Origin of the sequence: Pontixanthobacter luteolus (assembly GCF_009828095.1) — a bacterium.
Taxonomy (GTDB): Bacteria; Pseudomonadota; Alphaproteobacteria; order Sphingomonadales; family Sphingomonadaceae; genus Pontixanthobacter; species Pontixanthobacter luteolus.
This window is the reverse complement of sequence record NZ_WTYP01000001.1, coordinates 1,586,600-1,699,270: the sequence shown is the minus strand read 5'-3', so window position 1 is coordinate 1,699,270 and position 112,671 is coordinate 1,586,600. Positions and strand designations below refer to the sequence as shown.

108 protein-coding genes, 1 tRNA gene and 1 other RNA gene (2 of these 110 only partly in view) are annotated in these 112,671 nt (G+C 60.0%); 58 read left to right on the top strand and 52 right to left on the bottom strand.

Going from position 1 to position 112,671, the window contains the following annotated elements:
• Positions 1 to 131, top strand: partial view of a hypothetical protein gene (locus tag GRI43_RS08225; RefSeq protein WP_160730507.1) — the final stretch only. 193 nt of this gene lie to the left of the window's left edge; the window shows 131 of its 324 coding nt (coding positions 194–324); its start codon lies beyond the left edge, outside the window; it ends in the stop codon at positions 129 to 131.
• Positions 132 to 134: 3 nt separating this feature from the next.
• On the opposite strand, the gene GRI43_RS08220 is transcribed toward GRI43_RS08225, so the two are convergent.
• A complete protein-coding gene (locus tag GRI43_RS08220; RefSeq protein ID WP_160730506.1) occupies positions 135 to 1,010 on the bottom strand; it encodes an HpcH/HpaI aldolase/citrate lyase family protein in 876 nt (291 codons plus the stop codon).
• 98 nt (positions 1,011 to 1,108) lie between these two features.
• Positions 1,109 to 2,203, bottom strand: a complete 1,095-nt coding sequence (locus GRI43_RS08215) for an alkene reductase (RefSeq protein WP_160730505.1) — start codon at positions 2,201 to 2,203, stop codon at positions 1,109 to 1,111.
• 56 nt (positions 2,204 to 2,259) lie between these two features.
• On the opposite strand from GRI43_RS08215, the gene GRI43_RS08210 reads away from it, so the two are divergent.
• Positions 2,260 to 3,201, top strand: a complete 942-nt coding sequence (locus GRI43_RS08210; protein ID WP_338090024.1) for a DMT family transporter — start codon at positions 2,260 to 2,262, stop codon at positions 3,199 to 3,201.
• On the opposite strand, the gene GRI43_RS08205 is transcribed toward GRI43_RS08210, so the two are convergent.
• The 3 genes from GRI43_RS08205 to GRI43_RS08195 all read right to left on the bottom strand — a co-directional run bounded on the left by GRI43_RS08205 (position 3,198) and on the right by GRI43_RS08195 (position 6,584).
• Positions 3,198 to 4,529, bottom strand: a complete 1,332-nt coding sequence (locus tag GRI43_RS08205) for a DUF2254 domain-containing protein (RefSeq protein ID WP_160730504.1) — start codon at positions 4,527 to 4,529, stop codon at positions 3,198 to 3,200. The genes GRI43_RS08210 and GRI43_RS08205 overlap by 4 nt on opposite strands.
• 111 nt (positions 4,530 to 4,640) lie before the next feature.
• Positions 4,641 to 5,627 carry a quinolinate synthase NadA gene (nadA, locus tag GRI43_RS08200; RefSeq protein WP_160730503.1) on the bottom strand — a complete coding sequence of 329 codons (987 nt, stop codon included), beginning with the start codon at positions 5,625 to 5,627 and terminating at the stop codon, positions 4,641 to 4,643.
• Between the two features lie 69 nt (positions 5,628 to 5,696).
• Positions 5,697 to 6,584, bottom strand: coding sequence for an MBL fold metallo-hydrolase (locus GRI43_RS08195; protein WP_160730502.1), 888 nt, complete (start codon positions 6,582 to 6,584; stop codon positions 5,697 to 5,699).
• A 94-nt stretch (positions 6,585 to 6,678) separates the two neighbouring features.
• Between GRI43_RS08195 and GRI43_RS08190 the strand changes: the two genes are divergently transcribed.
• On the top strand, positions 6,679 to 8,148 hold the full coding sequence (locus GRI43_RS08190) for a glycerol kinase (protein ID WP_160730501.1): 1,470 nt from the start codon (positions 6,679 to 6,681) through the stop codon (positions 8,146 to 8,148).
• Positions 8,149 to 8,157: 9 nt separating this feature from the next.
• Here GRI43_RS08190 and GRI43_RS08185 read toward each other — a convergent pair whose 3' ends face one another.
• Complete coding sequence (locus GRI43_RS08185) at positions 8,158 to 8,619, bottom strand: DUF1465 family protein (protein ID WP_160730500.1); 462 nt, start codon at positions 8,617 to 8,619, stop codon at positions 8,158 to 8,160.
• A gap of 196 nt (positions 8,620 to 8,815) precedes the next feature.
• Positions 8,816 to 9,013 carry a YdcH family protein gene (locus tag GRI43_RS08180; RefSeq protein WP_160730499.1) on the bottom strand — a complete coding sequence of 66 codons (198 nt, stop codon included), beginning with the start codon at positions 9,011 to 9,013 and terminating at the stop codon, positions 8,816 to 8,818.
• Between the two features lie 222 nt (positions 9,014 to 9,235).
• On the opposite strand from GRI43_RS08180, the gene GRI43_RS08175 reads away from it, so the two are divergent.
• From GRI43_RS08175 to tilS, 5 genes are all read left to right on the top strand, one after another.
• A complete protein-coding gene (locus tag GRI43_RS08175) occupies positions 9,236 to 9,391 on the top strand; it encodes a YdcH family protein (RefSeq protein ID WP_160730498.1) in 156 nt (51 codons plus the stop codon).
• Positions 9,392 to 9,471: 80 nt separating this feature from the next.
• Complete coding sequence (gene ptsP / locus GRI43_RS08170; RefSeq protein ID WP_160730497.1) at positions 9,472 to 11,742, top strand: phosphoenolpyruvate--protein phosphotransferase; 2,271 nt, start codon at positions 9,472 to 9,474, stop codon at positions 11,740 to 11,742.
• A 125-nt stretch (positions 11,743 to 11,867) separates the two neighbouring features.
• A complete protein-coding gene (locus GRI43_RS08165; protein ID WP_160730496.1) occupies positions 11,868 to 12,701 on the top strand; it encodes a helix-turn-helix domain-containing protein in 834 nt (277 codons plus the stop codon).
• Positions 12,702 to 12,835: 134 nt separating this feature from the next.
• Positions 12,836 to 13,753, top strand: a complete 918-nt coding sequence (locus tag GRI43_RS08160; protein ID WP_160730495.1) for a tetratricopeptide repeat protein — start codon at positions 12,836 to 12,838, stop codon at positions 13,751 to 13,753.
• Positions 13,749 to 14,741 (top strand): tRNA lysidine(34) synthetase TilS, encoded by a 993-nt coding sequence (gene tilS, locus GRI43_RS08155; protein ID WP_420849996.1) that lies wholly within the window; start codon positions 13,749 to 13,751, stop codon positions 14,739 to 14,741. The genes GRI43_RS08160 and tilS overlap by 5 nt, the downstream gene beginning before the upstream one ends.
• On the opposite strand, the gene GRI43_RS08150 is transcribed toward tilS, so the two are convergent.
• The 7 genes from GRI43_RS08150 to GRI43_RS08120 form a co-directional block, all read right to left on the bottom strand.
• Positions 14,742 to 15,434, bottom strand: a complete 693-nt coding sequence (locus GRI43_RS08150; RefSeq protein WP_160730493.1) for a L,D-transpeptidase family protein — start codon at positions 15,432 to 15,434, stop codon at positions 14,742 to 14,744.
• A 99-nt stretch (positions 15,435 to 15,533) separates the two neighbouring features.
• Positions 15,534 to 18,317 (bottom strand): phosphoenolpyruvate carboxylase, encoded by a 2,784-nt coding sequence (locus GRI43_RS08145; RefSeq protein WP_160730492.1) that lies wholly within the window; start codon positions 18,315 to 18,317, stop codon positions 15,534 to 15,536.
• On the bottom strand, positions 18,314 to 18,922 hold the full coding sequence (gene eda, locus GRI43_RS08140) for a bifunctional 4-hydroxy-2-oxoglutarate aldolase/2-dehydro-3-deoxy-phosphogluconate aldolase (RefSeq protein WP_160730491.1): 609 nt from the start codon (positions 18,920 to 18,922) through the stop codon (positions 18,314 to 18,316). Before eda ends, GRI43_RS08145 begins: the two co-directional genes overlap by 4 nt.
• Positions 18,919 to 19,905 (bottom strand): glucokinase, encoded by a 987-nt coding sequence (locus GRI43_RS08135; RefSeq protein ID WP_160730490.1) that lies wholly within the window; start codon positions 19,903 to 19,905, stop codon positions 18,919 to 18,921. The genes eda and GRI43_RS08135 overlap by 4 nt, the downstream gene beginning before the upstream one ends.
• A 6-nt stretch (positions 19,906 to 19,911) precedes the next feature.
• Positions 19,912 to 21,723, bottom strand: coding sequence for a phosphogluconate dehydratase (gene edd, locus GRI43_RS08130; RefSeq protein WP_160730489.1), 1,812 nt, complete (start codon positions 21,721 to 21,723; stop codon positions 19,912 to 19,914).
• Positions 21,716 to 23,155 (bottom strand): glucose-6-phosphate dehydrogenase, encoded by a 1,440-nt coding sequence (gene zwf / locus GRI43_RS08125; RefSeq protein ID WP_160730488.1) that lies wholly within the window; start codon positions 23,153 to 23,155, stop codon positions 21,716 to 21,718. The genes edd and zwf overlap by 8 nt, the downstream gene beginning before the upstream one ends.
• Before the next feature lie 139 nt (positions 23,156 to 23,294).
• Entirely contained in the window at positions 23,295 to 24,092 is a 798-nt protein-coding gene (locus GRI43_RS08120) for a transglutaminase-like domain-containing protein (protein ID WP_160730487.1), read from the bottom strand.
• A gap of 136 nt (positions 24,093 to 24,228) precedes the next feature.
• Here GRI43_RS08120 and GRI43_RS08115 point away from each other — a divergent pair, with 136 nt between their 5' ends.
• The 4 genes from GRI43_RS08115 to GRI43_RS08100 all read left to right on the top strand — a co-directional run bounded on the left by GRI43_RS08115 (position 24,229) and on the right by GRI43_RS08100 (position 28,948).
• Positions 24,229 to 25,713, top strand: coding sequence for a tetratricopeptide repeat protein (locus GRI43_RS08115; protein WP_160730486.1), 1,485 nt, complete (start codon positions 24,229 to 24,231; stop codon positions 25,711 to 25,713).
• Positions 25,714 to 25,867: 154 nt separating this feature from the next.
• On the top strand, positions 25,868 to 26,740 hold the full coding sequence (locus tag GRI43_RS08110; RefSeq protein ID WP_160730485.1) for a hypothetical protein: 873 nt from the start codon (positions 25,868 to 25,870) through the stop codon (positions 26,738 to 26,740).
• Between the two features lie 76 nt (positions 26,741 to 26,816).
• Entirely contained in the window at positions 26,817 to 27,116 is a 300-nt protein-coding gene (locus tag GRI43_RS08105; protein WP_160730484.1) for a hypothetical protein, read from the top strand.
• A gap of 170 nt (positions 27,117 to 27,286) precedes the next feature.
• The gene (locus tag GRI43_RS08100) at positions 27,287 to 28,948 is read left to right on the top strand and encodes a bifunctional helix-turn-helix transcriptional regulator/alpha/beta hydrolase (RefSeq protein WP_160730483.1); all 1,662 of its coding nucleotides are present in this window, start codon (positions 27,287 to 27,289) and stop codon (positions 28,946 to 28,948) included.
• 36 nt (positions 28,949 to 28,984) lie between these two features.
• Here the strand turns inward: GRI43_RS08100 and rimO are convergent, their stop codons facing one another.
• Entirely contained in the window at positions 28,985 to 30,364 is a 1,380-nt protein-coding gene (gene rimO / locus GRI43_RS08095; RefSeq protein WP_160730482.1) for a 30S ribosomal protein S12 methylthiotransferase RimO, read from the bottom strand.
• Positions 30,365 to 30,444: 80 nt separating this feature from the next.
• Between rimO and GRI43_RS08090 the strand changes: the two genes are divergently transcribed.
• Positions 30,445 to 30,843, top strand: coding sequence for a DUF1761 domain-containing protein (locus GRI43_RS08090; RefSeq protein ID WP_160730481.1), 399 nt, complete (start codon positions 30,445 to 30,447; stop codon positions 30,841 to 30,843).
• 28 nt (positions 30,844 to 30,871) lie between these two features.
• Here the strand turns inward: GRI43_RS08090 and GRI43_RS08085 are convergent, their stop codons facing one another.
• The 4 genes from GRI43_RS08085 to serS are packed head-to-tail and all read right to left on the bottom strand — an operon-like array spanning position 30,872 to position 34,781.
• Positions 30,872 to 31,972 (bottom strand): potassium channel family protein, encoded by a 1,101-nt coding sequence (locus GRI43_RS08085; RefSeq protein WP_160730480.1) that lies wholly within the window; start codon positions 31,970 to 31,972, stop codon positions 30,872 to 30,874.
• A gap of 6 nt (positions 31,973 to 31,978) precedes the next feature.
• The gene (locus GRI43_RS08080; protein WP_160730479.1) at positions 31,979 to 32,746 is read right to left on the bottom strand and encodes a M23 family metallopeptidase; all 768 of its coding nucleotides are present in this window, start codon (positions 32,744 to 32,746) and stop codon (positions 31,979 to 31,981) included.
• Entirely contained in the window at positions 32,743 to 33,501 is a 759-nt protein-coding gene (gene surE / locus GRI43_RS08075; protein WP_160730478.1) for a 5'/3'-nucleotidase SurE, read from the bottom strand. The genes GRI43_RS08080 and surE overlap by 4 nt, the downstream gene beginning before the upstream one ends.
• A complete protein-coding gene (serS, locus tag GRI43_RS08070) occupies positions 33,501 to 34,781 on the bottom strand; it encodes a serine--tRNA ligase (RefSeq protein WP_160730477.1) in 1,281 nt (426 codons plus the stop codon). The genes surE and serS overlap by 1 nt, the downstream gene beginning before the upstream one ends.
• Before the next feature lie 62 nt (positions 34,782 to 34,843).
• On the opposite strand from serS, the gene GRI43_RS13870 reads away from it, so the two are divergent.
• On the top strand, positions 34,844 to 35,095 hold the full coding sequence (locus GRI43_RS13870) for a hypothetical protein (protein ID WP_202391616.1): 252 nt from the start codon (positions 34,844 to 34,846) through the stop codon (positions 35,093 to 35,095).
• Here GRI43_RS13870 and GRI43_RS08065 read toward each other — a convergent pair.
• On the bottom strand, positions 35,092 to 37,431 hold the full coding sequence (locus GRI43_RS08065; protein WP_160730476.1) for a TonB-dependent receptor: 2,340 nt from the start codon (positions 37,429 to 37,431) through the stop codon (positions 35,092 to 35,094). The two genes, GRI43_RS13870 and GRI43_RS08065, sit on opposite strands and share 4 nt — an antisense overlap.
• 100 nt (positions 37,432 to 37,531) lie before the next feature.
• Between GRI43_RS08065 and GRI43_RS08060 the strand changes: the two genes are divergently transcribed.
• On the top strand, positions 37,532 to 38,161 hold the full coding sequence (locus tag GRI43_RS08060; protein WP_160730475.1) for a TetR/AcrR family transcriptional regulator: 630 nt from the start codon (positions 37,532 to 37,534) through the stop codon (positions 38,159 to 38,161).
• 81 nt (positions 38,162 to 38,242) lie between these two features.
• Positions 38,243 to 38,509: a hypothetical protein gene (locus tag GRI43_RS08055; protein WP_202391615.1), complete on the top strand. Its 267-nt coding sequence runs from the start codon at positions 38,243 to 38,245 to the stop codon at positions 38,507 to 38,509.
• Between the two features lie 85 nt (positions 38,510 to 38,594).
• Here the strand turns inward: GRI43_RS08055 and sppA are convergent, their stop codons facing one another.
• A complete protein-coding gene (sppA, locus tag GRI43_RS08050) occupies positions 38,595 to 40,478 on the bottom strand; it encodes a signal peptide peptidase SppA (protein ID WP_160730474.1) in 1,884 nt (627 codons plus the stop codon).
• A 114-nt stretch (positions 40,479 to 40,592) separates the two neighbouring features.
• On the opposite strand from sppA, the gene GRI43_RS08045 reads away from it, so the two are divergent.
• A complete protein-coding gene (locus GRI43_RS08045) occupies positions 40,593 to 41,651 on the top strand; it encodes an aspartate carbamoyltransferase catalytic subunit (RefSeq protein ID WP_160730473.1) in 1,059 nt (352 codons plus the stop codon).
• On the top strand, positions 41,648 to 42,877 hold the full coding sequence (locus GRI43_RS08040; protein ID WP_160730472.1) for a dihydroorotase: 1,230 nt from the start codon (positions 41,648 to 41,650) through the stop codon (positions 42,875 to 42,877). The genes GRI43_RS08045 and GRI43_RS08040 overlap by 4 nt, the downstream gene beginning before the upstream one ends.
• 6 nt (positions 42,878 to 42,883) lie before the next feature.
• Here GRI43_RS08040 and GRI43_RS08035 read toward each other — a convergent pair whose 3' ends face one another.
• Positions 42,884 to 44,179, bottom strand: a complete 1,296-nt coding sequence (locus tag GRI43_RS08035; RefSeq protein ID WP_160730471.1) for a DUF418 domain-containing protein — start codon at positions 44,177 to 44,179, stop codon at positions 42,884 to 42,886.
• 65 nt (positions 44,180 to 44,244) lie between these two features.
• The gene (locus GRI43_RS08030; protein ID WP_235903639.1) at positions 44,245 to 45,417 is read right to left on the bottom strand and encodes an SPOR domain-containing protein; all 1,173 of its coding nucleotides are present in this window, start codon (positions 45,415 to 45,417) and stop codon (positions 44,245 to 44,247) included.
• A gap of 225 nt (positions 45,418 to 45,642) precedes the next feature.
• Here GRI43_RS08030 and GRI43_RS08025 point away from each other — a divergent pair, with 225 nt between their 5' ends.
• The 5 genes from GRI43_RS08025 (at position 45,643) to bfr (ending at position 49,356) form a co-directional block, all read left to right on the top strand.
• Positions 45,643 to 46,359: a ParA family protein gene (locus GRI43_RS08025; protein ID WP_160730470.1), complete on the top strand. Its 717-nt coding sequence runs from the start codon at positions 45,643 to 45,645 to the stop codon at positions 46,357 to 46,359.
• Positions 46,360 to 46,380: 21 nt separating this feature from the next.
• Entirely contained in the window at positions 46,381 to 46,992 is a 612-nt protein-coding gene (locus GRI43_RS08020; protein WP_160730469.1) for a hypothetical protein, read from the top strand.
• A gap of 17 nt (positions 46,993 to 47,009) precedes the next feature.
• Positions 47,010 to 48,410, top strand: coding sequence for an SPOR domain-containing protein (locus GRI43_RS08015; RefSeq protein ID WP_160730468.1), 1,401 nt, complete (start codon positions 47,010 to 47,012; stop codon positions 48,408 to 48,410).
• A 148-nt stretch (positions 48,411 to 48,558) separates the two neighbouring features.
• On the top strand, positions 48,559 to 48,750 hold the full coding sequence (locus GRI43_RS08010) for a (2Fe-2S)-binding protein (RefSeq protein ID WP_160730467.1): 192 nt from the start codon (positions 48,559 to 48,561) through the stop codon (positions 48,748 to 48,750).
• 123 nt (positions 48,751 to 48,873) lie between these two features.
• On the top strand, positions 48,874 to 49,356 hold the full coding sequence (gene bfr / locus GRI43_RS08005) for a bacterioferritin (protein WP_160730466.1): 483 nt from the start codon (positions 48,874 to 48,876) through the stop codon (positions 49,354 to 49,356).
• A gap of 6 nt (positions 49,357 to 49,362) precedes the next feature.
• Here the strand turns inward: bfr and GRI43_RS08000 are convergent, their stop codons facing one another.
• Together GRI43_RS08000 and der are read right to left on the bottom strand one after the other, a co-directional pair.
• The gene (locus GRI43_RS08000) at positions 49,363 to 49,884 is read right to left on the bottom strand and encodes a DUF2721 domain-containing protein (RefSeq protein ID WP_160730465.1); all 522 of its coding nucleotides are present in this window, start codon (positions 49,882 to 49,884) and stop codon (positions 49,363 to 49,365) included.
• Positions 49,885 to 50,008: 124 nt separating this feature from the next.
• Entirely contained in the window at positions 50,009 to 51,454 is a 1,446-nt protein-coding gene (der, locus tag GRI43_RS07995; RefSeq protein WP_160730464.1) for a ribosome biogenesis GTPase Der, read from the bottom strand.
• Between the two features lie 128 nt (positions 51,455 to 51,582).
• Here der and GRI43_RS07990 point away from each other — a divergent pair, with 128 nt between their 5' ends.
• Positions 51,583 to 52,242, top strand: coding sequence for a CHAP domain-containing protein (locus GRI43_RS07990; RefSeq protein ID WP_160730463.1), 660 nt, complete (start codon positions 51,583 to 51,585; stop codon positions 52,240 to 52,242).
• Between the two features lie 3 nt (positions 52,243 to 52,245).
• Here the strand turns inward: GRI43_RS07990 and GRI43_RS07985 are convergent, their stop codons facing one another.
• Positions 52,246 to 52,563 carry a DUF3297 family protein gene (locus GRI43_RS07985; protein ID WP_160730462.1) on the bottom strand — a complete coding sequence of 106 codons (318 nt, stop codon included), beginning with the start codon at positions 52,561 to 52,563 and terminating at the stop codon, positions 52,246 to 52,248.
• Positions 52,564 to 52,763: 200 nt separating this feature from the next.
• Here GRI43_RS07985 and GRI43_RS07980 point away from each other — a divergent pair.
• The 5 genes from GRI43_RS07980 to GRI43_RS07960 all read left to right on the top strand — a co-directional run bounded on the left by GRI43_RS07980 (position 52,764) and on the right by GRI43_RS07960 (position 57,371).
• A tRNA-Leu gene (locus GRI43_RS07980) sits at positions 52,764 to 52,848 on the top strand.
• Positions 52,849 to 52,906: 58 nt separating this feature from the next.
• Entirely contained in the window at positions 52,907 to 54,481 is a 1,575-nt protein-coding gene (gene tig / locus GRI43_RS07975; protein WP_160730461.1) for a trigger factor, read from the top strand.
• Between the two features lie 112 nt (positions 54,482 to 54,593).
• Entirely contained in the window at positions 54,594 to 55,751 is a 1,158-nt protein-coding gene (locus GRI43_RS07970; protein WP_160730460.1) for a 3-oxoacyl-[acyl-carrier-protein] synthase III C-terminal domain-containing protein, read from the top strand.
• Positions 55,748 to 56,437, top strand: coding sequence for an iron-containing redox enzyme family protein (locus GRI43_RS07965; protein ID WP_160730459.1), 690 nt, complete (start codon positions 55,748 to 55,750; stop codon positions 56,435 to 56,437). Before GRI43_RS07970 ends, GRI43_RS07965 begins: the two co-directional genes overlap by 4 nt.
• Complete coding sequence (locus GRI43_RS07960; RefSeq protein ID WP_202391614.1) at positions 56,430 to 57,371, top strand: DUF6999 family protein; 942 nt, start codon at positions 56,430 to 56,432, stop codon at positions 57,369 to 57,371. Before GRI43_RS07965 ends, GRI43_RS07960 begins: the two co-directional genes overlap by 8 nt.
• 10 nt (positions 57,372 to 57,381) lie before the next feature.
• Here GRI43_RS07960 and GRI43_RS07955 read toward each other — a convergent pair whose 3' ends face one another.
• Genes GRI43_RS07955 through GRI43_RS07945 form a run of 3 tightly spaced genes read right to left on the bottom strand, consistent with a single transcriptional unit; the run spans position 57,382 to position 62,493 of the window.
• Positions 57,382 to 58,728 carry a cation:proton antiporter gene (locus GRI43_RS07955; protein WP_160730458.1) on the bottom strand — a complete coding sequence of 449 codons (1,347 nt, stop codon included), beginning with the start codon at positions 58,726 to 58,728 and terminating at the stop codon, positions 57,382 to 57,384.
• A gap of 9 nt (positions 58,729 to 58,737) precedes the next feature.
• Entirely contained in the window at positions 58,738 to 60,315 is a 1,578-nt protein-coding gene (locus GRI43_RS07950) for an amidase (RefSeq protein WP_160730457.1), read from the bottom strand.
• A gap of 54 nt (positions 60,316 to 60,369) precedes the next feature.
• Positions 60,370 to 62,493 carry a TonB-dependent receptor plug domain-containing protein gene (locus GRI43_RS07945; RefSeq protein WP_160730456.1) on the bottom strand — a complete coding sequence of 708 codons (2,124 nt, stop codon included), beginning with the start codon at positions 62,491 to 62,493 and terminating at the stop codon, positions 60,370 to 60,372.
• Between the two features lie 201 nt (positions 62,494 to 62,694).
• On the opposite strand from GRI43_RS07945, the gene GRI43_RS07940 reads away from it, so the two are divergent.
• From GRI43_RS07940 to GRI43_RS07930, 3 genes are all read left to right on the top strand, one after another.
• Entirely contained in the window at positions 62,695 to 63,399 is a 705-nt protein-coding gene (locus tag GRI43_RS07940) for an ATP-dependent Clp protease proteolytic subunit (protein ID WP_160730455.1), read from the top strand.
• 243 nt (positions 63,400 to 63,642) lie between these two features.
• Positions 63,643 to 64,911, top strand: coding sequence for an ATP-dependent Clp protease ATP-binding subunit ClpX (gene clpX / locus GRI43_RS07935; protein ID WP_160730454.1), 1,269 nt, complete (start codon positions 63,643 to 63,645; stop codon positions 64,909 to 64,911).
• A 285-nt stretch (positions 64,912 to 65,196) separates the two neighbouring features.
• Entirely contained in the window at positions 65,197 to 68,520 is a 3,324-nt protein-coding gene (locus GRI43_RS07930; protein WP_160730453.1) for a TonB-dependent receptor domain-containing protein, read from the top strand.
• A 197-nt stretch (positions 68,521 to 68,717) separates the two neighbouring features.
• On the opposite strand, the gene GRI43_RS07925 is transcribed toward GRI43_RS07930, so the two are convergent.
• From GRI43_RS07925 to GRI43_RS07890, 8 genes are all read right to left on the bottom strand, one after another.
• Positions 68,718 to 69,284: a fasciclin domain-containing protein gene (locus GRI43_RS07925; RefSeq protein ID WP_160730452.1), complete on the bottom strand. Its 567-nt coding sequence runs from the start codon at positions 69,282 to 69,284 to the stop codon at positions 68,718 to 68,720.
• Between the two features lie 93 nt (positions 69,285 to 69,377).
• Positions 69,378 to 70,088 carry an anti-sigma factor gene (locus GRI43_RS07920; protein WP_160730451.1) on the bottom strand — a complete coding sequence of 237 codons (711 nt, stop codon included), beginning with the start codon at positions 70,086 to 70,088 and terminating at the stop codon, positions 69,378 to 69,380.
• Positions 70,085 to 70,645: a sigma-70 family RNA polymerase sigma factor gene (locus GRI43_RS07915; RefSeq protein ID WP_160730450.1), complete on the bottom strand. Its 561-nt coding sequence runs from the start codon at positions 70,643 to 70,645 to the stop codon at positions 70,085 to 70,087. The genes GRI43_RS07920 and GRI43_RS07915 overlap by 4 nt, the downstream gene beginning before the upstream one ends.
• On the bottom strand, positions 70,642 to 71,610 hold the full coding sequence (locus tag GRI43_RS07910) for a cation diffusion facilitator family transporter (RefSeq protein WP_160730449.1): 969 nt from the start codon (positions 71,608 to 71,610) through the stop codon (positions 70,642 to 70,644). The genes GRI43_RS07915 and GRI43_RS07910 overlap by 4 nt, the downstream gene beginning before the upstream one ends.
• 5 nt (positions 71,611 to 71,615) lie before the next feature.
• On the bottom strand, positions 71,616 to 72,287 hold the full coding sequence (gene mtgA, locus GRI43_RS07905) for a monofunctional biosynthetic peptidoglycan transglycosylase (RefSeq protein ID WP_160730448.1): 672 nt from the start codon (positions 72,285 to 72,287) through the stop codon (positions 71,616 to 71,618).
• A gap of 52 nt (positions 72,288 to 72,339) precedes the next feature.
• Entirely contained in the window at positions 72,340 to 72,939 is a 600-nt protein-coding gene (locus tag GRI43_RS07900; protein WP_160730447.1) for a hypothetical protein, read from the bottom strand.
• Between the two features lie 83 nt (positions 72,940 to 73,022).
• Positions 73,023 to 73,601, bottom strand: coding sequence for a class GN sortase (locus tag GRI43_RS07895; RefSeq protein WP_160730446.1), 579 nt, complete (start codon positions 73,599 to 73,601; stop codon positions 73,023 to 73,025).
• A complete protein-coding gene (locus tag GRI43_RS07890; RefSeq protein ID WP_160730445.1) occupies positions 73,598 to 75,739 on the bottom strand; it encodes a marine proteobacterial sortase target protein in 2,142 nt (713 codons plus the stop codon). The genes GRI43_RS07895 and GRI43_RS07890 overlap by 4 nt, the downstream gene beginning before the upstream one ends.
• 174 nt (positions 75,740 to 75,913) lie before the next feature.
• Between GRI43_RS07890 and GRI43_RS07885 the strand changes: the two genes are divergently transcribed.
• A complete protein-coding gene (locus tag GRI43_RS07885) occupies positions 75,914 to 76,648 on the top strand; it encodes a helix-turn-helix domain-containing protein (protein ID WP_235903638.1) in 735 nt (244 codons plus the stop codon).
• 56 nt (positions 76,649 to 76,704) lie between these two features.
• On the opposite strand, the gene rpoH is transcribed toward GRI43_RS07885, so the two are convergent.
• Positions 76,705 to 77,607, bottom strand: a complete 903-nt coding sequence (gene rpoH / locus GRI43_RS07880) for an RNA polymerase sigma factor RpoH (RefSeq protein WP_160730444.1) — start codon at positions 77,605 to 77,607, stop codon at positions 76,705 to 76,707.
• 135 nt (positions 77,608 to 77,742) lie between these two features.
• The gene (locus GRI43_RS07875) at positions 77,743 to 78,687 is read right to left on the bottom strand and encodes an RluA family pseudouridine synthase (protein WP_160730443.1); all 945 of its coding nucleotides are present in this window, start codon (positions 78,685 to 78,687) and stop codon (positions 77,743 to 77,745) included.
• Between the two features lie 17 nt (positions 78,688 to 78,704).
• Between GRI43_RS07875 and GRI43_RS07870 the strand changes: the two genes are divergently transcribed.
• From GRI43_RS07870 to GRI43_RS07840, 7 genes are all read left to right on the top strand, one after another.
• A complete protein-coding gene (locus GRI43_RS07870) occupies positions 78,705 to 79,100 on the top strand; it encodes a M67 family metallopeptidase (RefSeq protein ID WP_160730442.1) in 396 nt (131 codons plus the stop codon).
• Between the two features lie 128 nt (positions 79,101 to 79,228).
• Complete coding sequence (locus GRI43_RS07865) at positions 79,229 to 79,888, top strand: histidine phosphotransferase family protein (protein WP_160730441.1); 660 nt, start codon at positions 79,229 to 79,231, stop codon at positions 79,886 to 79,888.
• A gap of 65 nt (positions 79,889 to 79,953) precedes the next feature.
• A complete protein-coding gene (locus tag GRI43_RS07860; protein ID WP_160730707.1) occupies positions 79,954 to 80,589 on the top strand; it encodes an N-acetylmuramoyl-L-alanine amidase in 636 nt (211 codons plus the stop codon).
• A gap of 87 nt (positions 80,590 to 80,676) precedes the next feature.
• On the top strand, positions 80,677 to 81,042 hold the full coding sequence (locus tag GRI43_RS07855) for a carboxymuconolactone decarboxylase family protein (RefSeq protein ID WP_160730440.1): 366 nt from the start codon (positions 80,677 to 80,679) through the stop codon (positions 81,040 to 81,042).
• 47 nt (positions 81,043 to 81,089) lie between these two features.
• Positions 81,090 to 81,491: RNase P RNA component class A (rnpB, locus tag GRI43_RS07850), an RNA gene on the top strand.
• A 71-nt stretch (positions 81,492 to 81,562) separates the two neighbouring features.
• A complete protein-coding gene (locus tag GRI43_RS07845) occupies positions 81,563 to 82,216 on the top strand; it encodes an aquaporin (protein WP_202391613.1) in 654 nt (217 codons plus the stop codon).
• Between the two features lie 43 nt (positions 82,217 to 82,259).
• The gene (locus GRI43_RS07840; protein WP_160730439.1) at positions 82,260 to 83,048 is read left to right on the top strand and encodes a hypothetical protein; all 789 of its coding nucleotides are present in this window, start codon (positions 82,260 to 82,262) and stop codon (positions 83,046 to 83,048) included.
• Positions 83,049 to 83,051: 3 nt separating this feature from the next.
• Here GRI43_RS07840 and GRI43_RS07835 read toward each other — a convergent pair whose 3' ends face one another.
• Both GRI43_RS07835 and GRI43_RS07830 read right to left on the bottom strand, forming a co-directional pair.
• Positions 83,052 to 84,362: a UDP-glucose dehydrogenase family protein gene (locus tag GRI43_RS07835; RefSeq protein ID WP_160730438.1), complete on the bottom strand. Its 1,311-nt coding sequence runs from the start codon at positions 84,360 to 84,362 to the stop codon at positions 83,052 to 83,054.
• Positions 84,359 to 85,165, bottom strand: a complete 807-nt coding sequence (locus GRI43_RS07830; RefSeq protein ID WP_160730437.1) for a metallophosphoesterase family protein — start codon at positions 85,163 to 85,165, stop codon at positions 84,359 to 84,361. The genes GRI43_RS07835 and GRI43_RS07830 overlap by 4 nt, the downstream gene beginning before the upstream one ends.
• A 270-nt stretch (positions 85,166 to 85,435) precedes the next feature.
• On the opposite strand from GRI43_RS07830, the gene GRI43_RS07825 reads away from it, so the two are divergent.
• A complete protein-coding gene (locus GRI43_RS07825) occupies positions 85,436 to 86,341 on the top strand; it encodes a TorF family putative porin (RefSeq protein WP_235903637.1) in 906 nt (301 codons plus the stop codon).
• A gap of 66 nt (positions 86,342 to 86,407) precedes the next feature.
• Here the strand turns inward: GRI43_RS07825 and GRI43_RS07820 are convergent, their stop codons facing one another.
• Entirely contained in the window at positions 86,408 to 87,157 is a 750-nt protein-coding gene (locus GRI43_RS07820) for an SIMPL domain-containing protein (protein ID WP_160730436.1), read from the bottom strand.
• Positions 87,158 to 87,251: 94 nt separating this feature from the next.
• Here GRI43_RS07820 and GRI43_RS07815 point away from each other — a divergent pair, with 94 nt between their 5' ends.
• Complete coding sequence (locus GRI43_RS07815; protein ID WP_160730435.1) at positions 87,252 to 87,689, top strand: VOC family protein; 438 nt, start codon at positions 87,252 to 87,254, stop codon at positions 87,687 to 87,689.
• Positions 87,690 to 87,730: 41 nt separating this feature from the next.
• Here GRI43_RS07815 and nhaA read toward each other — a convergent pair whose 3' ends face one another.
• The gene (gene nhaA / locus GRI43_RS07810) at positions 87,731 to 88,957 is read right to left on the bottom strand and encodes a Na+/H+ antiporter NhaA (protein WP_160730434.1); all 1,227 of its coding nucleotides are present in this window, start codon (positions 88,955 to 88,957) and stop codon (positions 87,731 to 87,733) included.
• 105 nt (positions 88,958 to 89,062) lie between these two features.
• On the opposite strand from nhaA, the gene GRI43_RS07805 reads away from it, so the two are divergent.
• The 5 genes from GRI43_RS07805 (at position 89,063) to GRI43_RS07785 (ending at position 95,226) form a co-directional block, all read left to right on the top strand.
• Entirely contained in the window at positions 89,063 to 90,472 is a 1,410-nt protein-coding gene (locus tag GRI43_RS07805) for a glycosyl transferase family protein (protein ID WP_160730433.1), read from the top strand.
• Positions 90,473 to 91,020: 548 nt separating this feature from the next.
• Positions 91,021 to 91,608, top strand: a complete 588-nt coding sequence (locus tag GRI43_RS07800; RefSeq protein ID WP_160730432.1) for a hypothetical protein — start codon at positions 91,021 to 91,023, stop codon at positions 91,606 to 91,608.
• A gap of 45 nt (positions 91,609 to 91,653) precedes the next feature.
• Entirely contained in the window at positions 91,654 to 92,568 is a 915-nt protein-coding gene (locus GRI43_RS07795) for a sulfite exporter TauE/SafE family protein (protein ID WP_160730431.1), read from the top strand.
• On the top strand, positions 92,565 to 93,323 hold the full coding sequence (locus GRI43_RS07790; protein WP_160730430.1) for a TIGR02186 family protein: 759 nt from the start codon (positions 92,565 to 92,567) through the stop codon (positions 93,321 to 93,323). Before GRI43_RS07795 ends, GRI43_RS07790 begins: the two co-directional genes overlap by 4 nt.
• An 85-nt stretch (positions 93,324 to 93,408) precedes the next feature.
• A complete protein-coding gene (locus GRI43_RS07785) occupies positions 93,409 to 95,226 on the top strand; it encodes an ATP-binding protein (protein WP_235903636.1) in 1,818 nt (605 codons plus the stop codon).
• Positions 95,227 to 95,232: 6 nt separating this feature from the next.
• Here GRI43_RS07785 and GRI43_RS07780 read toward each other — a convergent pair whose 3' ends face one another.
• The 3 genes from GRI43_RS07780 to GRI43_RS07770 form a co-directional block, all read right to left on the bottom strand.
• The gene (locus tag GRI43_RS07780; protein ID WP_160730429.1) at positions 95,233 to 96,003 is read right to left on the bottom strand and encodes a hypothetical protein; all 771 of its coding nucleotides are present in this window, start codon (positions 96,001 to 96,003) and stop codon (positions 95,233 to 95,235) included.
• A complete protein-coding gene (locus GRI43_RS07775) occupies positions 96,003 to 96,737 on the bottom strand; it encodes a 7-carboxy-7-deazaguanine synthase QueE (RefSeq protein WP_160730428.1) in 735 nt (244 codons plus the stop codon). Before GRI43_RS07775 ends, GRI43_RS07780 begins: the two co-directional genes overlap by 1 nt.
• A 212-nt stretch (positions 96,738 to 96,949) precedes the next feature.
• A complete protein-coding gene (locus GRI43_RS07770; RefSeq protein WP_160730427.1) occupies positions 96,950 to 99,661 on the bottom strand; it encodes a valine--tRNA ligase in 2,712 nt (903 codons plus the stop codon).
• 79 nt (positions 99,662 to 99,740) lie between these two features.
• Here GRI43_RS07770 and GRI43_RS07765 point away from each other — a divergent pair, with 79 nt between their 5' ends.
• The 4 genes from GRI43_RS07765 to GRI43_RS07750 are packed head-to-tail and all read left to right on the top strand — an operon-like array spanning position 99,741 to position 103,281.
• Positions 99,741 to 100,853: an MlaE family ABC transporter permease gene (locus GRI43_RS07765; RefSeq protein ID WP_160730426.1), complete on the top strand. Its 1,113-nt coding sequence runs from the start codon at positions 99,741 to 99,743 to the stop codon at positions 100,851 to 100,853.
• Positions 100,853 to 101,707 (top strand): ABC transporter ATP-binding protein, encoded by an 855-nt coding sequence (locus GRI43_RS07760; protein ID WP_160730425.1) that lies wholly within the window; start codon positions 100,853 to 100,855, stop codon positions 101,705 to 101,707. The genes GRI43_RS07765 and GRI43_RS07760 overlap by 1 nt, the downstream gene beginning before the upstream one ends.
• A 9-nt stretch (positions 101,708 to 101,716) precedes the next feature.
• A complete protein-coding gene (locus tag GRI43_RS07755) occupies positions 101,717 to 102,667 on the top strand; it encodes an MlaD family protein (protein ID WP_160730424.1) in 951 nt (316 codons plus the stop codon).
• Positions 102,664 to 103,281 carry an ABC-type transport auxiliary lipoprotein family protein gene (locus tag GRI43_RS07750; RefSeq protein ID WP_235903635.1) on the top strand — a complete coding sequence of 206 codons (618 nt, stop codon included), beginning with the start codon at positions 102,664 to 102,666 and terminating at the stop codon, positions 103,279 to 103,281. Before GRI43_RS07755 ends, GRI43_RS07750 begins: the two co-directional genes overlap by 4 nt.
• Positions 103,282 to 103,298: 17 nt before the next feature.
• On the opposite strand, the gene GRI43_RS07745 is transcribed toward GRI43_RS07750, so the two are convergent.
• From GRI43_RS07745 to crcB, 6 genes are read right to left on the bottom strand one after another with little or no spacing between them, the layout of a single operon-like run.
• On the bottom strand, positions 103,299 to 103,994 hold the full coding sequence (locus tag GRI43_RS07745) for an ATP12 family chaperone protein (protein ID WP_160730423.1): 696 nt from the start codon (positions 103,992 to 103,994) through the stop codon (positions 103,299 to 103,301).
• Positions 103,991 to 104,212: a hypothetical protein gene (locus GRI43_RS07740; RefSeq protein ID WP_160730422.1), complete on the bottom strand. Its 222-nt coding sequence runs from the start codon at positions 104,210 to 104,212 to the stop codon at positions 103,991 to 103,993. Before GRI43_RS07740 ends, GRI43_RS07745 begins: the two co-directional genes overlap by 4 nt.
• Positions 104,209 to 104,862, bottom strand: coding sequence for an HAD-IA family hydrolase (locus GRI43_RS07735; RefSeq protein ID WP_160730421.1), 654 nt, complete (start codon positions 104,860 to 104,862; stop codon positions 104,209 to 104,211). The genes GRI43_RS07740 and GRI43_RS07735 overlap by 4 nt, the downstream gene beginning before the upstream one ends.
• Positions 104,859 to 105,467 (bottom strand): FMN-binding negative transcriptional regulator, encoded by a 609-nt coding sequence (locus GRI43_RS07730; RefSeq protein WP_160730420.1) that lies wholly within the window; start codon positions 105,465 to 105,467, stop codon positions 104,859 to 104,861. Before GRI43_RS07730 ends, GRI43_RS07735 begins: the two co-directional genes overlap by 4 nt.
• Positions 105,467 to 106,756: an RluA family pseudouridine synthase gene (locus GRI43_RS07725; RefSeq protein WP_160730419.1), complete on the bottom strand. Its 1,290-nt coding sequence runs from the start codon at positions 106,754 to 106,756 to the stop codon at positions 105,467 to 105,469. Before GRI43_RS07725 ends, GRI43_RS07730 begins: the two co-directional genes overlap by 1 nt.
• Entirely contained in the window at positions 106,753 to 107,163 is a 411-nt protein-coding gene (crcB, locus tag GRI43_RS07720; RefSeq protein ID WP_160730418.1) for a fluoride efflux transporter CrcB, read from the bottom strand. Before crcB ends, GRI43_RS07725 begins: the two co-directional genes overlap by 4 nt.
• A gap of 240 nt (positions 107,164 to 107,403) precedes the next feature.
• Between crcB and rpsU the strand changes: the two genes are divergently transcribed.
• The 7 genes from rpsU to gatB form a co-directional block, all read left to right on the top strand.
• Positions 107,404 to 107,604 carry a 30S ribosomal protein S21 gene (gene rpsU / locus GRI43_RS07715; RefSeq protein WP_067611817.1) on the top strand — a complete coding sequence of 67 codons (201 nt, stop codon included), beginning with the start codon at positions 107,404 to 107,406 and terminating at the stop codon, positions 107,602 to 107,604.
• Between the two features lie 120 nt (positions 107,605 to 107,724).
• Positions 107,725 to 108,306 carry an FKBP-type peptidyl-prolyl cis-trans isomerase gene (locus GRI43_RS07710; protein ID WP_160730417.1) on the top strand — a complete coding sequence of 194 codons (582 nt, stop codon included), beginning with the start codon at positions 107,725 to 107,727 and terminating at the stop codon, positions 108,304 to 108,306.
• Positions 108,307 to 108,362: 56 nt separating this feature from the next.
• On the top strand, positions 108,363 to 110,093 hold the full coding sequence (locus tag GRI43_RS07705; RefSeq protein ID WP_160730416.1) for a DUF4153 domain-containing protein: 1,731 nt from the start codon (positions 108,363 to 108,365) through the stop codon (positions 110,091 to 110,093).
• Positions 110,094 to 110,150: 57 nt separating this feature from the next.
• Positions 110,151 to 110,453 (top strand): Asp-tRNA(Asn)/Glu-tRNA(Gln) amidotransferase subunit GatC, encoded by a 303-nt coding sequence (gatC, locus tag GRI43_RS07700; protein WP_160730415.1) that lies wholly within the window; start codon positions 110,151 to 110,153, stop codon positions 110,451 to 110,453.
• The gene (gene gatA / locus GRI43_RS07695; RefSeq protein WP_160730414.1) at positions 110,453 to 111,940 is read left to right on the top strand and encodes an Asp-tRNA(Asn)/Glu-tRNA(Gln) amidotransferase subunit GatA; all 1,488 of its coding nucleotides are present in this window, start codon (positions 110,453 to 110,455) and stop codon (positions 111,938 to 111,940) included. The genes gatC and gatA overlap by 1 nt, the downstream gene beginning before the upstream one ends.
• Positions 111,931 to 112,233 (top strand): hypothetical protein, encoded by a 303-nt coding sequence (locus GRI43_RS13865; protein WP_202391612.1) that lies wholly within the window; start codon positions 111,931 to 111,933, stop codon positions 112,231 to 112,233. The genes gatA and GRI43_RS13865 overlap by 10 nt, the downstream gene beginning before the upstream one ends.
• On the top strand, positions 112,234 to 112,671 hold the 5' portion of the coding sequence (gatB, locus tag GRI43_RS07690; protein WP_160730413.1) for an Asp-tRNA(Asn)/Glu-tRNA(Gln) amidotransferase subunit GatB. 1,062 nt of this gene lie beyond the right edge of the window; only the first 438 of its 1,500 coding nucleotides appear in the window; its start codon is at positions 112,234 to 112,236; its stop codon lies off the right edge, out of view.

Genomic DNA, 112,671 nt, shown 5'->3' with positions numbered 1-112,671 from the left:
GAAGCACGGAAAGGGCCGCTGGCGCCTCTGACGGTGAAGCTGATGCGGCGGCCTCAAGCAGGGAACCGGCCGAAAGCGAGCAAAGCGAAAGCGCGCCTGCGGATGAAAATTCCGAGGCGGATAGCGAGTAAACGTCAGCCGAGTGCGCGAATGCCCTTCGGCTCGCGATGGGCGGGTTCTTCGGCTGGCTCTTCAGCAGGTTCGACCGGAACAGCGGCTGGCTTGCTTGCAAACAGACCCAGCAGCGCTTCTGCCTCTGCGCGCTCGCGTGCGGAGAGTGAATAGGCCTCGTTGATTGCCGAAACCTGCCGCGGATGAACCGCGAACATTCCGGTGAAACCGTCTTGCCGTGCCTCTCTGGCATCGCTGAGGCCGAGGTCTACGTCGGCGGCATCTGCGGTTGCGGTGTCGATCGCCATGACGCCCATGGCTTTCGCCAGGATAAGCGTCATCGCGCGAACGTGACGCATCGTATCCGTCCAGCCGCCATCTTCGCGGCGGCTGCGTTTGGCACCCAGGCCGCGGGCAACATTTTCGGCATTCCAGGCAAAACCGGTCAGCCGCGGCTGCGGGTCACCGGTGAGCGATGGCAGCGTTAACGCAGCTTCGGCGGTCTCGCCGATTTGCGGAATAATCTTGGTGCTGTTGTGCTTCAGCGCCAGCTTTTGTTCGATCTCGTACAGTTCCGAGGCCAGCATGCGGATCTGTGTAGGGCCGGTCACCTTGGGCAGGATCACGCCGTCGGGCGCGCCTTTCATGGCCGCGACCAGGTCTTCACGCCAATGCGGCGCATCCATCGGCTTTATCCGTACCCAGCGGGCAAAGGCTTTCTTCGCCACCAGCGGGTCGGAAAAATTGGTCAGCCATTCGGCAACCTCTTCACGAACCCGAGGGGCATCGTCATCAACCGGCACACAGGCAAGGTCGATCACAATCGCATCGGCACCAACCATCGGTGCCTTTGCCAGCTTGGCGGGCTTGTTGCCCTCTATGACTAACCACGATCTCATGGGAGAACGCAGTAACAGCGATATCCTAAACTTCGGTTACCCGCCCCCAAGGGGGCACCGCGCGGTCATGCCGGCGGTGCCAGGGGGATTGGCGATCCTTATTTGTCGTCCATTGCGGGGTAATCGATGTAACCGGCGGGGCCGGGCAGATACCAACTTTGCGGGACGTTGACATTTTCAGCCCATTGCGCACCCTTGGCGATCCGTTCGGCCAGGTCGGGGTTGGAGATATAGGGCCGGCCGAAGCTGATGGCATCGCACTTGCCGGTTTCGACCGCTTCTGCCGCTTCTTCTGCGGTGTAATCGCTGTTGAGAACCAGCGGGCCGGTATAGATCGTGCGGATCAGCGGGCTTTGCTTGGGCACATCGGTCGATCCGAACGTGCCATCGGGACCCGGTTCCCGCAGTTCCAGGAAGCCGAGGCCCAGTTCCTGAACAACCCTAGCAGCTGCGCCGAACACGGCCGCCGGATTGCTGTCGTCCGCACCCTGTGTTTCGCCATTGGGCGAAAGCCGCACGCTGACGCGGTCTGCGCCCCATACATCGACCAGCGCTTCCAGTACTTCACGCAGAAAGCGGGTGCGGTTTTCCGGCGATCCGCCATAATCATCGGTGCGCTGGTTGGTCGTTTCGCGCAGAAACTGGTCGACGAGATAGCCATTGGCCCCGTGCAACTGGACCCCGTCGAAACCGGCCTTTTTCGCATTTTCAGCGGCGTGGCGGTAATCGGCAACTACCCGCTTGATTTCGTCTGTCTCCAACGCCCGTGCCTGCTGGTGGTCCTTGCGCCCTTCAAACGTATGGGCATGGCCCGGCGCACAAGTTGCACTGGCCGATACAGGCGGTTCGCCGCCGAGGAAATCGGGGTGCACCAGCCGGCCCATGTGCCACATCTGCAGCACGATCTTGCCGCCTTCTTCGTGCACGGCATCGGTCGTCAGTTTCCATCCTTCGACCTGCTCGTCACTCCAGATGCCCGGCGCAGCTGGCCATCCAAGGCCTTCCACGCTGATCCCCGTCGCCTCGCTGATAATCAGACCGGCACCGGCGCGCTGGCGGTAATAGGTGGCCATCATCTCGTTGGGAACGGAACCGGGCTGGGTCGAACGTCCGCGCGTGAGCGGCGCCATCAGGATGCGGTTCTTCGATTCGATTGCACCGAACTTGATCGGCTGGAAAAGACTGTCGTGCATTAATGCCCCTTTCGAAAACTGGTTCGCTTTGTTGTCATGGCAGCTAAGGAACGCTGGTGACCAATACAAGCGCAACAAAAACGAGCAGGCTGGATAGCGGTTCTTGGCCGCGCTGGGTATTTCTGGCGGCTTTGCTGCTGGGCAATGCCGCGCTTGCAACCGGGCCGTGGCTGGTGCGGCTGGCCGACACCGGCCCGGTTTCAGCGGCGTTTTGGCGGCTGTTTCTGGCGCTGCCATTCCTGGTGCTGTTTGCACGGATAACCGGGCAGAGGTTGCGAGGCATCCCGCGCCGGACGCTTTCACTCGTTGCGCTTGGCGCAGTGGCTTTCGCGCTGGATCTGTCGAGCTGGCATATCGGGATCGAGCAGACCCGGCTGGGCAATGCGACGCTGTTCGGCAACGCGGGCAGCATCGTGCTGCTGTTCTGGACGTTCCTGATCACCCGCACGCTGCCGCGCGGGCTTGAATGGCTGGCGATTGTTTTTGCTCTGGGCGGGGCAGGGATATTGCTGGGGCGCAGCTTGGAAATCAGTACCGCGACATTGATCGGCGATCTCTTTTGTCTTGCTGCGGGGCTGTTCTATGCGGTTTACCTGCTGACGCTGCAGGATGCGCGTAAGGGCATCGGCGCGTGGAGTTTGCTGGTGTGGGTCAGCGTGTTTGCGTCGCCCGTGATACTGGCGCTGGCCATTTTTGCTGGCGAACCCGTATGGCCGACCGACTGGACCCCTGTGATCATCCTGTTCATCACCAGCCAGTTGTTTGGCCAAGGGCTGCTGGTTTTCAGCCTGCGCCATTTCCCGCCGCTAATAATCGGTTTGGCCCTGCTGACACAGCCGGCACTTGCCGCGCTGATCGGCTATAGCGTGTTCGGCGAAATACTCGGCGCTGTCGACATTCTGGGCATGGCGATGCTTGGCGGGGCGCTGCTTCTGGCGCGGGTCAGATTGCCCAAGGCTCCCGGACACGGCACAGCGAAAGATGGGGCGGCGAGTTAACCCGCCGCGTTGTCGGTCCAGAAACTGCGGTCGAACTTGGCTGCATGCTCTTCAAATGTAACCAGATCCGGCCCGATGAGTATCAGCCGGGCCTGTTCGCCCAGCAACCTTCCTTCGTCGCGCAGGACTTGCTGCCGCCGCTCGTCCTTCATCGGCGTGGCGGCGTGCGAGATCACGTCGAGCATGACTTCGGCGGCAATGGCCGATGTGGCAACTGCGCTGCGGATCGAACCGAAGCCGCGCTTCACATAATGGGCGAAGTTGTCGGGCAGCGGGATGATCGGGCAGTCATCCTCATCTTCGCCGCAAATGTCCTTGCGCAGATCGCGGCGTCCGATTTCCGAAGTGGCGGCGCCGAGCCAGTGCAGCGCGGTGATTGCCGTGAACGGATCGTTGATACCGGGTGACAGCGCACGCAGGCCGATTTCGACCAGTTCGTCGATCAGAAATTGCGGGTCCTGTTCGGGAGTGCGCGATGGTCCGAGGGTGAAACATTGCCTGACACGGTCCTCGACATCGTCGGGCTTGCACCCGTCAATTTCCATCAGGGCCAAGTCGCGGTGCACAAAGTCGCCAGTCCTCACCTTGAGAGAGAAAGTGCCGCCGCAATCCCTCGCGACCTGTTTCAGATCATCAAAGTCGATCAACTGCACATAGCCGGTGCCCCAGGCGGTCAGTACCTCTCCGCCTGCCTGTTCGACAGGATCGGAAAATTCGTCCTCGACTGGATAGGTTTCACGGATCGCGCGCAGCAGACGCTCGCCGATACCCTCGATCACTTTATTGATCCGGATGCTGGACGGAATGTGGTTGAGGAAGAACACCAGCACTCCGACGCACACCGCCATCAGGATATAGGCGACCAGCAGGGACAATTGCGGCACGAAACCAGGCAGCGCATCTGCCGCGCCTGAGCCTGCCGCAGGCGTTTCATCCTCTGCCCGCACGCTGCGCAGCACGACGAGTGCATAGACAAAGCTGCCGATGAAAGTGGCCAAGCTGAGCTGGTTGCCGCGATCTTCCAGAAAATTGGTCAGCAGACGCGGGCCGTAGTTCCCGCTGGCATAAGTAACCGCGACCAGCGTGATCGAGAAAACGGTAGAGGCGACCCCGATCATGCTGCCGGCCATCACCGTCAGCATATCCGCCGCGCCCTTGGGCCGGGCGGGAATCAGCCAGTCGGCATCATTCAGCGCCTGCGCCCAGCCTGATCGGTCGAGCCAGACCAGCGAGAATGCAAGCACCGCAGCGATGATCGAAAACAGCGCCGGATAGAACCAATAGTTCGCGTTTAAGCGCGCCCAGAAAAAGCGGATGTCAGCTGTCATGCGGGGGAAACGCGCAGAAGCAGCTTTGGTTGCGTCACGGGCATCGCGCGAGCCGGATCAGGCAAAAACCAAAATCAGCGATTGGCCCGCACCATCCAGCCGTCACCCCGTTCAGACCTTGCCTAAATCGCCCTTGCCGATGGTGCCGCTGGCCATTTCCAGCATCCGGTCGAGGCTTTGCTTCGCTTTCAGGCGCAGGCCTTCCTCGATTTCGATCCGCGGTTCCAGATCGCGCAGTGCGGTGTAGAGTTTTTCGAGCGTGTTGAGCGCCATGTACGGGCAGATGTTGCAGCTGCAATTGCCGTCTGCACCGGGCGCGCCGATGAAATTCTTTTCCGGCAGCGCCTTTTCCATCTGGTGGATGATGTGCGGCTCGGTCGCGACGATCAGCGTGTCGCCGGGGAATGTCTTGGCGAATTGCAGAATGCCGCTGGTCGAACCGACATAGTCGGCGTGATCGACGATGGTCGGCGGGCATTCCGGGTGCGCCGCGATCGGCGCGCCGGGATATTGTTCTTTCAGCTTGAGCAGTTCGGTTTCGCTGAACGCCTCGTGCACGATGCAGACACCGGGCCACAGCAGCATTTCGCGGTTGAACTTTCGGCTCAGATACCCGCCCAGATGCCGGTCGGGCCCGAAAATGATCTTCTGGTCTGCCGGAATTTGCTGAAGGATGGTTTCAGCCGAAGAGCTGGTCACGATCACATCCGACAGCGCTTTCACCTCAGTAGAACAATTGATGTAGGTCAGCGCGATGTGATCGGGATGCGCCTCGCGGAAAGCCTTGAACTTTTCTGGCGGGCAGCTGTCTTCCAGGCTGCAACCGGCATCCATATCGGGCAGCACGACGATTTTTTCCGGGCTGAGAATTTTGGCTGTGTCGGCCATGAACTTGACGCCGCAAAACGCGATTACGTCGGCATCGGTTTCGGCCGCCATCTGGCTAAGCTGCAGGCTGTCCCCGACATAATCGGCCAGGTCCTGGATATCCGGGGTCTGATAGTAGTGCGCCAGGATGACCGCGTTGCGTTCCTTGCGCAGGCGGTCGATTTCCGCGAGCAGATCGTCACCGGTGGGAAGCTTTGTAGGGGCGGTCATTTCTAGTCCTTTTGTCGTACCGGCAAACTGCGGCGTGCCGGCTTTTCCTGTCTGATGATTGCTAGCGGATCAAGCGGCGTGCGTCTGCCATATATCTCCTGAACGCGATACCAGCCCCCGGCGTTCCAGATCGAGCAAATGAGCCTTTACCGACATCCCGGCAGCGCCGGTCAGTTTTGGGTCCAGCCCCTTGTACATGATCGGCACCATTTCATCGATGCTCTTCGCGCTCTCGCCCAAAAGGCGCAGGATCTGGTTTTCGCGCTGGCGGCGGTGCCCCATCATGCCGCGCACAAGCTGGCGCGGCTTTTCGATCGGCGCGCCGTGGGCGGAATAATAGACCCGGTCGCCGCCTTCTTCGGCCCGGGCGTACAGTTTTTCGAGGCTTTTCATGTAATCGCCCATGTCGCCGTCGGGCGGGATCACCACGCTGGTTGACCAGCCCATGACATGGTCGCCGGTGAACAGCGCGCCGCTTTCTTCCAGCGCAAAACACAGATGGTTGGACGTGTGGCCGGGGGTGTGGACCGCGGTCAGCGTCCAGCCGGTGCCGGTCATCTGTTCGCCGTCTTCCAGCACGCGGTCCGGCTCGTAAGTGGTGTCGAATGCTTCGTCGGATCGCGGCCCGTCGACTTTCAGTGCCAGCGGGGCGCAGCCGACAATCGGTGCGCCGGTAAGTTTCGCCAGCGGCGCAGCGGCCGGCGAGTGATCACGGTGCGTATGTGTGCACATGATCGCGATAACCTTGTCATCCCCGATCGCGGTGATCAGCGCCTGCAGATGATCGGGCTCGTCAGGGCCGGGATCGATTACCGCGACCTGCCCCTGATTGCCGACGATATAGGTCTGCGTACCGGTGTAGGTGTAGGGCGAGGGATTGGGGGCGAGCACGCGGCGGACCAGCGACTCGGGCTGCTCGACCTTGCCGGTCGGCCATGGTTTGGGCGGAATAGCCATGTTGCATCTATTGCAGCCCAAGCCCTGCGAAGTCGAGACACGTTTCCTTTCAATCCCTCTCGACTTGTTACGTAGCGGGCGGCATTCAGGCAGGATGACGCAGAAAATTCTCGTACTCGATGAAGGCACAACCTCGACACGCGCGATGTTGTTCGCGCCCGATGGCAAGCTGCTTTCCAGCGCGCAACAGGAATTGACCCAGCATTACCCCGCACCTGGCCGGGTGGAGCATGACGCCACGGAAATCTGGCACCGGACACTGGCCTGCGCGAGGGAGATGGTCGAGAAAGCTGGCGGGGCGGAGCATATCGCCGGGATCGGCATCACCAACCAGCGCGAGACTGTGGTCGCGTGGGACCGGAACAGCGGCGAACCGCTGTCGCGCGCGCTCGTCTGGCAGGATCGCCGCACCGCCGATTTTTGCGACACTTTGCGCAATGCCGGGCACGAGCCAGAGGTGCAGGAACGCACCGGCCTGCTGCTCGACCCATACTTCTCAGGCACGAAAATGCGCTGGTTGATCGACAACGAGCCGGCGGTGAAGGCGGCGGCAGAGGCAGGCACGCTGGCGCTGGGGACAATTGAGAGTTGGCTGGTATTCAAACTTACAGGCGGCAGCTTCATCAGCGATGCCAGCAATGCCAGCCGGACCTTGTTGCTGACGCTTGACGGAGAGGATTTCGACGAGGGGTTGTGCGACCTGTTTGGTGTGCCGAAATCTGCACTGGCGGAAGTGGTCGATAATTCAGGGACATTTGGCAGCACCTTGCGCGAATTGTTCGGCGCGCCGATCCCGATTACCGGAATGGTCGGGGACCAGCAATCCGCAACGATTGGGCAGGGCTGTCTGACGCCGGGCGAAACCAAGGCGACTTACGGCACCGGGGCATTCATCCTTGCCAATAAGGGGCAAAGCATTCCGGCATCGTCCAACCGCCTGCTCGGTACCGTCCTCTATCAGGAAGACGGCGTGCGCACCTATGCGCTGGAAGGGTCCGTTTTCGTGGCTGGTAGTCTGGTCCAGTGGCTGCGGGATTCGCTTGGGCTGCTGGGCACGGCGGCGGAAACCGAAACGCTTGCGCGATCAATCGAGGATAGCGGCGGCGTGGTGATCATACCGGCGATGGCTGGGCTGGGTGCACCGCACTGGCAGCCCGAAGCGCGCGGCGTGATTGCCGGGCTCAGCTTCGCCACGGGGCGGGCGCAGATAGCGCGCGCCGCACTGGAGGCGATGGCGCATCAGACGTTCGATCTGGCAGAAGCATTCGCAGCCGATGGTGCCCGCTGGACCTCGTTGAAAATCGACGGCGGGATGAGCGCGAACGACTGGATGGCGCAGGATATTGCGAATTTGCTGAACCTGCCGGTCGAACGGCCCGATTTTGTCGAGACAACTGCGCTCGGCGCTGCAATGCTGGCCGCCAAGGGGGCGGGGATTGTCGCGGACCTTCAGGAAGCGAGCGATGCGATGCGCGGGACGATCGGCAACTTCGCGCCGTCTATGGACGGTAATGTTCGGGAAAAACGGCTGGTCGCCTGGCGCAAGGCGCTGGCCGCAGCGTAGCCGGCTTGTTCAGCCGCGCTGAACCGCATCGTCAAGGCGTTCGCGCAGGCGAAGGATCGCCGCCGGACGCATTTCGAACCGGTCGCGCCATGCAGTATCGAGCCGAGTGATCCGCGCGTGAAGGTGCTCGCTTTCCCGGATCAGTGAACGGGTCGTTTCTTCCAGCAGTTCGAGATTTCCTGGTTCAGATTGGCGATCAGGCGGTAATCTGCTGTGACGGCGAAGCTGGAACTCGCTTAGCTCACCATTGAAATATGCGCGGTGATTGAGCAGCCATGCGAGGACATGCATGATCCGGGTGGTGGTCCGCAGACCTTCTACCGACAGGGCAAGGCGGACCTTGTCGGCTTCCGCACTTGTGTCGCGAACCGGGGTCAGGTCGAAAACCTGCCGCACTTCGTCAGCAAGGACCAGCGCTTCGCAATATAATGCCTCGACGATTGGCTCGTTTATGTCGGTCGGTTTGGCCATGAATTTACACTCGTACGTGCGCGATTCCTGAGGGGCCAGACCATTGCTAAAACTATCCCGAACCAAATCGGGACTGTGCCGAAATGGGTCGGTTTCGAACGGTGGCTGGGGAAACGATCTGAACATGCAGCATCAATATTTGTGTTGCAGATCAGGCAATTGCACAAAAGCGACTAATTGCAGTCGGCGTTAACCCTTAGGCAATGATGTCTGGTAACAAAGCGTCTTCGAGCAGCGATATCTGGTCCTTCAGGCCCAGTTTCCGTTTCTTTAGCCGGGCAATCTGAAGCTGGTCGGTGGAGCCGGACTGACGCAGCGCTTCGATCGCAGCATCGAGGTCGCGATGTTCGGTTTTCAGCACGGCCAGGCGCTTGCGCATTTCGTCTTCAGTCACGTCGCAGCATCCCCAAGGCCGTATCCTCTCTGTCAGGCTGGTGCGCCTGATTATCCGGCCTCGCTTCTAGCGGGACAATTCACTGCGTCAAAAGGGTTGGTCGCCGAAAAGTGAAAAATCAGCCCTTCGCAAACCCGCGCGGTTGTGGTTCTATGTGCATACGCGGTTCGTCCGCGATGGACGAGTCGCTCACCGGGTCACGCACCTAACAAGGAGAGCCAGATGGAATCGTCCCACGTCAGCGCCCTGCAATCAAAACATGCCGTCATTGAACAAAAGCTTCGCAGCGAAATGAACCGGCCAGCGCCAGACACAGCGACAATCCAGGCCCTCAAGAAAAAGAAATTGCGAATTAAGGAAGAACTGGCTGCAAACTGACCGGATTTTCCTGAACGCCGACACTGTCCGCCGCGCGGAAAGCGATTAACTTGCTGTGTGTTGTGGTATAGGCCTTGCCTATGACCGCAGCCGCAGCAGCCCGCTTGATTCTTACACAACTGCACGAGATCATGGCTTCGCGCATGCACGCGCAGCGCAAGCTCGACCGGGTGGTGGAGATCATCGCGCACAATCTCGATAGCGAGGTGGTGTCGATCTATCTCCTGCGCGAGGGGATGCTGGAACTTTTCGCGACGCGCGGTTTGAACAAGGAAGCCGTGCACGTCACCCGAATGGCGATCGGCGAAGGGCTGACGGGTACGATTGCCGATAATGTCGAGACGCTGAACCTGGCAGAGGCCAAGGCGCATCCCGATTTCCAGTACAGGCCGGAAACCGGTGAAGAGAAGTTCCATTCCTTCGCTGGCGTACCGATCGTGTACCGCGAACGTGCCATCGGTGTGCTGTGCGTGCAGCATGTCGATCCGCGCCGCTACGAAGACATCGAGATCGAGGCGCTGCAAACGACCGCCATGGTCCTGTCCGAACTTATTTCAAACAATGATCTGGTGGACGAGGAAGAGGCGCTGGGCCTTGCCCCCGAACAGACGGGGCCGGCCAATATTGCCGGCCTGTCGCTGGTCAAGGGGCTGGCGAGCGGCAATGCTGTCTATCACCAGCCGCGCGTTACCATTGATCAGGTCATGGCCGACGACATCGAGGTCGAGCGGCAGCGTGTATACCGCGCCTTCGACAAGATGCGCGAACAGATCGACAATATGGCCAGCAATGCCGAGTTTGGCGTGGGCGGAGAGCATGAGGAGGTCCTGAACACCTACAAGATGTTCGCCTATGACGAGGGGTGGGGCCGCCGGATCAACGAAGCAATCGATTCCGGCCTGACTGCAGAGGCGGCAATCGAACGGGTTCAGCAGCGCACGCGGATGCGAATGCGCGAGATTGACGATCCTCTGCTGCAAGACCGGATGCACGATCTGGAAGATTTGGCGAACAGGCTGTTGCGGATTGTTTCCGGCCAGATGGGAACTGCCGCCACGCAGGGCCTTCGCGGCGACACAATCCTGATCGCGAAAAACCTCGGTCCGGCGGAACTGCTGGAATACGACAAGCGCAGGTTGAAAGGCGTGATCCTGGAAGAAGGATCGCTGACGTCACACGTGGTTATCGTGGCGCGTGCGATGGGAGTTCCGGTTCTGGGCCGTGTCCGCGGTCTGCGCGGGATCGTGCGCGAAGGCGACGAAATCCTGCTCGATGCGGAAAATGGAACTGCCACGGTCCGGCCCGCCCAGACGGTTGCAGATGCGTTCGAAACACGTTTCACCAAATCGCGCAAAAGGCAGGCCGATTACGCCAAGCTGCGCGATGTGGAGCCGTTCACCCGCTGCGGCACGCGCATTCAGGTGATGATGAATGCCGGCCTGCGCGAAGATATTTCCAACCTCAATCTGGTTGGCGCGGACGGGATCGGCCTGTTCCGCACGGAATTCCAGTTTCTGGTTTCCGCGACCCTCCCCCAGCGCGAACGCCAGTTTCGCCTGTACCGCGACGTGATCGACGCGGCGGGCGACCGCCCGGTGATTTTCCGGACTGTAGATATCGGCGGCGACAAGGCAGTGCCGTATCTCCGTTCAGGCGAAGCGGAGAATGACGAGAACCCTGCGATGGGATGGCGCGCACTGCGTCTTGCCCTGGAACGCGACGGTCTGCTCAAGGTACAGGCAAGGGCTCTGCTGGAAGCGGCATCGGGCAGATCGCTGTACGTCATGTTCCCGATGGTGTCGGAGCCGTGGGAATTCGATGCCGCCAAGTCCGTTTTCGAAGATCAGCTGGCCTACCTGAAATCGCAGAAGAAAGTCCTGCCGGAGGCGATCCATTACGGTGCCATGCTGGAAGTTCCGGCGCTTGCCGAAGTGCTTGACCAACTGCTCCCGCGGATATCGTTCCTGTCTATCGGCACGAACGACCTGACGCAGTTCCTGTTTGCGGCAGATCGGGCCAATCCTAAGCTCGCTGAACGTTATGACTGGTTGAGCCCCGCTATCCTGCGGTTCCTGCGGCGTGTCTCGCTGGCTGCGGTCGGCCAGCCGGTCGATCTGGGGATTTGCGGCGAAATGGGCGGCAGGCAATTGGAGGCATTGGCGCTGCTCGGCATCGGTTATCGCCGATTATCGATTACGCCGGTATCCATCGGTCCGATCAAGGAACTCGTACGGCAGGTCGATCTGGCCCAGATTACCGAGGCCATGAATGGCTGGCTCGCCCATCCGCCAGAGAACTTGCGCACCACTCTGGCAGAGTGGGCAGCAGAGCGCGGAATCTCCGTCGATTGACTTCGTCCTGCCTCTGGACCGGCTGGGCGAATTCCGAGGGTGGCGTCGCGGCAAGGTGCTTGACTCAGACGCGCCAGACCTATTCTCCTGCGTCAAAATATAAATCGGGTGGCAAGGACAATTAAATGAGTGACGAAGTAACTCTTCGTGATGAACAGCTCCCTTTGGAAGGTGCAGGGCAGAAACTTGCACGTGCACGGGAAGCTGCGGGCATGACAATCGATCAGGTCGCTGCAGAGACGCGCATTCCAGCGCGCCATCTGGAATCGATTGAGCACGGGGAATTTTCCGAACTTCCGTCGCGGGCCTACGCCATCGGATTCTCGCGCAATTACGCTCAGGCTGTCGGCCTCGATACCAATGAGATTGTAGACGAGGTCCGCGCGGAACTGGACAACGGTGTCTACCGTGAAAATGGTGCTACCGCGACCTATGAACCGGGTGATCCGGACCGTGTGCCCGGCAGGGGGCTGGCGTGGTTCAGCGCCTTTGCGGCAATCCTTCTGATTGTGGGCGGATTGGCCTTTTTCCGCGGATATATCTTCCCGGGTTCAGGCCCGGCGCCGCTGGTCGGCGAACAGCAGATTGCAGAAAATCAGGCACCGGCTGCTGCCACCGCCGCACCTGCGATCGCTGTTGCATCGACTGACCGGCGGGTGGTCTTCACGTCGCTGGAAGATGGCGTATGGGTCAAATTCTACGACGATGCGGGCGAACGCCTGATGGAAAAGCAGATGGCCGAAGGCGAACGATACGTCGTTCCAGCAGACGCGCAGGGGCCGCAGGTATGGACCGGACAGCCAGAAGCATTGAGGATTACCATCGGCGATACCGACATCGGTACCTTGTCTGACGAAAGCGAAATCCTCCGCGACATTGACGTTACGGCAGAGGCATTGCTGGCGCGTAACTCTGCTGAACCGGCTCCGGCCGACGATTCAGAGCCGCAGCTTAACTGACAATCTCCACCGATTTGGCCATCAATCGCCTCGACAAAGCGGGGCCGATGTTGCAGATTCTGCAAATATTCAGGCACACTCTGGTGTCATGACGCCAGATGACGATTTTAGACCGTACAGGAGCGTTCCATACCATGATCAGCCGTAGCAGCCGTGCAGTTTTCGCGGGCCTCGCGCTATTCGCAGTCGCTGGCACTTCCATGCCTGCTCTCGCACAGTCGAGCGGCGAAGAGGCGCGCCTGCGCAAGCTGGAATCCGAAGTCCGCGCGTTGCAGCGCAAGGTTTTTCCGGGCGGGGACGGGCGCTATTTCGAACCTGAGATTACCCGCGCGCCAGCGGCTGGCGGCACTGGCAACACGGCATCGACCACTGCCGTGACCGACATCCTCGTGCGCCTCGATGCGCTTGAGGCGCAGATCGCCAGCCTAACTTCGCAGACCGAAGAAAACACCAATGCAATCCTGCAACTGACCAACCGTATCGTCTCGCTCGAAACTACGCCGACGGCGGCGACTGCGGCCGCGAGCGCACCGTCGAGCAATCTGTCCGCCATGACTGGCGGTGCATCGGATGATGGCGATGACGACAAGGCGCAACCGGCTGCTGCGCCCAGCGCCAGCCGCCTTGCCGCTGTTCAGGAAATCGCCAAACCGCAGACAGATGACGCTGCCGACGATGAATATTCTTACGGGTACCGCCTGTGGAATGCGGGTTTCTATCCCGAGGCGCAGCAGCAATTGACCAAGTTCGCGAACGAGTATCCCAACCATTGGCGCAGCACTTATGGCCGCAACCTTCTTGGCCGGGCGTATCTGGACGATGGCAAGCCAAGCGAGGCCGCGCCGTGGTTCCTTCGCAACTACCAGGCTAACAAGCAGGATGCCCGGGCGCCCGACAGCCTGCTGTATCTGGCGGAGAGCATGATTGCGCTGAAAGATACAAACCGCGCCTGCATCGCGCTGGCGGAATTCGGCGATACATATCCGGCACTCGCATCGGGCCGCTTGAGCAATCAGTATCAGGCGAACCGGTCCAAGGTGACTTGCAATTGATAACGGCGCCAGGCCGCCTCAACTTGACCCGAAACTGATCGAACGTTTTCGGGGCGATGCAGATCGCCTCTGGCCTGCCGGGGAAAAGCTCGGTGTAGCTGTTTCTGGCGGGCCCGACAGCATGGCTTTGTTGCTGCTGGCCAACGCGGCAAGGCCAGGCATGGTCGAGGCAGCGACCGTCGATCACCGGCTGCGTGAAGAAAGCGCAGCCGAGGCAGCGATGGTCTCCGAACTTTGCAAGATCCTCGGCGTGCCGCACCGGACGCTGCCTGTCGATGTTGCCGCAGGCAATTTGCAGGCAGAGGCGCGAAATGCCCGCTACGGTGCGCTGGACAGGTGGCTTGCCGAACAGGATCTGCCGACCCTTGCAACCGCGCACCATGCCGATGACCAGGTCGAAACCTTCCTTATGCGGCTTAATCGCGGCAGCGGGGTTGCGGGCCTTTCGGGCATTCGGCCCTCGGGCAATGTGCCCGGGGGATCGCATCGATTGATCCGGCCGCTATTGGCATGGCGCAAGCGAGAACTGATCGAATTGCTAGAAAATGCCGGTGCCGATTTCGCCCGGGACCCGTCCAATCGGGATCAGGCATTCGACAGGGTGAAACTGCGCGAAAACCTGACCGATGCTGGCTGGCTGGACATCGGCGCGATAGCGAGAAGCGTGACCCATCTCGCTGAAGCGGATGCCACGATTGAATGGATGGCCGCGCATGAATGGGCAGGCCGGGTGAAGCGGATCGGGCGCAAATATGTCTATCGGCCGGCTGCGCCGCGCACGGTGCGGTTGCGCGTCGTTTCGCGCATTATCGAGGAATTGGGCGGTGATCTGCCCGGTTCGGGGCCGCGCGGGTCGGGCATTGCGCGTCTGCTGGACCGGCTTGAGGCAGGGGAGCAGGCGAACCTAGCCGGCGTGCTTGCATCAACCGTTGGCGATGCGTGGCGGTTCGAGCCGGAGCCGCCGCGAAACACCGCAAGCCAGCCTTGATCAGATAATCGAATCGCCCATGCCGATGCGTTTGCCGCGGGTGATGATGACCTTGTCGCCCTTCTTGGCGATGGCGAATACCTTGGCCGCGAAATCGTCTGGAGTTCCGATGCAGCCATGGCTGGCATAGCCGTTCTCAACCTGTGACCCATGGATCGCAACGCCGTCTGTCGTCAGGAACATCGAATACGGCATTGGCGCGTTGTTATACTTCTCTGAAACATTGTGGCGCATCTTGTAGCGGATCGGGAACGTGCCGAGCGGCGTTGGATGCTCGTCGGTGCCCAGCAACACAGCTGACGCGCCGATTTCGTAGCCGCCACGAAATACCGAAAGCACTCTGGCATCGAGGTCGACAGTCATGACCAACGGCCCATCAGGCACGCCTTCGTCATCCCAGTGCCATTCGCCATATTTGATCGGGCCGGAAATCGGCAGGATGCGCTTGATTACGAAGGTGTCATCGGTGTCTTGCGCGACTTGTTGGACCGCGGGTTCTGCGGTGGTTGCGATGCCCTGCTTTTGCGCGATCTCATCAGCCTGAACCGTCTCTTCTGCTGGAATGGCTTCTTCCAGCGCCGGAGCATCCTGAGAGTTGTCGCCTGTCACCAGACCGCTGGCAAGCGTCGCCCCGCCGAGTAGCAACACCAGCGCGGCAGTTGCGCCGCCAATCCATTTCACCATTGGTTCCATGACTTCCCAATGCCAGAAAGCGCGAATTTCCGCCAGCGTGCGCTCCGGTCTGTCTCTTTGGGGGACAGGCGGCGCGGCCGAGTTAACGGCAGAGGGGTATCAGCCGTGCGCGCCAAATTCATTGGCGATAGCCGTGCCGATCCGCAAGCTGAGCCCGTATGCCCGTTCCAGCGGGTCAATATAATCGCGCTGGATCACGGTGTATCCTTCGCCGTCACCATCGGGGTAATCGCTTGGTTCATCGACGGTGAAATCCTCCAGCCCCGGAAAGCTCGTTGGATAGGCGCGGCGCAGCTGCGCCAGTGCATCGTCGACGCGCAGAGTGAAAACCATCTCCAGCACATCGTCGCGGCTGATGTCGTTTGCGCGGCTGAACGCCGGAATCGAGACTGCCTTGATAAACATATGCTGGAGCAGGGTGAGCCGCAGGGCCTGCAATGCCCCGATCGAACGGCGGACATTCTCGCGGTTTTCCAGCGGTGCCTCGTCCGGGATCATGTCCAGCAGGCGGTGGAGTTTCAGCGCATCGACCCGCAGGCGGGATGCCAAACGGCGAAAAGTGCCGGTACGGTCATCCTTGGTGAGGTATTCCGCCAATGCCTCGCACGCGTCGGACAGGTGTTTCTCCGTGCCGCGATACGGGCGGCTTGCCCAATAGGCCGAATTGAACAGTTCGCCGAATGCAGCGACAGTCTTGATACTGGCGAGTGCGTTCGATGCACGCACAAGCCGGATCAATTGCCGCCCGCGCTCGCTTTCCTGAAGCAATTGAGCGACGTCTTCGTAATTGCCGTCTGCCGCGCTGCCGACACCGGAAATCACGTTGACCGGATAGCCAAGCTGCTGAAGCACCGCATTATGCGGGATTGCCCTGATCTGGCGCAGGTTCATATCGCGGTCCGCGCTCAGGTCAGACTGGCGGCGCGAGACGCGGCTACCGGTCGAATTGAGCAAGCCAAGGCCGAACGCGGTCAGCGCCCGGCTGTAGGTCTGGCTTTCGAGATGGTCGCGCTGATGCTTGCGGACCGCGCGGTAGAAATCGAGGCTGAGATCGGTACGGCGGTAGAACGGATCGGTTGGTGCATCGGGATCGGTCGCCGATGGATTGAGTGCCGCGATCCGTGTCAGGGTTGCGAGCGCCAATTCGGCGGTGGCGAAATGCAGATAGCCGTCGCCGCCCTGAAAGCTGACCTCCGGCTCCAGCCGGATGCCCGCGCGGACGAACCTGCGCCGTGTCCACGGGCTGAGCGGCCAGGCGAGCCGATCTGCGAAGCCGCCGGGATGCGCGCCGCGGCCCATGCTTTCGCCGTGAGTGTTGAAAATCAGCGCTGCAACATCGGTCAGCCCGTTGTCACGCATAGCCTCAGCCATGCGCCCTTGCAGACGCTCAATGGCGAGGCTTGCCGGGATCTGTCCCACGAAACGGCCAGCATCGGAAAACCCGGTCTGGATCGCAACGCGGCCGCGTTTGCGGGCATATTCCTGATAGGTTTCTTCCGCCAACAGGGCGTCTAGGAAACGGCCTCCATGTTCCAGCGCACTCTCGGTCTCAAACAGCGGAGAGACATCGACCTTGTCCTCGATCCCGAACAAGCGGGAGAAATACAGGGCCGCCAGAATCGTCGAAGGTTGTTCGCATTCTGCGATCAGCATCCGGATCGGCGCATCGCCGTCGATGTGGTGAATGACCTGCGCCATGGCCAGGAACTGGCGGATCGCGGTGCTACTCTCGATCGCCAGGGCAGCGAAATTGGACCGCAGCGGCTTAACCTTTTTCAGCAGGTCGCGCAGCGTTGCCATCGCGCCCTTGCTGCTGAGGTCGAGCGTGTTGTCAGGATCGATCCGCCGGCGAATGGCGTTGTGCAACTGGCTGGAATTAACCCGGAAGTGAATCCAGCCCATACCAAGCCCGTCTGCACGCATAGCGGCACCCAGCGTCTTCAGCTGGATCGCGCGTGCCGGCTCCGCACCGACAGCCTCTGCCTCGAGCAAGTCGATAATCGGGGTAAGCGACAGCAATTTGGACGGATGGTCCGCAGTCAGCGTGTTTGCCGCCTGCGACAGGGCCGCGGGTTCCGACAGGTCCTGCCGGAAATCTTTGGCGCGTTCGGCTGAGTAATCCGCTGCATTGCGTAGCGTTTCAAGCAAGCGATGGTCGGCGTCTATCTGTTCCAGCGAAGCGACATAGCGCGACAGTCTTTGAGCCTTTTCAGCCAGGCGGAAACCGATGGAATCGAACCATTTGATGTCGGTCCGGCCGTCCATGTCATAGCCGACCCAGCTGGCGAAGCGGAAGGGTAGCGGTTCGGCGGCATACCATTTGCCCGGCCATTGTTTCTGCGCCTGTTTCAGGGCGTTTGCGACCATCCGGTCGCGTGCATCCTGAGCGTTGGCAATCGCGCGCATGGCCCGGCCATGTTCGTAGATCAGGGTGATTTCCGGACGTTCGGTGTGCGCGGCGCAGGCGGCGTCGCCGATTTCGCCTTCGCTGCTGGCAGAAGTGGCCACCGCATCGCTCTGGTCCGGCGTCAGCAGGAATGTGGGGTGCGCGGTGAAAACCGCATGCAAGCTGGGGTTTTCCCACCGCGCGCGGAAAGCGTCGAAGTCGCTCAGTTCGCACATTTCTGACAAGACTGCGTCGTTGGCGTCAGGCGAAACGGGCGCGAGGTTCCGGCGCAGGCGGCTCGCGCGGCTCTTCAGCGACTGGCATTCCAGCTCGGCGATCATGCTTTCGATATCATCCAGCGAAAGATCGCCCGACTCCAGCTGCCGTGAAAGGTCCAGGGAAAGCTGAAAAACCGGATTGAACAGCGGCGTTTCGCGCGTTTTCTCGTGCAGTTCGCTCAGCCGCTGGGTCAGATCGTCGACGGTCCGGGTAATCATAGTGCAGCGGCCTCTTTCGCTATGGCTTCGATCTTCGCCTGATCGGGCGTGCCTTTGGGGGCGACCCAGCTACCGCCGACGCACAGAACCGGATCGAAGGCCAGCCATTCGGCTGCGTTTTGCAGGCTGATCCCGCCGGTCGGGCAGAATTTGCACTGCCCGAACGGAGCGGCCAGAGCCTTCAACGCGGGCAGGCCGCCTGCCGCCATTGCAGGGAAGAACTTGAAATGGGTCAGCCCCAGGTCCAGCCCGCGCATAATGTCACCCGCAGTGGCGGTGCCGGGCAGAAAAGGGATTTCGTGGCGGATTGCAGCACGTGCCAGTGTGTCAGTCAGACCGGGGGACACGATAAACTCGCTGCCCGCATCGATCGCGTCTTCCAGTTCTTCCTGATTGGTGACCGTTCCGGCCCCGACGATAGCGCCGGGCACCTGTTTCATCGCGCGTATCGCGTCGAGCGCAACCGGCGTGCGCAGCGTAACCTCCAGCGCGCGCAAGCCGCCAGCCACCAGTGCCTCTGCCAAAGGAACCGCATGATCGAGGTCTTCGACCACGATAACCGGGACAACCGGCGCGGTGCGCATGATGGTTTCGATATCGCTCAATTGGTTTCTCCAGTGTGTTCTGATGCAAACGCGGCAGCCGCGCCGAACAGGCCGGGCTGGGGGTGCACGATGAGTTTTACGGACATCGCTGCCATCATGCTTTCAAACCGCCCCTTGGCGCGAAAGCGTTCGGCGAAGCCGGAAGCGAGCAAGGTCTTGCGGATGCGGTAGCCAAGCCCGCCGGCGATCACGACGCCCTTTGCGCCGTGGGCCAAAGCCATGTCGCCGGCGACACTGCCGAGCGACAGGCAAAAACGGTCGACCGCTGCGGCGGCGAGGCTGTCCGACCCGTCCTGTCCGCGCGTCCAGATGGCAATGTCGTCTTCATCGGCAACCGGTTTGCCCTCCATCGCGGCGAGCGTCTGGTAAATGTCGGAAATTGCCGGGCCTGCAACGACGCGTTCCACCGATACGCGGTTGTGGCGTTTGCGCAGCCTGGCGAGGATCGCGTCCTCGATACTGTCGAGCGGGGCGAAATCCACATGGCCGCCTTCGGTCGCCGACACCCGGTAGGTGCCATTTGCCTCGCGGTAGAGATGCGCCACCCCGAGGCCTGTGCCGGGGCCAAGCACGGTCAGCCGGCCGGTCGCGGGCAGCGCTTCTTCTGGTCCGGTGAGGTGAATGAACTGTTCTTCCGGTGCGCGGGCCACGGCATGGGCCACTGCTTCGAAATCGTTGACGATGGTGAAGCGGTCCACACCGAGCTTCTCCTGAACCAGCGCCGGGCGGATGATCCAAGGGTTGTTGGTAAAGCGGATGACATCGCCGCCCACGGGTCCGGCAATCGCCATCGACACCGCGCGGGGCAAGGTGCCGCCCTTGCGCTCGCGGAAATCTTCCCACGCGGTCTGGAAGCTGGCGTGATCATCCGTATGCAGCGTTTCCGGTTCTTCCATTGTGATGGCGCCATCATCTTCGATGCGCGCAATCGCGAACCGGGCGTGCGTTCCGCCGATATCAACCGCGACCAGATCCATTGCCATTCCCCCTTACAATCCGGCCATTGCCAGCATTGACGATCCGCCGCGTTCGGCCCCGTCGGCATTTGCACGGAACATCGCGAACAGTTCGCGGCCCACGCCCTCAGATGGCTGCGGGTTATGGGCCGCCTCCCGTGTGTCCACATCTGCGGTTGTGCTGAGTGTACCGGTCTTGGCGCATAGCCGCACCACATCGCCATCGCGCAGCTTGCTGAGCGGACCGCCGCCAAGCGCCTCAGGCGTGCAATGGATCGCCGCCGGCACCTTGCCGCTGGCACCCGACATCCGCCCGTCTGTGACCAGTGCAACGCGGTATCCGCGGTCCTGCAACACGGCGAGCGGCGGGGTGAGCGAGTGAAGTTCGGGCATCCCGTTCGATCGCGGCCCCTGAAACCGCACGACGACCACCACGTCGCGGTCCAGTTCGCCGGTCTTGAACGCGGCGGTCACATCGGCCTGGTTCTCGAACACGCGGCACGGTGCCTCGATGGTGTAGCGATCCTCGGAAACCGCACTGGTCTTGAAACAGGCGCGGCCCAGATTGCCTTCCACCAGCTTCATGCCGCCATCGGGCAGGAAGGGGGCGGATGCAGGGCGCAGCATTGTGTCATCACCGCTTTCGCCAACTGCGCGCCACACCAGATCGTCTCTGTCGAGGCCCGGCTCGTTCGCGTAATCGCCCAGATCGCCCCGGCCAACGGTCATCACATCGCGGTGGGCAAGCCCCGCCTCCAGCAATTCGCCGATCACGTAGCCCATGCCGCCAGCATCGTGAAAATGGTTCACATCGCCTGCACCGTTTGGATAGACGCGGGCCAGCAGCGGGACCGCTGCTGATAGTTCGGACAGATCGGTCCAGTCGAACTGGACCCCCGCAGCGCGCGCCATGGCGGGAATGTGGATCGCATGATTGGTCGATCCGCCGGTCGCCAGCAGGCCTACCGCAGCGTTGATAATCGCCTTTTCATCGACGCATCGGCCCAGCGGGCGGTAATCATCGCTGTCGATGCCGATCTCCGCAACGCGAACAACCGCCTCTCGGTCCAAGGCCTGGCGCAGCTTGGTCCCCGGCTGGATAAAGGCGGAACCCGGGATATGCAGGCCCATCATCTCCATCATCATCTGGTTGGAGTTGGCAGTGCCGTAGAACGTGCAGGTGCCGGGGGAATGATAGCTGCCAAGCTCGCTTTCCAGCAATTGTGCACGGGTCGCCTTGCCCTCTGCATAAAGCTGGCGTGTTTCCTGTTTCTGTTTGTTCGAAATACCGCTGGGCATCGGGCCACTGGGCACGAAAATCGCGGGCAGGTGGCCGAAACGCAGAGCACCCATCAGCAGTCCGGGCACGATCTTGTCGCAAATCCCGAGCATCAACGCGCCGTCATACATCGCGTGGCTCAGCGCCACGCCGGTGGACAGCGCGATCACATCGCGGCTGAACAGCGACAGTTCCATGCCGGTTTCGCCCTGCGTCACACCGTCGCACATGGCTGGCGTCGCGCCGGCCACCTGCGCGGTCGCGCCGACTTCGCGGGCGTATATTTTCAAACGCTCCGGATAACGGCCATAGGGCTGATGCGCGGAAAGCATGTCGTTATAGGAACTGACAATGCCGATATTGGGGCCGCGATGGGCCATCAGCGCTTTCTGGTCTTCCAGCGCACCGGCATAGGCATGGGCGAGATTGGAGCATGAAACCTGGCTGCGATCCGGCTGGTTGTCAGCCTCGCGCCTGATCAGCTCGAGATAGCGGCTGCGGCTGTCTTTCGAATTGGCGATTACCCGCTCGGTCACGCGGTGCAGCACATCGCTCAGATTACTCATTCCACGTTACTCCGTCGCGTTCGGCAAGCGCGATGGCCGCGCTCGGCCCCCAGCTGCCGGCGGTGTAGGTCTTGGGCACGACGCCGTTTGCCGACCATCCGGCGCGAATGGCGTCGATCCACTCCCACTGCGCCTCAACCTCGTCGCGGCGGACGAACAGTGTCTGGTCGCCTTCGATCAGGTCGAGCAGCAGCCGTTCATAGGCGATGCGGCGGTGCTGGCCGACGAACGCATCGGGCATGGCGATATCCAGCGGGACGGAACGCAGACGGATGCCTTCACGGTCCAGACCGGGGACCTTGGCCATCAGGTTCAGCGAAATATTCTCTTCCGGTTGAATGCCGATCACCAGACGGTTTGGTTCCATCCGGGCACCTTTTTCGGCAAAGATCGAATGCGGAACGCAGCGGAACTGGACGACGATTTCCGTGCGGCGCTGCGGCAGACGTTTGCCGGTCCGCAGGTAGAACGGCACGCCTTTCCAGCGCCAGTTATCGACATGACCCTTGATCGCGACAAAGGTTTCGGTGTCCGAATCCTTGCCCAGTTCGTCGTCATATCCGGGCACGGCCTGACCGCCGATCGCACCGGCGCGGTATTGGCCGGTGACGGTTTCATTGCCCGACACCGCGCGCAGTGACCGCAGGACCTTGACCTTTTCATCGCGGATCGCAGTCGCATCAAAATCCGATGGCGGCTCCATCGCGACCAGCGCCAGCAATTGCAGCATATGGTTCTGCACCATGTCGCGGATCGCACCGGCATCGTCGTAAAATGCAACCCGGCCTTCCAGCCCGACCGTTTCGGCAACGGTGATCTGGACGTGTTCGATATGCGCGGCGTTCCACAGCGGTTCGAACATGATGTTCGCAAACCGCAGGGCGAGCAGGTTCTGGACGGTTTCCTTGCCCAGATAATGATCGATGCGGAAAATCTGGTCTTCCTCGAACGCGCTGGCAACGGCATCGTTGATCTCGCAGCTCGATCCCAGATCGGTGCCGAGCGGTTTTTCAAGACACATACGCACTGTCTTGCCGTCAAGCCCGGCGTGCTGCAGCCCCTTGATTGTCGGTTCGAACAGGCTGGGCGCGGTCGAGAGGAAAATCGCCAGGCCGCGTGCCGGCGTACCGACTTTCCTCGCCAGATCATCAAACCCGTCCAGCGTGGTTGCATCCAGCGTCTGATAGCTCAACCGGTTCAGGAAATCGGCCATGCCCCCGCGGCGATCGGCAGGCAGATATTTTTCCAGCGCTTCGCGGGCAAAGGCGCGAAATTCGCTGTCGCTCATTTCCGAACGGGCGGTGCCGATGATCTTTACATCGGGCGCGATCAGTTCATCTGCATGAAGCGCGCATAGCGACGGCAGCAACATTCGCTGGGCAAGGTCGCCGGTCGCTCCGAACAGTAGCAGGCGGTCTGCGGTGAAGCTCATGCGTGCATTTCTCCCAAGACGCTTGTCCCTCCAAAGCGTTGCATTTCATGCGGCTGTAGCATCCGCTGCCTTGCCATGCACCCCGGCATGGGGCGATTGGCAATCGTATTCATCAGCGCGCGTCAGATGACGCCGCGCATCAGGATTGGGTTACTGCGACTTCCTTGCATTGAAAATCTGCCGCCCCGAAACTGGTCATGAAACTGACATCGGCGGCATCGCGGCCGACCCCGATTTTCACGATGTCTTCCGCATTGGCCATGTTGGTTGCATCGATCAGATACCACGCGCCGCCGCCGGGCGTTGTTGGGTCCGACAGGAATACCTCGGCCACGGCATGGAAATCCTGCGGCGTCACTTGCGGTGCAAAACAGCTGACGAACCGCGCCGGGACTGCGCTGGCTCGGGCCAGCGTCACCATCACATGCGCGTAATCGCGGCACACGCCGCGCCGTTCGATAAAGCTGTCGACCGCAGTGGTGGAAGCGTTCGAGCTTCCCGGCGCGTACGTAAAGTTGGATGAAATCCAGTCGTGCATCGCCATGATCTGCGCACCGCCGGTAAGCCCGCCAAATTCGTCATGAACAAAACTCTGCATCCTGTCCGCCTGGCAATAACGGGAATCGAACAGGTATTTGACCGCCTCGGCAGGCAATTCATGCGGCGGGACCCGTTTCAGGCTGCTGACCGGGCTGAGCAAGCGGTCCAGCTCAACCTCGCTGGCATAATCCACTTCGAAGCGGCCATCGACACGCAGCCAGATCCGTTCACCGATGTCGTCCCCGGCTGAAACCCGCGCACAGTGATCCGCATCGGACATGGTCGTGCGTGCCGAGATCAGGCGCTGCTCGGGGATCGCCGCCGCCTCGAACTGGAGGAGGATGTCGATCGGCTCTGCCGTTTCGAACGCGAATGAAGCTGAAATGGAAATGGGCATGGTATGATAACGCTCGGCAAGGGGTGGGGTTTCAGATTGTTTTTTATGGTGTTTTAGGCGGTAGAGGGGTTAACGTATCAACATGAAGCAACTGAAACTGTTTGTCGCAGCCTGCGCGTTAGTGGGTTCTCCTGTCTTGGCCCAGCCATCCGAAAGCCCGGCAGAGATCGATGCATCCAATATGACTGACGCGGAACTGTTCGCGGCATTGGATGACCGTGAGAAGCCCTGGTATAGCAATTCATGCTCTATTGGCGTGCCTGTATTTTCGGAACTTGATCGCAGAATGCCAGATCCGGCGCGGTTCAAACACGGCCTGGTATATTCAGAAGCGCTTTGTGCCAGTGAGAGAGATGAATACGAACTGGGCGCCCGCAAGGTGGCCGAACTTGAAAAGATCGCCCCAGACACAGATTACACCTTCCTTGCCCTGTATTTCGAGGGCAAGACGGGAAATGCGCAAGCCGTGCTGGACCGGTTTCGTTCACTGAGTGACGCACAGCTCGCAGAATTGGGTCGGGACCGGTTCTGGGCCAGTGTGCGAATGCTGCGGGAAAAGGGACGTATCGAGCAGTTCGAAGATCAGGCTTTGCAATGGTTTTCGGACGGGAAACTTGCGGTTTTTCCATCCGAGCTGGAGGGCGGTATTGTTTCCAACGCTCTGGACGCGGCAGTCCGTCAAGAAAAGCTAGAGCAGGTTGACGGTCTCTTGCGGCTGATCCGGGATCCAAGCAGCTACATCCACCTGCTGGCCAATCGCAAATACGAACCGATTTGGCCGAGGATCGAAGAACGAGCAGGGCCAAATCTGAAACCGATCAGCGAAGAGTATTCTTTCTGGGCCGAGGCGCGGCTGGAGAATAACGAATCGGACAGAGATCGATTTTCCGATGCTGCACATGGCCTGTATTTTGAAGGGCGGTATGAAGACGCCATCGCGCTCGCGCAGAAATGGCGTGAGAGGAACGGCACCCTCAAGAACATCGAAGAAGGGGACGGGTGGGCCCTCAATATCCAGGCTTATGCATATGATGCGATTGGCCAGCGGGCCAAAGCCGATGCCGTGTTCGACGATCTCGCAGGATTGGACCCTGACGCGAACCCCTGGGTGGTGAGCTTTGTCATCAATCGCGCATCACGCCTGATCGGTCACGATCGATGGGAAGACGGGCTGGCGGCCAACGCGCTGGCGGGGCAGGTGGCGGGGAATTACGGGTCCCAATTCGCGAAGATGATCATCGCCAGAAACAATGTCTGCGCGCTCCAGAACCTTGGCCGGGCGGACGAGATTGACGGGGATCTGGAATTCCTTCGAAACAATTGGGAAGTTTCTCAAAGCCTTGCTGCTCAGGCTTTGCAATGTGCCGGCCAGAATGAAGAAGCCGCACGGGTGCTTCAATCCGCACTGGCTGATGATCGATATCGCGAAACGGCGATCGGTGCACTGCAACCAAAGAAATTCGAGCTATTCTACACGCCGTCCAATTTGCCTCAAAACGAGGAGCTGCTTTCGCAATTCCCGGAACTGCGCGCGGATCTATATAGGTACGGACGGATAATTCCTGACGAATTCACGCCGATAGCGTTCTTGAGCAGAAAGAATGCAAGCCAGATACGGTAGCCATCCAGCAGGCTGCCGGTTTCGCCTGCAGCCTGCCGGGGCAAATTGGCTGAAAAAATTCAGCAAAAGCACAGATTTGTACCAGATGGGACATTCGCCGGAAGGCCGGCACGACCTATCCGGCAGCCCTCAACTCCAAACGAGGGATCGTATCATGACAAAAGCAATCTGGACGGCGGTAGGCCTTGCTCTAGCCGCAACGACATTCAGCGCACCTGTGCACGCCGGACCGTTCGACAAGCTGAAAAGCAAAGTCAAAAAAATCGAAAAGAAGGCGAAGGAAGTCGAGCAGACTGCAGCTCAGGCCGAGGATATCGTTGAAACCGTAAGCGGCAAGAAGCGGCGCGGCAGTTCGAGGCGGGCAGGGGTCGGCCGTTCCGCCGATGGTTCCTATTGCAATGCCAATCTTGGCAGCAATTCAAATTCGCCATGCAGCGCCCGTGCGCCAGATCATGTCGGCGGGGCAGGCCCGGTTCCTGCCAAGTTCACCGGACAGCTCAATTGCGCAAATCTGGGTATTGGCAATGCTTTCGTCGGACGCGACGGCAAATACACTTTCAGCAAAGGCATCAGCACGGAAGAGCGTTCCGGACTGATAGAGCGCCGCGACGTTCAGGCGACCAATGGCTGTCTTTATTCCGGCCTGGCTGTTGGCGACGTGCTGTATGTTGAGGTCGACAAGGCGAAGTACGACAAGCATGCCTACAGCATCCAATGCGTATCTTATGACGGTTCGGAACAATTGGACAATGTGAACGGCCCGCGCATCAACAATTACAAGGGCAAGGATGTGATGCTGCATACCGGCCATTCGCTCGGCTATGAACCGACCGCGACCGGCAGCAATTCGCAGCGCTCTGGCGCCTATGACGCACTGTTGAACAAGCGCGGCCGGACGATGCTGACATTCAACTTCGGCGCTCTTCACACGGACAAATCCGGCACCGATTTCTTCTGCCAGTGGTTCAACGACAAAACCGGCAAGAGTGCGCTGGCCGTTGCCTATCGCCGCGGTCCCCAAGGATAAAAGTTAGGTGCGGCGGGATGCGATCCCAAAGTCTTTTTCCGTCGCACCGCCCCCATTCAGACAAAGGAATACCGTTATGCGTTTCACCGCAATTCTCGGCGCAATCGCGCTTTCCGTCGGCACTGCCCCTGCAGCCTATGCTCAGTCCAGTTCTTCCGAAGTGACCAAGGATGGTTCCTGCCCGAAAGGTTTCAAGGCCAGCGGTTCCAGCTGCAAGTCCAGCTCGCAAGTCGCAATCGTCAAGCTTGGCTCCTGCCCAACCGGGTTCAAGGCTTCTGCAAACTACTGTGTCGGTGACCGCGGGGACCATGCTGAAGTGCGCAGCGGCAGCTGCCCTTCAGGCCTGAAAGCTTCGGGCAAATACTGCGTCAAATAAGATTCCTGATGTCGTGACCCCATCAGGCTGACCTGGGCTGCGTTCTTGACGGAACGCGGCCCTTTTTTCATTAATCATCGAACCTTAGCGCGATTGTCACCGATTGATCTTATGCGCAGATGCGAGGTGCTGCCGGTCGCAGCAGAGGCAGCGAAAATGAATTGGGATAAATGACCGAAGCTACGCGAGATCAGATGCTGCAGGACGTTGTGGCAAAAGCCTATGCGGCCATCGCATCGCCAGAGGAGTTTGTGGAACTGCTCCATGAAGTCGTGGCGGCTGAAGGAGAATTGAAGCAGATATCGGGACCAATCGACATGCATTTCGAAAATGCCGAGAGCATTCTCGACAAAATGTATCCGTTGAGAAGTTCCGATTTTGCAGGCCTGACCACAGTACAGTCACAGCCGCTGGATTGCGATCTGGCTATCGACCGGGATTTTCGCGTTGTCGCGGTGAACCCAAAACTTTTTCCAACCGGTGAACTTGCGGTGGGGCAACCTATTCCAGACTGGCTGTTTAACCACCTGACTGACAAAGAAGACAAGGAGCGGCTACGCTGCTCAAATGCAGGTGGGGATGCCGGTTTCATCCAGCTTCACACTTCGGCTGAAGATGAAAAAGGGCGCTGGTTTTCGATCGAAACGGACACTTCCGGTGAAGTGCCGATTAACTCTTTCACCGTGGTGCGCCTTCGCTGGAGCGAACGCAGTGCAGAGGCATTTCAACGCGCACTGAAGCTGACAGGCACTGAAATCGCCTTGACCAGACACCTCGTCGAAGGCGGCAGTGTGCGCGAATTCGCCGAAGCTCGCGGCCGTTCGATCGGAACCGCTCGAAACCAGTTGAAGGCACTTCAGAGAAAGCTGTCGATCGGGTCAAAAGAGGATCTGCTCCTTCTCTATGCAGGTTTTGTCCATTCGCTGGAGCTGCCGGATCATTCTGCCGCGCCGGTCGATCATGTTTGCGAAAACATCTTTACCGCAGCGGATGGCAGCAAGATTGCGTGGGAAGAATTTGGCGACCCAGAAGGCAGGCCGGTGCTGTTCTTTCACGCACTGGAAGGTCCGCTTGTTACAAACCGGGTTGCCGATGCAGCTGTGAACGCAGGCCTCCGGTTCATCGCGCCATGGCGTCCGTTCTACGGCGCAACCACAGGCACCAAGCCAAGCACTGACAGCCCACGCCAATTTGCCTCCAGAATGCCGGAATTTCTCGAATATATCGGTGCTGCGCGCCCGGTTTGTGTGGGCACGCAGGCCGGCACGCCGTTTTTGCTGGCAATGGCGCAGCTTGGCCCCGAACGCATTCAGGCAGCTTTGCTTGTGGGGCCATTCATGCCGATTGCAAAGCATTCGGATTATGGTTTCTTGCCAGCAAGACAGAGAGTGCATTTTCGAATTTCGCGAATGGCGCCCGGTCTGGCCAGAGTTTACATGCGAGCTATGCTCGCCAGCATGGGAACCGGCGATTTTCATCGCTTTGTAGACGATTATTACGAAGCGTGTCCGCGCGAACTCGAAACGGTGCGTGACCCCGAAGTGGTCAGGAGGTTCCGTTTGGCAGCCGGTTACGGCCTGAAATCCGGTCCGGACGGAGCGATCGACACCATGCTCAACTGGAGCAGCGACTATTCAAGCTCATTCGCCGCCTTGCGGGTTCCGTTTACAATTCTGGTCGGCGACAATGACAGCAACGCTCCGCCCGATTTTGTGGCGATGTCGTGTGCCCGGCTTGGCTTGGAAAATGCAAAAATCATCGACGATGCGGGCAGTTTCCTCATGCAGGATCAGCCAGCGATCGTCATGGAGCAAATACGGCAGCAATTCTGACGGCCGCAGCCGTCCGCGTGCCGCTCTAGACCTACTTTATGCGGGCACGCCAAACAGATCGTGCGCGTCGGCGTCTTCTACCGTCACGTCTACGAAATCGCCTGCTTTCAGCGTGGTGGCCACGTTACGCAAATAGACGGCGCCGTCGATTTCAGGAGCGTCTGCCTGGCTGCGGGCGGTGGCTCCGATATCGCCATCTTCGTCCGGCTCGCCAACTTCGTCCACGATCACCTGAATGACCTTGCCGACCTTGGCTTTCAGTTTCGCCGCGCTGATGCGTTCAGTGACTTCCATCACGCGGGCGAAGCGTTCTTCCTTGATTTCTTCCGGCACATGATCGGGCAGGGCATTCGCCTGGGCACCTTCAACCGGTTCGAACCGGAATGCGCCCACGCGGTCGAGCTGGGCCTCCTCCAGCCAGTCGAGCAGGTAACGGAAATCGTCCTCTGTCTCGCCGGGGAAGCCGACTACGAAGCTGGACCGGATCGCGATTTCCGGGCAAATTTCGCGCCAGCTTTTCAGTCGTTCCAGCACCTTTGCTTCGTTGGCGGGGCGTTTCATCGCTTTCAGCACCTTGGGGCTGGCGTGCTGGAACGGGATGTCGAGATAGGGTGTCAGCAGCCCCTCCGCCATCAGCGGGATCACCGCGTCAACGTGCGGGTATGGATAGACATAGTGCAGGCGGGTCCACGGCGTCTCGCCTTCGGGCGTTCGCAGCTGGCCCAGTTCCCGTGCCATGTCGGTCATGTGGGCGCGGACCTCGCGGCCTTTCCAATCGCGCGGCTCGTGCCGGGTGTCGACGCCGTACGCGCTGGTATCCTGGCTGATCACCAGCAGTTCCTTGGTGCCTGCAGCGACCAGTTTTTCCGCCTCGCGCAGAACCGCATCGATCCGGCGGCTGGCGAGTTTTCCGCGCAGGTCCGGGATGATGCAGAAGGCGCAGGAATGGTTGCAGCCCTCTGAAATCTTCAGATAGCTGTAATGCCGCGGGGTCAGCTTGATATCGGTATCGGACGGCTGCGGAATCAGGTCGACAAACGGACCTTGTGACGGCGGTGCATGGGTGTGCACGGCCTCCACAACCTGTTCATATTGATGCGCGCCCGTAACGGCGAGCACCTGCGGATGGGCTGCGCGGATCGCGTCCGCTTCCTCGCCCATGCAACCGGTCACGATCACGCGGCCATTTTCGGCGATCGCCTCGCCAATGGCCTGCAGGCTTTCTTCCTTCGCGCTGTCGAGGAAGCCGCAGGTGTTGACCAGCACCACGTCAGCGCCGGCATAATCGGGCGACATGGCATATCCATCGGCGCGGAGCCGGGTCAGGATGCGTTCGGAATCGACCAGTGCCTTGGGGCAGCCGAGGCTGACCATGCCGATCTTTTTGGCTTCAGGGAGAGTTGTTGCGGTGTTCATGATTGCGCGGCCCTCTACACCCACAGCGCGCTTTGCGCTATCCCCTGTGCAATGGGACGCACCTGAGAGGGGAAATCGAAATGGGTAATGTCAATCTGCTGGCTGTGTTTCTGGCCGCCGCTGCTTTCTTCATCGTGGGGGCAATCTGGTATTCGGCCCTTTTCGGCAAGGTCTGGCAGCGAGAGGCTGGGCTGTCCGACGAACAGATAAAGTCAGGCAATGCAGCGCTGATTTTCGGGCTGTGCTTTCTGTTTGAACTGTTGATTGCACTAATGCTGGGACATCAGTTCGCGATGACCAACCCGAGCACGCGGGGCATCATGATGATCTCCGTCGGGTTCGCGATTGGGATCATGGTGCCGGCAATCGGGATCAATTATCTGTTCCAGCGCAAATCGGGCAAACTGTTTGCGATCGACGCTGGCCATTTCATTGTCGGCATGGCTGCGATGGGCGGGGTTTTCGTTTACTTCAGCTGACTGCGGCGGAAGGTCGGCGAAATATCCGTCAGCGGCGCCGACCGTGTCCGTCGCCGCGCTTTTCGCCGTGATCTGTCGGGACAATTTCAACCACGATGTCGCCGGGCAGCAGGTTTTCGCATTCTTCTTCCCAGAAACCGAGAACCTTGCCGCCCCGGTACACCCTGAGGCCGCGCCCGCCGGTTTTCAAATCGGTAATCGAGCAGCCGCATTCTTCCTTGGTCACTTCGCGTTCGACCAGCTGCACACGCCCGGTCACCGAAGCGAGATCGGCAAGATAGTCCGCAATGTGCGCGCCTTTCGCCGAACCGGCGAGCAGCAGGCCGGTGAAGCGCACCGGGTTGATCACGTTGTTTGCGCCGGCCTGACGGGCCAGAAATTCATTATCGTCTGCACGCACGACCACACTGATCGGTACCTTGGGGGCCAGATGGCGCACCGTGAGAACAATAAGGATGGAGGTGTCGTCGCGGCCCGCTGATACCAGGACGTTGTTCGCCTCTGTAATGCGTACCGCGTTCAGCGTTTCATCGCGTGTCGCATCCGCTGCCATCACGTTGCAGCCAAGTTTCTCCGCCTCTGCGAGCCGTTCTTCGCTGGGATCGATCACCACGATATTGTGCGGATCGGTGCCCCGTTCGATCAGTTCGCTGACCGATTCAGAGCCGGAGACGCCATAGCCGAGGACGACGATATGGTTCGAAAGCTTTTCCTGAATGCGCGCCATTCGAAACTTCTCCCAGCTGCGCTTGATAATGAAGTTGTAGGCGGTGCCCACGAAAATGAAAAATACAGCAAAACGGATCGGCGTAACGATGATCGCTTCGACCATGCGGGCCCGGTCACTGATCGGTGCGATGTCGCCGAAACCTGTCGTTGTGACAGAGATCATCGTGAAATAGACCACGTCGAGGAAGCTGACTTCGCCGTCGAGATTGTCGACCAGGCCGCCGCGGTCCCACCAGTGGATCATGACCACGATGCCGAGCAGGAACAGGGCCAAGCCCAACCTGATGCCCAAATCGCCCCATACGGGAACCCGGCTCGCCCGGCGCAGCGGTTGGAACCGCGGTCCGCGAACGCGGCGCCCGCTACCGGGCGCGCCAATCCGGTCTAACTGGTTGCTCATCGTGTTTTAGCGTTGCGGCAGCTTGGCCGCCGGGTCAACGCGCTTGTTATCTTTCATGATTTCAAAATGCAGTTCCGGTCGGGTTGCCACGCCAGCATCTCCGGCCAGCCCGATCCGTTCACCGGTCTTCACAACGTCGCGCAGTTTCACGGTGATTCTATCGAGATGGCCGTAGCGCGTGCGCCACCCGTTACCGTGATCGATGACAACCAGCCTGCCGAACCGGTTCGTGTTGTCTGCAAACACCACAGATCCGGACGCCGATGCCCGGACCATGTCGAACCGGTTTGCTTTCAGGTCGATACCGTCATGGCCCGAGCCGTCCTCGCGGAGTGAAAAACCGAGCATGACCTCGCCATCATGCGGCCAGCGGAAATATGGTTCGGTGCGCGGTGTCTGGGGCGCGGCAACGGCTTTCACGACCGCTGGTATGATCAGGGTCTGCCCGTTGCTGATCGTGTAGGGTTCGGCCAATCCGTTGGCGATGGCGATGTTTGCGAACGGCACGCCGTAGCGCTGCGCGATGCCAAAGCCGGTATCACCTTCTTTCACAGTGTGGACGCGCTGACGGGGGATTTGCAGGACTTGTCCCGTACGCACGCTGTAGGGTTCCACCATGCCATTGGCTGCGGCTATGACCGAAGCGGGTACATTGGCACGGTTGGCAATGCCGCCCAAAGTTTCACCCGGCTCGACCGTGTGTTCAGCTTCGGTAGCGGGATCGCCTGCTGCAATCAGCAGGGTGGCAAATGCTGCCAGAACCAGTTTCTTCATGCCTTGTATCTCCCGGCCAACGCTTCGAGCGAGGTGTGATGTGTCAGGTCGAGTTGCAGCGGAGTAACCGACACGAACCCTTCGTCGATTGCTTCCAGATCGGTCCCATGATCCAGTGTATGTTCAATCGCGTGCAGGCCGAACCAGAAATAGGGCAAGCCGCGCGGGTCGCGCCCTTCGACAACCGAGCCCCGCGAATAGTCATGGAAACCCTGCCGCACCGCCCGGATACCGGCAATTTCGTCTGCCGGGAGCGGGGGGAAGTTCACGTTGACGAGCGTGCGCGAGGGCAGCGGAGCATCAAGCAGCGGCGCGATGGCTTTTGCGCCCCATTTGCGGGTCGCATCGAATTGTTCATGCTCTGCACCGCGCCGGATAACCTGGCTCAGCGCAATTGACCTGATGCCCGCCAAAGCGCCTTCGATGGCGGCCGAAACGGTGCCCGAATAGGTGATGTCATCGCCAAGGTTCGCCCCGCGATTGACCCCGGACAGAATTACGTCGGGCGGGCTATCCATCACTTTGCGAAGTCCAAGCGTTACCGAATCCGTCGGCGTGCCGGTGACGGAAAAGCGGCGATCGCCGTGCCGGTGCAGCCGGACCGGGGCGTTGAGCGTCAGCGAATGGCCGGCTCCCGATTGTTCCTCATGCGGTGCGCACACCCAGATATCGTCACTGAACTCAGCGGCAATTTCTTCGAGGACCTTCAGGCCCGGGGCGAAAATACCATCGTCATTGGTGACCAATATGCGCATCAGGATTCCGGAGTAAGCGTTTCGATACCGCCCATATAGGGCTGCAAAACAGCCGGGATCTTTACGCTCCCGTCGGCCTGCTGAAAATTCTCGAGCACGGCGACGAGCGTGCGCCCGACGGCAAGGCCGGACCCGTTCAGCGTGTGCGGGAACACCGTTTTCTTTTCACCCTCGGGTTTAAAGCGGGCATTCATCCGCCGCGCCTGAAAATCGCCTGTGTTGGAACAGGAACTGATCTCGCGGTAGGCATCCTGTCCCGGCAGCCAAACTTCCAGATCATAGGTCTTGCGCGCACCAAACCCCATGTCGCCGGTGCACAGCAGTACTTTGCGATAGGGTAGGTCAAGCGCCTGCAGGATACCTTCGGCGCAACCGGTCATGCGCTCATGCTCGGTATCGCTGTCTTCGGGGCGGACGACGCTGACCAGTTCGCATTTCTCGAACTGATGCTGGCGGATGAAGCCGCGCGTATCCTTGCCCGCCGAACCGGCTTCGCTGCGGAAGCACAGGGTTAGCGCAGTCATTCTGAGCGGCAGGGATGCATCGTCCAGAATTGAATCCTGAACGGACGCGGTCAGGCTGACTTCGGCGGTCGGGATTAGCCAGCGGCCATCGGTTGTGCGGAACGAATCCTCTGCAAATTTCGGCAATTTGTCGGTGCCGTACATGGCCTCGTCACGCACGAGCACTGGCGGCGCGCATTCCGTATATCCGTTTTCGCCCGACTGGCGATCAATCATGAATTGCCCCAGCGCGCGGTGCAGCCGCGCCATGCCGCCGCGCAGGAAAGTGAACCGCGCGCCGGAAAGGCTTGCGCCGGTTTCGAAATCCAGTCCCAGGGCAGGGCCAAGGTCTGCGTGTTCTTTCGGCTCGAAATCGAATTCGCGGGGGGTGCCCCATTTGCCGACCTCGACATTGCCGGCTTCATCCTCGCCCTGCGGCACATCGTCGGCGGGCAGGTTGGGAATAATGGCCAGCGCGTCGCGCAGCTGAACGCCCAGTTGCCTGTCGGCGTCTTCCATGCCGGGCATGGATTGCTTCAGCTCGGCAACCTCGGCCTTGAGAGCTTCGGCTTTGTCCTTGTCACCAGATGCCATCGCCTGGCCGATGGCCTTGGACGCGCCATTGCGTTTTGCCTGAGCTTCCTGGATCGCCGTTGCGGCGGCGCGCTTCGCCTCGTCCAGAGCGATGATTTCGGCAGCAACCGGATCAAGGCCTCGCCGGGCAAGCGCAGCGTCGAAAGCTTCTGGATTTTCGCGGATAAATCGAATGTCGTGCATGCCGCCGCCTATGGATGGTTTTTGATTTTGCCTCAAGCACTGGTGAGAGTAAACCGGACGCAATGACCAGACGGCTCGTCCATTTTGTCGGATTTCGCGATGACCGTTACTGGAATGCGGTGCGCCTTTTCGGCCCGCCCGACATGATCCATGACGCTTGGGACATCTATGCTGCGAACGACACGGCACCCGGCGATCTGGTGGTGTTCGCGAATGGTGACGGGAATCAAAAACCGCGCAGCTTCACGGTGGAAGCTGCGCGGTCTCGGGAAAGGAGGGCGTCCGTGAAGGACACCCCCCTGGAGAGTTCTTAGAAGCGGAATTCCCCGGTTACGAAGAAGCGCCGCGGATCGCCGTAAAATCCGGTCAGCGTGCCTTCCAGGCCGAGGGTCGGGGTGAAGGGTTGGCCGTTTTCGCCGCCTGATACGAAATTGTACCCCGCCACGATGTAGCGTTGATCGGTCAGGTTCTTGCCGTGAACACCAATCGACCAGCGATCATTATCGGCTGTGTAAACCACGCTGGCGTCCAGCAGTACAAAGCCATCCTGATCGAGGAACCGATTTGGAACCTCGAACTGGCTGGCGTCGCTGCGATAGGAAATCGACCCGATGAAATCGACCAGACCGCTTGCGACCGGCAGACCCAGATCAAACCCTGTGTTGACCGTGAACTCAGGCGTGTTCTGGAACACACGCTGGTCCGCCACGTCGACACCGAACGCATCGATGAACGTATTGTACTCGGCGTCGAGATAGCCGAGCGCCCAGTTCACGTTCAGACGGCTCCCGTCGCCGGCGAAGTCCTTGCCCACCAGCGCGTTGCCTTCGAATTCAAACCCGTTCACGTCGGCGCTGGCCGCGTTCGACGTAATCCCGATAAAGCTGTCGTTGATCCCGTCATTGTTGGTATCAACGCCGACCGAGCCGGGGATCTGCACATCGTTATAATCGCCCTTGAATGCGGCGAGGCTGATGTTGAGCCGGTTGTCGAGCAGCGATGCCTTCCAGCCCAGTTCGTAGCTGTCGACGGTCTCGGGCGCGAAGCGCAGGAACTGGAACTGATCGTCAAAATCGACGTCGCCGTCTCCGTCAAGATCGGGTGCAGCAGAAGTCTGCCCGCGCGGGTCGAAACCACCGCCCTTGAAGCCGCGCGAGTATGTGAAATAGATATTTTGGTTCTGGTTCGGTTTGAAACTGACCGAGGCACGCGGCGTGAATTCCTTGAACGTTTCGCTGCCGTTGAAGTCCGACGTCACAGCAAGGGCTGTCGCGCCGGTCGCGAACAGATCCGAATAGCCCCCGATGAAGGTGGTTCGCAGAATTGTGCTTGTACGTTTGTCGCTGGTGTATCGGCCGCCGACAGAAACACTTAGCCGGTCGGTAATGTCATAGGTGAAATCGCCGAAGATCGACCATGTTTCTGTTTTCACATCACCCAATGTCTGGGCGTTCAGGCCGGGATATCCGATCAGGGCGCCGGTGGTAAAGAGCGCCACGTCGAACGCGGTGAAAGCGTTTGCGTCCAGATAATACGCGCCCAAAACACCGTTCAGGCGGCCGGATTCATACAGCAGCTGGAATTCCTGGCTGAGCTGGTCGTTCTCGTAGATTGCCGGAACGTCCAGGTCTGCGGCTGGCAAGCTGTCAAAATCGATCGGGCTGGTCGATTTGTCTTCGCGGTAGCCGGTGATGCTTTTGAGCGTGATCGTGTCGCTGACCTCGACGGCAATGTTCAGTGCGCCGCCATAGGCTTCGACTTCCTGGTCGACCACGTTCAGGCCGGCGCGGGTATCGTAAACGTCATCCAGCACAGGTGCGCCGGTGAACAGGCCGGGGATCAACCGGTGGCCCTGACGCGCCTCGCTATTGTCTTTCACATAGTCGCCGGAAAGTCGGACAAATACCGGACCATTGTCGAATTCCAGCGTGGCACGGCCGGCCCAGACGTCCTTGTTGTAATTCTCGGTGCCGAGAGTGAGGTTGTCGCCAAACCCGCCGCGGCTCAGCCGCGCTGCGCTGGCGCCGAATTTCAAGCTTTCCGAAACCGGCGCTGATCCGCTGACCACGATGTCGGCCTGATCGTACGAACCATAGGTTCCGCGCACTTTCAGCTGTAGATCATCCGGCAGACGGCGCGTCACATATTTGATCGCCCCACCAATGGTGTTGCGGCCATAGAGCGTGCCCTGCGGCCCGCGGAGCACCTCGATCCGTTCGACGTCATAGATGTCCAGCACGGCGGCCTGCGGACGGTTCAGGTACACATCGTCTACATAGAGGCCCACGCCCGCTTCGAAGCCGGCGACAGGGTCCTGCTGGCCAACGCCGCGAATGAATGCGGTCAGGGTCGTGTTGGTTCCGCGTGAAACCTCCAGCGTGAGGTTGGGGACTTCCTGACCAATTTCAGTCAGTTCCAGCGTACCGGATTTGGCGAGCGCTTCTGCGCTTACTGCGGTGATTGAAAGCGGCACGTCGGTAATGCGTTCATCCCTGCGGCGCGCGCTGACGATGATGATGCCGTCATCTGCGGTGTCGGCGCCCGCAGGCGCATCGTTCGCTTCCTGCGCCTGAACGGGCGCAGAGGTGAGCGCAAGCAGGGCAGATCCTGCAAGCAAGGCGGAATTCAGGCTGTTTTTCGGTAATCTCATGGTTCTCTCCCGATCTATTATTGTGCCCTCATATTGAAAGTTGAACCACCTTTCAAGTTTAACCTTGCAGCTATTTCATTTGCAGCGTAGTTCATTGCGCATGGAGCAGGGGTCAGGGAAAATCGCGGACGGCGCTGAGAAGCAGCCAAGGACCGAACGCGGGCGCAAGACCTTGCGCAAACTGCTCGACGCCGCGACCATTGAATTTGGCGAGAGAGGATTTCACGAGGCCTCGATCAGCGGGATAACGCGCCGCGCCGGTGTCGCTCTGGGCAGTTTTTACACCTATTTCGATTCCAAGGACGCAATCTTTCGCGCACTGGTTTCCGACATGAGCGATTCGGTGAAACGTGCCGCTCGCGACGCGCTGACTGAACCGATGACCGCGTTTGAGGTGGAAAAGGCTGCGCTGCGAGGATTTCTGGAATTCGCCAGCGAGCACAAGGAAATCTACCGCATTATCGACGAGGCAGAGTTCGTCGATCCCGCCAGCTACCGCACGCACTATGAAACCATCGCTGCGCGGATCAGGGACCGGCTGCAACAAGGTGCAGATCGGGGTGAATTCCGCGACGGTCTGGGTGAGGCCCATGCATGGGCAATCATGGGAATGAACGTATTCCTCGGCCTGCGTTTCGCGATCTGGGGCGAAGCAGATGACTGGTCGGCTGACGATGTCGCGGATGCAGCAAGCGACCTCTTGCGGACAGGCATCGCCAGACAGCGTTAGGCTGGCCTACAACAATTCCCGTTCAAAGATTGCGGAACCAAACAAGGCGGAAGCCGTTGATTTTCCAACAAGGAGATTAACATGTTTGGTAAGATTATTGGCGGATTCGCCGGTTCAAAAATTGCAAAATCCACTTCGGGCATCGGCGGTGCAACTGGCACACTTCTGGGTGTTGGCGCGGCCACTATTGCCAAACGCCTCAGCATCCCGGCGCTCGTCGCCGTGACTGCTGGTGGTTATCTGGTCAAAAAGTACATGGACCGTAAGGACGAAACGCCGACCAGCGACAAGGCGCCAAATCCGGTCATCAATCGGACCCCGCCGGAAGTCGAACCTGCAATCGTCTGATTGCAGCACTTACAAACGAAAAAAGGGCGCGGCAGTTCAAACTGCTCGCGCCCTTTTTCTATTGGTTCCGCAATGCGAACCCGGATCAGCTGGCGAAGAGTGCAGCCGCCTTGGCGAGCCAGCCCTTCGGCGCGGCCGATTGCGAAGCGCGCACAGGTGCTGTCGGACATTCAAGGCAATAGACCTGCATCCCGCGGACCGACAAAATCCGGTCGAGGTCGTTTTCAACTTGCCCGACAATAGCGCGTTGTTGACCAGCAACCATGGCGAACAGGTCGCCGCCCGGACCCGCCGCATTGCTGTCACCGCCAAGCAGCCTGCGCAGCAAAGTGTTATATTCGCCCGGCTGGCTGCCAAGATAGGCGACGTGCCATGCACCGTCTTCCAGATCAGCTTGTTTCGCAGCCCATTCCAGCGCTTCATCGATCCCGCCATATTGATCGACCAGGCCGATCTGGCGCGCAGTGCCGCCATCCCAAACGCGTCCCTGGCCGATGGCGTCGACCTGCTGGGTCGTCAGATTGCGCGATTTAGCCACGCGGGTGATGAAGTCGGTGTAACCGTCTTCGATCGAGCTTTGCAGAATGGCATCGACTTCCGGAGTGAAGCCGGAGATCAGGTCCGGCTGGCCGGACAGCGGGGTGGTGCGGACACCGTCGCCATTTACGCCGAGGTCAGCTGCCGCCCTTTCGAATGTCGGCACGACAGCAAAAATGCCGATCGACCCGGTCACCGTCTCAGGCTCCGCAAAAATCCGGTCTGCCGGTGTTGATACCCAGTAACCGCCGCTGGCTGCGACGTTGCCCATCGATACGACAATCGGGATGTCTTTCGCCTTGTGCCGCAAGATAGCCAGCCGAATGTCTTCCGACGCGGTTACCGAACCGCCCGGGGAATCGACACGCACCACGAGCGCTTTGAGATCATCGTCGAGCGCATCGTCGAGAAGTTCGGCAATCCGTTCGCCGCCTGCCGTGCCCGGTCCTGCGTCACCATCGACAATTTCCCCTGCAATTGTGACGACACCGATCGCGTCACCGTCTTTGCTGAGTGTCTTGTCGGCAAGCCAGGGGTCCAGCTCTGTATGGGCGTAACTGCCGGGGCCGGGGTTCCAGTCGTCTTCGCCGACAATTTCTGCAACCCGCTCACCGAATTCAACGCGGTTGCCCAACTTGTCGACCAAGCCGGCCTCCAGAGCGGCCTTCGACAGATCGCCCTTGTTGTCCTGCACCCACTGTGCGGGTGTTTTTGTAATCAGGTCGAGATCGATCTGCGGGCGGGCCTTCTTCACGTTGGCCTGCCATTCTTCCCACAGCGATCCGTAGAGTGCGGAATAATTCTCGCGAGCTTCGGGGGACATGCTGTTGCGCGAATACGGTTCAACTGCCGACTTGTAGGTGCCCACCTTGTAGACACGCGCATTGATCTTCAGCTTATCCAGCAAATCGCCGTAATACAGGCGTGATCCGCCCGGTCCGGCGATGATCGCACCGCCAAGCGGGTCGACCCAGACTTCGCTGGCGTGAGCCGCAAGCATCACTGCATCGTCGCTATATGCCAACGCATATGTCAGCACCGGTTTCTCTGCCGCGCGGACGCGGTCGAGCGCCGCGCCAATCGCCTGCATGTGCACCTGTCCGCCGCCGCCAAACTCGCTCAGATCGAGCACGACCGCCTTGATCCGTTCGTCGGTCGCGGCCTCTTCCAGTGCATGAACCAGATCGCGGGCCTGATATTCGCCGACCGGTTCCTGACCCGAAAGGAGCACCTCCAGCGGGTCGATCTCGGTTTTCTCCTCCACAACGTACCCGGTGAGGTCGAGAAGAAGCGCGCCGTCCCGGACCTGTGCAGGGCTGGGCCGTGCGGTCAGTATTCCATAGAGGAGCGCGAAGAACAGCAGCAGAAAGACCAGGCTGAGCCCGTCCTTGATGCCGACCAGCAATTTCCAAACTTTTCCAGCGAATGCCATGCGTAAGGTGCCCCGAAAGATGCAGAATTGAACCACAGGTAGGCATCAAACGAGAATGGTTCCAGTCGAAACCGCTTGAGCGGGTGACAACGCTCGACTAAGGGCTTGGCTTTAATGACATCGACGCGCTCTCCTCAGGCTTCAGCTGGACTTTCCCGGGAATATCCGGCCGGTTCGCTGGCCTATCCGCACCGCGACCTGCTGGGCATTGGCCAGCTGGAACGCCACCAGATCCTGTACCTCCTCGACGAGGCTGAACAATGGGTCGATCTGAACCGGCAACCGAGCAAGCATACCGATCTGCTGTCGGGCCTGACGATCATCAACGCGTTCTTCGAGAATTCGACCCGTACGCTGCTGAGTTTTGAAATCGCGGGCAAGCGGCTGGGTGCTGACGTGGTCAACATGCACGCCGCGCAGTCCAGCGTGAAGAAGGGCGAAACGCTGATCGACACGGCGATTACGCTCAACGCGATGCGTGCGGATGCGATTGTGATCCGGCACGGATCGAGCGGGGCGGTGGAACTGATCGCCAGCAAGGTCGATTGCCCGGTTCTCAATGCCGGCGACGGCCAGCACGAACACCCGACGCAGGCGCTGCTCGATGCGCTGGCCCTGCGCCATGCCTTGCGCGAACGGGGCCATAGCGCCGACGATTTCACCGGACTGACGGTGACAATTTGCGGCGACATCCTTCACAGCCGCGTCGCGCGTTCCAACGTCCTTTGCCTGACAGCACTGGGCGCGAATGTCCGGCTGTGTGCGCCGCCCGCCCTGATGCCGGCAGAAATCGAGGCAATGGGCGCAGTGCCATTTCACGATTTCGATGCTGCGCTGGACGGTGCGGACGTGGCCATGATGCTGCGCCTTCAGACCGAACGGATGGAGGGGCAGTTCATCCCTTCGGCGCGTGAGTATCATCATCTTTACGGCCTGACGATGGAGCGGCTGCAGCGCGCTGCGCCTGATGCGCTGGTCATGCATCCCGGCCCCATGAACCGCGGTGTCGAGATCGATAGCGAAGTGGCAGACATGCTCGACCGATCAATCATCACCCGGCAGGTCGAAATGGGCGTAGCCATCCGCATGGCCGCGCTCGACGTGCTCACCCGCAGAACTCGCGGTGTCGATGGCTGGAGAGAAAATATCTCCGGCGGGGAGCAGTGGGTATGAGACAGTCCGCGCCCCTTACCATCATCAATGGCGAACTCGTCCTGCCTGACCGCACCGAAAAAGGCGCTATTCGCGTTGAAAACGGGCTGATCGCGGAAGTCGGCTTGGCCGGTCCGCAAGACGGTGACGAAGTTTTTGATGCCAAGGGCAAACTGGTGGCACCCGGGCTGGTCGATTTCGGCGTATTCGCGGTCGACAAACCTGCATTCCATTTCGGCGGGATCACTCGTGCAGCGGTCATGCCGGATCAGAACCCACCGCTAGATTATCCATCCAGGGTCAAGCTGGTCGCGCAGAGCGGCAAGCCCGATCTGTGGGTTCATCCGCTGGCCGCCGCGACCAAGGGCCTGGAAGGGCGCGAACTGGCCGAAATCGGCCTGATGAAACAGGCAGGCGCAAGGGGCGTCGCCACCGGTCGCCGGTGGATTTCGGACTCGGGGGCCATGCTGCGTCTGCTACAATACGCAGCGATGCTGGACCTTGTCGTGGTCAGCCATGCAGAGGATGCGGCGCTTGCCGGCAACGCATCTGCCACGGCGGGCGACATGGCGACCCGGCTGGGCCTGCCAAGCGCGCCGGCAGAGGCAGAGGCTCTGGCCGTCAGCCGCGATATCGCGCTTGCCGAAATGGCCGGTGCACGGCTTCACTTGCGCCAGGTAACAACCGCCCGCGCTCTTGATCTTGTTCGCAGTGCGAAGGCGCGCGGTGTGAAGGTGACTGCGGGTGTTACTCCGGCGCATTTCATGCTCTCCGATCTGGCAACTGCCCAGTTCAGGACCTTCGCCAAACTTTCCCCGCCGCTGCGTTCCGATGCCGACCGCAAGGCTGTGATCGAAGCGATTTCGGACGGGACGATCGACGTTATTGCGTCGGGCCACGATCCGCGCGGGGCAGAGGACAAACGCCTGCCGTTCTCCGATGCGGAACCCGGTATGGCTGGTGCGGAAACGCTGCTGGCGATGGCGCTGACGTTGGTGCGCGACGATGCAATCGATCTGGTCCGCGCGTTCGAGCTGCTGGCGGCGGCACCGGCTGCGCTGCTGGATGCGCCGTGCGGGAAACTGGAAACCGGCAAGGAAGCCGACATCTGCGTTATCGATCCGCACAAGCCGTGGGTGGTCGACAGCCGCAAGATGGAAGCAACCGCCGGAAACACGCCGTTCGATGGTCAGCCCGCACAGGGTAGGGCGCTTGCCCTGTTCAAGGGCGGCGTGCGGATTGGATAAACGCAGCTATCTCCGTAGCGGGACGCGCTTTCCGTAAGTCAGGCAGCGCCAGAGCCATTCCAGCGGACCGTATCTGAACCGGCCGAGCCACGGTTTCGACCACGCCAGCATGACGATCCATGCGCCAAGTACCACGAGATACAGCTGCGCCCGGGTCAGTTCGCCGAACAGGCCGAGGCCCCAGCCATGGAACACTGAAATCATCAGGATTGACGTGCCCAGATAGTTGGAAAACGCCATCCGTCCGGCAGCGCTCAGCCGTTCGCCAAGCCAGCCTTTTGCGCGCGGCGCGTAAAGCGCCAGCAAGGCCGCCAGACCCAGCGCCATCATCAGCCGGGGTATCGGTGACAGGCCAACAAACGCGGCGAGCGAGCCGTAATATGATGGGCCGGTCGACAGCGCCCACAGACCCAATCCCAGCGACAACGCTGCGCCTGTGCCAAGGCCCAGCCAGCCCCACATGCGCTGTTCCTTTCGGTCCAGCTGCCCATCGAACATACCGATTCGGTACAGCGCCATGCCGAGCAACATCAGCGGCAAAATCTCGATCCCGAAAATCAGCATGTTGATCAGCGGATCGGGGCCATGTTCAACCAGATTATGCGTCACATAGGCCGGGTAATCACCATCGCTGATAATGGCACTTTCAACCTTATCGTCGTGCAGGACTTGCCGCTTTGTTTCCTCCAGCCCGGCGCGCGTTTCGGACATTGCGGCATTTTCACCAAACGGCGTGTCGGCGATGAAATGCAGCGGCACCATCATCCCCGCATACAGGATCGCCCCGGCAATATAGCCCAAAATTCCGAGCTTTAGCTGCGTTTCCGCACGCATTTTCACGAACATCAGGGCGATCAGTCCGGTCAGCGCATAATAGACCAGTATGTCCCCCTTCCAGATGAAGAAGAAGTGGATCAATCCGAACGCAAGCAGGAATACGAGGCGCCTTGCCTGAAGCCAGCTGCTGAGCCCTTTGGCCCATGCATTCTGCAGGAACAGATACATTCCCGCGCCAAACAGGATCGCGAACAGAGCGCGCATTTTGCCATCGATAAATACGAACTGCGCCAGCCACAGGGTGTCGCTGTACGGGCCGGGCGGGGACAGGAATGCCTCGGGCCACATATACGCGCCGAAAGGCTGACCAAATGCGATGATATTCGCCGCCAGAATGCCAAGCACAGCGATTCCGCGGATGAAATCCAGGCTACCGATGCGGCTGCCAGAATCGGGCGTGCTATCCGGAGCAAGCTGGCCTTGTGCGTCATTGTCAGCGCGCGCTTGCGCAGCGGTATCACTCATTTTTTCGTACCTCGCTCAGCCCGCTGTAGCAGCGCAACAGGTTGGCGTAAGCGGTGTTGTTCCTGTCAGCGCGTGACGAGACAATTCTGGCCACTGCGTTTCAGCGTGTTGCAGGCAGCCTGTGCCTGCGACTGCGTGGCAAAACCGCCGGCTTGCAGGCGTACGAGGTTCCCCGCGGGTACAATCAGCTTGCGCTTGCCGCTTAGCGCAGCATTTGCCGACAGCCGCGACCACAGCTTGTCCGCATTGCCCCTTACACCGAAAGCGCCAAGCTGAACCCGCCACGGTCCATCAGCCGAGGGCGCGGCTTGCTGAGCCGGTTTCGGCCTCGGTGCTGCACTCGCTGGAGCCGAAGGTGGCTGGGCCTGAGTGGCTGGCGCACGCGCGGCACGAACCGGGTTCCGCGAGGTTGACGGCGTGAAGTCAGCCCCGGCGTTAGCCGGGCTTTCCGTGCCGGTAACCCGTGACGCTTCTGCGACCGCGGCCTGTGCGGCTGCGACCGATGGGGGCAGGGTCACAGCCTGAACCGGCCGCGGAATGCGGTTGGCAGAACTGGGAAGCGGTTGGCCGGACACCGCGACATTGCCATTTGCTGGCCTGCCTGCTGCAGGATTGGCGGCTGCGATGGAAAGGTCTTCTGCGGCCTTCTGGCTGGCAAATTTCGCATCAGCATCGCGTTTGAGTTTCTGCGCGAGAAGCTGTGCCTGCTGGCGCTGGTCCAGCGGAATGAAATCATCCATCTGCGCAAGTGCAGCCTTTGCGTGTTCGTAATTCGCCGAATTGGACAGCGTCATCAAGGCGTAGGCTTTGACCCAGTCTTTCTCCAGCAGGTCGCCGTTGAAATGGCTGATTCCGATAAGGTACTGTGCCCATGGATTGCCGCGCTGGGATGCTGCGGTAACATACGGCATCGCCTCTTCCCGCCGCCCGCTTTGAAACAGCAGCAAACCGTAATTGTCGGTCGCCTTGATGTGCCCTTGGGCCGCAGCCTTGGCGAGGAGGATCTCGGCCTGCTTCTCGTTTTTCTTTACGCCTTTGCCCTGCCGGTATGCCTGCGCCATATTGTATTGCGCATCGGCGTTGCCAGCCGCAGCAAGATCGCGCCACTCAGCCACCGCGCGGGTATAGTCACCCTTGTGCCAGGCTTCGTATCCCGCATTCAGTTCGGCTGTTGCGGGGGCGGCGAGCATGATTGCCGCTGCTGCCGCCAGACAGTTCAGTGCTGATTTGAACTTCATAATCGCTTGCGTAGCCTTCCAGGTCCCGAATTCGTCAGGCTTCTATAGTGAACAGGACGTTAGGAAAGAGTTTCCATCGGAAGCATTGCCCGTATCCCGCCGCAAAAGCCGTAAACGCCTATATGCCATGTGATCCTCGTTAACTCAAAATTAGGGGTATCCTGCGAATTCAGTCTCCGAACCGCATTTGGGCGGCTTGTTAACGTAATTCAGGGGGACCAGGCCTTGCGAGTACTGGCATTGGCATCGCAGAAGGGTGGATCGGGCAAGACCACGCTTTCAGGACATCTGGCAGTTCAGGCGCAGCGCGCAGGGGCAGGCCCGGTCGTACTGATCGACATCGATCCGCAGGGATCACTGGCCGACTGGTGGAACGAACGCGAGGCGGAATATCCCGCCTTTGCGCAAACCACGGTCGCTCGCCTGGCAAATGACCTTCAGGTCTTGCGTCAGCAGGGATTCAAACTGGCGGTGATCGATACCCCGCCAGCAATTACAATGGCTATCCAGTCTGTCATCAGCGTGGCTGAACTGATCGTCGTGCCGACCCGGCCAAGCCCGCATGACCTTCGCGCCGTTGGCGCAACGGTCGATCTTTGCGAACGCGCCGGCAAACCTCTGGTGTTCGTCGTCAATGCCGCGACACCCAAGGCCAAGATCACTTCGGAAGCCGCGGTCGCGCTGTCACAGCACGGCACGGTTGCCCCGATCACTCTGCATCACCGCACCGACTTTGCCGCGTCGATGATCGACGGGCGCACCGTGATGGAAGTCGACCCGGACAGCCGCTCTGCTGCGGAAGTTACCGCTCTGTGGAACTACATGGCCGACCGACTCGAGAAGAATTTCCGCCGGACAGTGTTTGCTGCGCCGGGTTCTGTTTCGCAGGTTGCGCCCGCGCACCGTCCCGCCGGGGGCTTCGGCCGCCGGGTCGCCCAGTAATCGAGGGCGGAGAGCACGGTCATGGACGAATCAAATTTCGCATCGCTGGGGCCGACCCTGCTTGCGCGCAAAGGCGGCGCAAAGCCGGCCATGCGTCCGCAGCTGGGCCCGTTGGCCAGCGGCAGCAACGCTGCACATAATCTGGAAGACCTGGGCTGGAACGATATGGGCGAAGAGCCCGAATCGCATCACGACGGGAAAGTGCTGAACCTGACGCCTGAACCCGCAAATGCGGAAATGGCCGCAGAGGCTGAGGCTCTGGCTGAAAAGGCGGAGGCTGCACTGCACGCCCCGCTGATGGAAAAGCCCGAGGTACGCCGCCAGCAGGAAGCCATCGCTGAACAGATCCACGCACAGCATGAAGAGCCGTCTGCCCGCAATCCCGCGGTGCAACCGGCCCATTCAGAGGCTGTAGCGGCGGCGCCTAAACGTCCGCGCCGCTCTGCTCTTGAACGCGGCAAGCGGGCTGCTTTCACTCTGCGTCTCGACGCGGAGCGCCATCTCAAACTGCGACTTGCCAGTACGCTTCGCAATCGCAGCGCGCAGCAATTGCTGACCGAAGCGCTCGATCAATTTCTGGGCAAGATGCCCGATGTGAAGAATCTCGCTGCCGAAGCGCGCAAGACCGATTGAACTAAGGGGAACGGACAATGCCGAAGATAGCCAATAACAACCGGGCGATCATGCTGGCGGTGACCACCGCACTGGCGACGACTGCGCTTGCCGGATGCACCACGAAGGCTGCACCGCACGCCGAATATTCAGTCAACAAGGCGCAAACTGCGCTTGTCAAAGGCAAAACCAGCCAGGCCGTTTCCCATGCTGAAGAGGCCGTGCTGGCCGATCCGCGCAACGCATCCTACCGCGCAATGCTCGGCGCGACCTATATGGAGGCAGGGCGCTTCCAATCGGCAGCCGCAACATTCAAGGATGCGATGGACCTTGGCGATAACAGCGCGCGCACCGCGCTGAGCTATTCTCTCGCAGAAATCGCTGCCGGTGATTTCCGCGCCGCACAGGCGGTGCTGGACCAGTGGCGCGATGACATCGACGCTTCCGACCTCGGCCTCGCCTTTGCCCTTGCTGGCGATCCGGATCGCGGCGTGCACATTCTGGGCAATGCCCTGCGCGGCGGCCAGAACACGGCAAAGGTTCGACAGAACCTGGCCTATGCCTACGCACTCAAGGGCGATTGGCGCTCTGCCCGCCTGATGGCGGCAGAAGATGTGCCTGCAGACCAGATCAACGACCGGATCGCTGAATGGGCGCAAAGCGCAGCTCCGGCGCAGTTCCAGGTCCGTGTCGCCAATTTGCTGGACGTGCCGGTGGTGGGCGATACCGGACAGCCGGCCATGCTGGCGCTGAACAACCATCCAAGCACGCAGATGCTGGCAGCAGAAGCAGCCGCTCAGGCGCCTGCGCCTTTGGCACCTGTCGCTACACCATCGCCTGCAACGGCGGTGGCAAGCAGCGCATCGTCTTATGAACTCCCGCCGCTCGGCGCTCCTTCGGGATCGGCTTCGGCTCCTGCACCGACTGAAACGGTTGCCGCCTATGCTGCTCCGCCGGTCAAGGCTCAGCAAGATTTCGAAGCTGCATTTGTCGAAGAGGCTCCGGCCGGACCGACACTTGCCAAGGTTGCGCAAAGCACTAAGCGTTTCGTTTCGAACCCGGTGGTTCAGAAAGCTCCGGCTGGCTATAAGCCTAAGCCGAAAGCCGCCATTCAGGCAGCGTCTGCCGAAGGCCGCGATGCGGTTGCCGGCGAGCATCTGATCCAGCTCGGCTCATTCTCCAGCGAAGCAGCGGCAAAGCGCGCTTGGGGCATCTATTCCAAGCGGTATTCGCAGCTGGCCAATTCTGACATGGTCATCACCAAGGCGGTGGTTCGCGGGAAAACATATTACCGTGTGTCCGCCGGCGGTTTCCAGCGCGCGAGCGCCAAGAACATGTGCTCGAGCGTCAAATCGCGGAACCAGGGCTGCATCACCTGGGCAGCGAACAAGCCGCTTCCAGGTGCAGTTGATACCGGCATCCGGATGGCAAGCCGCTAATCCGCGATAAGCTGTAAAACCAAAGACAACAGCGAGAGCCGCCTTCCCTCAACGGGGAGGGCGGCTTCTTTGCGACTAATTCGCAAGAGACTTGCTATTGCGAATTAGTCGCATTATTATCCGAGGTGTTCTTGTTGGAGAATCGCCTTTGTACATCTGCATTTGCAATGCCATCCGCGAAACCGATCTGCGGCGCGCTGCCTGTTCAACCGCAGGTGATGCGGAAGCGGTCTATGCCGCGCTCGGCAAACGGCCCAATTGCGGCCAGTGCCTGGACGATGCCGAGGCGATCGTTTCCGAAGAGCGCGAAATGGCGCTCATGCCGGCTTACGCGGAATAGTTTTCTTACTAACGCAAATCACTCGCAACTGGCGGAATTCTGCCGTTTTTTGCTCTGAGTCCTTGCATTTCTCGGCGCGCGCGGCGCATGTTGCTACAACGAAATTCAGATAGGAGCGGGGCCATGAAGGGCGATCCAAAAGTCATCGAATTCCTCAACAAGGCGCTGACCAACGAATTGACGGCGATCAACCAGTACTGGCTGCATTACCGGGTGCTGGATGATTGGGGGATGGCCAAGCTCGCCGAATACGAGCGCCACGAATCGATCGACGAGATGAAGCATGCCGATCAGCTGGCGGGGCGCATCCTGTTCCTGAGCGGCCTTCCTAATTTTCAGGCGATCCACAAGCTGCGAGTGGGTGAAACGGTCGAGGAAATCCTCAAGGCTGATCTGGCGATGGAAGAGGATGCAATTCCGCTGCTGAAGGAGGCTATCGAGTATTGTGAAAGCGTGCGCGACTTTGTCAGCCGTGACCTGTTTTCCAGCATCCTCTCGAGCGAGGAAGAACACGTCGATTTCCTCGAAACCCAGTTTGATATGATCGAGCAGATGGGTCTGCAAAACTATGCCCAGTTGCAGAGCAAACCCGCAGGCGAAGAGTAAAGGCGCTTAGCTTTCTGCGTCCTCGGCGGCACGTTTTTCGAGGATTTCGCGGCTCATCTTGCGCCTTTCCCTCGCCGACGCGGTTGCCAACCGCGTTTCCAGCAGGAACAGGCCGAGCGCTGCAATCAACAGGACCATGGTGAAGATCCATGCAATCGCGACAGCCGTCCCGATTTGAGGGCGGATGAATGCGCTGACGAACAGCAGGGCGACGACCAGACAGATCGTCAGCGCCGCAGCCGTGCTCAGATTGACTGCAATCTGCGAATAGGACTGGCGCTGGCGCAAGGCGGGTAATTCTTCTGCCTCGCGTCCTGCAAGGCCGCTTTCCCGCGCCTGCTCGATCCCGTTGATCCGGTCGACGATCCATATCAGCCGTGCGTTCATAACGTTCAAAACGGCACCGATTGCCGCCAGCAGGAATACCGGCGCAAGGCTGAGCTGGACAATCTCTTGCACCCGCAGCGTACTTGCGGTGCGCTCGATCAGTTCGGTGGCGATTCCGGCTTCGGCGAGCAGTGGGATCACAGCAATTTGTCTTTCCTGAGTTTGCGCAAAATCTCGTCGGCTAACTGCCGTAAATAGACGATGCGTGGACGATCGTCATCGAAATATAGCGCTCGCCCACCGCCTTCATTCAGGCACCGGCTTGTCAGCTGGCGAAAGGGTTCTTTGGACTTTTCAGGTTCACCCGCACCGGCACGGCATCAAAGCCAAGCTGGCGGCGGATGCCGTTAACCAGATAGCGTTCATAGCTGGTGGGCAACATGTCCAGACGGGTCCCGAACACAACGAAACGGGGCGGGCGGGTGCCGACCTGCGTGATATAGCGCAGTTTGATCCGCTTGCCTTTTGGTGCGGGCGGCGGATTGGCGTTGAGTGCGTCGTCGAACCAGCGGTTGAGCGCTGCCGTCGGCACACGCTTGGACCAGGTCTTGCGCAGTTCGAACGCCGCGCCAAGCATGGTGTCGAGCCCTTTCCCGGTTTTCGCGGATACGGCAAACAGGGGGACGCCGCGAACCTGGGCAAGCCCATCGTTCAGCGCTTCCTTGATTCCGTTGAACAGGCTGGACGCGTTTTCGGCAACATCCCACTTGTTGATCGCGATCATCAGTGCACGGCCTTCCTCGACCACCTGACTGGCGATCTTGAGGTCCTGATGTTCAAGCCCCTTGGTCGCATCGAGTAGTAACACCACGACTTCGGCGAAATCGACTGCCAGTTTGGCATCCTGTACCGCGAGTTTTTCCAGCTTGTCGGTGACCTTGGCGCGCTTACGCATGCCCGCGGTGTCGATCAGGCGGATGTCGCGTTCCTCACCGCTGCGCGGATCGGTCCATTTCCAATCCACGGCGATCGAATCGCGGGTGATCCCCGCTTCGGGGCCGGTCAGCAAACGGTCTTCGCCCAGCAAGCGGTTGATCAGAGTGCTTTTGCCCGCATTCGGGCGGCCAACGATGGCGAGCTTCAGCGGGCCTTCGATGTCCTCGTAGATTTCTTCATAGACCTCGCCTGCTTCCTCGGCAGCGTCGCGATCTTGCTGGACCTTGGTAGCTTTCGCTTCCGCAGCGGCTTTTTCTTCCGCTTCGATCCGCGCTTCGCTGTCGCCGATGATCGGCCACAGCGCGCCAAACAGGTCGGCGATGCCTTCGCCGTGTTCCGCAGAAACCGGAACCGGATCACCAAAGCCGAGCGCGTAGCTTTCGAAAATGCCTGCTTCGGCGGCTTTTCCTTCCGCCTTGTTGCAGACCATCACCACAGGCACTTTCTGGCTGCGCAGCCAGAGCGCGATTTCTTCGTCCAGAGTGGTGACGCCCGCGCGGGCATCAATCACCATCATCGCGGCATCGGCACCGATCAGGCTGACTTCGGTCTGTTTGCGCATCCGGCCGGGCAGGGTGTGCGGATCATCATCTTCCCAGCCAGCGGTGTCGACCACCTCGAATTTCAGGCCGGCAATTTCGGCGTCGCCGGAACGGCGGTCGCGGGTGACGCCCGGCTGATCGTCGACCAGCGCGAGCTTTTTGCCCACCAGGCGATTGAACAGGGTCGATTTCCCGACATTGGGACGACCAATAATGATGACTTGCGGAAGCATGATGAGGCGCAGGTGGCGCTTAATCGTGCAATTGGCAAGCATTGCGATGAAAGCTGCCTGTTATGGTGAATATCCGTTAACCACAGCGGGCAGGGCGATACTAACCCAAATCCACCACAAGCAGCGTCATGAAGAGAGCGCTAACCATCCTCGCCGCTGGTGCCAGTTTTGCTGTGCCGCAAACCGCTTTTGCCGACGCCAGCGTCGGCTTCGAACGCGATTACGGCGCTGGATCGCGTGCGGAATTGCCGCCTTACCTGCAATGCGTCCCGTATGCGCGGGAAGTGTCGGGCATCCAGATTTACGGCGATGCCCACACATGGTGGGATCAGGCGGAAGGGCGCTTTCAGCGCGGAAACGAGCCGAAACCGGGCGCTGTCATGGCGTTTCGCCCGCATCGTAATATGCGCCTCGGCCATGTCGCAGCGGTTAGCAAGATCATCGACAACCGCACGGTTCTGCTGCGTCATGCGAACTGGTCGCCGATCAACGGGCGGCGCGGCCAGATCGAAAACGATGTCCGGGCGGTGGACGTTTCGCCAGGCAACGACTGGAGCGAAGTGCGCGTGTGGTATCACCCGCTGCAACAACTGGGTAAAACCGCATGGCCTGTGAACGGGTTTATCTACGGAAAAAAGGCCCGGCCATCGGGCGCGAAGAGCCAGATTGCACAAGCCAAGACCTCACCGAAACCATCGGCACACTTCGCCAGCGCCTTTACCGCGCTGGACGGCAATACCGATTCGGGCGGGAAATTCGCGTCCTTGTTCGCGAAATACGGAAACTAGGTCTTAGTCGGCCTTGGCGACGGGCGGATTATCGCCCAGATCTTCGAACCAGGCTTCAACAGGTCCCTTGAGTTTGAGCGTGAGCGGGTTGCCCTTGCGGTCCAGCGTCTTGCCTGCCTGAACCTTCACCCAGCCTTCGGAAATGCAATATTCCTCGATGTTCGTGCGCTCGGTGCCCTTGAACCGGATGCCGACGCCGCGCTGCAGCAGTTCGCCGTCGAACAGCTCGCTGCGCGGATTTACTGACAGGCGATCGGGCGGAACGTCCGCGCCTGACTTTGCTGCGGTTTCCGGGCTTTCTGGATTATTTTCTTCGCTCATCGTTCTCTTTCGGCTCTGCTGCCCCGGCGGTAATATGCCCGCCTCAGCTCAATTACAGCGCCGATAGTCTGACAAATGGTATCGGGCAAGGCGTTCTGGCGCACAGTCTGCTTGCCCTTTTGCGCAGGGCCTTTTAAGGGCGCACCCTTGCTCGCGAGGTTCGCGCCCAAAAGGCGTGTGCACGCGGCTTCGTTCGGGTTGCGGGCGTGGCGGAATTGGTAGACGCGCTGGTTTTAGGTACCAGTATCTTACGATGTGGGGGTTCGAGTCCCTTCGCCCGCACCAGAACGCCGCCTGCGACACTCGAAAAGATGAGATTTTGAAAAGGTTTAAGTAGCGCACCATGCAGATTAAAGAGACCACCAACGAAGGCCTCAAGCGCGCCTATCAGGTGACCATTCCGGCCGCAGATATCGCCAGCCGTATCGACGCTGAAGTCAAGAAGATCGCGCCGCAGGTTAAAATGCCTGGCTTCCGCCCGGGCAAGGTTCCGGCGAATCTGGTCAAGAAAATGCATGGCGAACAGCTGCATGCGCAGACCGTCAACGACGTGATCCGCGAATCGGTTGACGGCTTGATGAAAGAAAAGGCGCTTCGCCCGGCGATGCAGCCAGCGATCGACCTCGAAGAAGGTTATGAAGAAGGCAAGGACGCCAAGCTCACCATCGAGCTGGAAGTACTGCCTGAGATCGAAACGCCTGAAATTGAAAACCTGAAGCTTGAGCGCCTCAGCGTTCCGGTGAAGGACGAAGCGGTCGAAGAAGCGCTGAAGAACATCGCCGACCAGCAGAAGAGCTACAAGGATGCCGCCAAGACACGCAAGTCGAAGGACGGCGATCAGCTGATTATCGATTTCGTTGGCAGCATCGACGGTGAAGAATTCGAAGGCGGCAAGGCAGAAGACGCGCCGCTGGTTATCGGATCCGGCCAGTTCATTCCTGGTTTCGAAGAGCAGCTTTCGGGTGTGAAGACCGGCGATGAGAAGACCATCACCGTGACCTTCCCTGAAGATTACCCTGCCGAGCACCTCGCCGGTAAGGACGCGCAATTTGCCGTCACCGTCAAGCAGGTGAAGGTCGAAGGTGAAACCAAGCTGGACGACGATTTCGCGACATCGCTCGGCCTCGACAGCCTCGACAAGCTCAAGGAGCTGCTGAAAGGCCAGCTTGAGCAGGAAACCAACGGCCTGACCCGCACCCAGATGAAGCGTCAGCTTCTCGACCAGCTTGCTGCCGGCCATGATTTCCCGGTTCCGGAAAAGATGGTCGACGCAGAATTCGAACAGATCTGGGCCCAGCTTCAGCAGGAAGCTGCCAAGGACGAAAATCCTGAGCAGGCGCAGAAGGAAATCGAAGACGAGAAGGACGATTACCGCAACATCGCCGAACGCCGCGTGCGTCTCGGCCTGCTGCTCAGCGAAATTGGCCAGAAGAACGGTGTTGAAGTCACCCAGCAGGAAATGAGCATGCTCATCCAGCAGGCGGCGCAGCAATATCGCGACGAAGACCGCGAGCGTTTCATCCAGTACGTCCAGCAGGAACCGATGGCTGCAGCGCAGCTTCGCGCACCGCTTTATGAAGACAAGGTCGTCGACTTCCTGTTCGACAAGGCCGATGTCACCGAACGCGAAGTGACCAAGGAAGAACTCGAAGCCGCGATTGAGGCTGACGAGGAAGCCGAGGAAACAAAAGCCAAAACGAAGGCTCCGGCCAAGAAAAAGGCTGCCGCCAAGAAAGACGCGCCCAAGAAGGAAGCTGCCAAGAAAGCTCCGGCCAAGAAGGCCCCGGCGAAGAAGGCAGCCGCCAAGGACGACGAAAAGAAGCCAGCAGCGAAGAAAGCTCCGGCCAAGAAGGCACCTGCCAAAAAAGCAGACGCTAAGAAGCCGGCTGCAAAGAAAGCTGCACCCAAGAAGAAGTAAGGCGAACACCCTCCCGGCACGCTGATTTGCCGGGAGGTTTTCCCTCTGATTCAGCACGATTTTCCCCGAAACATGCTTGTCAAAGGCGGGTCGGGACGCAATCTTGGTCTGGATGACCTATATTACCGCCACGGGGCAGTTTCTGCCCGGCGACCCAGTCCCGAACGCCGAAATGGCCGATTATATCGGCCGCTTGTCTGACAATTCAGAGCGGCTCGGGAAACTCACTCTACGACAAAACAAGATCCGCACCCGGCATTATGCGCTGGAAAAGGATGGCACGACCAGGTGGACCGTCGCCAGCATGCTGGCGCGCGCGGCGCAGGATGCCCTGTCGGCGGCGGAGATCGACGCGAAATCGATCGGTTTCCTTTCCACTTCTACAACGCAGAACGACCTGATGGTGCCGGGCCTCGCCAGTCAGGTTCACGGCGAACTTGGCCTGCCCCCGCTGGAGATTGCCAGCCAGCAATCGGTCTGCGCCAGTTCGATGATGGCGCTAAAAAACGCATGGCTGCAATTGAAGGCGGGCGAGCACAAGTCTGCGATTGTCGGCGGCGGCGAATTTGCGAGCCGGTATTTCCGGCCTGGCTTTTATGAAGGCACCGCAGCGCTCGATGATGACGGTACCCTGCCATCCGATGCAGGGTTCCTGCGCTGGACGCTCAGCGATGGGGCAGCCGCTTTGATCATCGAAGACAGGCCCGCCGCGCGCGGCCTCTCCTTGCGAGTGGACTGGATCAGCCTGCGCAGTTTCGCAGACCGTTTCGGCCCCTGCATGACGGGCGGCGGGGTGCGCCGGGATGACGGGACCATGCAGCCTTGGTCGCACCATCCGACCATTCAATCCGCCGCGTCCGCGGGCGCGTTCCAGCTGCGTCAGGATGTCGACGCGCTTTACCGGATGCTTCCGGTGTGGATGGGCGAATTCATGCGGCTGGTGGATGAAGGCATGATCGATCCGGATGCGGTGGACTGGTTCTGTTGCCACTATTCCGCGCACAGCCTGCGCGAAGAGATGATCCGGCTTGCGACACGCGCGGGGTGCATGATCCCGGAAGACCGCTGGTTCTCCAATCTGGCGACCAAAGGCAATGTCGGTGCCGCTTCCATATTCCTGATACTGGATGACCTGATGCGCAGCGGTGATCTGCGTGAAGGTCAGAATATCCTTCTGGCGGTGCCGGAAAGCGGGCAGTGTGTCATGGCATATGCGGGGCTGACAGTGGTCGGGCCGGGTGAAGTTGATACAGCGGGAGAGGCGAAATGAATGCAGAAACCGGAAAACCGGACACGGCGCTGGCACGCACGCACCGGGGTCTTGCCCGCGTCTGGATCGATTTCGAAACATCATTGATGACCGTACCGCTGGTTAGCCGCCTGCACGCGGGGAAGTGGCGGCGGGACGATTACCTCGCTTTGCTGCGCAATCTTCGTCAGCAGGTTGTTGAGGGCAGCCGGTGGATCAGCCGTGCTGCATCCAATCTCGGCACAGATTACGAAGAATTGCGCACGCTGTTCATCCACCATGCGGAAGAAGAGCACCGGGATTACCGAATGCTGGAGGATAATTACGTCGCCGCCGGCGGGCTGCGCGAGGACATCGTGGGCGGCGAAAAGAACATCGGGTCAGAGGCGCTGTCGGGGTACATGTACAACGCCGCCTCTCAGCGCGACCCCGTGGGTATGCTTGGCGCGATGTTCGTGATCGAAGGGTTGGGCAACCGGATTGCCGGTCCGTGGAGCAAGCTGATGGCGGAGCAATTGGATTTGCCGCCTGAAGCGACGAGTTTCTTCACCTATCACGGGGAAAATGACGAAGATCACCTGGAGATGTTCGACCGCGCAATGGAAATCGCCGTGACCAGCGATGCCGTGGGCAGCGACATCATCAAACACGCGAAGGTCGTCGCGAGGCTTTACCGGCTGCAATTGGAAGAGATCGACAATGTCTGATGCGGATGGCGCGCCCCGCGTGGAGAAGGCCAGGGAGGAGAAGATTCTTCATGCCTTTGGCGACCACGATCCCGCTGATCCCGATCCGTGGGCTGCGCTTGCGATGGACCGGTCGCTGCCATTTGATCCAGAGGCAAAGGCCGCGCTGCTGCGTGACCAGCGCAGCCCCAGCCGCCAGTTCCTGCTGCCCTTCGTACGGCCACTCGCGCGCACCACAATTGTCCTGGCGCAGATATTTAAGAGTGTTTTCCCGCGCTTCCCCCATGCCCCGCGGTTCCTGCACTGGATGATCGCGAAGGGGATGAAACATTTCCTGACGCCCGATGCGAACCGCCTGATCCTGCGGCATTTTCACCTTGGATCGCAGGTTTTGCGCTTTATCGCGGATAACACCACGCCGGGCTTCAGGCCTACGCTGGAGCCGATGCAACCGGCCACGATTGACGATGTCCGGGACAATCTGTTTCTGAAACACGATCTCAACATCTTCAACTTTTTGATCCAGTTGAACCATGAACTGGATAGGCGCGGGGGCGAGGTGGGGAAGGTGGAACGCGTGGATTTCAACGCGATCGACCCTGACGCGGTGCAAATTGAAGACATGCCGAAGGGGCGGCTCAACAAGATCGACCTGCAGACGGCGATCGAACTGTACACGCCCGCATATGCGTTCTGGCTGACCGACCGGGATTTCTGGAGGGCTGCAAATAGTCTGCAACTAGACGAAACAATCGGCCTGTATTGCGCCCGCATCACGGGCGAGGAAAAACATCTGGCGATGATCACCAATGCGCATCCGATGGTGCCGGAATCCACCCTGAAAGCCGGTTTCAGGCTGGTCCTCCACGGGCTGGCCACCGAAGTGCTGCACGGGTTTTTGTGCGAACTGAAGGCGAAGCAGGCGGCGCAGGATGCCGCCGTGTTATCTGCCTAGGCAGCGGATGCTAGTCGCAGGCGTCCGGATCGACCCGGATGTTTTCGCGATTGTCAGGTGACAGGGATAGCATTTCCTCCCCCTCTCCCTTGTGGATGTGGCCTTTTCGGCGCTCGACATATTCTATGATCCTGCCGGCGGTGACGCCGTGGATCAGGATCGAGGCGAGGATCGTGAAGGACACCGTGGCCCATAGCAGATCGAGCTGTTCGAATGTCCCGTGGTTCTGGCCGTAGGCGAGGTAATAGATCGAACCCATCCCGCGAATGCCCAGAAAAGCGACAGCGGCCTTGCCTCTCCAAGGGAGCGGGGTGAACCATTCCGCCATCAGGCCGCTGAGCGGACGTATCACGAAGATCAACGCGAGGCCCGTAAGTGCGGCCGGCCATGTCAGCGCGTCGAGCACGCCGCTGGCCAGCATCCCGCCAAATGCCAGCAGCACCGCGACCAGCACGATCTTTTCGATCTGGTCGATGAAGTGATGGCTGATCTTGTGATACCGGCTGGCGTTCTCGCGCTGGCGGGCGGTAACAGCCCCGACGAATACCGCGATAAAGCCGTACCCCTCAACCATTTCCGCCAAGCCATAGGCAAGTAATAGCGTGCCGAGCACGATGAGACCTTCGCTGGTCGAATAGACTTCCGACTGGTCGCCATCCTGCTTGGCCGGCCCATCAACTTCGCGCTCGAAAACATACCATGATCCGGCCCGCCCGACGAGATAACCCATCCCGATACCGGCGGCGATGCGCCACACGAAATCAAGCGCGAACCATTCGATCGTCCAGCCGCCCAAGGACGCCATGCCCACCGCTGCAATCGCGAGGTAAGTGAACGGAAATGCCAGACCGTCATTGAGACCGGCTTCTGCGGTCAGGCTGAAACGCAGATCATGCCGCTCATTGTCACCCGGCGGGCCCACCTGCACGCTGCGCGCGAGAACCGGATCAGTCGGTGCCAGTGCCGCGCCGAGCAAAATCGCACTGGCCGGGGCCAGGCCAAGCGCCCACCAGCCAAGCAACGATACAAGGATAATGGTCAGCGGCATGGCGAACAGGAGCAGGGGCCATATCTGCCGCCAATTGCGCCAGTTCACCGGCCTGTCGATTGCGATGCCTGCAGCGGCGAGCGAAGCGATGACGATAAACTCGGTCACGTATTCCACAGTCAGCGCGTCGAGGCTGTCTGCCACGGGGTTGAGATGCGGCATACCCAGCGGGAGGGAAAACACCGCAAAGCCGACCCCGACATACAGGACCGGCATGGGCAGCAGACTGCGCGCAAGCCTTTTCTCCAGCGCCACAGCCAGCGTCAGGGCGAGTCCGAACAGGACAAACAGGAATATTCGCGGTTCCATCAGGACCTTCTAACGCTTGCTTGGCATCCATGCTCCAAAATCGGGCACGGGTATTTGCGACGTCCGGGCGCGTTCATAGGCGGCACCGGCTTTCAACACATCGTGGTCGGACCATTTTGCGCCGAAGAAACTGATCCCGACCGGCAAGCCATCAACCTGTCCCATCGGCACGGTCAGGTGCGGGTAACCGGCAATCGCGGCAGGGCTGCCAAAGCCGATACTGCCGTCATACGTGTCGCCATTACCCAGATCGCTGACCCATGCCGGCCCTCGGGTAGGCGCGACGAGGAATTGGACCTCATAATCGTCAAGCAGCCGATCAAGCGTTTCTGGCCCTGCGATCCGGACAGCATTTTCGCGCGCTTTCTCATACGCCTCGCGGTCGGTGGTGCTTTCGGCAAGCTCGAACAGGCCCTGACCAAAATATTGCATTTCAGTGGAGGCGTTCTGTTCGTTGAACCGGATCAGATCAGCAAGGCTGCGAGGCATGTCTTCACCGGGGAGCGAACCGAGATACTTGCCCATTTCCTCACGCAGTTCGAACAGCAGCACAGTGAAGCTGTCGCTGTACATTTCCTGGTTTGGTTCGAAATCGATATCGACCAGCACCGCCCCGGCCCGCTCCAGATCCGCCAGCGCCTTCGTGAATTCACCGCGAACGCCGTCATTGTTGCCGATCTGTTTGCGCATTACGCCAATTCGGACGCCGCGAAGCGAGTACTCCGAAAGACCTTCGGTATAGTCGGCGCGTCGGTTCGGCACGATCATCGTCACCGGGTCTGCAGCATCCTCTGCCGCGATAGCGCCCAGCAGCCGCGCTGCGCGCATTACGTCTTTGGCCATAGGCCCGGCAGTATCCTGAGTGCTGCTGATCGGCACGACGTGTCTGCGGCTGACCAGACCAACGCTCGGTTTGAAGCCAACGATGCCGTTGATGCTGGCGGGGCAGCTTATCGAACCGTTGGTTTCAGTGCCGATTGCGGCCCAGGCAAATCCGGCTGCGACCGCGGCACCGCTGCCCGAAGACGAACCGCAGGTGTTGCGCGCCGGATCATGCGGATTGCGGGTGAGGCCGCCCACCGCGCTCCATCCGCTGGTGGAATCGTCGTCCCGTATATTGGCCCATTCAGACAGGTTGGTCTTGCCCAGCACGACGCCGCCTGCCGCGCGCAAATTCGCCACCAGCGGCGCATCCCTGCCGGTCAGATTGTCTTTCAAGGCAAGGCTGCCCGCAGTGGTCGGCAATTCCCGGGTCTCGATATTGTCCTTGATCAGCACGGTCAGCCCGGACAGGGGAAGTCCGGCACGCTCAGCCGCCTGCGCCTGCGCGGCTGCATCGGGGTTAAGCGAGATCACCGCATTCAGCTGAGGCCCGGCATCGTCCAGCGCCGCGATGCGTTCGGTCTGCAATTTTGCCGCAGCCGCCGCGAGGCTGACGCGAGGCATCAGATTGGATTCGATTGGCCGTGTCGGTCGCTGCACCGGCGCGGCTTGCAGGCTTGCCGCTTCCGACGCCTCAGCCGCAGGCAGAGCGGCACAAGAGGCGCAGGAAATCGCAGCGGCAATCGGCAGGATAAATTTCTTCATGCTGCGCACGGTGCCAGCATCTGCCGCGAAGGCAAGTCCCGGCGCGGGTCAGACCTAGAAATTGCCGGAAACGCTAAACCTGAAAATCGGGCCGATCCGTCGGTCGAGCTTTTCCGCAAAGACGATGTTCGCGTTGGGGCGGGGCCCGTCGAAAACGACGCGTTCGAACTTGTTCCGTGCGCCCAGTATATTGCCATAGCTGGCGTTGACCGTCAGCCCGAACACATCCTTGTGTTCGACAAACAGGTTGGCGAATGTCGGACCTTCATAATCGCGGCCCGTCTCGAACCGGCGGGAGTAATTCGCGCGGTTATCGGTGAACAAACCGCCGCCCCATGCCCAGTCGGTGCCGAGGATGTCATGGCGGAAATTCACGTCGAGCAAATCGGTAAACCGACCTGAAAAGGGCCGTCTTCGGCCCACGAACGGGTCGTTAACGTTGTCCCATCGGCGGATACCGCGCACTTCGAAACGGGCACCGTCCCAGCCCAGTGGATCCATCTTGAGCGTGGTGTTCAGTTCAATCTGGGTGCGTTCCGCGCTGCCGATATTGCCGCGTGCTTCGCCGCCATCGGGCAGTGGGAAGAAATCGATGAAATCTTCATACCAGACCTGTTCCAGCTCAAATGTTGCGGAGCCCCATTCGCCCAGTCCCTTGTTTACTTGGAGTGCGACGTTCCAGCTCTGGTCCGGCTGCAATTCGTTATTGCCGCCGTTCGCGTTGTCATCGTTGATCGACACGCTGGCGAGAAAGTCACCAAACGAAAGCTGTCCAACCCGGCGGCGCAATTCGACCGAGATGTCGAGATCGTCTTCGGGTTTCCATGCGAGGGAGAACGACCCCTTGGGGCGCTGGAAGCTGCGCGAGTTGGCGGCGACACCGGTTTGCTCGATCTTCGAATATTCCGCGCCGCCGGTTGCCTGCAAGGAAAGCTTGGGGGTAATTTGCCTGCTGAAGCTGAGGATGGCTTCATACCGGTCTTCAGTGACACCGCCATTTCCCGCCGGGAATGCGATTTCGGTAAATCCCCCCGCCGGTGCCAGTTCGAACAGGCGCGACGTGCGGTTCAGCCGGTTGAACGCTGCCTCGCCCGAAATCTGCCAGTCGCCGCCCCACATTTTCCAGCCATATTCCAGGCGGCCGATCCGCTCGCCCGCTTCGTTGACCTGTGTGAAGCGCGATCCGGCATCGCCGCGTCCGTCATTGAAGCGGTCGATCACCGTGCTTGAGAAATTGTCGCGTTCGAACCGCTCGAGCCCGATCAGCTTCAGTGTGCCCGGTCCGAAAGGGAACTGGATGTCGGCGCCGATTTCATATTCCGGCCCGTCTTCCTCGCGGGAGGCGTCACGTTCGCGCACCAGGCCGTCAGGGGATACGCCGATCTCCGGTTCTTTGCGGGAGAAGTAATCTTCGCCGTAACTGAGGTTCAGATTGGCCACCGTGTCTGCGCCGAAATCATAGGCGAAGATGGCGCTCAGCTTGGGATTGTCGAATTTGCCCGAAACCTTGCTGAACTGTTCTTCGATCACAGCGCCGCTGGCGTCGGTGATCAGGCTCGGACCATCGGCCCCGAAGCGATTGTTGTCGTTGGACAGGGCGAGCGTATAATCGAGATCGCCCCGGCTTCCGGTCAGCGAGATTTCCCCGCCATACAATTGCGCCTCGGTATTGTGGGCCCGGAACCCGCCTCTCCAGCGAAACTGGCCGGATGTGCCGGTGTTCACATAAACGATATTGGCGACTTGACCGGACAGGCCGGGAATGTCGAGCGCGTTGCCGTCGAGGATTTCGATGCGAACAACGTCGCCGGCTGGAATCCGGCGCAACTGGTCGCGGACGCTGTCCGACTTGCTGGAGAAACGCTCTCCATTGACGATGACGTTCTGGTTCGCTTCGCCCAGACCGCGCTGGCCATCATTGCCGTCATCGATGGAAAAGCCGGGAATCTGCGAAACCATGTCCAGCGCACTGCGCGGGGCAAACTGTTCGAAATAGGTCGGCTCGAATATCCGCGCATCGGCACGCGGAGCGGCTGCGCTGAGGCCCATTGTGGCCGGGGTTTCTGCCGCGCCTGCGGGCTGTTCCTGTGCCAGCGCGGGTGCACAAAGGCAGGCGCTTGCACTGAACAGAAGGCAGGACGCCAGGCGCATCGATGGGGGGCGTGCAGCCGGTGTCATAGGTATCTTCTCCGCAGCGGGCCCTGCTTCGCGTCCGGGATGATTAACAGTGCGCTTCGATAGGACGCGCATTCGCCGGGACAAACGACATTGGATTGTCACGGTTTTCCACCCGTGATTTATCCTGCGAAGGTTAATCCCCTTGAACTCCACCGTGTCAGTCGCGACATAGGCCTTCGAACTTCGAGACAGAGGAATTCCATGATCGATCTTTCCGCGCAGCTTGGCGACACTTTCGGCTCTCAGGGCCAGTTCACGCGTGACCCCAATACCGGCGCGCTCGTGCCTGTCGTGGTGGAACAGACCAGCCGCGGTGAACGCAGCTTCGACATTTTCAGCCGGTTGCTTCGCGAACGCATCGTCTTCGTCACCGGTCAGGTGGAAGATGGCATGGCTTCGCTGATCACTGCTCAGCTGTTGTTCCTGGAGAGCGAGAATCCCTCCAAGCCGATCAGCATGTACATCAATTCGCCGGGCGGCGTGGTTACGGCCGGAATGGCGATCCACGACACCATGCAATATATCAAACCGCGCGTTTCGACGGTTTGCATGGGTCAGGCAGCATCGATGGGCAGCTTCCTGCTGGCCGCCGGTGAGCCGGGTATGCGTGTCGCATTGCCGAATGCGCGGATCATGATCCACCAGCCTTCGGGCGGTGCGCGCGGCATGGCGTCGGACATTGAAATTCAGGCTCGCGAAATCCTGCGGATCAAGAGCCGGATGAACGATCTGTATGTCAAATACACCGGGCAAAGCCTGGAAGATATCGAGCGGGCAATGGACCGTGATACCTTCCTCGAGGCTGACGAAGCGATGAAGTTTGGCCTCGTCGACAAGGTCTTCGAAACACGTCCGGAAAATGAAGAACCGGACGATGCCGACGGTTCAGGCGGCGCGCCGAAGTAACGCTCTCGCGGGCCGGGCATCGGTCTCGCTCAGGGTATGCGAGCGTCCACGCCCGCGGCCTTGTGCTGGGGTCCTGTACCGGGGCGGGACGTTAACTGTAGCTTTTCGGCAACCCTGTGCTTTCAGCTGTCTGTAACGGGCATCTGCTAAGCACAGCAGGTTGATTATACACGATCCGGCCTTAGAGTCGGGCGAATCTCCCCGCCAATGAGGGCGCTACGGGGGGATTCGGGAACACGGGATATGACAAAATTGAGCGGAACCGACTCTAAAAGTACGCTTTACTGCAGCTTCTGCGGCAAATCGCAGCACGAAGTTCGCAAACTGATCGCCGGCCCAACCGTCTTCATCTGCGATGAATGCGTGGAGCTGTGCAACGATATCATTCGCGAAGAAACCAAGGCCGGCATCGCTGGCAAGGGTGAAGGCGATGTGCCGACCCCGATGGATATCTTCACGACGCTCAACGACTATGTCATCGGCCAGGACCGCGCGAAGCGGGTCCTCTCGGTTGCTGTGCACAACCACTACAAGCGGTTGAAGCATGGCGGCAAAGCTGGCGATGTGGAGCTGGCGAAATCGAACATTCTGCTCGTCGGCCCGACCGGCTGCGGCAAGACGCTGCTGGCGCAAACGCTGGCGCGCACATTCGATGTGCCGTTCACCATGGCAGATGCGACCACGCTGACCGAGGCAGGTTACGTTGGCGAAGACGTCGAAAACATCATTCTCAAGCTGTTGCAGTCGTCCGACTATAACGTCGACAAGGCGCAGCACGGCATCGTCTATATCGATGAAATCGACAAGATCACCCGCAAGGCGGAAAATCCCAGCATCACCCGCGATGTTTCGGGCGAGGGCGTTCAGCAGGCGCTGCTGAAACTGATGGAAGGCACCACCGCCTCCGTCCCGCCGCAGGGCGGCCGCAAGCACCCGCAGCAGGAATTCCTGCAAGTGGACACGACGAACATCCTGTTCATCTGCGGCGGTGCATTTGCCGGGCTTGAGAAAGTGATTGCCGACCGTCTCCAGAAACGCTCGATCGGTTTTGGCGCGAACGTTGCCGATCCTGACAAGCGCCGCATCGGCGAACTGCTGGAAAAATGCGAGCCGGAAGATCTGCTGAAATTCGGTCTTATCCCTGAATTCGTAGGCCGTTTGCCGGTAATCGCGACTTTGCGCGATCTGGATACCGATGCCTTGGTTCAGATCCTCAGCGAGCCGAAAAACGCTCTGGCGAAACAATATGCCAAGCTGTTCGAACTGGAAGATGTCGAGCTTACATTCCAGCGCGACGCGCTGGAAACCATCGCGCAGAAGGCCATTGAACGCAAAACCGGCGCGCGCGGTCTCCGCTCGATCGTCGAAGGCATCCTGCTGGATACGATGTTCGACCTGCCCGACATGGAAGGCGTGACCGAAATCGTGATCGACAAGGACGTGGTCGAAGGCCGCAAGGAACCAATCCGCGTCATGGGCGGCAAGGATGAAGAAAAGGAAGAGGCCGCCTAAAAGGCTGCTTCCCCGTTGCCGCTAACCCGGTGACGCCTTTTTGCATTTCAAAACATTGAGACGGGTCTGGCATAACGCCGGGCCCGTCTTTTTTTGAGTTCACAGCGTTGCAGCGACGGGGGTAATCTGGCGCATCGATCCACGTGACGACGCGTATACAGTAGCGGAAATCACCCTTCGTGACATTCTCGCCACAGCTGTGACATTCTCGATTTCAGACGCTTTACATTGTGCTGCAGCGCAGCATAGTGTTTGTGAATTGCAGATAACAACGGGGAAGCAATCATGATCAATCGAAACCGGGCGCTGCGTGCAACATTGTTGCTGGCAGCGAGTTCCATGCCTTTTGCAGCTTACGCGCAGGAAGTGCCTGCAGAACCAGCAGCTGAGGCCCAGGACGAGGTCATTGTGGTGACCGGTTCACGTATTGCTCGTGACCCCAATATCGGTTCGCCCGCACCTATTCTGGCGATTGATGCTGCCGCACTGACCGAGACCGGCAGCGGCGACGTGGTCGATGTGCTGCGCAACGTTCCGGCTCTCTCCACGTCGACTTCGACCGAATCCTCGCTGGACGGTGTCTTTTCCTTCTCCGTCGGCCAGGCAACCTTGAACCTGCGCGGTTTGGGCGCGGGCCGTACACTGGTGCTGGTCAATGGCCGCCGCCACGTTTCCGGCGTCGCCGGTGCGCAGGTCGTGGACATCAATTCCATCCCGAGCGCGCTTATCGAACGGGTTGAAACGATCACCGGCGGTGCATCGGCTGTTTACGGTGCCGATGCTGTGACCGGCGTTGTTAACTTCCAGCTGCGCGACGATTTCGAAGGCCTTGAAGGCAACGTGCAGTCCGGCATCTCGCACAAGGGCGATGCATGGCGGTTCAATGGTGACCTTACCTGGGGCACCAATTTCGCCGACGGCCGCGGCAACATTACCGTAACCGGTGAATATGCGCGCAATGACGAACTGCTGTATGGTGATCGTTCCTTCAGCCGCGACAACGGAATTGCGGATGACCAGGGCAACCCGGCGCTGCGTTTCCAGAACGGCGATATCGGCACGGGTACCCCCAACTTTGCCAACTTCTATTCGCTGGCCAACGGCTCGTTCCCGACCGGTTTCCGTATCCCGACGAGTGCGGCTGATTTCCAGGCTGACTATCTCGCAGAATTTGGCACCACCCCGACGCTTAGCTCTGCGGAACTGGCGCTGATCGAGCGTGCTGCAAGTGCGCCGAGCCGGCTCATCGCCCGCGATCCGCGCTTCTCGCTGTCCTCGGCTGGCGGCGTTGTTGCGCCGGGTGATATCGGCCTCAGCGATGGCCCGGACATCAACAATAATGGCACTGCCGACTGTCTTGAATCCTCGGTTGGCTTTAACTCCACATTCAACCCCGGTGCGTTCGGGCTTGCTGGCGGCTGTGCCAACATCAACCCGGATGGCAGCGTCTCGGTCTATCAGGATGGCCTGATTACCGGCCTGTTCAACCAGTTTGGCGGCGACGGCATCCAGAATAATTTCAACGAGAATTCGCTGACGCCAGAGACAGAGCGCTGGTCCGTCAACGTCAACGCTTCGATGGAATTTTCCCCGGCTGCGGAACTGTTTTTCGAAGGGAAGTATGTTTCCAACACTGCTGAATTCCAGGGTCAGCCAAACACTTTCTATGATCTGCTGACCATTCGTTCGGACAACCCGTTCATCACCGGCGATCTGCAAGATTTCGTCGCGCCGTTGATCTTTGGCGGCGGGGACGGTCTCTACATCACGCGTGACCCGGCCGACCTTGGCCAGAACCGCGACCGTAACGAATTCGAAACATGGCGTTTTGTCGGCGGTCTGCGCGGCGAGATGACCGACAATCTGCGTTACGAAGTGTCGGTGAATTACGGCAAGTTCGACCAGAAGAGCATCAACAATAACAGCGTCATTCTCGACCGGTTCTATGCCGCAATCGACGTGATCAGCGATCCGGTATCGGGTAATCCCATCTGCCGTTCGGATATCGATCCGACTGCACCGGCAACGACCCCGTTCGGCATCCCTGCTGGCGATCCCGGATTCTTCAGCTTCAACCCGGGTGACGGCCAGTGTGCTCCTGCCAATATCCTTGGCGGGGTCGGCGCTATCAGCCAGGAAGCAATAGACTTCATCACGGCAACCACCGTCAACCGCTTTGCTCTCGACCAGCTGGTGCTCAACGGCACGCTCATCGGTGACACGGGCGGCTTCTTCGAACTGCCGGGCGGCCCTGTCGACTGGGTTGTCGGCGTTGAATTCCGCAAGGAAACCAGCGATTCGCAGTTCGATCCGCTGATCCGCGGTGTTGTCCCTGTCGATACGCCGGATGCGAATGCGGGCGATCTGCTCCGTGACCTGCCGAACGCACAAAACTCGCTGGTATTTGACCCGGCGTCGATCATCGACAATGCGGGCGGCGACTTTGACGTGTTTGATGCATTTGCAGAAGTTCGTCTGCCGCTTCTGGCCGACAAGCCGTTTGTAAGGCTGCTCGAACTCAACGCAGCGGCGCGGTACGCGAACTATTCCACGGTCGGCAGCACCTTCACCTGGAATGTGAATGGTCTGTACGCCCCGGTAGAAGACATCCTGTTCCGCGGTACGTATTCCAGCGCGGTGCGTGCGCCGAACATCAACGAATTGTTCAACCCGGCGCAGGGTGCATTCTTCCGTCCGGTCGACCCGTGCGATGCATCGGAACTTGCGAACGCGCCTGATCCGGCCCAGCGTCAGGCAAACTGTGTTGCGCTGTTCAATTCGATCGGGTTCGATCCGACCTTCGGCAGCGGCACATATTCGTATGTCGATCCGCTCACCGCACGTTTCTCCGGCTCGATCAGCGGTAACCCGAACCTTTCGGAAGAAACCGCGACGACCTGGACAGTGGGTACGCAGATCACGCCTTCGTTCCTGCCTGGCCTCGCGCTTAGCGTCGATTACTACAACATCGAAATCGAAGATGCGATTTCGACTGTGAGCGCGCAGGACATCGTGAACAATTGCGTCGACAGCGCAAACTTCAACAATCAGTTCTGTACGCTGGTTGACCGCAGCTCCAGCAATGGCGGGTTCACCTTCCTGCGTCAGTCGTCCCTGAACTTCGCCCGTCTAGAAACTGCAGGTGTCGAAGCATCGGCGCGTTACACCTTCAACCTTGGCGATCACGGGTTCACTCTCGCGGCGGCCGGTAACTGGGTGGACAAGCTCGACCGGTTCTTCGATCCTTCAGACCTCACCAATCTCGATCCTGAACTGGGCGAACTCCAGCGCCCGGAATGGTCCGGCAACGCGTCGCTGACCTGGGATTGGGACCGTTTGAGCATCACCTGGTCGACGACCTATCTCGACAAGATGGCGCTGCGTTCGGTCGAAATCGAAGATGTGGGCACGATCTACAGCGCTGAAAACGCGATTGCGGACGAAACCTTCATCCATGATATTTCGTTCAACTTCGAGGCCAGCGACCGGTTCTCGTTCTATGGCGGTGTGAACAATATCTTCAACGAAACGCCTTTCATCACTGAGCAGGCCTATCCGGTCAGCCCGGTTGGCACCTACTTCTTCCTTGGTGCGAAGGCAGGTTTCTAAACCGCAAAGATACGATGGATACAGGGCCGGTCAGCATGTGCTGGCCGGCCCTTTTTCGTGGCAGAATTAGAAAACCCCGCCCGGCCGGAGGAATGGCCAGGCGGGGTTCGTGTTGCGCTGCATCCGAAGGGGAAGGGAGCAGCGCAGTCAGACCGCCGAAGTTCCGTAAGACGGCGGCTTTGCTGTAAGGGCCGTGATCAGCCCGGCAGGAACACGCCATCGGTGACGTGGATAATGCCGTTCGATGTCTTCACGTCTGCGGTCGAGACGATAGTGGTGCGCCCGGCCGCGTCTGTGATTGCAACGGTATCGCCGAACTTGCTGGCCACCAGCGGATCACCGGCCACTGTGCTGATCGTTACGGCACCGCCATTTTCGTCAATCATGGACAGCAGGTCGGCCGCAGTTACGCTGCCGGCCACCGCATGGTATGTCAGCACCTTGGTCAGAGTGCCCTTGTTCTCTGGCTTCAGCAGACTGTCGACCGTGCCGTCCGGCAGTTTGCTGAACGCATCGTCGGTCGGTGCGAACACGGTGAAAGGCCCCGGGCTGTTGAGCGTGTCCAACAGACCGGCTGCCTTGACGGCTGCGACCAGCGTGTTGTGGACGCCGGTGCTCATCGCGGTTTGCACGATGTTCGGCTGGCTCTTTTCGGCCATCTTGTGATTATGCGCGGATACCGGCGCTGTGCTGATGGCGGCAAAAGTGCCCATGGCTGCCACTGCGGCATAGGCGGCGGCTCTGAATTTGGATGGTGTACGCATTTGGTAATCTCCTCTTTTTCCAAGCCCCGTCCTGCTTGCGTGAGGAGTTACGCAGCCCGCCCGGTGGCGGATGCATAAAAATTCGGAATTATCTCAGATCAGCGAGAATGCGCCTTCTGCCACGACCGGGCCGGCAACTTCGTCAGCCGGTTTCCCGCCAAGCGGTTCGCGGGTGAGAACCATTTGCGACCCATCATGGATCAGCGAGGCCAGATCCGGGTCCAGTGGCATCCGCACTTCCTCGCCAGGCTTCACGACACCCAGCGATCGGAGTTCGCCCTGCGGTGGGACAAGCCACAATTCGTGATCGTGCACCCCATCGGCTGTCAGCCCGCTGGCTGATACGAGCATTTCGGACCGATCGGGCAGATAGGTCACTGCGAGGCGCAGCGATGTATCCCCGATGGGAATGTTGGCCATCAGTGGGGCCTCTGGCTGGGGCTCAGCCGGGGATTGCTGCATCGCGGGGATCGTCAGGAACGCCAGCGCAATTGCCGCCGCTGCCGACACCAGGCTGGCGACTTGCCATTGGCGTACCCGCCTGCGCAGGGCAGTGACTTCTGCCACCGGAGTGCCGCCATCCAGCCGCGCCTGTATCCGGTCCCACAAATCCGCACCGGGCTGGACCCCGGAAAGTTCATCCTGCAGCGGTGCGAGGCGTTCTTCCCAATCGGAAACCTCGCGCGCAAAGTCGGGATCGCTGGCGGCCAGCCCCCGCGCCATGACCAGCTCTTCCCCTTCCAGCAGGCGAAGCGCATGCTCTGCGGCGAGACGTTCCCTTTCTGTCAGTTCAGGAGCTGTCATTTCTCTAGGCACCTTTTCAATTTGGCCAGACCGCGCCGGACCCAGCTTTTCATCGTGCCCAGCGGGACGCCTTTTGCCTCGGCCAGCTCCGCATAGGTCTTACCATGGAAAAAGGCTGTCCGGATCGAATCCTGGGTTTTCTCTTCCAGTTCGCGCAGGCAATGATGGATGCGGGCGTTGCGCTGACCGGTTTCTACCAGTTCATCCGCCAGCGGCGCTGTGTCTTCGATCTCTGCCGCCTCGTCCACCGGAACCGCGCCTCGCTGGACCTTACCCGACCGCAAACGGTCGATTGCGCGGTTGCGGGCAAATGTCGCCAGCCATGTGATCGGGCTGGCCCGTTCAGGGTCGTAGCGCCCGGCGCTGCGCCATAAGCTGACATATACGTCCTGCAAGGCATCCTCTGCTTCATCGCGGTTTCCCAAGATACGAAGGCAGATGCCGAATAGTTTCGCCGATGTGGCTTGGTAGATCGATTCCAGCGCCGATCTGTCTCCGCTAGCGAGACGGACGATATCGTCTTTCAATGCCTCCCGCTGGCGGACTGCGTCGTTCATATCGCGCAGCCCTTGCCGTTCTGGGCGCATTCGAGTGTCTGTTCGATCTGGATCGTCGCGTGGTTGATCCGGTGATGGTGCTTAAGTTCTTCGGAAATATCGTGAAGAAATGCATCGCCAGGGTGCCCGCCCGGCATGACCAGATGGGCGGTCAGCGCGGTTTCGGTCGTGCTCATCGGCCAGATATGCAGATCATGCACAGCCTCGACGCCGTTCAGGCTGCTAAGGAACCCGCGAACGTCCTGTTCCGAGATACCTTCCGGCACGCCCAGCAATCCCATCTTCACGCTGTCTTTCAGCAACCCCCAGGTGCTCCAGGCGATGACCGCCACGATGACGAGACTGGTCAGCGGATCGATCCACCAAGCACCTGTCAGCAAAATCACGATGCCCGCCAGAACCACGCCAACCGAGACCAGCGCGTCGGCGGCCATATGCAGGTAGGCCCCGCGAATATTCAGATCATCCTTGCGGCCGCGCATGAACAGCATGGCGGTGCCGGCGTTGATCAGGATGCCGATCCCCGCGACGATCACTACCGTCATCCCTTCGACAGGGGCGGGTTCTGAAATCCGGTGAATGGTTTCAAACGTGATTGCGCCAATCGCCACCAGCAGGAGGCCGGCATTGGCAAGCGCGGCAAGGATCGTCGAACTCTTGAACCCGTAGGTAAATCGGTCGGATGGCGCACGCTTTGCAGCGATGCTGGCACCCCATGCCAATAGCAGCGCCAGTACGTCGGAAAGATTATGACCGGCATCGGCGATAAGCGCCATCGAGCCGGAGAGCAGCCCGTAAACCGCCTCTACGATCACGAAGCCTGTGTTGAGGATTACCCCGATCGCAAATGCGCGGCCAAAATCTGCCGGTGCGTGGCTGTGTCCATGCCCGTGCGAATGCCCGTGCAAATGATCGTGCCCGCTTTCGTGCCCGCTATCGTTACTGTGTGAATGCCCTGCGCCCATCGCGATCACTCGTAGACGCAGGAATCCAATCCGTCACGCCTTACTACACCCATGCGCGATGCAATCGTGTTGCCGTAACGCCGTGTAAAACCAGCCGGATTGGTGACGGAGCGTTCCTTTGGCAGGGGCAGGGCTGCTGCCATGCGCGAGGCTTCGCTTTTGCTGAGGCGGGCCGCCGAATGATTGAAATAACGCTGCGCGCCGGCCTCCGCGCCGTAGGTGCCGATGCCGGTTTCCGCGACATTCAGATAGACTTCCATGATCCGCCGCTTGCCCCAGATGTTTTCGATCAGGAAGGTGAACCACGCCTCGAACCCCTTGCGGATATAGCCGCCACCTTGCCACAGGAACACGTTCTTTGCGGTTTGCTGGCTGATGGTGGAGCCGCCCCGGATCCGGCCACCCTGCGCGTTTTTGCGGATTGCCTCCTCGATCGCTTCCGCGTCGAAACCGTTATGACTGCAAAACTTGCCATCCTCTGCCGCGATTACCGCGGTCACCAGATTGCGGTCGATATTGGACAGCGGTTCCCAGTCCTTGGTCACGCTGTTTTCGTCCATCAACATTGTGGCAGTTATTGGCGGTGGAACGAATTTGAACAGCACCACGAACGCCAGGCTAAGTCCGACGAACCAGAGGACGATTTTCGCCAGAAGTTTTGCAATGCGCAGCAGCATGGGGCTCGGTTTCAGCTAGGTTTCAGCTTGGGCGATGCGTCGGGGAATTGGCTTAGAGGTTCGACCGCAAGTCGGCGGGCCAATCGATCCGGCGCAGAAAGCTGCCAACGTCCGGGAAGGTCGCTTCGCTGCCGGTCCAGCTGGCGCGGTATTTGACCAGCCATTTGTCACCCGGCGGGCAGTAAAGGTAAACGTCCGAGATCAGGGCAGGATATCCCTCGCGCATGGAATTCGCGGGCAAGCGGTACCGCGCGCCCAGACCGAAATCGGTATCGCCCCCGTCGGGCGGCGAGATGAATCCCTGACCGCTTAGCTCCGCACCCCGATATTCTGCCACGTTGTTTCGCGCATCGAGGAAAATCTGTGAGCACGAGAGATCGGAATAATCGGGATAGACATAGACGGTCACGTTCAACGTGCCGTCTGCATTGTTATACTTGTAACCGATGGCTGCATCCCTGCCATCGCTCGTGAATTCGGTTGCCTGCCCGCGCCCGAATCCGCCGACAGTTTCGGGAAAGCTCACATCCACCCCGCGGTGCGTCCAATCGCCGGCAGGCGGGTCGATACTGGTTTGCCCGGCGGCAGGTGCGCTGATCAGGGTGATCGCCAATGCAGCGCTAATGGGCCGAAGTGATTGGATGAAACGCATGTGTTGTCCTCCCTGAAGAATGCCGTTGTCACTATCTACTCCAGACGGGTGCAAATCCGAAACCCCCTATCCTGATGCGGCGGCTAAATGAGCAGCTCCGCCCAGACAACACGGCGCAATGGCCCGGGTGTGTCGGTTCCGAAAGGATAACACGTTGCCAGGGCAAGCAAGCCGGCATGGCCGTTTGCGGGATACCCGAATTCGTCCCACCGAACAGTCTCAAATCCGGCGACACGGTAACGCGCGATGCTGCCGTCCACACGCTGCAGCGACAGCTCGTCCCCGGCCTTCAGGTCTTTGATGAAACGGAAGTGTGTGTCGCGGTGTGCGGCCAGTATTGTGACCCCCGATGATCCGCCGTCGGCAATCGCTGCCGGTCCGAAGGCCATCGCTTCGCCCGACGCCCCGGACAAGACGATCTCGCTCACGCCCAGCCTGTGTGCCGTGATCTTGCCCAGCGGCGCGGTATCTGCCCAGGGCCACGGCTTGCGCGCGGCGCCATCCGTAAGGCTGCGGTCAAAAGCATCCTCCAGCATAATTTGCGCGACTTGCGCCTTTACCGGGATCCATGCGGCCTGCAGCGCGATCACCATCCCGGCGGCGCAGATGAGCCAGGGCCAGCTGGCCCTGACTCTGCCGATGAAGGCGGTGATCGTCGTCACGCCGCGATCATCCGGCGCCGGCGAACAGCCGCTGCAAACAGGCCGATGAGCATCAGCAGCAGTCCCGCCAACAGCGCGCTCATGAACCCTGTCGCCGTTTCAGGCAGTTCCAGCAGTTCGCTCTGCTCGGCCAATTCGGGGTTAGCCTTGGCTGCGGCATTCTGCCCTTTGAACAGGGTGTCGAAATCCCAGCCAGCGGGAAGCAGCAACGGCAGTTCCTCCTTCGTCAATGTTGCGCCTTCTGGCCGGCTGGGCGTCTCGTCTTCAGCAACCAGGCTGGTGCGTGAAGTGACGAGATGAAATTCAAGCCCCAGTTCCTCGATCGCGGCATCGGCGGTTTCGCGGTCGAGTTCATAGGAATAACGCTGCGCCTCAATCTCTGCGATCCGGCGGTATGCCCACAGTTTCGCGGCGCTTTCACTGGCCGCAGCGGCAGACAGGTCGGCACTGTGGGTCCAGGTTTTCCCGCCGATCGTGGCCGTTACTTTCAACGTGCCCGTCAGCTGCTTCGTGCGGCCCAGCAGAACCAGCGGCTCCCCCCGATAGAGATCGGGCAGTTCGCGCGGTGCCAAATCGATGCTGGCACCGCTCACGGTAACCTTGATATCGGTCGCCACCGGCGCGGTCAGACGGTCGAGCAACGCTTTCATTTCTCTCACCGCTTCGGTGTCGGTCCCGACATGGGTGAACGTGCCGCGCCCTGTTTCCGACATCCGCCGCATCAGGAACGTGTTGGGCGCAGATCCCATGCCCACCATGAACACCCGGCTGCGGCCGCGATTGGCGGCGATTTCTGCCATCATCTCGGCCTCGTCGGACAGATTGCCATCGGTCAGGAAGATTATCTGGCGAATGGAATTGCGGCTTTCGCCGTGCCGATCGACCAAGGCTGCGCGCAAGGCGGGTAACATGTCCGTACCGCCATTCGCATCGAGACCTTTCGCAAATCGCGTTGCAGCCGCAACCTGCCGTTCATCTGCGCGGACCGGTGCAGAAAACAGCTGCGTCATGGTGTCGTCGAACCGGATCACGTTGAATGTATCTTGCGGGCGCAGGGTGCCCAAGGCGTAGATCAGGCTGGTCTTGGCCGCGATCATCGAATCGCCGGCCATTGATCCGGAATTGTCGATCACGAAAATCATCTCTCTCGGGAGAGCCGGACCAGATTGTTTTCCAGCCGGCGGGGTGATGGTGGCCATCAGATAGTCGAGACCGGCGTGTTCCTGTTTGAACAGGCCAACTGCCGGTTTGCCCGATGGTGCGCGCCAGCTCAGTTTGAAGTCACGGTTTGCAGGCACTTCGCCGTCAGCCAGGGTAATCAGCCGCTTCTGGGCACCCTGATCGACAATCTTGATGGGATGATACGGGCTGTCGATCTTTGCTGGCTCAAAACCCGGATCCAGTTCCACGGTGATAGAGACCGGGTTCAGCTTGCTGCCCAGCTTGGGATTGGCGAGCGGGGCGGTCACATTTGCCGCATCGGCAACCTGCACCAGATCGATTTCGCCGCGCTCGTTCATTAGGCTGCGAGGCGGGACATATCGCGGCCCCACCACAAGCGGCAGGCGCAAGGCATACTCGCCTGCCAATTGCTGGACAGGAGCCTGAAATTCGATTGCGATCAGAACCGTTTCACCCGGCCCCACATTGGCAACCGAATTGCGGAACATGTTGGCCCGGGCCTGTTCGACCAAGCCCGATTTGCGCCCTTCGGCCTTGGCTTGTTCGTAAATTTGGCGGGCTTCCTCGCGCGGCTTGATCTTGCCTTCGAAGATACGCTGGCCAACCACCATCTTCAGGCTGTCGACTGCCCCGTCATCGGGCAGAGGGTACAGATAGGTTGCCTCCATCCAACCAGCGGAAGTGTTGCGAAACGCCTGGGTGACGGTAACCCGCGCAACCGGGCCGTTGACCTTGACCTTGATATCGGTGCCCAGCTGCATCGCGGGCATTTCATCTGCAACGCCCTTGCCGCGCAGCATCAGGCGACCTGCGCCGCGCTGGTCGCTAGCCATCTCGCCTGCTCCGCGGCCACCGGCAGCAAACACGGAAGCTGTCTGGAATGCAGCGAATATGAGCGCGAGAATCGCAACCGTGGCTGCAATTCTTCTGGATTTGGTCACCGCAGTTCGTCTCATGTAAGCCTCCGTTCATCTCAACCTTCCTACCCGTTACGGCATCGAAGAACGGACCCGCCACAGGCAAGAATGGCCAATTTCTGCCGGATACGGAGGTTCGCCGGAGATTAAGTGAGGGTTTGTGCGGATTCGTCCGCACATTTACGGAAAGGGAGAGCGATGATGGGGTGGGCAATGACCGAACAGGGTTTCAGCAATGAAGGCGTGGCCGCGCGCCTGCGGGAGGAGATCGCGCGGCGCCGCATCTCGCGCCAGGGATTGGCGGAAACCGCCCGTGTCAGCATTTCGACATTGGAAAAGGCCCTGTCGGGCAGGCGCCCGTTCACGCTGGCGACGATCGTAAAGCTGGAGGAAGCACTGGGTGCGTCGCTGCGCCGCCCGGGCCATCAACGAACCGAGGGGCCATCGCTCGCGCCGCCGCACATGGGAACATATGCCAGACAGGCGGTCCGCTGGATCGAGGGGGATTACCTCACCCTCCGGGCCAGCTTTGGCGACGAGGGTGCAACCTACGCCTACCGCACGCAGATCCAGTGGGACGATGCGCAGGGGCATCTGGCATTCTGCGAAAGCGAGCGGCTGGATAGCAGCTTCGCACAGTCGGGCTTCGTGTCGATGCCCAACCTTTCAGGCCATATCTACCTTGTGACTAGTGAGGCGGGGCAATACCGGCTGATCGTATTGGGCCGCGCCACGCGGGAAAAGCGGATGTTTGGCCTGCTTTCCACCCTGCAAGTCGGTGCCGGATCTCAGCTTGTGCCGGTGTCGTGCCCGGTTGCGTTCGTTCCGATCGGCCAGATACCGGATGCGGAATTCGGCCTGATCACGCCGGGGCAGCGGCTTGCCGAAGATTACCGGGCCATCCTCAATACCGCTCTCGACCAGGATTTCTGCCGCTTGCGGACATGAAAAACCCCGCCGGTATCGCTACCGGCGGGGTAAATGTGTGATTTTGTCAGACCGGCTTATGCCGCGGTGGGCATCAGGCGCTCTCCGGCGATCGTTTTCATCGCTTTCTGGAGCTTCTCGAATGCACGCACTTCGATCTGGCGGATGCGTTCGCGGCTGACGTCGTAAACCTGCGAAAGCTCTTCGAGTGTCTGCGGATTTTCCGTCAGACGGCGCTCGGTCAGAATGTGCTTCTCGCGGTCATTCAGTCCGTCCATCGCTTCGATCAGCATTTCGTGACGGACCTCTGCCTCTTCAGCATCGGCCACTGTTTCGTCCTGCAGCGGACGGTCGTCGACCAGCCAATCCTGCCACTGGCCGCCATCTTCCTCGTCACCGCGCATCTTGGTGTTGAGCGAGCCGTCGCCGCCCATCATCATGCGCCGGTTCATGTTGATGACTTCCTGTTCCGCAACGCCCAGATCGGTAGCGATCTTGGTCACGTCATCGGGATGCAGGTCGCTATCTTCGTAAGCTTCCAGCTCTTTCTTCATCCGGCGAAGGTTGAAGAACAGCTTTTTCTGGGCCGCGGTCGTGCCCATTTTCACCAGGCTCCAGCTGCGCAGGATGAATTCCTGCATGCTCGCCTTGATCCACCACATTGCATAGGTGGCGAGGCGGAAGCCGCGTTCCGGTTCGAATTTCTTGACGCCCTGCATAAGGCCGACATTGCCCTCTGAAATCAGGTCGGAGACCGGCAGGCCATAGCCGCGGTAACCCATCGCGATCTTCGCGACGAGGCGAAGATGGCTGGTCACCAGCTGTGCTGCTGCTTCGGGGTCTTCGTGTTCCGCATAACGTTTGGCGAGCATATATTCCTGCTCTGCAGTCAAAACGGGGAACTTCTTGATTTCGGCCAGATAGCGGTTGAGGCTCTGCTCTCCGCCAAGGGCCGGGACTTTACTTGTTACGTTGCTCACTTCTTCCCTAACCTTTCTGTTGCCAGCCTCACTTTTACCGGACCCCTGATGGGCATCCGCAATTTCGGGCCGCTTGGTTACATATAGACGCAATCTTTGCGTTTTGCAGCACCTTCATCAGGCATTTCATCGATTTCAACGAGTGGTTTCGTCGATGAGTTCCCGCATATCCGGCGGTAGATCCGCGTGAAACTCCATCCTTTCGCCGGTTACCGGGTGATCGAAGCCAAGCGACGCTGCGTGAAGCGCCTGCCGGGCGAAACCGATTCGCTTAAGAATGGGCCGCAGAACGCTGGGTGTCCGTCCATATATTTGATCCCCCAATAGCGCATGACCGATTGACGCACAGTGAACGCGCACCTGGTGCGTTCTACCTGTTTCAAGACGGCATTCTATCAGGCTGGAATGGTTGAATTTTTCCAACGTTCTGTAATGCGTGACCGCGTGTTTTCCGCGGCTCGAATCGTCCGCCAGAACCGCCATTTTCTTGCGGTTCGCATCGGACCGGCCAAGCCGTCCTGAAACGGTTCCTTCCGGCGGGTTGGGATGCCCGCCGCAAACAGCCAGATAGCGGCGCATGATCGAATGGTCGGCAAACTGTCTTGCCAGCCCTTCATGCGCAGCAGTAGATTTGGCTGCAACCAGCAAACCAGAAGTATCCTTGTCGATCCGGTGCACTATCCCTGGCCGGGCGACCCCACCAATTCCTGAAAGCTGCCCCTTGCAGTGATGCAGCAGGGCATTAACCAGCGTGCCGTCCGGGTTCCCGGCAGCAGGATGGACAACCATCCCGGCGGGTTTGTTGATGATGATCAGGTCGTCATCTTCGAACACCACGTCCAGCGGGATGTCCTGAGGCTGCGCTTCTGGCTCTGCCGCTGGCGGGACATCGATGGTGAAATGCGCCCCGGCCTGCATCTTGGCAGACGGATTGCTGGCAACGGTCCTGCCAATAGTAACCGCGCCTTGCGCCATCAGCGCCTTGACCCGTTCGCGCGAAAGGCCCGACGCCTCGGCAAGCGATTTGTCCACCCTGCCGGATGTGGCGATTGTGCCGGTGATGACTTCGCTTTCGCTCATGGCTAAACCGATGGGCGATGACGCTGCATATCTCAAGCAAGGTTTTGGATGCGATGAAGGAGGCTGCTGCATCGGCGGCTCCGCTGGAATGCTGCGGGATCCTGTTGGGGAGGGGTGATACCATCATCGGCGCCGTGCCCACCGCTAATGTCCATCCCCTGCCGGCGGCCCATTTCGAGATTGATCCGGCAGCGCTGATCTCGGCCTACCGCGATGAACGCGGCGGCGGCCCTGCCATTGCCGGCTTCTACCATTCGCACCCCAATGGCGTTGCCGTTCCTTCCGCCACAGATGCCGCCATGGCAGCCCATGACGGGCGCATCTGGGCGATCATCGGGGCTGGAAACATTCGCTTCTGGCGCGATGAAAGCACTGGTTTCAATGAACTTTCCTACGCGGCGATCACGGGATAGACCTGCCTCGCCGTTCGGCTGGTGCCCGCCAATCATTCGGTCTGTCCAAAGAACGGATGCAGGCAGGGAATTTTTGCCCTAGGACTGTGTTCCAAGTGTTCCATACCGTCAGGAATTAGCTGCTTTTTATGAATGATGATGCATCCCTCGATCTTGCCGCGCTGATGTGTTCGCGGCTGTGCCACGATATGCTCAGCCCGGTTGGCGCGCTGAGCAACGGGCTGGAATTGCTGGCTGACGAAACCGACCCGCAAATGCGCGAACAATGCATGGATTTGCTGGAACAGAGCGCGCGGACCAGCACGGACAAGCTCAAGTTCTTCCGTCTGGCGTTCGGCGCTGCCGGTGGATTTGGCGAAATGGTTGAAGTGAGCGAAGCGAAGTCGGTTATCGATTCGCTTGTCGCCAATGCTAAACGCGTGGAAGCCCATTGGGCGATGGACGCGGCCAAACTGCCCAAGGATGCGGTGAAGGTCCTGCTCAACCTCGCGCATATTGCGCTGGAAACGCTGGTGCGCGGCGGCTCGCTCGATATCGGTGCGGAAATGCGCGGCGGGAATACCGAAATCGTGGTTCGCGCAAGCGGCCCGAAAATCGCGTTTGACGAAACAATCGGCAAGGCTTTGCAAGGTGATCTTGCAGCGCGTGATCTTTCCAGCCGTACGGCACCCGCACATATGATCGCCATGCTGGCTGAGCGGTCTGGCGGCGGCCTTCAATATCAACTGGGCGAAGATGCCCTGGTGCTGGGCGCAGTGTTGCCGCAGCCGGAGGGTCTGATCGGTTGAGCGACGAACTCGTTCATCACACGCGGCTGTCGCCCAATTTCAACGACCGGAAATTGCCCGTTTCCATGGTCGTGCTCCACTACACCGAAATGAAGCCGGTTGGCACAGCCCTGGACCGGCTGTGCGATGCCGACGCGGGGGTAAGTGCCCACTATCTGATATCGGAAGAGGGTGAGGTCACCTTGCTGGTGCCGGAGGACAAACGCGCATGGCATGCAGGCGTATCCTATTGGCGCGGCCACAAGGATGTGAATTCGGCCAGTATCGGGATTGAACTCGACCATCCCGGGCACGGGCTGGGATATCGCCCCTTTGCCGATGCCCAGATAGAGGCGCTTGTGCCTTTGCTGCACCGGATCGTGAAAACCCATGACATTCCGCGCGCCAACATCGTCGGGCATTCCGACGTGGCCCCGGCGCGAAAGACCGATCCGGGGGAACTTTTCCCATGGGACAGGCTTGCGGAATACGGTCTTGCGACCCCGACGCCAAAGATCGAACTGGGCGATCCGTTCGACAATGACGGCGCGTTTTACCTCGCGCTGGAACGGTACGGGTACGATATCACCGATGGCCACAAGGCGGTTGAGGCTTTCGAGCGCCGCTGGCGGCCGCGCAGGATCAGCGGTGAAATCGACGGAGAATTGCGCGCGATCCTGTTCCAGCTCTTGCTCGACCGTGACCGGGGTAACGCCCGCTAAAGCTTGCAACAAATTGCCAAATTGATCTGTGTCAAAGTGCGCCGAACACCGCGCGCCTAAAGGTCAGGGCAAGCAAGGAGCAAGCGAATGGCACACACTGAATTCAAGGACTGGCCGGGAATGGCCGCAAACCTGATCCCGGCGATCAAGGAACTGCACAAGGGTTCGCCGGGCGTGATGAAGGCGTTCCGCGAGATGGGCGGTGCAGCGCATCAGGGCGGCGCTCTGGATGCGAAGACCAAGGAGTTGCTGGCGGTCGCAATCTCTGTCGCGGTTCGCTGCGATCCGTGCATCACCTATCATGTCGAAGGCGCGCGCAAGCATGGCGCCTCCCGCGAAGAGATCGCCGAAACACTGGGGCTGGCTGTGTATATGGGCGCAGGGCCCAGTGCGATGTACGCAGCGCAGGCGCTTGAGGCGTATGATCAATACTCGGATGCAGCTGCCGAATAACAGCAAAGCGCTTCCCAATCGGGCAGGGCGGTCTTACATGGGCTTTGCCAGGGGGCCGGGCAGCTGCGGGGGGACTTTGTCTCCGCGAGGAAAGTCCGGGCTCCGCGAAACGATGGTGGCGGGTAACGCCCGCCGCGGGTGACCGTAGGGAAAGTGCCACAGAGAGCAAACCGCCCCGAGGCCTCGGCCAAGGGGTAAGGGTGAAAGGGTGCGGTAAGAGCGCACCGCGCGATTGGTAACAATGGCGGCATGGTAAACCCCACCTGGAGCAAGGCCAAATAGGGGCGGCGCGCTGCTAGTCAGCAGGTCTGTTTCGGACCGTGATCGCCCGGGTTGGCTGCTTGAGCGGCGGAGCAATCCGCCGCCTAGAGGAATGGCTGCCCCTGCAGCGCTGGTGCGTAAGCAAACCTGCTGCAGGACAGAACCCGGCTTACAGGCCCCCTGGCAAATTTATCTGTGTCATCCGGCTCCGGCTTGATTATAGCGGCCGCCGAAACGGTTGATGGGGATTTCGGACATCATGAAACAGCGCCTACTGGCCGAGGCAATCGGCAGCTTTTTCCTGTTCGCCTGTGTCGTGGGATCAGGCGTCATGGCGGAAGGGCTGGCCGGCGGAAATGTTGCGGTCGCGCTGCTCGGCAATACTCTGGCGACGGGCGCGATCCTCGCCGTGCTGATTGCCATGCTGGGGCCGATATCGGGCGCCCATTTCAATCCAGCGGTAACGCTGGCGTTCCGTATCAGGGGGGAAATCGGAACGCGAGAAGCGCTGCTGTTCGTTCTGGTTCAGCTGTGTGCCGGGATTGCCGGTGTCTGGGCCGCTCATGTCATGTTCGATTTGCCGGTGTGGCAGTATTCAATCAAGCCGAGGACCGGAACCGGGCAATGGCTGGGCGAATTTATCGCCACCTTTGGACTGGTTCTGACTATTCTGGGCACGATCAAGGTCAGCAAGGCGTGGGTGCCTGCCAGTGTCGGGCTGTATATTTCAGCTGCCTACTGGTTCACCTCTTCGACCAGCTTCGCCAATCCTGCGATCACCGTGGCCAGAAGCCTTTCGAACACCTTCGCGGGAATCTCACCCGCCGATGTGCTGGGCTTTATCGCTGCGCAGCTCGCCGGTGCCATAGTGGCGGTGTATACTTTCCGGGTTCTCTACACAGATACGGACTAACCGCAGCGACGGAACCGGTCGGCGCGGGGCGTGTTTAACCTGCATGAACACAGTATCATCCCCTCGCAGCGCCGCGCAGCGGTTCGCCATTATTCTGGCCGTCGCGTTCCAGATCGGAGCGACTTTCTTGCCGAACCTCGGTTTTGGGGAGCAGATAGGTGAGCGTTCGGATGCAATCCGCTCACTGGTCGTGCCGGCAGGTTGGGCATTTGCTATTTGGGGGCCGCTATTTCTGGGCTGCGTGATCTACGCGATCTGGCAAGCGCTTCCCGCGCAGCGGAATAATACCCTGCTGGCACGCATCGGATGGTACACTGCCGGAGCGACTGCAGCGAACGGGCTGTGGGCGACATACACCCAGTTTGCGAACCTGACGGCGATTTCTGCGGTCATTATCCTTTGTTCGCTGGTCTGCCTGTTGGCGGCGCTACGGCATTTGGTGAATTACGAGCGCGAATTCACAGCTGGCGAGAGATGGATTGCGGGATTAACATTCAGCGCTCTGGCGGCATGGCTGACAGTCGCCTCAACCGTCAACATAACCGCTGCGCTCAAATATCATGGCGTTGGCGGCGGCAGTGAATATCCGTTGCTGGCTGCAGCCATTGTCTTGGTCGCCGGGATCATTGGCGCCGCTGCGACATTCCGCAGCCGCGGTAATCCCTGGTATGCGGCGGTTATCCTGTGGGCGATGCTGGCCATACATTATCAGGGCGGGCAGCAATTCCCGCTGATAACCTATGCAGCAATCCTGTCCGCAGTTCTGGTGATTTTCGCCGCTGCCGCGAAATTGTCAGATGCACCGAACCGAAAAAGGTGGTTCGGCCTCTGACTTTTATTCGCGGCCTATGCTGGAATATTCAAAGCCTGCTGCACGGACATCTGACGGCTGATAGATATTGCGCAGGTCAACTAGGACCGGAGCCTTTGCGAGCTCGCGCACACGCTTCAGGTCAAGGGCGCGAAACGCATCCCATTCGGTAACGATTGCAATCGCATCCGCGCCTTCGATGGCGGCGTAGGGATCGTCTTTCATATTCACGCCGGGCATCAAAGGCCTCGCGATTTCCATACCTTCAGGATCGAATGCATCGACAGTCACTCCGGCGTCCTGCAAAGTCTGCGCAATTGCGATTGCCGGGCTGTCGCGCATGTCATCGGTGTTCGGTTTGAAGGTGAGGCCAAGCAGCGCGACCTTTTTGCCGCGCGCGTGGTCAGGCCCGCCCAGAGCGTCGACAACCTTACGGCCCATCGCACGTTTGCGCGTGTCGTTGGTCTTGACCACCGCTTCGACGATGCGGACCGGGCTTTCATAATCCTCAGCGGTTTTTAACAGGGCGAGCGTGTCCTTGGGGAAGCACGATCCGCCATAACCCGGGCCTGCGTGCAGGAATTTGGACCCAATCCGGTTGTCGCTGCCAATTCCGCGGCTGACATCCTGGACATCCGCGCCCACCTTTTCGCACAGATCAGCCATTTCATTGATGAAGGTGATCTTGGTCGCAAGGAATGCGTTGGCGGCATATTTGATCAATTCCGCACTGCGGCGGCTGGTGAAAAGGATTGGCGATTCATTCAGGAACAGCGGGCGATAAACTTCGCGCATGATTTCGCGCCCAAACTCGCTTTCCGCACCGATCACGATGCGATCAGGACGCTTGAAGTCACCAATCGCAGCGCCTTCACGCAGGAATTCGGGGTTGGATACAACTGCGAATTTGTGGCTCGTGCCGCTATCCTGCAGGATACGTTCGACCTCGTCGCCGGTGCCGACTGGCACAGTGGACTTGGTAACGACCACTGCATCGTTCGACAGGCTTTCACCAACTTCCTTCGCGACTGCATAGACAAAGGAAAGGTCGGCGTGCCCGTCGCCGCGGCGGCTAGGGGTGCCGACCGCGATGAAGATAGCCTGGGCGTCCTTGATCCCCTCTGCCAGATCGGTTGTGAACGACAGGCGGCCGGCCTTCACATTCGTGCCGACCAGTTCGGCAAGGCCTGGCTCGTAAATCGGCATGACCCCGTCATGCAGGCGATCAATCTTCGACTGATCCTTGTCGATGCAGACAACATCGTGTCCAAAATCGGCGAAACAGGCACCCGATACCAGACCTACATAGCCTGAGCCCACCATGGCGATTTTCATGCGACTTCGTCCTTTTTCACGATCTGAATCCCGCCCTTTTTCTTCTCGACGGACTGGATGTAACGGCGGGTGTCCCCTTCCAGCACAAGTGCGGTCAATACACCATGGCGGTATGCGCCGGTATCGATCCCGATGCGGTTGTGACGCTCGTCGATTTCTTCAAATATTGTATGGCCGTGAACCACCACGTGAGAATGTTGGTCCTTGTGGTTCAGAAAGGGTTCGCGGATCCACCGCAGGTCGCTGCGCTTCTGTTCGTCGACCGTCCGTTTCGGATTGATTCCGGCGTGGACGAACAGATAATCGCCCATTTCGATCATGTCAGCGAAACTTTTCAGGAATTTGCGGTCGCCCTTTGGCACTCTTTCGCGAAGCAGGTCCTGCAATTGCTCCAGCGTGGAATTGTTGAATTCCTTTTTGGTAACGCCGTAGCTGATGATTGTTTCGCGGCCGCCATGCTTCAGGAAATGGCGCAGCACACCTTCGTCCTTGAACGAATCCAGAAACATCTCTTCATGATTGCCGGTCAGGAACAGGACTTTGCGGTAATCAGTCCACAGCCGGGCGAGCTTAATCACGCCTGCGCTGTCCGGCCCACGATCTATCAGGTCGCCCAGGAGAATGACGGTTGTTTCGGCAGGTCCGGCTTGCTTGTCATCCTCCTCGATTGCCTTGATCAGCACTTCGAACAGGTCGGCACGTCCGTGTATGTCGCCGATGACATAGGCACGCTCACCTTCGGGCAAGCGTGCGCCGCGAGGGCCCGATTTGCCTTTAAAGATATTGCGGAACGGCTCGAACATTGAAAACTCTGATTCCTGATTGGTTGATGGCGCGCATAGGGGAGAGAGGGTTAGGCCGCAATCGCTGTACCGAGGCTTAAGTGTCGCGCAATTGGTGCAGAAAATCCACACATTCTGACGGCTTCTCGAAAATCTCGTAATAAGACTTGTGCGGCGCAGCATTGGCCTGCAAGATAATTACATATTCGCACGAGACCGCACATCGAAAAGAACGCGGCCGGTGTTTATGCAGGTGGGACGAAGCAACCCAACAAACCAAGGAAGTTTGTCATGCTCACGTCCATCCGCGGCCTTACCGCCGCAAGTCTTTTTGTTACTACTGCGCTGATCTCGGCGCCTGCTCTGGCATCTGAAATTGCTGTCGAAGCCGAGACAACTGTAATCAACACGTCCGACATTGTCACATCCGACGTCGTCGTCGATATCGCCGATATCGATGTAAACGCCGTAATGCCTGAACTGACCGCACAGGAAGTGGTCCGTATCTCGCAAGACGTGAATTTTGAAAAAGAAAGCAAAGTTGGCGGCGAAAGCGGTCTCGAGCTGTCCGGCAATGTTGCGCTGGTATCCGACTACCGTTTCCGCGGCGTATCTTTCTCCGACGGTGATATCGCGCTGCAAGGCGGCATTGATCTGGGCCATTCGAGCGGTTTCTATGTCGGCACCTGGGCGTCCACCATTTCCGGCGGTAGTGCATTCGGCGAGCTGGAGCTTGACGTATATGGCGGTTGGAACGGCGACGTAGCCGAAGGTCTGACCTTCGATGTCGGTCTGCTCTATTACATCTATCCGACTGGCGACATTCCAGGCGTAGATACCGATTACTTCGAACCCTACGCGTCGATTTCGACGACGCTTGGTCCGGTCAGCGCAACGCTGGGCGCGGCCTATGCGTGGGATCAGGACTCGCTCGGCAATAGCGATAATATCTACGTCTACACAGACTTCGAAGTTGGCATTCCCGACACTCCGGTCAGTCTTAGCGCACACCTCGGTTATACCGACGGCGTGTTCTCGACCGATACGGACGGAACGTCCTTCGACTGGGGGCTCGGTGCATCCTACGCGGTTACCGACAGCCTGAGCCTCGGCGTGAACTACGTCGATACGCAGGGCCCGTCATTCGAAGATTTCACCGACGCCGGTTTCTTCTTCACGCTGTCTTACAGCATGTAATTCGTCCACTTGGGCTATACGAAAGGGCCCGCTCCTTAGGGGGAGGCGCGGGCCCTTTTTTGCCTGCTATTCCAGTGAAAAATCGACGGTCGTGACTACGCGGACCTTCTTATAGGGCGTATCGCTTACTCCCCATCCGCCGCCATCTCCGTCGCGTGCATTGATCGAAAAATAGCCTTGGGTCGCCTTGCGGATACTGCCGACAGAGGCGCCGCTATCTTTCGCGAATTGTTCTGCAGAAGCCCGTGCGTCCTTAGTTGCAGCTGCGACCATTTCCGGCTTGACGTCGTTCAACCCGGTGAAGGTGTAAGACATGCCTGATCCGTCTTCCAGAACCACACCGCTGCGGACCAGATCGACCTGCTGTTTGACGGCCTTCTGGGCCAGTTCGATGTTCTTGCTCCGCAAGGTCATACGCTGCCTGACCGTGTAACGCGGCACGCCATTGTCGGTATAGTAATTCACGTTGACGCCGGTCGGCTCCAATGCGTTTTCTGGAAAGCCGATTTCCTTGAAGAACTTCCGGATAGCTTCGCTGTCGCGGTCGACCCCCGACTGGGCCGATTGAAGGTTGGAAGCCGTGGCGGAATAAGAGATTGTCCAGGTCGCGAGATCAGCCACCACTTCGCGTTCATCGAGGCCGCGCACGGTGACCGACCGGTCAGCGTCCTTCGCGCGGACAAGCCCGTCGCCCAGCAGGAAGCCGCCCGCGATCAGTCCGGCGGCAATTATCGCCGAACTGCCTATCCATCGGCGATTTTCGGGATCCCGCCAGAAGGTGGTGGCGGCGGTGGGTGTTTCACTGATATCAGTCATTCATGTCCTCCCAGTTGCGGTTCTGGCGACCGAGCTTGGGATACCATCTGACGATGAACTGTGCTTGAATAGCGACGAATGGAGTTTACCAGCGATGACCAAATATCTTCACAGCATGATCCGCGTGACCGATCCGGATGCGACGGTCGATTTTTTCAAGCTGATTGGTCTCGAGGAAGTCCGCCGCTTCGATGTGGAGGCGGGACGTTTCACCCTGATCTTCCTCGCGGCGCCCGGACAGGAAGGTGTGGCTGAGGTCGAGCTAACATACAATTGGCCCGCAGAAGACGGCAGCGAACCCGAACAATACGAAGGCGGCCGCAATTTCGGCCACCTCGCATACCGCGTCGATGATATTTACGAAACGTGCCGGCGCCTGATGGATGCAGGGGTCACGATCAACCGCCCGCCGCGTGATGGCCATATGGCGTTTGTGCGTTCGCCAGATGGGATCTCTGTCGAGCTTTTGCAGGATGGCAATTTGCCCGCGCAGGAACCTTGGGCAAGCATGGAAAACACCGGGAGCTGGTGAGGCTCCCGGCGGTATTCATCTGCCCGGTAACAGGATTTTGATCAGGCGGGATCGGGTTCCGCGCTGCGATCATTGGGATGTTCGGTGGTGAGCCTGAGGATCACGAAGCCGAGCACTGCCGAGATAACCGATCCGGCCAGAATACCAATCTTGGCTTCGTCCCTGAGGAGGCGAGCCGCTTCGTTAGATCCGGTGAAGGCAAGTTCGCCGATGAACAGCGACATGGTAAAGCCGATCCCGCACAGCACGGAAACGCCCCAGATTTCAGCCCAACTGGCACCCTTTGGCGGTTTGGCAAAGCCAACCTTTGCAGCCAGCACGATGATCGTGAAAATACCCAGCTGCTTGCCGAACACGAGGCCCGCTGCAACTGCCAGCGGCAACGGATCCAGCATCTTGTCCATACCGATCCCGCTCAAGTTCACGCCGGCATTGGCGAAACCGAAGATGGGCACAATCGCATAGGCGCTCCACGGGGCAAGGCCATGTTCGATCTTCTCCAGCAGACTGTTCCCGTCCTTGCGGTGCATCGGGACGGTCAGCGCGGCAACCACGCCCGCAATTGTCGCATGAACACCTGAATTGAGTACGCAGAACCAAAGCACCAGAGCGACCAGAATATATGGGAAAATCCGGCTGACATGCATGCGGTTCATCGCCATCATCACGCCGACAACGACAATCGAAGCGACCAACCAGGCCATCTTGATATTGGCGGTATAGAACGCCGCGATCACCATGACGGCACCGATATCGTCGACGATGGCAACCGTCAGCAGGAACAGGCGGAGCGAAGCCGGAACACGGCTGCCAAGCAGGCCGAGCACGCCCATTGCAAAAGCAATGTCGGTCGCGGCCGGGATGGCCCAGCCGCGGGTCAGTTCGGAATCTGGGCCAACGATGAATACATAGACTGCGGCCGGTGCCAGCATTCCGGCAATCGCGGCCAGTATGGGCAGACGCCGCTGCTCAGGCGAGGACAGCTGCCCGCAAATGATTTCCCGCTTAACCTCGAGCCCGACGACGAAGAAGAAAATCGCCATCAAACCATCGTTGATCCAATAGTGGAGCGTGTCGAGTTTCGGGATCGGGGTCCATCCGAGCTTGCCGTTGAACAGCAGGCTGTATTCCGATGCGAGTTCAGAATTCGCAGCCAGCATGGCGGCGGCTGCCACAAGGATGAGCAGGACGCCTGCCGAGGCGTCGCTTACGAACAGCGCGCGTACAGGGGCAAAGACGGAGCGAAGAGGTAATTTTGTTTGGGCCATGTCTGCTGTGCCCCATCCCCCAATCTTTTCTCCGTTGCAAGGCCCGGCAGCCTCCGATACGCGTATTTGTGATGAGGACCTCACTTTCCGGGGGTCGGACAAGCATTGATCGAATATTCAGGGGCCGAATGGCTTGTACTGGTTCAGCAAGAGCTTTTGTTATTTGCGGGCGCTTTTTTTCTTATCGGGGCTTTGGATGAAATAACTGTCGATTTCGCCTGGATCTGGTTGAAACTGACAGGCCGGGCGCGGACGGAGACCCTCGCGCCTGAACATGAAAGCGAGCTGGAATTAAGCGGCCCGGCAGCGGTTTTCATACCCACGTGGCAGGAAGCCGCGGTTATCGGCACAACGATCCGTCATGCGCTGGCGGTGTGGCCGCATAACCAGCTGCGCATGTATGTCGGCTGTTATGACAACGACCCGGCAACTCTCGCTGCTGCTGCGGTTGCAGGCGGAACCGACTCGCGGCTGCGAATTGTGGTTCAGCGCAAACCCGGTCCTACGACCAAGGCCGACTGTCTGAACAGCCTCTATGCCGCGCTTCAGACGGACGAGGCGCGCACGGGCAGGCAGGCGAGCATGGTGCTGCTGCATGATGCAGAGGATATGGTCGATCCGGCGGCTTTGACGCTGATTGACCGGTCGATGCAGACGGTGGACATCGTCCAATTGCCGGTCTTGCCAGAACCGCAACCGACCTCACCGTGGATCGCCGGGCATTATTGCGAAGAATTCGCCGAGGCGCATGGCAAGGCCATGGTGGTCCGCGATGCGCTCGGTGCGGGCATGCCTCTAGCCGGGGTCGGTTGCGCGATCTCCCGAGGAATGCTGACTAAGCTAGCGGAGCAAAACGGCGGCCAGAGGCCCTTTGCTGATGGCAGTCTGACAGAGGATTACGAATTGGGCCTGGGGGTCGCGGAACTGGGCGGTAGTGGCCGGTTCGTGCGGATGCGGCACGAAGACGGCCGATTGATTGCAACCCGTGCGTGTTTCCCGGCCAGACTCGATCAGGCTGTTCGGCAGAAAACGCGCTGGGTGCACGGCATCGCTTTTCAGGGGTGGGACCATCTCGGATGGAGCGGGAAGCCCAGTGAATTCTGGATGCGTTTGCGTGACAGGCGCGGCCCGTTCACGGCTCTGGTGCTGGCCGCGGCATATTTGCTGCTGGTGCTTTCTGCGATTGTCTGGGCGCTCAATGCTTTCTGGCAAGGTCCGTCGATGGAGTTGAATGCCTTGTTGCGCGCGGTGCTGGCGCTGAACTTCATAAGTTTTGCATGGCGTGCTGTGTGGCGTTTTGCATTCACGGCGCGTGAATATGGAATAGGCGAGGGGCTGCTCGCGATCTTGCGCATACCGGTTGCAAACATCATCGCGATCATGGCTGGCCGCCGTGCCTTGATGGCTTATGTGGCGACACTGTCCGGAGAGGCGCCGCGCTGGGACAAGACCGACCATTCGGCCCACCCTGCAACGCACTCGGGAGTACTTGCAGCAGGCAGAGGCAGCCGATGACTATAATCAGGGTGCGGCGCAAGGGTGCGCCGCTAGTGGCGCTGGCCGCAGTGCTTGCCTTGTGGATCGCTCTGCGTGTGACGCTTTGGCATTCTCCGTTTGATCCGGCGGATGGGGCGGCGGGCGATGCTGCGCCTGTGCGGTTGGCCGGGCCTGAGATCGCGGCCAATACCCGCAAGGCAAACGATGACGAGGCATCTGATACCGCAGCCGGCACAGAGACGGTGCGCCGCATCTCCAACGCCGTTTCTCGCGTGCAGGTGAGCGCGGACCGCAAATTGATCCGAAATTCCCGTAGCGCGCCCGCTCCAGAAACTATGGGCTTGCGACTGCCGTCAGTGGTTGCTTCGCCAGCATCTGCAACTGAGGCGCCGCGCAGAGCTACGTTAACAAGCGTGCAAAATTCACTAACGGTCTCGCAGCCGGCCAAAAGGAATGACTTGTCTCGACCCAATTCTGTCCGAGGCGCAAGTAAGCGTGAAAAGCGTTGGTCATTCGATGGATGGGCATTTTTCCGTTCTCAAGATGGCCTCCCGACAGCTGCAGGCGTGCTGGCACCGAGTTATGGTGGCAGTCAGGTCGGCGCAGTCATGCGGTACCGGCTCGATCCGCACAGCAGCTATAAGCCCGTTGCCTATGCGCGGGTCACCAAGGCAATTTCCCAAGGCGAGGAGGGCGATATTGCGCTTGGAGCCGCGGCACGGCCGGTGCCGCAGATCCCGGTGGCGCTCCATGCCGAAGCAAGGTTGTCGCGCAATGCGTCTGGCACGGAGATCCGGCCAGCCGTATTTGCCGTGACCGAGCTGCCGCCAGCGCAATTGCCGCTTGGCCTGCGGGCTGAGGCATATGTCCAAGCGGGCTATGTCGGCGGCAATTTTGAAACCGCCTTTGTCGACGGGCAAGTGAGACTAGATCACAAGTTGGCGCAGGTCGGCGGTGCTGAACTGAGGCTGGGCGCCGGTGTATGGGGCGGGGCGCAAGAGGGTGCCGAAAGGCTCGATGCCGGACCTGGCATCAGTGCCAATTTCAATCTCGACCGGGCCCCTGTGCGACTATCGATGGACTACAGGCACCGAGTGGCCGGAGACGCGCAGCCCGATTCAGGAATCGCAGTCACGCTTTCGACCGGATTTTGAACCGTTTCACCTTTCACCTGCCGCACGCGTGCGGTAGGGCGGGCCATGGATCTTTATCTGCCCATTGCGAACCTGTCGGTGAACGGCATCTGGATCGTCGCTTTGGGTATGCTGACCGGCATCCTGTCCGGCCTGTTCGGGGTCGGCGGGGGATTTCTCACAACGCCATTGCTGATCTTTTATGGTATCCCGCCAACGGTTGCGGCTGCGTCGGCTTCTACCCAGGTTACCGGTGCCAGCGTGTCCGGGGTCTTCGCTCACAGCAAGCGCAAGGGCGTTGACTACAAGCTGGGCGGGGTCACCGTTGTCGGTGGTATTTTCGGCGCCGGGATCGGGGCGATCCTGTTCCGCTTCTTGCAAGCCGCCGGTCAGATCGATGTTGTGATCAACATTCTTTACGTCGTCATGCTGGGGACCATTGGTTCTCTGATGGCGAAGGAAGCGATGGAATCGATCCGGCCAGCGCAGGGATCTACCTCGCGCAGCGCGCCGAAGCGGCGGCATCACCCGCTGGTGACCGCATTGCCCCTGCGTTGGCGGTTCTATCGCTCCGGTCTGTATATCTCGCCCTTCGCGCCGCTCATTCTCGGCATTCTGGTCGGCATTCTCACCATGCTGATGGGCGTTGGCGGCGGCTTCATTCTGGTTCCGGCCATGCTGTACATTCTCGGCATGAGCGCGGGTGTCGTGGTCGGTACGTCGCTGTTCAATATTCTGTTCGTGACCATGGCGACTACAATGATGCACGCTTTGACAACCCAGGCGGTGGACATTGTTTTGGCGGCGTTTCTCCTGCTCGGCTCTGTGACCGGGGCGCAGATCGGCACGCAGGTGGCGCAGAAGGTCAAACCTGAATGGTTGCGCCTTGCGCTCGCGGTGATCGTTCTGCTTGTCGCGCTCAGAATGCTTTTCGGACTGGGTGTTCAACCGGACGAGATTTACACGGTGTCGCCGCTATGAGCCGGGTGTTCCTGATAATCCTGTGCTTTTTTGCACTGAGCGCGCAGCGTGACCCGATCCTCGTGCCGGAGGTGTCCCAGCACGAGGTGCAGGTGCGGCAGGGCTTTACCGGGACAGAGCTCATTCTGTTTGGCGCCATTCTGGACCCGTCGGGTCAGCGGGCTGGCCGAAAATACGACATCGTTGTGATCCTCAAAGGGCCGTCGGAACCGATCCGTCTGCGCGAAAAAGAACGCATTGGCCCGATCTGGATGAACGCTGAAAGCACGGCGTTCCGCTCGGCCCCTTCTTTCTTCGCCGTGGCGTCTTCCTCCGCGCGGATTGCAGATATTGTCGATGAAAGAACCGCAGCGATTTATGAACTGGGGCTCGACTACATACAATTGTCCCCCAGTGGCACCATCGATCCGGAAGAACAGGCCCGCTTCACGGCAGGGCTGGTCGATCTGCGAGAGCGGCAAGGATTGTACAAGGAATCGATGGAAGGCGTCCGCATCAGCGAGCAGGTGCTCTATCAGGCACGGATTTCCTTGCCGTCGAATGTGCAGACGGGAACCTATACTGCGGAAACTTTCGCCATTACACGCGGCCGCGTAATCGCCTCCGCTATTGCTGAAGTCGAAGTCAAGAAAGTCGGGTTTGAACGCTTTGTAGAGCTGTTTTCGCAGCAACAAGAGTTCTGGTACGGACTGCTTGCCGTCAGCCTTTCGATCTTCATGGGATGGGTCGCCGGCCGGTTATTCGCGCTGATTTAAGCCCGCTGGCCGGGCAGTTGACCCGATATTAACCCCTTTCGCGCTAGCGCGTATCCCGAAACACAACGGGAACTGGGCGCACACCATGGGCGAATTGGGTAATCACAATTTCAGGCAGCCGCAGGCGGGAACGCCGGCAGCGTCGCCAAACGCGAATTCGGGTGGGGCTGCTCAGCCTCAGTCAGAGGCTCCGCACAATCCGCAGCCCGCGCCCAATAGCGCGCCGCAACCGGCGGCCCAGCGTCCAGCTGCGCAGCCATCTGCTCAGCCGGCACCCGCAAAGCCAACTGCAAGGTCCGACAACGCCAAACAGCCAATTGGTGTCGTTCTGGAAATCGCGGGCTCAGGCTCGCAAATCGCGCTGGATCTCGAACGTCTAAACCAGTGCATGCAGGACGAAGATCCATCGATCGCACTGGCCGGGCAGGTTGGTAGCCAGATCAAGATCCGCGTGGGTGATGCCTGGCTGCTCGCAAACGTCCGCAACCAACGGCAGGATCGCCGTTCGAACGGCGGAATCATCGCCAATATCGACTTCCTCGGCGAAGGACAGGAAGAGAAGCTGACCGGCAAGATTCACGGCTTCCGCCGCGGCGTGACCCGCTATCCCGTGCCTGGCGCGCTTATCTATCCGGCGACCACTTCCGATCTCAAACAGATTTATGCCAGCGATGGACGTTCGAATATCCAGATCGGTACGGTTTATCCGACCAAGGACATTCGCGCCGGCGTTTACATCGATGCGATGCTGGGCAAACATTTCGCGCTGCTCGGGTCGACCGGTACCGGTAAATCGACCAGCGCCGCGCTTATCCTGCACCGCATCTGCGAAGCTGCGCCCGATGGTCACATCGTAATGATTGATCCGCACGGGGAATATTCCGCAGCGTTCAAGACCAATGGCCAGATCCTCGACGTAACGAACCTTCAGATGCCCTATTGGCTGATGAACTTCGAAGAACATTGCGAGGTGCTGCTTACTTCGCGCGGCAACGAACGTCAGATCGACGCCGATATTCTGGCGCGCTGCCTGCTGGTGGCACGCAACAAGAACCGCCTGGCCGAAACGATGGGCAAGATCACCGTCGATTCGCCGGTGCCTTATCTCCTGTCCGACCTTTCCGGCGCAATTCAGGACCAGATGGGCAAGTTGGACAAAGCGACCAATTCCGCGCCGTATATGCGCATCAAGAACAAGCTTGAGGAACTGAAGGGCGATCCGCGTTACCAGTTCATGTTCTCCGGCATGCTCGTGGGTGACACGATGGCGGACTTCATTTCCAAGGTGTTCCGGATGCCCGGCAATGGCAAACCGATTTCGATTATCGATGTCTCGGGCGTGCCGTCGGACATCACCTCCACCGTGGTTGCGGTTCTCAGCCGGCTGGTGTTCGACTTTGCGATATGGGGCCGCGACGAAAAGACCCGTCCGATCCTGCTCGTATGCGAGGAGGCCCACCGATACGTTCCAAACGAGAAGAACGCTGATGGCTCGTCGGTCGGCAATATCCTTGGCCGGATCGCGAAGGAAGGCCGTAAGTACGGTATCTCGCTGGGCCTGATTACCCAGCGTCCATCTGACCTTGCCGAAGGCGTGCTGTCGCAGTGCGGCACGATCATCTCCATGCGTCTCAACAACGACCGTGACCAGGCATTCGTGAAGGCTGCAATGCCCGAAGGTGCGCGCGGTTTCCTCGATTCGATCCCGGCCTTGCGCAACCGCGAATGCATCATCTGCGGCGAGGGCGTGGCCATCCCGATCCGGGTCAGCTTCGACAACCTCGAGGAAATCAAACGGCCGGCATCCGAAGACCCGAGCTTTGTTGAACTTTGGACCGGCAGCGGAGGCGAGGAAGAGGCGGTTTACCGCACCGTCCAGCGCTGGCGCAGCCAGGGGGTCTAGTACGCCTTACCGGGCGAGCATCTTGCCGATCAGCAAGGCTCGCCGCGTGTCCGTTTGGCTCTCGATGCTGGAAAGCATCCGCAATGCCGAATCGCATTGCTGCTCTGCGCTGAGCGTGGCCGAATCCGCGTCGCCGAAGATCACTGCCAATTGCTGAGCGCTCGCGCCTTCGTCTTTCATCGTATCTGCGAGGCCGTCCAGAATGGCGGGCGTAATATCGAGCCGCAGCTGCTGGTCAGCGCGTCCGGCGGCCATCGCCTGGACACGCGCGGCTGCGGTTTCTCCGATTAATCGCGAGCTTTCCTGCGACAGCGGGTCCGAGGGGATCAGCGTGCCGAACAGGTAATCGGCGCAGTAGACAGGCTCGTCGCGCTGCAGCGATGCCAGCAATTCGCGTTCCTTGCCGGCGACCGCATCAAGCGAAGGCAGCGGGGCAGCAGCAAAATCATTGCGATGGCTGGCCATGAACTGGCCCAATTGCCTGCTGCCAGCTTCGATCACCATTTCCGGCGGGGCGTTTTGCATCCCGGCATCGGTCATCGCTTCGAGCAGTTCGTCATATTGCAGCGGAAAGGATTGCTCCATCGCCCGCAGCACGGCCAGATCGCCCGGTCGCGCTTCAAGCACCTCGACAATCTGGTTTTCGACCTGCTTGGACGGGTTGAAATATTCCTCGATCCCGCCGGCCCAGAAAAAGCGTGCCATCAGTCCAGCGATTACCACGGCGATGAAAAAGCCGACTTTCTGCGAACCGGATGCTTCGGAAAGATAACTCATCAAGTCCCCCTTGTATCGCCGAACAGATGGATGTGCAGCCGGTCGGTCATGCGGAAACCATGATCGAGACAGGCCTGCGTCATCCATTGTTCGCGGGCACGGATTGTCTCGCTGTCGGTCCCCTCCGGCATCAGGAATACCCGCTGGCGGGGCAGCGCGTGCGTGCGCACCAGTTCAGCCACTTCATCAACATCGCCGGGCGAGGCGACGACGAATTTGAAGAACGCCCGCTCGTCCAGCGAATAACTGCGCAGCCGTTCGGGGATCAGCGCCAGTTCCGCCGGATTGCCGCTATGTGCCAGTTTCGGGCTGACGTTATACTGGTCGATCCACACATCGACATGGCCGGGCGCGGTGGTGGTGCCGTTGGTTTCAATCTCTACCGTCATGTCGGGCAGCAGTTTGAGCAATTCACCCAGCGCTGCGGCCTGCAGCAAGGGTTCGCCGCCGGTCACGACCAGCCGGGTTTGTCCCAACGCCTCAATTCGCGCGGCTACATCTGCCACCTTCAGGGTGATCTGGTTCGCCTTGCGTTCGAAAGTTTCAGCATTGCGGTGCGGGCGGTTATCGCCTTCAAAATGCCAAGTGTAGGCGGTGTCGCACCATGTGCACGCCAGATTGCAGCGCGACAGCCGGACGAAGGTGCAGGGCGACCCGGCGCTAGGGCCTTCGCCTTGCACAGAGGCAAAGATTTCTGGCTCCCCCGGCGCCTGTGTGGCGAGGACTAGCTGCACGGCTCACCCCCGGCAAACCCTACAGAATGGAACACATGGAACACGGTCCTGAGGCAGAAAATACCGGGTCTGCCAGAGCGCCTGTCAATGCGCCTGCCAATGCGCCTGGCAGTGCGCCAGAAGCTTGCCCCGAAATGTGTCGCTGCGTATTCCATGGTCGCGGTGTGCCAGATATCGGCGGGGTAGGAAAATACCGCCACCGACACCGTGCCTTATCCCAGCCGTTCCAGCGCCGCAGTCAGCCGTTCGACTTCGGCGCTGTGATGCGCGTGGTCGGCCTTGGCCTTCTCCACCGCCTCGGGCTTTGCGCGTTCGACGAAGTTCGCGTTGCCCAATCGCCCTTCGAGCGATTTTGCTTCCTTGGCAGAGACTTCGAGAGCCTTGGTCAGGCGGGCCTTTTCCGCATCGATGTCGATCAGGCCTTCCAGCGGGATTGCCAGCGTGTCCGAACCTGCGCCGATCTGCATTGCCGCCCCTTCAGGCGCGTGCGTGGTATGGATCGCGCTGATCCGGGCTAGCCGTTCGATCGCCGCGCTGTTGCGGGCAATAGCATCAGCGGCAAGCGGGCTGGGTGCCTCGCAATAAGCCTCCAGCTTTTGCCCCGGCGGGATGCCAAGCTCGTTCTTGGCGGCGCGAACCGCGCTGGTCAGACCGATCAGCCATTCGACTTCGGACTTGGCCTCGGCATCGACACCCGCTCCAAATTCAGGCCATTTGGCGGTAATCAGCGGGTAGTTTGCACGGTCGCCCTGTGCATTCCACAGCTCTTCCGTGACGAACGGCATGAACGGGTGCAGCATCACCAGAATCTGGTCGAGGACCCAACCGGCAACAGCCTTCGTTTCCTCGTCAAAATTGCCTTTGATCAGTTCGATATACCAATCGCAGAATGTGTCCCATGTAAAGTGGTAGATGATGTTGGCCGCCGCATCGAAACGCAGATCGGCCATCGCCGCATCCAGTTTCGTCAGCGTTCCGGCAACTTCGCCAATGATCCAGCGGTTGACCGCGCTGGTCGCCTCTGGAGCTTCCATGGTAGCCGATGCGGTGATGCCGTTGGTTTGGCAAAAACGGGCCGCGTTCCACAGCTTGGTCGCGAAATTGCGGTAACCCTTGACCCGCTCGTCATCCATCTTGATGTCGCGGCCCTGGCTTTCCATCGCTGCCATGAAGAACCGCAGCGCATCGGCGCCATATTGATCGATCAGGCCCAGCGGATCGACCACATTGCCTTTTGATTTGGACATTTTGGAGCCGTCTGCCGCGCGGACCAGACCGTGCAGATACAGCCGTTTCCAAGGGGCCTGACCGGTCAGATGCATCCCCTGCATCGCCATCCGCGCATCCCAGAAAAACAGGATGTCGAAGCCGGAAATCAGCAGGTCGTTGGGATAATGCTTTTGATAGAGCGGCGCGTTTTCGTCGGGCCAGCCGAGCGTGGCAAAAGGCCACAGGCCGGAGGAAAACCACGTGTCGAGCACGTCTTCATCGCGCTTCAGCGTAACGCCTTCGCCAGCCTTTGCCTGGGCCTCTTCCTCGGTCATGGCGACGAACACATTGCCGCTTTCGTCGAACCACGCTGGAATCCGGTGCCCCCACCACAGCTGGCGGGAAATGCACCACGGCTGGATGTTTTCCATCCAGTGGAAGAAGGTTTTTTCCCAGCTTTGCGGAATAATCTCGATGTCGCCGTTTCGCACAGCTTCCATCGGCGCGACCGCAAGTTTCGCGGCATCGACATACCACTGGTCAGTCAGCCATGGTTCGATCACCACGCCGCCGCGGTCGCCAAACGGGGTGGCAATTGTGCGCGGTTCCGCGTCGAGTTCGACCTCTTCGCCCTTTTTCGTCTTGGTTATGTGCGGGATCAGGTAACCCTGTTCCTTCAGGCGCTGAATCACCAGTTCGCGCGCGCCGTCCACACCGTCACGCTTGAAACGGTGCAGGCCAAGAAACTCGTCAGGCACCAGGCCGTCTGCCGTCTGGCAAACATTGGCCTCTGCATCGAGCATGTTGAGCATATCGGCAGGGGCAAAGCCTGCGCGCTTGCCGACATCGAAATCGTTGAAATCGTGACCCGGCGTGATCTTCACCGCGCCGCTGCCCAGTTCGGGGTCGGCATGTTCATCCGCGACGATCGGAACCTTGCGGCCGGTAATCGGCAGCACGACATGCTTGCCGACAACGCTGGCGTAGCGTTCATCATCCGGGTGCACGGCAACCGCCATGTCGGCCAGCATCGTTTCGGGGCGGGTGGTCGCAACCTCGATATAGTCGCGTCCGTCAGCCAGCGTAACGCCGTCTTCCAGCGGGTATTTGAAATGCCAGAAGCTGCCCTTGATATCCTGCGTCTCGACCTCGAGATCGGAAATCGCGGTTTTCAGCTTGGGGTCCCAGTTGACCAGCCGTTTATCACGGTAGATCAGCCCGTCATTATACAGATCGACGAAGACCTTGAGCACGGCCTCGCTGAAATGCGGGTCCATGGTGAACTGTTCGCGGCTCCAGTCCATCGAACAGCCCAGGCGGCGCAGCTGGGTGGTGATGGTGCCGCCGCTTTCGCGTTTCCAGTCCCAGACCTTCTCGACAAATTCCTCGCGCGAATAATTGGTGCGCTTGTCCTGCTTCTCTTCCAGCTGGCGTTCGACCACCATCTGTGTCGCGATGCCCGCATGGTCGGTGCCGACCACCCACAGCGCATCCTTGCCGCGCAACCGCTCGTACCGGATCACGATATCCTGCAGCGTGTTGTCCAGCGCATGGCCGATATGCAGGCTGCCGGTGACGTTTGGCGGCGGGTTCACGATGGTGAAGGGCTGCGCGTCGGGACGCTCGGGACGGAAAAGCCCCTGTTCTTCCCAGTGCTGGTACCAACGCTGCTCGATGGCAGCCGGATCGAATGTCTTGGCGAGTTCGGTGGTCATAGTGACCGGCCTTTGCCAGCGACAACCGGCGCACGCAACGGCTTGTATGGAGAGAGTTTTCGCCGCATAGCTCCGTCATATGGATAACGGGGCCCATTTCAGCATTGAAGAGCGCGCGGAAAGCGGCCCTGTGCTGGCCCTGACCGGCGCGTATCTCGTTTCGACCATTGGCGAAATCGACGCGGACCTGCGCGATGTGGATGGCGATGTCGGGGCGGTCGATCTGTCCGGTGTAACCGCAATCGACACCGTGGGCGCATGGATTGCAGCGCGCCTGTCTACGCGGCTCGGCGTGCCGATTGTCGGCGCCGGGGACCGCGCCTCGCGTCTGCTCAAGGAAATCGAATCGGCGAATGAGGTCGAACCGGAAGCGACGGATTTGCGCCCCGGTTACGAACGCGCTGCCGAACATGTCGGTGTTCTCGTCGAAGAATTCGTCGGCGGGATCAAGGGCGTGGTCGGATTCCTCGGTCAGACGCTGATTGCGGTGGGCCAATTGCTGCGCTCGCCGCGCCTGTTCCGCGGCAAGGCTGTCGTCCGCCAGCTTGATCTGGTGGGTATTCGCGCACTGCCAATCGTCGGCCTGATGAGTTTCCTGATCGGTATCGTCATCGCGCAGCAAGGCGCGGTGCAGCTGGCGCAGTTCGGTGCCGAAACGCTGACCGTCAATCTCGTGGGCCGGATCACCCTGCGTGAACTGGGCGTGCTGATGACCGCGATCATGATCGCGGGCCGTTCCGGATCTGCCTTCGCCGCGCAAATCGGCACCATGAAACTGACCGAAGAAGTCGACGCGATGCGCACCATCGGCATTTCGCCGCTGCAGGCGCTGGTGATTCCGCGTATTCTTTCGGCGGTTTTGATGATGCCGCTGCTGGGCTTTTATTCGTCGGTTGTCGCGATCGTTGGCGGCGCAGTGGTCGCCGACCTGTCGCTGGGCATACCGTTCCTGACTTTCCTTGAACGGATCAAGGAAGTCGTGCCGCTGTATGACCTTTGGGTCGGCCTGATCAAAGCGCCGGTGTTCGGCCTGATTATCGGTATCGCCGGGTGCTATCACGGGATGCAAGTGGCAGGCGATTCAGAGCAGGTCGGGCGGCGCACCACGATGGCAGTTGTCTCCGCAATCTTCATGGTCATCGTGCTGGACGCGTTTTTCGCGGTATTCTTCACCGAAATAGGGTGGGGCTGATGAGCGGCGAAGAAAGTGAATTCCAGTACCCGATCGTGGTCGACGGTCTGGTCAACCGGTTTGGCACTCAAACGGTCCACGAAGATCTCTCTCTGAAAGTGAAACAGGGTGAAATCCTGGGCGTAGTGGGCGGTTCCGGGACCGGTAAGTCGGTGTTGATGCGGTCCATCATCGGTCTGCAGCGGCCCAATGAGGGGCATATCGAGGTGTTCGGCAATTCGATCACCGAAGCTGAGCCGGATGAGGAGATTGGCGTCCGGTCGCGCTGGGGCGTGTTGTTTCAGGGCGGCGCGCTGTTTTCGACCCTGACAGTGGGCGAAAACGTGCAGGTTCCGCTGAAACAGTTTTACCCCGAACTTAGCCAGAAGCTGCTCGACGAGATCGCGCTGTACAAGGTGATAATGTCGGGTCTTCCGGCAGAAGCGGTCAACAAATACCCGTCGGAACTTTCCGGCGGGATGAAGAAGCGCGCGGGCCTTGCCAGGGCGCTGGCACTGGACCCGGAGTTGCTTTTTCTTGACGAGCCTACGGCGGGCCTCGATCCGATTGGCGCGGCCAAGTTCGACAAGCTGACCAAGGAATTGCAGGATACGCTGGGCCTGACGGTGTTCCTGATCACCCACGACCTCGACACGCTGCATGAGATTTGCGACCGGGTCGCGGTGATCGCGGATCGCAAGGTCATCGGCGTTGGTACGATCGACGAACTGCTCGCCACAGAGCATCCGTGGATTTTGGATTATTTCACCGGCCCTCGTGGACGCGCAGCACAGGCCGCACAGGCGCGCGAAAGCAAACGGGAAGTTTCGAGCGCATCACGTTCGATGGACAAGCCGCGCAAGGGCGGGGCATAAGGAAACAGTATGGAAACGCGTGCAAATCATCTGTGGGTCGGTACGATCACCTTGCTGCTGCTTGCCGCTTTGGCCGCATTCATCATCTGGATCGCTCAGTTGGGCCAGGGTGCGCAGAAGGATTACGATATCCTGTTCCAGCAATCGGTCGACGGGCTGGCCAACGGATCGCAAGTGTCTTTCGCAGGCGTGCCCGCCGGTCAGGTGACGCAGATCGCGATCTATGAAAACGATCCCAGTTTCGTCCGCGTGCGTATCCGGGTGAAGGAAGAGGTTCCCATCCTGATGGGGACGACAGCGACCATCCAGGGATCGTTTACCGGCGTTTCAACCATCCTGCTTGATGGCGCGCGTCAGGGCGCACCGCCAATTACTTGCGAAACAACATCCTGCCTTGAAGACGGCGTTCCGCAGATCCCGCCAAAGGCCGGCGGCTTCGGGGCGATCCTGTCCAATGCGCCGCTGCTGCTCGAACGTCTGGCGACGCTGACCGAGCGGATGACCGAGCTGCTTTCTGACAAGAACCAGGGCGAGATTGCCGGTATCCTTCGCAATACCAACCGGATGACCGACGAGCTTGCCGACACGGCCCCGCAAATCAAATCGACCATGGCGGAGCTGGAAAATACCTTGAAAGAAGCCGGTGAGGCGCTGGATTCGTTCGAAAAGGTCACCGATTCGACCGACCAGTTGCTCAACAGCGAAGGCGCTTCCCTGGCAAAGCAGCTGCGCGAGACACTGGGCACTGCGAACACGGCGGCGAAATCGCTCAGCGACACGCTGGAAGATGCACGGCCTGCCGCGCGCCAGCTGTCGACCGAAACCTTGCCTGCTGCAGAGGCGACGCTGGAAGACCTGCGTGCCACCAGCAAGGCACTGCGCAGCGTTACCGAACGGCTGGAGAACGAAGGGGCGGGGTCGCTGCTCGGTTCCAAACCGCTGCCGGAGTATGAGCCATGAAAGACAAGAGGAACCCGCCGATGTTGGCCATGATCCGTAACGGTGCCGCCGCCATGGCTGTGATCGCCCTGTCCGGGTGCATCAGCCTGTCGTCCGAACCGCCCGAAAGCCTGCTGACGCTGACAGCCACCGCCTCTGCCCCTGCAGGAACGGGGACCGCCGGTAGCAGAGCGACTGCGATAAAGGTTCTGGAACCTGAAACATCCGCCCGGCTGAGTGTTGCCCGGGTGCCGGTGCAGGTCGATGCAACCGAAATCGCCTATCTGAAAGACGCGGTCTGGGTTGAGAAGCCGTCGCGCCTGTTCCGTACATTGCTGGCCGAAACACTGCGTACCCGCACCGGCGGGCTGGTGATCGACGGGGATGATCCGGGCGTTGGCGCTGCTTCGACCATTCGAGGGACCTTGCGCGAATTCGGCTATGATGCTCGCACATCATCGGTGATTGTGCGTTTCGATGCCATTCGCAGCGAGCCTGACGGCGCATTGCAAACCCGCCGCTTCGAAAGCGTGCAACCCGGCATCCTGGCGGAAGCGGGGCCGGTCGGAGATGGGCTGAACCGTGCGGCTAACGATGTTGCGGGGCAAGTCGCAGATTGGGTTGCAGGCGGATAAACCCGGCGCGGCCGCGCTCAGGCGCGGGCCAGTCTCGCAAATTCAAATGCGTTCATGAAATCTGCGGTGCGCCTTTTGCGCACTGCCTGCGCTTCGCTGTCCTCACCCCATTGTTCGATCTGCCAGTCCTCTTCCAGATTGGCGGCATTCCACAATGCGTCGGCATCGGCATCTTCGGCCATTGCCAGAAGCCCGATTGATAGCGAGGCGGCAAGCGAAGTCATGCTTTGCAGCGAAGCCAGCGCAAAATGGTCCATCGCGGCCAGACGTTCACGCATTTTTGCAAGCGAGGCATCGGGCTGCGGACGGTGGACGATGCCGCTGACCCGTTCCAACCGGATACCTTCGTCTTGCTCGAACCGCTCGATGATCGGCTCCCAGATTTCTTCCTGTCTGCGGAAGAACGGTTCGTCCGGGCCGGCGCGGTAACACAGTGTGTCAGTTTCCAGAAATGGCAGAAGCTTCGCGGCAGCGGCATCCGTGTCGGGCGAAATCAGGTCGATGGCATAATCGGCCAGGTCGCGGCGGCGAAACAGGTTCACGTCGATCGGATCGCCCTGCGCAGACCATTCTTGCGCCATATCTTCAGCAAGTGCCCTGTTCGGCAGCATCTGCCGGTTGCCCAAGGCAGTCTTGACCGGCCGGCCATCCAGTTCAATCCAGTACGCATCATTACCGCTGTTGACCGAGACGTCCGTGTAAAACCGCTTCATTGCGGGGGTGTCCTCCACCGGCGCACCAGAAGTTGCGGGATCAGGAAAGTATCGGCGATCCCGACCACGATCAGCGCGTATCCGGCAATATCCGGCCAGCCGATGGTTCCGTTGACCACGAGAATGCCCAGAATGAGCATGATTGCCCCGAACAGGCGGGTCAGCGAGATGATGAAATACCGCGTGCGGGCGACTGCATCGTCATTGTTCTGGATCATATCAGGATGTCTCCAAGATGTGATGGGCTGGCGGCGATAGCCTCTGCTCCGGCGCCTGTGAGTTCGGCCGGGGTGTGATAGCCCCAATCGACGCCGATGGGGCGAACGCCGGCGGCCTTGGCCATTTCGATATCGAAGGTGGTGTCTCCGATCATCACCGCATCCGCCACGCTCGCACCCACTTCTTCGATTGCGGCATGGAGCATGTCGGGATGGGGTTTGGATGGATGCCTGTCGGCTGTCTGGCAAGACACGAAATGATCGCTCAGGCCGTGCATCATCAGGCAAGAATAGAGCCCCCGGTCGGATTTCCCGGTGGCGACTGCCAGCGTCCAGTCAGCGGCCAGCAGCCGGTCAAGCAGCGGCTTGATCCCCTGGAAAAGCGGTTCCTGCAATCTTCCTTCCAGACGGCTGGTGCGAAACGCGTCCTTGTAGGCGTCGACCGCGGCTGCGCGCTGCCTGCCGCTGGCGTCGGGTGCCAGATGGCCAAGCGCCTGCGGCAGGCTGAGCCCGACGATGCGCCGAATGTCGTGACGGTCTGGCGGGGGCAGATCTGCGGTTTGGAAGGCGATCTCCATCGCTTCACAAATACTTGCCTGCCCGTCGACAAGCGTGCCGTCGCAATCGAATACGGCCAATTTGATGGTCATTGGTCTGGCACCAGTGTGCGCATCAATTCGGCCACGGCAACCGATCCGTTGGCCTCAAGCCCCTTTGCCACGCGCGTGCGGTCGCTGGCGCTATCGTCCTGCGAAAGCTTGACCGTATCGCGCCACGCACGCACTTCCATCTCGAAACCGGCGATACCGGACATCAGGCGCCGTTTCCGTTCATCGGTCAATTCATCCATCGTCCACGGCCTGCCGCCTTCGACGCGGCCTTCGTGCCGCTGCGACAGCGTTTCGAGCATGGCAAGCGTACCCTCTGCGGCCATTTTCCTGATCGGACCTTCCAGTTCCAGCGCGACGAAATTCCACGTCGGAACGGTGTTGCGGTCTTCATACCAGCGTGCCGATACATAGGCATCGGGTCCGTTGACGACGATCAGGGCGTTCTCTCCAGCCAGATACCTGCTCAGCGCATTGCCACGCGCGAGGTGGAACTGGACCGCCCCGTCACCGGTGGACAGCAGCGGCGTATGCGCCACCCGCGGACCATCCGGCGTCTGCATGAAGACCATTCCCATGCCGATCTGGTCGATCAGCGTTTCCTGCAACGCTCTGTCGCCGCCGCGATAGGCCGGGTTGGGATGCATTACCGCTTGCTTCCTTTGCCTGGGCCAGGCTTTGCTCCGCGACTTGCCGTTCCGCGTGTGCCGGGTTTGCCGCGCCCTTTGGGCTTTGGCGCGCCGCCCTTGGCGAATTTGGCAGTCGATTTTTTGCCCAGCTTCTTCTTCGGGTTTTTGTCAGTGGCCCCGCGCGAGCGCCGCTCGCCGCGCGTATCCTTGCGGATTTGCTTGGCGTGCTGGCGGGCGGCCTTCTTCTTCAGCTCCTTCGGCATCGGGCCGGGGCCTTCGTCGGGCCGGGCGTCGCTGTCGTTCTCATCGAAACCGAGCTGTTCCATGCTCGATGCGAAATGTTCAGGCAGATCGGCCACAACGTCCAGCGGCGAGCCATCCGGGTGGTCGATGATCAGGCGCCGCGCATGCAGGTGCATCTTGCGGCTGATGCTGCCGGTCAGGAAAGCATCGGGACCGCCATATTTGCCGTCGCCAACGATGGGGTGCCCGATTGCCGCCATGTGCACGCGTAACTGGTGGGTGCGCCCGGTGAAGGGCTGCAATTCGACCCATGCCGCGCGGTTTCCTGCGCGGTCGACTACGCGGTAGCGGGTTTTGGCAGGTTGCCCCGCCGCTTCATCGACATGCATTTTTTCGCCGCCGGTGCCCGGTTGTTTGGCCAGTGCCGCCTCGATAACACCGTCCTGCACCTCGGGCACGCCGACCACCAGCGCCCAGTAAATCTTCTTGGCTGAACGGCCCGAGAAACGCTTGGAGAAATACGCCGCGCTGCCCGGTGTGCGGGCAATCAGCAGCACGCCGCTGGTATCCTTGTCCAGCCGGTGGACGAGGCGCGGGCGCGGATCATTTTCGCCGGCAAAGGCATCCAGCAGGCGGTCTACGTGATCCCTCATGCCGGTGCCGCCCTGCGTGGCAAGACCCGGAGGTTTGTTAAGCGTGATGGATGCTTTGTCCTGCGCGATCAGCATGGATTCGGCGCGGGCGATATCTTCGTCCGACAGTTCCTCCCGCTTACGCGGGCCGCGCTGCGCTGTCTCGCCGCCCGGCGGAACGCGCAGCATCTGGCCTGCCTTCAACCGGTCTTCCGGTTTCACCCGCTTGCCATCCACCCGGATCTGGCCGGTGCGCGCCCAGCGGCTGACCATGGCAAAGCCGATCTGCGGTAAGTTCCGTTTGAACCAGCGGTCCAGCCGGATGTCATCGTCATCCTTGCCCACCGTGAACTGGCGGACATTGTCCGAATCCTTCGCCGAATCCCACGGGTTAACGCCCGATCCGTCGGGATTTTTATCTTCGCCGCTCATGCTGCAAGTCTCATTACGATCAATCCAAGGTAAAGTCCGATCAGGCCCGCCATGACCGAAACGAACGCGTATAGCAGCGACTGGCCGACCTGGCCGCGCTCGATCAGCAGCATCATCTCAAGGCTGAAGCTGGAAAAAGTGGTGAATCCGCCGAGCAAACCTACGCCGATCAGCAGGCGCCATTGTTCGCCCCCTGCGCCGCCGTGCCGGGCCATCCATCCCGCAAACAGGCCCATCAGCAGGCTACCGGTGATGTTTACCGTCAGCGTGGCCCATGGAAATGCAGTAACAGCCTTGGGGCCAAGCCAGCCGGTCATCAGCCGCCCGGTCTGGTAACGCATGGCCGCGCCGACAGCGCCGCCCAATGCGACATTGAGGGTTGCTGCTAATGGTGAGAGAGAGGACATGGCGGCTCCTTAGCCGTGCAGGGGCCATAGGGAAAGCAGGCAAAGCCGCCGCTGCATCATCGGCGGGCTTCGCGGAGCAAACTGGGGCGTCCTAAGCCCTTGCCAAAACTGCCGCGATTCGCTAGGTGCGCCCCAGTTCGAGCCGATCCGTTATGGATTCGGCCCACTTTTCGTTGATTTTTCTGAGGGCAAACCGCGCTCTTGCGGTCTCTGCTCCTTTGCTGTGAGGTTATTGAATTTATGCAGATCATGGTTCGCGATAACAATGTCGACCAAGCACTCCGCGCGCTCAAGAAGAAGCTGCAGCGTGAGGGCGTGTATCGCGAAATGAAGCTGCGTCGCCACTACGAGAAGCCAAGCGAAAAGCGCGCCCGTGAAAAGGCAGCTGCAGTTCGCCGCGCTCGCAAGATGGACCGCAAGCGGATGGAACGCGACGGTTAATCGCCACGCATTCCAGATTACTCGCTTGAACCTAGCACAGCGATAAGCCATCAGGGCGCGGAGCAATCCGCGCCCTTTTGTTTTTGGCGCTGAAACAGATCAGAAATCCAGGACCAATCCATGACCGAAGTCACCCGCGTACCGATCCACCCCATTGCCAAGGGTTCCCTGACCAAGCTGTGGATCGGGATCATCGTTGCCGTACTGATCGGTGCGGCAATCGCATGGTCGGCCGTACCGCAGGGTGTTTCGATCGAAACGGTTTCGGAAGGCACGGGCCCGACCCCGCAGGACGGCGACGTGGTGTTCATCAATTACACCGGCAAGCTGGCCGATGGCACTGTGTTCGACGAATCGCAGGACCCGCCAATCCCTGAAGGTATCTTCCCGAAGGGCAATCCGTTTCCGCTGGAAGATGGCGCGACCATCCCCGGTTTCGCGGAAGGCCTGAAAAAGATGCAGAAGGGCGGCAGATACGTCCTCGAGATTCCAGCCGCGCAGGCATATGGTGCAGAGCCGCCAGCCGGTTCGCCGATCCCGGCAAACGCCGACCTCACCTTCGAGATCGAAGTGGTTGATTTCATGGGCCGGCAGGATTTCGAAATGCGGCTTCAGGCACTTCAGCAAATGATGCAAATGCAGCAGCAACAAGGCGGCCCTGGTGGGCCGGCCGGTCCGCCTTCGGGGCCGGGCGCCAACTGATCAGGCTTTTACTGATCGGATAAAATTGCTGGCTGCCGTAACGGAGGGGATGCGGCGTGGGTGAGAACGACACTGCTATAGAGGCGGCGCGGCCAGACGACTGGCCCCTGCGGCCCTGGTTGCTTGCTGGCCTGCTTGGCCTCGCGGGTCTGGCGGTGCATCTTGCCAGTGACGGGGGCAGCGACACGCCGTGGCGCATGGCGCTAGTAGCGTTTTTCTTCTTCGGGCCGGTTGCAGCCGCGCTCACCATCGACCGAAATGACCGGGTGGCACCTGCGATCTTCGGCCTTGGTGTCGGCGCAGTCATGGCGGGCATCGCATGGCGCGTGACCAGCGTGCAGGACCGTTACAGCGACACAGAATACTGGGTTGCTGCAGGCATTCTGGCGGTTCTGCTGTCGGTCCCACTGTTCCAGTCGGGCTTCCACAAGCTGCGCTGGAAAACCCCCTATAAAGTCACCCATTACCATGTCTGGAGCGATGCGATCTGCGGGGCGGGCGCGCTTGCATTTACCGGGCTTAGCTGGGCGCTGATCGCGATCCTTGCTGCACTGTTCGACGTTATCCAGATCAGCCTGCTGAAAGATTTGATAGACGAGGAATGGTTCGGCTGGATGTTTTCCGGTGCGGCGTTCGGTGCGTCGCTTGGCGTTCTGCGCAACCAGATGAAAATCATCGGGACGCTGCAGTCGGTCGTTCTGCTGGTGCTGTCGATCCTGGCCGTGCCGTTGGCGATTGCGCTAATCCTGTTCCTGCTGGCCGTGGCGCTATCGGGCATCGACGTGCTGTGGGCCGCCACCAAAAGCGCCACGCCGTTGCTGCTAGCCTGCGCGGTTGGCGCGTTTGTGCTGACCAATGCGGTCGTCCGCGATGACGATGCCGATGCCAGCAATTCGCGCATTCTGCGGATCGCCGGTTTCGTGCTCGCCATCGGTATCCTGCCTTTGGCCGCGATGGCCGCACTGTCGATGGGAACGCGCATCGACCAGCACGGCCTTAGCCCGGAACGCCTGTGGGCGCTGATCGCGATTGGCGTCGCGGTGGCATATGGGGCAGGCTATTTCGTCGCCGCGATCCGCGGGCGCAAGGATGGGTGGCGCGATCTACTGCGGCAGGCGAACCTGCATCTCGCGGTTATCACCTGTGTCATCGCGTTCTTGCTCGCAATGCCGATCCTGAATTTCGGGGCGATTTCAACCGGCAATCAGCTCAGCCGGCTTGAAAGCGGCAAGGTCAGCGCTGATGAATTCGATTACACAGCCTTGCGCTGGGATTTCGGCGATCCGGGGCGCGAGGCATTGGCACAACTGGCAAAGAGCAGCGATGCCGCGATCAAGGAAGGCGCGGAAATCGCGCTGGCCCAAGAATCGCGGCCCTACCGGTATGGCCCGATCAAGGAGCAGACCAGCGACCGTGATCGCCGCCTTGCCAACCTGCGCATGGAGTTTGACGATCCCGATCTGAAACGCCGCGTCGAACTGACCATCGCGGGCCGCCGCTGGAGCTGCGACAAGCCCTGTGTCGCTCTTGACCTCGAGGAAAAAGACGGCGTGCACACGGTGGCGATTGCTGAGGGGCGGGGACTGTATAATTTGACCATCGACACAAACCAGCCGCTGAACGAGTTGAAGGCCCAGGGAATGGATGCTGTCAGCGCAGTGGAGCTTGCCTCAGAAGCGCCTGAAAAGGATGCCGAAGTGTCGGCGAATTCTGACGTTGAAATCCGCGAATGGACAGGCCGGCGTGTCTATGTGGATGGCAAGCCGATAGGCGAACCGTTCGAATAGGCTCCTCGCGCGCGAAACCTGCTTGAAGCGTGCCGCAGGCGCGGCTAACGCGGCGTCATGTCCGTAGATAAAGCAACCGTGGCCAAGATTGCGTCTCTGGCCCGTATCCAGATGGATGACGATGCGCTCGAGCGTATGGTCCCCGAACTCAACAATATCCTCGGCTGGGTCGAGCAATTGGGCGAGGTCGACTGCACCGGTGTTGAACCGATGACGGCGGTGATCCCCAACACGCTGCGCCTGCGCGATGACGTGGTCAATGCCGACCCCAAGACCGGCGGTGACCGCCGCGACGATATTCTGGCCAATGCGCCCGCTGCCGAACACGGCTTTTTCGGCGTGCCGAAGGTAATCGAATAATGACCAATCTGACTGAACTCGGCGTCGCGGCAATCCGCGATGGCGTCGCCAAGGGCGATTTCACCGCGCGCGAAGTGGCAGAGGCTTTCAATGCCAATGTCGCGGCCGCGCAGGATGCGCTCAACGCCTTCATCGTGACCACCCCGGACGCGGCGCTTGCCGCTGCCGACGCAGTCGATGCCGACCGCGCGGCGGGCAAGGAACTGGGCCGGATGGCCGGTGTGCCGATCGGCATGAAGGATCTGTTCGCGACCAAGGGTGTCCAGACCACCGCGGCCAGCCACATTCTGGAAGGTTTCACTCCGCAGTATGAAAGCACCGTTTCGTCCAATCTGTGGGCGGCGGGCGCGGGTATGCTGGGCAAGCTGAACCTCGACCAGTTCGCGATGGGTTCGTCAAACGAGACCAGCTATTTCGGCAATGTCGTGTCGCCTTGGCGGCGCAGCGGCGGCTCAAACACCCAGATGAGCCCCGGCGGTTCCTCCGGCGGCAGCTCCACCTGCGTTTCAGCGCGGCTCGCCCCCGCTGCAACCGGCACCGACACAGGCGGCTCGATCCGCCAGCCCGCCGCATTTGCGGGCATTACCGGTGTCAAGCCGACCTATGGCCGCTGTTCGCGCTGGGGCGTGGTGGCGTTTGCCTCCAGCCTCGATCAGGCCGGCCCGATGGCGCATGACGTGCGCGACTGCGCGATCATGCTCGGTGCGATGGCGGGTTTCGATCCGAAGGATTCGACCAGCCTCGACATGCCCGTTCCCGATTGGGAAGCTGCGCTCAATTCAGACATGAAGGGCAAAAAGGTTGGCATCCCCAAGGAATACCGGATGGAAGGCACCGATCCTGAAATCCTGAAAAGCTGGGATGACGGGATTGCATGGCTGAAAGATGCAGGCGCTGAAATCGTCGATATCAGCCTGCCGCACACCAAATACGCGCTGCCCGCCTATTACATCATCGCCCCCGCAGAGGCCTCGAGCAACCTCGCGCGCTATGACGGCGTGCGGTATGGCCTGCGCGATCTGCCAGAGGGCGCAGGCTTGCAGGATATGTACGCCGCCACCCGCGCCGCCGGTTTCGGTGACGAGGTGAAGCGCCGCGTGCTGATCGGTACCTATGTGCTCAGCGCGGGCTTCTACGATGCCTATTACAATCAGGCGCAAAAGGTTCGTGCGCTGGTGGCGCAGGACTTCGAAAAGGCGTGGGAACATTGCGATGTGATCCTTGCCCCGACAACGCCGACCGCCAGCTTCGGCCTCGGAGAGAAATCGGACGATCCGCTGGCAATGTATCTCAACGATGTGTTTGCTGTGCCAGCATCGCTGGCCGGACTGCCTGCAATGAGCGTGCCCTGCGGCGTGAACAGCGAAGGGCTGCCGCTGGGCCTCCAGATCGTCGGCAAGGCCTTTGACGAGCAAGGCGTGCTGAACGCAGGGCTGGCGATTGAAGAACGCGCTGGGTTTACGGCCAAGCCGGAGAAGTGGTGGTGAATGTCGGAGTAACGCTTGCGTCTGCTGCGGCGTTGCTCGTCGCAATATATGCCTATTTTCGCTTTGCAAAGAACGATGTCATCACTTCGAAAGCAGTGCCCCTCTGCAGCATTTGCCAGCGAAAGCTGGATGTTGACGATGATCCATTGTCGATTGATTGCGGCGGGGATTGCTGGGGTTGTGTAGGACAAGCTGAATTGGGCGGAGAACTCGACAGCAATGTAAGAGAAGAAATTGCAACTGGATTGAGAAGGTCCGACGGTTCAGCTGCTGACAGGAAATATGGTGTATAGATGAGTAACTACCGCATCCACGGCGCAACGGGCGAATGGGAGGTCGTGATCGGCCTTGAGGTCCATGCGCAGGTCACTTCCAAGAGCAAGCTGTTCAGCGGCGCGGACACCACTTTTGGTGCGGAGCCGAATACGCAGGTGTCGCTGATCGACGCGGCGATGCCCGGAATGCTGCCCGTGCCCAATGCCGAGTGCATCCGTCAGGCGGTGCGCACCGGCATGGCGATCGAGGCGCAGATCAACAAATATTCGCGGTTTGACCGGAAGAACTACTTCTACGCCGATCTGCCGCAGGGCTATCAGATTTCGCAGCTTTACCACCCCATTGTGGGCGAGGGACAGCTGCTGATCGAGAAGGACGAGAAGGCCGGAATCCCTGAAGACAAGATCATCGGGATCGAGCGCATTCACGTCGAGCAGGATGCGGGCAAGCTGATG

What these genes read in the sequence shown, in the direction of transcription:
- GRI43_RS08185 (WP_160730500.1), bottom strand. Translation starts at nt 8,619, where the DNA reads ATGGCCAAACCGACCGACATAAACGAGCCAATCGTCGAGGCATTATAT.
- serS (WP_160730477.1), bottom strand. Translation starts at nt 34,781, where the DNA reads ATGCACGACATTCGATTTATCCGCGAAAATCCAGAAGCTTTCGACGCT.
- GRI43_RS08165 (WP_160730496.1), top strand. Translation starts at nt 11,868, where the DNA reads ATGAGTGACGAAGTAACTCTTCGTGATGAACAGCTCCCTTTGGAAGGT.
- mtgA (WP_160730448.1), bottom strand. Translation starts at nt 72,287, where the DNA reads ATGCTGCTGCGCATTGCAAAACTTCTGGCGAAAATCGTCCTCTGGTTC.
- GRI43_RS08020 (WP_160730469.1), top strand. Translation starts at nt 46,381, where the DNA reads ATGGACGAATCAAATTTCGCATCGCTGGGGCCGACCCTGCTTGCGCGC.
- GRI43_RS08175 (WP_160730498.1), top strand. Translation starts at nt 9,236, where the DNA reads ATGGAATCGTCCCACGTCAGCGCCCTGCAATCAAAACATGCCGTCATT.
- GRI43_RS07820 (WP_160730436.1), bottom strand. Translation starts at nt 87,157, where the DNA reads ATGACTGATATCAGTGAAACACCCACCGCCGCCACCACCTTCTGGCGG.
- GRI43_RS07825 (WP_235903637.1), top strand. Translation starts at nt 85,436, where the DNA reads ATGCTCACGTCCATCCGCGGCCTTACCGCCGCAAGTCTTTTTGTTACT.
- crcB (WP_160730418.1), bottom strand. Translation starts at nt 107,163, where the DNA reads ATGTCCTCTCTCTCACCATTAGCAGCAACCCTCAATGTCGCATTGGGC.
- GRI43_RS07985 (WP_160730462.1), bottom strand. Translation starts at nt 52,563, where the DNA reads ATGAGCGAAGAAAATAATCCAGAAAGCCCGGAAACCGCAGCAAAGTCA.
- nhaA (WP_160730434.1), bottom strand. Translation starts at nt 88,957, where the DNA reads ATGGCCCAAACAAAATTACCTCTTCGCTCCGTCTTTGCCCCTGTACGC.
- surE (WP_160730478.1), bottom strand. Translation starts at nt 33,501, where the DNA reads ATGCGCATATTGGTCACCAATGACGATGGTATTTTCGCCCCGGGCCTG.
- der (WP_160730464.1), bottom strand. Translation starts at nt 51,454, where the DNA reads ATGCTTCCGCAAGTCATCATTATTGGTCGTCCCAATGTCGGGAAATCG.
- GRI43_RS08035 (WP_160730471.1), bottom strand. Translation starts at nt 44,179, where the DNA reads ATGAGTGATACCGCTGCGCAAGCGCGCGCTGACAATGACGCACAAGGC.
- GRI43_RS07965 (WP_160730459.1), top strand. Translation starts at nt 55,748, where the DNA reads ATGAATGCAGAAACCGGAAAACCGGACACGGCGCTGGCACGCACGCAC.
- GRI43_RS08145 (WP_160730492.1), bottom strand. Translation starts at nt 18,317, where the DNA reads ATGATTACCCGGACCGTCGACGATCTGACCCAGCGGCTGAGCGAACTG.
- GRI43_RS07885 (WP_235903638.1), top strand. Translation starts at nt 75,914, where the DNA reads ATGACCGAACAGGGTTTCAGCAATGAAGGCGTGGCCGCGCGCCTGCGG.
- GRI43_RS07910 (WP_160730449.1), bottom strand. Translation starts at nt 71,610, where the DNA reads ATGGGCGCAGGGCATTCACACAGTAACGATAGCGGGCACGAAAGCGGG.
- GRI43_RS08220 (WP_160730506.1), bottom strand. Translation starts at nt 1,010, where the DNA reads ATGAGATCGTGGTTAGTCATAGAGGGCAACAAGCCCGCCAAGCTGGCA.
- GRI43_RS08190 (WP_160730501.1), top strand. Translation starts at nt 6,679, where the DNA reads ATGACGCAGAAAATTCTCGTACTCGATGAAGGCACAACCTCGACACGC.
- GRI43_RS07770 (WP_160730427.1), bottom strand. Translation starts at nt 99,661, where the DNA reads ATGACCACCGAACTCGCCAAGACATTCGATCCGGCTGCCATCGAGCAG.
- GRI43_RS08135 (WP_160730490.1), bottom strand. Translation starts at nt 19,905, where the DNA reads ATGGCAATGGATCTGGTCGCGGTTGATATCGGCGGAACGCACGCCCGG.
- GRI43_RS08110 (WP_160730485.1), top strand. Translation starts at nt 25,868, where the DNA reads ATGACAAAAGCAATCTGGACGGCGGTAGGCCTTGCTCTAGCCGCAACG.
- GRI43_RS07960 (WP_202391614.1), top strand. Translation starts at nt 56,430, where the DNA reads ATGTCTGATGCGGATGGCGCGCCCCGCGTGGAGAAGGCCAGGGAGGAG.
- GRI43_RS07730 (WP_160730420.1), bottom strand. Translation starts at nt 105,467, where the DNA reads ATGCATCCCAACCCGGCCTATCGCGGCGGCGACAGAGCGTTGCAGGAA.
- GRI43_RS07845 (WP_202391613.1), top strand. Translation starts at nt 81,563, where the DNA reads ATGAAACAGCGCCTACTGGCCGAGGCAATCGGCAGCTTTTTCCTGTTC.
- GRI43_RS08090 (WP_160730481.1), top strand. Translation starts at nt 30,445, where the DNA reads ATGGGTAATGTCAATCTGCTGGCTGTGTTTCTGGCCGCCGCTGCTTTC.
- GRI43_RS08160 (WP_160730495.1), top strand. Translation starts at nt 12,836, where the DNA reads ATGATCAGCCGTAGCAGCCGTGCAGTTTTCGCGGGCCTCGCGCTATTC.
- GRI43_RS07990 (WP_160730463.1), top strand. Translation starts at nt 51,583, where the DNA reads ATGAAGAGAGCGCTAACCATCCTCGCCGCTGGTGCCAGTTTTGCTGTG.
- GRI43_RS07930 (WP_160730453.1), top strand. Translation starts at nt 65,197, where the DNA reads ATGATCAATCGAAACCGGGCGCTGCGTGCAACATTGTTGCTGGCAGCG.
- GRI43_RS07750 (WP_235903635.1), top strand. Translation starts at nt 102,664, where the DNA reads ATGAAAGACAAGAGGAACCCGCCGATGTTGGCCATGATCCGTAACGGT.
- nadA (WP_160730503.1), bottom strand. Translation starts at nt 5,627, where the DNA reads ATGACCGCCCCTACAAAGCTTCCCACCGGTGACGATCTGCTCGCGGAA.
- GRI43_RS07710 (WP_160730417.1), top strand. Translation starts at nt 107,725, where the DNA reads ATGACCGAAGTCACCCGCGTACCGATCCACCCCATTGCCAAGGGTTCC.
- GRI43_RS07945 (WP_160730456.1), bottom strand. Translation starts at nt 62,493, where the DNA reads ATGACACCGGCTGCACGCCCCCCATCGATGCGCCTGGCGTCCTGCCTT.
- GRI43_RS07950 (WP_160730457.1), bottom strand. Translation starts at nt 60,315, where the DNA reads ATGAAGAAATTTATCCTGCCGATTGCCGCTGCGATTTCCTGCGCCTCT.
- GRI43_RS08105 (WP_160730484.1), top strand. Translation starts at nt 26,817, where the DNA reads ATGCGTTTCACCGCAATTCTCGGCGCAATCGCGCTTTCCGTCGGCACT.
- GRI43_RS08065 (WP_160730476.1), bottom strand. Translation starts at nt 37,431, where the DNA reads ATGAGATTACCGAAAAACAGCCTGAATTCCGCCTTGCTTGCAGGATCT.
- GRI43_RS07790 (WP_160730430.1), top strand. Translation starts at nt 92,565, where the DNA reads ATGAGCCGGGTGTTCCTGATAATCCTGTGCTTTTTTGCACTGAGCGCG.
- zwf (WP_160730488.1), bottom strand. Translation starts at nt 23,155, where the DNA reads ATGAGCTTCACCGCAGACCGCCTGCTACTGTTCGGAGCGACCGGCGAC.
- GRI43_RS07740 (WP_160730422.1), bottom strand. Translation starts at nt 104,212, where the DNA reads ATGATCCAGAACAATGACGATGCAGTCGCCCGCACGCGGTATTTCATC.
- GRI43_RS08205 (WP_160730504.1), bottom strand. Translation starts at nt 4,529, where the DNA reads ATGACAGCTGACATCCGCTTTTTCTGGGCGCGCTTAAACGCGAACTAT.
- GRI43_RS07855 (WP_160730440.1), top strand. Translation starts at nt 80,677, where the DNA reads ATGGCACACACTGAATTCAAGGACTGGCCGGGAATGGCCGCAAACCTG.
- GRI43_RS07870 (WP_160730442.1), top strand. Translation starts at nt 78,705, where the DNA reads ATGACGCTGCATATCTCAAGCAAGGTTTTGGATGCGATGAAGGAGGCT.
- bfr (WP_160730466.1), top strand. Translation starts at nt 48,874, where the DNA reads ATGAAGGGCGATCCAAAAGTCATCGAATTCCTCAACAAGGCGCTGACC.
- GRI43_RS13870 (WP_202391616.1), top strand. Translation starts at nt 34,844, where the DNA reads ATGACCAGACGGCTCGTCCATTTTGTCGGATTTCGCGATGACCGTTAC.
- GRI43_RS07940 (WP_160730455.1), top strand. Translation starts at nt 62,695, where the DNA reads ATGATCGATCTTTCCGCGCAGCTTGGCGACACTTTCGGCTCTCAGGGC.
- rimO (WP_160730482.1), bottom strand. Translation starts at nt 30,364, where the DNA reads ATGAACACCGCAACAACTCTCCCTGAAGCCAAAAAGATCGGCATGGTC.
- clpX (WP_160730454.1), top strand. Translation starts at nt 63,643, where the DNA reads ATGACAAAATTGAGCGGAACCGACTCTAAAAGTACGCTTTACTGCAGC.
- GRI43_RS07780 (WP_160730429.1), bottom strand. Translation starts at nt 96,003, where the DNA reads ATGAGTTATCTTTCCGAAGCATCCGGTTCGCAGAAAGTCGGCTTTTTC.
- GRI43_RS08060 (WP_160730475.1), top strand. Translation starts at nt 37,532, where the DNA reads ATGGAGCAGGGGTCAGGGAAAATCGCGGACGGCGCTGAGAAGCAGCCA.
- GRI43_RS07955 (WP_160730458.1), bottom strand. Translation starts at nt 58,728, where the DNA reads ATGGAACCGCGAATATTCCTGTTTGTCCTGTTCGGACTCGCCCTGACG.
- GRI43_RS08015 (WP_160730468.1), top strand. Translation starts at nt 47,010, where the DNA reads ATGCCGAAGATAGCCAATAACAACCGGGCGATCATGCTGGCGGTGACC.
- GRI43_RS07735 (WP_160730421.1), bottom strand. Translation starts at nt 104,862, where the DNA reads ATGACCATCAAATTGGCCGTATTCGATTGCGACGGCACGCTTGTCGAC.
- ptsP (WP_160730497.1), top strand. Translation starts at nt 9,472, where the DNA reads ATGACCGCAGCCGCAGCAGCCCGCTTGATTCTTACACAACTGCACGAG.
- GRI43_RS07875 (WP_160730443.1), bottom strand. Translation starts at nt 78,687, where the DNA reads ATGAGCGAAAGCGAAGTCATCACCGGCACAATCGCCACATCCGGCAGG.
- GRI43_RS08055 (WP_202391615.1), top strand. Translation starts at nt 38,243, where the DNA reads ATGTTTGGTAAGATTATTGGCGGATTCGCCGGTTCAAAAATTGCAAAA.
- GRI43_RS08040 (WP_160730472.1), top strand. Translation starts at nt 41,648, where the DNA reads ATGAGACAGTCCGCGCCCCTTACCATCATCAATGGCGAACTCGTCCTG.
- GRI43_RS08045 (WP_160730473.1), top strand. Translation starts at nt 40,593, where the DNA reads ATGACATCGACGCGCTCTCCTCAGGCTTCAGCTGGACTTTCCCGGGAA.
- GRI43_RS07925 (WP_160730452.1), bottom strand. Translation starts at nt 69,284, where the DNA reads ATGCGTACACCATCCAAATTCAGAGCCGCCGCCTATGCCGCAGTGGCA.
- GRI43_RS07835 (WP_160730438.1), bottom strand. Translation starts at nt 84,362, where the DNA reads ATGAAAATCGCCATGGTGGGCTCAGGCTATGTAGGTCTGGTATCGGGT.
- GRI43_RS07765 (WP_160730426.1), top strand. Translation starts at nt 99,741, where the DNA reads ATGGATAACGGGGCCCATTTCAGCATTGAAGAGCGCGCGGAAAGCGGC.
- GRI43_RS08120 (WP_160730487.1), bottom strand. Translation starts at nt 24,092, where the DNA reads ATGCCCATTTCCATTTCAGCTTCATTCGCGTTCGAAACGGCAGAGCCG.
- GRI43_RS07920 (WP_160730451.1), bottom strand. Translation starts at nt 70,088, where the DNA reads ATGACAGCTCCTGAACTGACAGAAAGGGAACGTCTCGCCGCAGAGCAT.
- tig (WP_160730461.1), top strand. Translation starts at nt 52,907, where the DNA reads ATGCAGATTAAAGAGACCACCAACGAAGGCCTCAAGCGCGCCTATCAG.
- GRI43_RS07860 (WP_160730707.1), top strand. Translation starts at nt 79,954, where the DNA reads ATGGTCGTGCTCCACTACACCGAAATGAAGCCGGTTGGCACAGCCCTG.
- gatA (WP_160730414.1), top strand. Translation starts at nt 110,453, where the DNA reads ATGACCAATCTGACTGAACTCGGCGTCGCGGCAATCCGCGATGGCGTC.
- sppA (WP_160730474.1), bottom strand. Translation starts at nt 40,478, where the DNA reads ATGGCATTCGCTGGAAAAGTTTGGAAATTGCTGGTCGGCATCAAGGAC.
- GRI43_RS07745 (WP_160730423.1), bottom strand. Translation starts at nt 103,994, where the DNA reads ATGAAGCGGTTTTACACGGACGTCTCGGTCAACAGCGGTAATGATGCG.
- GRI43_RS07970 (WP_160730460.1), top strand. Translation starts at nt 54,594, where the DNA reads ATGACCTATATTACCGCCACGGGGCAGTTTCTGCCCGGCGACCCAGTC.
- GRI43_RS08085 (WP_160730480.1), bottom strand. Translation starts at nt 31,972, where the DNA reads ATGAGCAACCAGTTAGACCGGATTGGCGCGCCCGGTAGCGGGCGCCGC.
- gatC (WP_160730415.1), top strand. Translation starts at nt 110,151, where the DNA reads ATGTCCGTAGATAAAGCAACCGTGGCCAAGATTGCGTCTCTGGCCCGT.
- GRI43_RS08195 (WP_160730502.1), bottom strand. Translation starts at nt 6,584, where the DNA reads ATGGCTATTCCGCCCAAACCATGGCCGACCGGCAAGGTCGAGCAGCCC.
- GRI43_RS07725 (WP_160730419.1), bottom strand. Translation starts at nt 106,756, where the DNA reads ATGAGCGGCGAAGATAAAAATCCCGACGGATCGGGCGTTAACCCGTGG.
- GRI43_RS07840 (WP_160730439.1), top strand. Translation starts at nt 82,260, where the DNA reads ATGAACACAGTATCATCCCCTCGCAGCGCCGCGCAGCGGTTCGCCATT.
- GRI43_RS07915 (WP_160730450.1), bottom strand. Translation starts at nt 70,645, where the DNA reads ATGAACGACGCAGTCCGCCAGCGGGAGGCATTGAAAGACGATATCGTC.
- GRI43_RS08150 (WP_160730493.1), bottom strand. Translation starts at nt 15,434, where the DNA reads ATGGAACCAATGGTGAAATGGATTGGCGGCGCAACTGCCGCGCTGGTG.
- GRI43_RS07865 (WP_160730441.1), top strand. Translation starts at nt 79,229, where the DNA reads ATGAATGATGATGCATCCCTCGATCTTGCCGCGCTGATGTGTTCGCGG.
- edd (WP_160730489.1), bottom strand. Translation starts at nt 21,723, where the DNA reads ATGAGTAATCTGAGCGATGTGCTGCACCGCGTGACCGAGCGGGTAATC.
- GRI43_RS08080 (WP_160730479.1), bottom strand. Translation starts at nt 32,746, where the DNA reads ATGAAGAAACTGGTTCTGGCAGCATTTGCCACCCTGCTGATTGCAGCA.
- GRI43_RS08100 (WP_160730483.1), top strand. Translation starts at nt 27,287, where the DNA reads ATGACCGAAGCTACGCGAGATCAGATGCTGCAGGACGTTGTGGCAAAA.
- GRI43_RS07755 (WP_160730424.1), top strand. Translation starts at nt 101,717, where the DNA reads ATGGAAACGCGTGCAAATCATCTGTGGGTCGGTACGATCACCTTGCTG.
- GRI43_RS07785 (WP_235903636.1), top strand. Translation starts at nt 93,409, where the DNA reads ATGGGCGAATTGGGTAATCACAATTTCAGGCAGCCGCAGGCGGGAACG.
- GRI43_RS07830 (WP_160730437.1), bottom strand. Translation starts at nt 85,165, where the DNA reads ATGTTCGAGCCGTTCCGCAATATCTTTAAAGGCAAATCGGGCCCTCGC.
- GRI43_RS07760 (WP_160730425.1), top strand. Translation starts at nt 100,853, where the DNA reads ATGAGCGGCGAAGAAAGTGAATTCCAGTACCCGATCGTGGTCGACGGT.
- GRI43_RS07815 (WP_160730435.1), top strand. Translation starts at nt 87,252, where the DNA reads ATGACCAAATATCTTCACAGCATGATCCGCGTGACCGATCCGGATGCG.
- GRI43_RS08215 (WP_160730505.1), bottom strand. Translation starts at nt 2,203, where the DNA reads ATGCACGACAGTCTTTTCCAGCCGATCAAGTTCGGTGCAATCGAATCG.
- GRI43_RS07795 (WP_160730431.1), top strand. Translation starts at nt 91,654, where the DNA reads ATGGATCTTTATCTGCCCATTGCGAACCTGTCGGTGAACGGCATCTGG.
- GRI43_RS07890 (WP_160730445.1), bottom strand. Translation starts at nt 75,739, where the DNA reads ATGAGACGAACTGCGGTGACCAAATCCAGAAGAATTGCAGCCACGGTT.
- GRI43_RS08030 (WP_235903639.1), bottom strand. Translation starts at nt 45,417, where the DNA reads ATGAAGTTCAAATCAGCACTGAACTGTCTGGCGGCAGCAGCGGCAATC.
- GRI43_RS07900 (WP_160730447.1), bottom strand. Translation starts at nt 72,939, where the DNA reads ATGCGTTTCATCCAATCACTTCGGCCCATTAGCGCTGCATTGGCGATC.
- rpsU (WP_067611817.1), top strand. Translation starts at nt 107,404, where the DNA reads ATGCAGATCATGGTTCGCGATAACAATGTCGACCAAGCACTCCGCGCG.